This window comes from Rhizobium sp. IBUN, assembly GCF_000510625.1.
Lineage (GTDB): Bacteria > Pseudomonadota > Alphaproteobacteria > Rhizobiales > Rhizobiaceae > Rhizobium > Rhizobium altiplani.
In genome coordinates, this window is the sequence record NZ_AZNV01000004.1 from 1 (window position 1) to 113166 (window position 113166).

Annotated in this window: 102 protein-coding genes, 1 tRNA gene and 2 pseudogenes (1 of these 105 only partly in view); 59 read left to right on the forward strand and 46 right to left on the reverse strand. The window is 60.6% G+C overall.

All coding sequences use genetic code 11. From position 1 onward, the window contains the following. Window positions 1-16 precede the first annotated feature (16 nt). A tRNA-Met gene (locus RHIBUN_RS0105690) sits at window positions 17-93 on the forward strand. 123 nt (window positions 94-216) lie between these two features. On the opposite strand, the gene RHIBUN_RS0105695 is transcribed toward RHIBUN_RS0105690, so the two are convergent. Together RHIBUN_RS0105695 and RHIBUN_RS0105700 are read right to left on the reverse strand one after the other, a co-directional pair. Continuing rightward, window positions 217-477: a DUF4242 domain-containing protein gene (locus RHIBUN_RS0105695; RefSeq protein ID WP_025658813.1), complete on the reverse strand. Its 261-nt coding sequence runs from the start codon at window positions 475-477 to the stop codon at window positions 217-219. A gap of 41 nt (window positions 478-518) precedes the next feature. Continuing rightward, a complete protein-coding gene (locus RHIBUN_RS0105700; protein ID WP_025658814.1) occupies window positions 519-4034 on the reverse strand; it encodes an adenylate/guanylate cyclase domain-containing protein in 3516 nt (1171 codons plus the stop codon). A 322-nt stretch (window positions 4035-4356) separates the two neighbouring features. Here RHIBUN_RS0105700 and RHIBUN_RS0105705 point away from each other — a divergent pair, with 322 nt between their 5' ends. Together RHIBUN_RS0105705 and RHIBUN_RS0105710 are read left to right on the forward strand one after the other, a co-directional pair. Further along, window positions 4357-5739 carry an FAD-binding oxidoreductase gene (locus tag RHIBUN_RS0105705; RefSeq protein ID WP_025658815.1) on the forward strand — a complete coding sequence of 461 codons (1383 nt, stop codon included), beginning with the start codon at window positions 4357-4359 and terminating at the stop codon, window positions 5737-5739. A gap of 270 nt (window positions 5740-6009) precedes the next feature. Then, window positions 6010-7119, forward strand: a complete 1110-nt coding sequence (locus tag RHIBUN_RS0105710) for a sulfite oxidase (RefSeq protein ID WP_025658816.1) — start codon at window positions 6010-6012, stop codon at window positions 7117-7119. A gap of 39 nt (window positions 7120-7158) precedes the next feature. Here RHIBUN_RS0105710 and RHIBUN_RS0105715 read toward each other — a convergent pair. Next, window positions 7159-7665, reverse strand: a pseudogene (locus tag RHIBUN_RS0105715) (IS30 family transposase); the annotation flags it as partial. A gap of 938 nt (window positions 7666-8603) precedes the next feature. Between RHIBUN_RS0105715 and RHIBUN_RS0105725 the strand changes: the two are divergent. Beyond that, entirely contained in the window at window positions 8604-9545 is a 942-nt protein-coding gene (locus RHIBUN_RS0105725) for a membrane protein (RefSeq protein WP_025658819.1), read from the forward strand. Between the two features lie 54 nt (window positions 9546-9599). Here RHIBUN_RS0105725 and RHIBUN_RS0105730 read toward each other — a convergent pair whose 3' ends face one another. From RHIBUN_RS0105730 to RHIBUN_RS0105755, 6 genes are all read right to left on the reverse strand, one after another. Then, a complete protein-coding gene (locus tag RHIBUN_RS0105730) occupies window positions 9600-11390 on the reverse strand; it encodes a membrane protein (RefSeq protein WP_025658820.1) in 1791 nt (596 codons plus the stop codon). A 201-nt stretch (window positions 11391-11591) separates the two neighbouring features. Continuing rightward, window positions 11592-12731 carry an AI-2E family transporter gene (locus tag RHIBUN_RS0105735; RefSeq protein ID WP_025658821.1) on the reverse strand — a complete coding sequence of 380 codons (1140 nt, stop codon included), beginning with the start codon at window positions 12729-12731 and terminating at the stop codon, window positions 11592-11594. 52 nt (window positions 12732-12783) lie between these two features. Beyond that, window positions 12784-13620 carry a polyphosphate kinase 2 gene (ppk2, locus tag RHIBUN_RS0105740; RefSeq protein WP_025658822.1) on the reverse strand — a complete coding sequence of 279 codons (837 nt, stop codon included), beginning with the start codon at window positions 13618-13620 and terminating at the stop codon, window positions 12784-12786. Window positions 13621-13635: 15 nt separating this feature from the next. Beyond that, window positions 13636-15312 carry a SulP family inorganic anion transporter gene (locus tag RHIBUN_RS0105745; protein WP_245271633.1) on the reverse strand — a complete coding sequence of 559 codons (1677 nt, stop codon included), beginning with the start codon at window positions 15310-15312 and terminating at the stop codon, window positions 13636-13638. Between the two features lie 104 nt (window positions 15313-15416). Continuing rightward, window positions 15417-16574 (reverse strand): HlyD family secretion protein, encoded by a 1158-nt coding sequence (locus tag RHIBUN_RS0105750; protein WP_018856448.1) that lies wholly within the window; start codon window positions 16572-16574, stop codon window positions 15417-15419. After that, the gene (locus RHIBUN_RS0105755; RefSeq protein WP_018856449.1) at window positions 16574-16915 is read right to left on the reverse strand and encodes a DUF3302 domain-containing protein; all 342 of its coding nucleotides are present in this window, start codon (window positions 16913-16915) and stop codon (window positions 16574-16576) included. The genes RHIBUN_RS0105750 and RHIBUN_RS0105755 overlap by 1 nt, the downstream gene beginning before the upstream one ends. A 319-nt stretch (window positions 16916-17234) precedes the next feature. Between RHIBUN_RS0105755 and RHIBUN_RS37200 the strand changes: the two genes are divergently transcribed. From RHIBUN_RS37200 to RHIBUN_RS0105775, 4 genes are all read left to right on the forward strand, one after another. After that, window positions 17235-17549, forward strand: a complete 315-nt coding sequence (locus RHIBUN_RS37200; protein ID WP_025658824.1) for a hypothetical protein — start codon at window positions 17235-17237, stop codon at window positions 17547-17549. Window positions 17550-17595: 46 nt separating this feature from the next. Next, the gene (locus tag RHIBUN_RS0105765; RefSeq protein ID WP_025658825.1) at window positions 17596-19023 is read left to right on the forward strand and encodes a DUF3300 domain-containing protein; all 1428 of its coding nucleotides are present in this window, start codon (window positions 17596-17598) and stop codon (window positions 19021-19023) included. A gap of 34 nt (window positions 19024-19057) precedes the next feature. Beyond that, window positions 19058-19993 carry a DUF2950 family protein gene (locus RHIBUN_RS0105770; protein WP_025658826.1) on the forward strand — a complete coding sequence of 312 codons (936 nt, stop codon included), beginning with the start codon at window positions 19058-19060 and terminating at the stop codon, window positions 19991-19993. A 409-nt stretch (window positions 19994-20402) separates the two neighbouring features. Then, complete coding sequence (locus RHIBUN_RS0105775) at window positions 20403-20954, forward strand: DUF2971 domain-containing protein (protein ID WP_280949569.1); 552 nt, start codon at window positions 20403-20405, stop codon at window positions 20952-20954. Window positions 20955-21013: 59 nt separating this feature from the next. Here RHIBUN_RS0105775 and RHIBUN_RS0105780 read toward each other — a convergent pair whose 3' ends face one another. Together RHIBUN_RS0105780 and RHIBUN_RS0105785 are read right to left on the reverse strand one after the other, a co-directional pair. Then, complete coding sequence (locus RHIBUN_RS0105780) at window positions 21014-22963, reverse strand: adenylate/guanylate cyclase domain-containing protein (protein ID WP_025658828.1); 1950 nt, start codon at window positions 22961-22963, stop codon at window positions 21014-21016. 2 nt (window positions 22964-22965) lie between these two features. Then, window positions 22966-23637, reverse strand: coding sequence for a VIT1/CCC1 transporter family protein (locus RHIBUN_RS0105785; protein ID WP_025658829.1), 672 nt, complete (start codon window positions 23635-23637; stop codon window positions 22966-22968). 83 nt (window positions 23638-23720) lie between these two features. Between RHIBUN_RS0105785 and RHIBUN_RS37880 the strand changes: the two genes are divergently transcribed. Then, window positions 23721-23849, forward strand: coding sequence for a hypothetical protein (locus RHIBUN_RS37880; protein WP_280949565.1), 129 nt, complete (start codon window positions 23721-23723; stop codon window positions 23847-23849). 301 nt (window positions 23850-24150) lie between these two features. Here the strand turns inward: RHIBUN_RS37880 and RHIBUN_RS0105795 are convergent, their stop codons facing one another. Continuing rightward, window positions 24151-24615, reverse strand: a complete 465-nt coding sequence (locus RHIBUN_RS0105795; protein WP_025658830.1) for a hypothetical protein — start codon at window positions 24613-24615, stop codon at window positions 24151-24153. A 332-nt stretch (window positions 24616-24947) separates the two neighbouring features. Between RHIBUN_RS0105795 and RHIBUN_RS0105800 the strand changes: the two genes are divergently transcribed. From RHIBUN_RS0105800 to RHIBUN_RS0105825, 5 genes are all read left to right on the forward strand, one after another. Further along, window positions 24948-25145: a hypothetical protein gene (locus RHIBUN_RS0105800; RefSeq protein WP_018856458.1), complete on the forward strand. Its 198-nt coding sequence runs from the start codon at window positions 24948-24950 to the stop codon at window positions 25143-25145. A 63-nt stretch (window positions 25146-25208) separates the two neighbouring features. After that, window positions 25209-25853 (forward strand): alpha/beta family hydrolase, encoded by a 645-nt coding sequence (locus tag RHIBUN_RS0105805; RefSeq protein ID WP_025658831.1) that lies wholly within the window; start codon window positions 25209-25211, stop codon window positions 25851-25853. Between the two features lie 112 nt (window positions 25854-25965). Then, entirely contained in the window at window positions 25966-26928 is a 963-nt protein-coding gene (locus tag RHIBUN_RS0105810) for a glycine betaine ABC transporter substrate-binding protein (protein WP_025658832.1), read from the forward strand. Then, on the forward strand, window positions 26925-27623 hold the full coding sequence (locus RHIBUN_RS0105815) for a L,D-transpeptidase (RefSeq protein ID WP_025658833.1): 699 nt from the start codon (window positions 26925-26927) through the stop codon (window positions 27621-27623). The genes RHIBUN_RS0105810 and RHIBUN_RS0105815 overlap by 4 nt, the downstream gene beginning before the upstream one ends. Window positions 27624-27683: 60 nt before the next feature. Then, window positions 27684-28019 carry a hypothetical protein gene (locus tag RHIBUN_RS0105825; RefSeq protein ID WP_100248211.1) on the forward strand — a complete coding sequence of 112 codons (336 nt, stop codon included), beginning with the start codon at window positions 27684-27686 and terminating at the stop codon, window positions 28017-28019. Between the two features lie 38 nt (window positions 28020-28057). Here the strand turns inward: RHIBUN_RS0105825 and RHIBUN_RS0105830 are convergent, their stop codons facing one another. The 4 genes from RHIBUN_RS0105830 to RHIBUN_RS0105845 form a co-directional block, all read right to left on the reverse strand. Next, on the reverse strand, window positions 28058-30301 hold the full coding sequence (locus tag RHIBUN_RS0105830; protein WP_025658834.1) for a glycoside hydrolase family 2 TIM barrel-domain containing protein: 2244 nt from the start codon (window positions 30299-30301) through the stop codon (window positions 28058-28060). A gap of 143 nt (window positions 30302-30444) precedes the next feature. Then, window positions 30445-31356, reverse strand: a complete 912-nt coding sequence (locus tag RHIBUN_RS0105835) for an SMP-30/gluconolactonase/LRE family protein (RefSeq protein ID WP_025658835.1) — start codon at window positions 31354-31356, stop codon at window positions 30445-30447. 99 nt (window positions 31357-31455) lie between these two features. Next, window positions 31456-32277, reverse strand: coding sequence for an SDR family oxidoreductase (locus RHIBUN_RS0105840; protein ID WP_025658836.1), 822 nt, complete (start codon window positions 32275-32277; stop codon window positions 31456-31458). A gap of 84 nt (window positions 32278-32361) precedes the next feature. After that, entirely contained in the window at window positions 32362-33549 is a 1188-nt protein-coding gene (locus RHIBUN_RS0105845) for a phytanoyl-CoA dioxygenase family protein (protein ID WP_025658837.1), read from the reverse strand. Between the two features lie 94 nt (window positions 33550-33643). On the opposite strand from RHIBUN_RS0105845, the gene RHIBUN_RS0105850 reads away from it, so the two are divergent. The 6 genes from RHIBUN_RS0105850 (at window position 33644) to RHIBUN_RS0105875 (ending at window position 41796) form a co-directional block, all read left to right on the forward strand. Continuing rightward, window positions 33644-34666, forward strand: a complete 1023-nt coding sequence (locus RHIBUN_RS0105850) for a LacI family DNA-binding transcriptional regulator (protein WP_025658838.1) — start codon at window positions 33644-33646, stop codon at window positions 34664-34666. Window positions 34667-34728: 62 nt separating this feature from the next. Next, window positions 34729-35946: an adenylate/guanylate cyclase domain-containing protein gene (locus RHIBUN_RS0105855; RefSeq protein WP_025658839.1), complete on the forward strand. Its 1218-nt coding sequence runs from the start codon at window positions 34729-34731 to the stop codon at window positions 35944-35946. A gap of 149 nt (window positions 35947-36095) precedes the next feature. Next, complete coding sequence (locus tag RHIBUN_RS0105860) at window positions 36096-36527, forward strand: OsmC family protein (protein ID WP_018856470.1); 432 nt, start codon at window positions 36096-36098, stop codon at window positions 36525-36527. A 295-nt stretch (window positions 36528-36822) separates the two neighbouring features. Beyond that, a complete protein-coding gene (locus RHIBUN_RS0105865) occupies window positions 36823-37431 on the forward strand; it encodes a TetR family transcriptional regulator (RefSeq protein ID WP_025658840.1) in 609 nt (202 codons plus the stop codon). Window positions 37432-37483: 52 nt separating this feature from the next. Then, window positions 37484-38620 carry an efflux RND transporter periplasmic adaptor subunit gene (locus tag RHIBUN_RS0105870; RefSeq protein ID WP_025658841.1) on the forward strand — a complete coding sequence of 379 codons (1137 nt, stop codon included), beginning with the start codon at window positions 37484-37486 and terminating at the stop codon, window positions 38618-38620. A 26-nt stretch (window positions 38621-38646) separates the two neighbouring features. Next, window positions 38647-41796, forward strand: coding sequence for an efflux RND transporter permease subunit (locus RHIBUN_RS0105875; protein WP_025658842.1), 3150 nt, complete (start codon window positions 38647-38649; stop codon window positions 41794-41796). Between the two features lie 44 nt (window positions 41797-41840). Here RHIBUN_RS0105875 and RHIBUN_RS0105880 read toward each other — a convergent pair whose 3' ends face one another. The 3 genes from RHIBUN_RS0105880 to RHIBUN_RS0105890 form a co-directional block, all read right to left on the reverse strand. Beyond that, window positions 41841-42764, reverse strand: coding sequence for an ROK family protein (locus tag RHIBUN_RS0105880; RefSeq protein ID WP_018856474.1), 924 nt, complete (start codon window positions 42762-42764; stop codon window positions 41841-41843). A gap of 72 nt (window positions 42765-42836) precedes the next feature. After that, window positions 42837-44171: an ATP-binding protein gene (locus RHIBUN_RS0105885; protein ID WP_025658843.1), complete on the reverse strand. Its 1335-nt coding sequence runs from the start codon at window positions 44169-44171 to the stop codon at window positions 42837-42839. Window positions 44172-44173: 2 nt separating this feature from the next. Beyond that, window positions 44174-44827 carry a response regulator gene (locus RHIBUN_RS0105890; RefSeq protein WP_025658844.1) on the reverse strand — a complete coding sequence of 218 codons (654 nt, stop codon included), beginning with the start codon at window positions 44825-44827 and terminating at the stop codon, window positions 44174-44176. Between the two features lie 222 nt (window positions 44828-45049). Here RHIBUN_RS0105890 and RHIBUN_RS0105895 point away from each other — a divergent pair, with 222 nt between their 5' ends. The 8 genes from RHIBUN_RS0105895 (at window position 45050) to RHIBUN_RS0105930 (ending at window position 54260) form a co-directional block, all read left to right on the forward strand. Next, complete coding sequence (locus RHIBUN_RS0105895; protein ID WP_025658845.1) at window positions 45050-46003, forward strand: sugar-binding transcriptional regulator; 954 nt, start codon at window positions 45050-45052, stop codon at window positions 46001-46003. A 145-nt stretch (window positions 46004-46148) separates the two neighbouring features. Further along, a complete protein-coding gene (locus tag RHIBUN_RS0105900) occupies window positions 46149-47459 on the forward strand; it encodes a sugar ABC transporter substrate-binding protein (RefSeq protein WP_025658846.1) in 1311 nt (436 codons plus the stop codon). A gap of 135 nt (window positions 47460-47594) precedes the next feature. After that, entirely contained in the window at window positions 47595-48467 is an 873-nt protein-coding gene (locus RHIBUN_RS0105905; protein WP_025658847.1) for a sugar ABC transporter permease, read from the forward strand. Between the two features lies 1 nt (window position 48468). Then, window positions 48469-49299, forward strand: a complete 831-nt coding sequence (locus tag RHIBUN_RS0105910; protein WP_025658848.1) for a carbohydrate ABC transporter permease — start codon at window positions 48469-48471, stop codon at window positions 49297-49299. 18 nt (window positions 49300-49317) lie between these two features. After that, complete coding sequence (locus RHIBUN_RS0105915) at window positions 49318-50316, forward strand: ABC transporter ATP-binding protein (RefSeq protein ID WP_018856481.1); 999 nt, start codon at window positions 49318-49320, stop codon at window positions 50314-50316. 106 nt (window positions 50317-50422) lie between these two features. Further along, complete coding sequence (locus tag RHIBUN_RS0105920; protein ID WP_025658849.1) at window positions 50423-51904, forward strand: mannitol dehydrogenase family protein; 1482 nt, start codon at window positions 50423-50425, stop codon at window positions 51902-51904. 83 nt (window positions 51905-51987) lie between these two features. Then, window positions 51988-52677 carry an HAD family hydrolase gene (locus tag RHIBUN_RS0105925; protein WP_025658850.1) on the forward strand — a complete coding sequence of 230 codons (690 nt, stop codon included), beginning with the start codon at window positions 51988-51990 and terminating at the stop codon, window positions 52675-52677. Further along, window positions 52677-54260 carry an FGGY-family carbohydrate kinase gene (locus RHIBUN_RS0105930; RefSeq protein WP_025658851.1) on the forward strand — a complete coding sequence of 528 codons (1584 nt, stop codon included), beginning with the start codon at window positions 52677-52679 and terminating at the stop codon, window positions 54258-54260. Before RHIBUN_RS0105925 ends, RHIBUN_RS0105930 begins: the two co-directional genes overlap by 1 nt. A 20-nt stretch (window positions 54261-54280) precedes the next feature. On the opposite strand, the gene RHIBUN_RS0105935 is transcribed toward RHIBUN_RS0105930, so the two are convergent. Beyond that, window positions 54281-55135, reverse strand: coding sequence for a MurR/RpiR family transcriptional regulator (locus RHIBUN_RS0105935; RefSeq protein WP_025658852.1), 855 nt, complete (start codon window positions 55133-55135; stop codon window positions 54281-54283). 231 nt (window positions 55136-55366) lie between these two features. Here RHIBUN_RS0105935 and RHIBUN_RS0105940 point away from each other — a divergent pair, with 231 nt between their 5' ends. Next, window positions 55367-56080: a sulfate transporter family protein gene (locus RHIBUN_RS0105940; RefSeq protein ID WP_025658853.1), complete on the forward strand. Its 714-nt coding sequence runs from the start codon at window positions 55367-55369 to the stop codon at window positions 56078-56080. A gap of 34 nt (window positions 56081-56114) precedes the next feature. Here the strand turns inward: RHIBUN_RS0105940 and nth are convergent, their stop codons facing one another. Next, window positions 56115-56897, reverse strand: a complete 783-nt coding sequence (nth, locus tag RHIBUN_RS0105945; protein ID WP_025658854.1) for an endonuclease III — start codon at window positions 56895-56897, stop codon at window positions 56115-56117. Window positions 56898-56919: 22 nt separating this feature from the next. Here nth and RHIBUN_RS0105950 point away from each other — a divergent pair, with 22 nt between their 5' ends. The 3 genes from RHIBUN_RS0105950 to RHIBUN_RS0105960 all read left to right on the forward strand — a co-directional run bounded on the left by RHIBUN_RS0105950 (window position 56920) and on the right by RHIBUN_RS0105960 (window position 58953). After that, window positions 56920-57417: a DUF2244 domain-containing protein gene (locus RHIBUN_RS0105950; protein WP_025658855.1), complete on the forward strand. Its 498-nt coding sequence runs from the start codon at window positions 56920-56922 to the stop codon at window positions 57415-57417. A 69-nt stretch (window positions 57418-57486) separates the two neighbouring features. Then, window positions 57487-58359, forward strand: coding sequence for a bifunctional helix-turn-helix domain-containing protein/methylated-DNA--[protein]-cysteine S-methyltransferase (locus tag RHIBUN_RS0105955; protein WP_025658856.1), 873 nt, complete (start codon window positions 57487-57489; stop codon window positions 58357-58359). Window positions 58360-58473: 114 nt separating this feature from the next. Further along, window positions 58474-58953 carry a hypothetical protein gene (locus RHIBUN_RS0105960; protein WP_025658857.1) on the forward strand — a complete coding sequence of 160 codons (480 nt, stop codon included), beginning with the start codon at window positions 58474-58476 and terminating at the stop codon, window positions 58951-58953. A 20-nt stretch (window positions 58954-58973) separates the two neighbouring features. Here the strand turns inward: RHIBUN_RS0105960 and RHIBUN_RS0105965 are convergent, their stop codons facing one another. Next, the gene (locus RHIBUN_RS0105965; RefSeq protein WP_025658858.1) at window positions 58974-59957 is read right to left on the reverse strand and encodes a sugar-binding transcriptional regulator; all 984 of its coding nucleotides are present in this window, start codon (window positions 59955-59957) and stop codon (window positions 58974-58976) included. Window positions 59958-60312: 355 nt separating this feature from the next. Between RHIBUN_RS0105965 and tal the strand changes: the two genes are divergently transcribed. Beyond that, a complete protein-coding gene (gene tal / locus RHIBUN_RS0105970) occupies window positions 60313-61278 on the forward strand; it encodes a transaldolase (protein WP_025658859.1) in 966 nt (321 codons plus the stop codon). A 57-nt stretch (window positions 61279-61335) separates the two neighbouring features. Here tal and RHIBUN_RS0105975 read toward each other — a convergent pair whose 3' ends face one another. Continuing rightward, on the reverse strand, window positions 61336-62172 hold the full coding sequence (locus RHIBUN_RS0105975; RefSeq protein ID WP_025658860.1) for an amidohydrolase: 837 nt from the start codon (window positions 62170-62172) through the stop codon (window positions 61336-61338). Window positions 62173-62380: 208 nt separating this feature from the next. Between RHIBUN_RS0105975 and RHIBUN_RS0105985 the strand changes: the two genes are divergently transcribed. The 3 genes from RHIBUN_RS0105985 to RHIBUN_RS33120 all read left to right on the forward strand — a co-directional run bounded on the left by RHIBUN_RS0105985 (window position 62381) and on the right by RHIBUN_RS33120 (window position 65138). Then, window positions 62381-63112, forward strand: coding sequence for an SDR family oxidoreductase (locus tag RHIBUN_RS0105985; RefSeq protein WP_025658861.1), 732 nt, complete (start codon window positions 62381-62383; stop codon window positions 63110-63112). Between the two features lie 100 nt (window positions 63113-63212). Continuing rightward, the gene (locus tag RHIBUN_RS0105990) at window positions 63213-63851 is read left to right on the forward strand and encodes a DUF1345 domain-containing protein (protein WP_026371708.1); all 639 of its coding nucleotides are present in this window, start codon (window positions 63213-63215) and stop codon (window positions 63849-63851) included. 444 nt (window positions 63852-64295) lie between these two features. After that, a complete protein-coding gene (locus tag RHIBUN_RS33120; protein ID WP_245271634.1) occupies window positions 64296-65138 on the forward strand; it encodes an adenylate/guanylate cyclase domain-containing protein in 843 nt (280 codons plus the stop codon). On the opposite strand, the gene RHIBUN_RS35150 is transcribed toward RHIBUN_RS33120, so the two are convergent. The 8 genes from RHIBUN_RS35150 to RHIBUN_RS0106035 form a co-directional block, all read right to left on the reverse strand. Beyond that, window positions 65135-65308, reverse strand: a complete 174-nt coding sequence (locus RHIBUN_RS35150) for a DUF1328 domain-containing protein (RefSeq protein ID WP_018856498.1) — start codon at window positions 65306-65308, stop codon at window positions 65135-65137. The genes RHIBUN_RS33120 and RHIBUN_RS35150 overlap by 4 nt on opposite strands. 143 nt (window positions 65309-65451) lie before the next feature. Next, window positions 65452-65946 (reverse strand): ester cyclase, encoded by a 495-nt coding sequence (locus RHIBUN_RS0106005; protein WP_018856499.1) that lies wholly within the window; start codon window positions 65944-65946, stop codon window positions 65452-65454. 70 nt (window positions 65947-66016) lie between these two features. After that, window positions 66017-67444 carry a gamma-aminobutyraldehyde dehydrogenase gene (locus RHIBUN_RS0106010; RefSeq protein WP_025658862.1) on the reverse strand — a complete coding sequence of 476 codons (1428 nt, stop codon included), beginning with the start codon at window positions 67442-67444 and terminating at the stop codon, window positions 66017-66019. 15 nt (window positions 67445-67459) lie between these two features. Beyond that, window positions 67460-68275: an ABC transporter permease gene (locus tag RHIBUN_RS0106015; RefSeq protein ID WP_018856501.1), complete on the reverse strand. Its 816-nt coding sequence runs from the start codon at window positions 68273-68275 to the stop codon at window positions 67460-67462. Next, window positions 68265-69239 (reverse strand): ABC transporter permease, encoded by a 975-nt coding sequence (locus RHIBUN_RS0106020; RefSeq protein WP_018856502.1) that lies wholly within the window; start codon window positions 69237-69239, stop codon window positions 68265-68267. Before RHIBUN_RS0106020 ends, RHIBUN_RS0106015 begins: the two co-directional genes overlap by 11 nt. Further along, on the reverse strand, window positions 69236-70222 hold the full coding sequence (locus RHIBUN_RS0106025) for an ABC transporter ATP-binding protein (RefSeq protein WP_025658863.1): 987 nt from the start codon (window positions 70220-70222) through the stop codon (window positions 69236-69238). Before RHIBUN_RS0106025 ends, RHIBUN_RS0106020 begins: the two co-directional genes overlap by 4 nt. A gap of 199 nt (window positions 70223-70421) precedes the next feature. Beyond that, window positions 70422-71582 carry an ABC transporter substrate-binding protein gene (locus RHIBUN_RS0106030; protein ID WP_018856504.1) on the reverse strand — a complete coding sequence of 387 codons (1161 nt, stop codon included), beginning with the start codon at window positions 71580-71582 and terminating at the stop codon, window positions 70422-70424. Between the two features lie 132 nt (window positions 71583-71714). After that, the gene (locus tag RHIBUN_RS0106035) at window positions 71715-72623 is read right to left on the reverse strand and encodes a LysR family transcriptional regulator (protein WP_018856505.1); all 909 of its coding nucleotides are present in this window, start codon (window positions 72621-72623) and stop codon (window positions 71715-71717) included. A 181-nt stretch (window positions 72624-72804) separates the two neighbouring features. On the opposite strand from RHIBUN_RS0106035, the gene RHIBUN_RS0106040 reads away from it, so the two are divergent. Continuing rightward, window positions 72805-73530 (forward strand): hypothetical protein, encoded by a 726-nt coding sequence (locus tag RHIBUN_RS0106040; protein ID WP_025658864.1) that lies wholly within the window; start codon window positions 72805-72807, stop codon window positions 73528-73530. 67 nt (window positions 73531-73597) lie between these two features. On the opposite strand, the gene lysS is transcribed toward RHIBUN_RS0106040, so the two are convergent. The 4 genes from lysS to RHIBUN_RS0106060 all read right to left on the reverse strand — a co-directional run bounded on the left by lysS (window position 73598) and on the right by RHIBUN_RS0106060 (window position 79182). Continuing rightward, on the reverse strand, window positions 73598-75094 hold the full coding sequence (gene lysS / locus RHIBUN_RS0106045) for a lysine--tRNA ligase (protein ID WP_025658865.1): 1497 nt from the start codon (window positions 75092-75094) through the stop codon (window positions 73598-73600). Window positions 75095-75110: 16 nt separating this feature from the next. Continuing rightward, a complete protein-coding gene (gene gltX, locus RHIBUN_RS0106050; protein ID WP_025658866.1) occupies window positions 75111-76568 on the reverse strand; it encodes a glutamate--tRNA ligase in 1458 nt (485 codons plus the stop codon). Between the two features lie 190 nt (window positions 76569-76758). After that, window positions 76759-78528, reverse strand: coding sequence for an SLC13 family permease (locus RHIBUN_RS0106055; RefSeq protein ID WP_025658867.1), 1770 nt, complete (start codon window positions 78526-78528; stop codon window positions 76759-76761). Between the two features lie 99 nt (window positions 78529-78627). Further along, complete coding sequence (locus RHIBUN_RS0106060; protein WP_025658868.1) at window positions 78628-79182, reverse strand: TetR family transcriptional regulator; 555 nt, start codon at window positions 79180-79182, stop codon at window positions 78628-78630. A 112-nt stretch (window positions 79183-79294) separates the two neighbouring features. On the opposite strand from RHIBUN_RS0106060, the gene RHIBUN_RS0106065 reads away from it, so the two are divergent. Then, window positions 79295-80329 (forward strand): aldo/keto reductase, encoded by a 1035-nt coding sequence (locus tag RHIBUN_RS0106065; protein ID WP_025658869.1) that lies wholly within the window; start codon window positions 79295-79297, stop codon window positions 80327-80329. A gap of 60 nt (window positions 80330-80389) precedes the next feature. Here the strand turns inward: RHIBUN_RS0106065 and RHIBUN_RS33125 are convergent. Next, window positions 80390-81150, reverse strand: a pseudogene (locus RHIBUN_RS33125) (hypothetical protein). A 137-nt stretch (window positions 81151-81287) separates the two neighbouring features. Here RHIBUN_RS33125 and RHIBUN_RS0106075 point away from each other — a divergent pair. Further along, window positions 81288-81836, forward strand: a complete 549-nt coding sequence (locus RHIBUN_RS0106075; protein ID WP_025658870.1) for a glutathione peroxidase — start codon at window positions 81288-81290, stop codon at window positions 81834-81836. A 9-nt stretch (window positions 81837-81845) separates the two neighbouring features. Here the strand turns inward: RHIBUN_RS0106075 and RHIBUN_RS0106080 are convergent, their stop codons facing one another. Next, window positions 81846-82502, reverse strand: coding sequence for a TetR/AcrR family transcriptional regulator C-terminal domain-containing protein (locus RHIBUN_RS0106080; protein WP_018856514.1), 657 nt, complete (start codon window positions 82500-82502; stop codon window positions 81846-81848). Between the two features lie 123 nt (window positions 82503-82625). Between RHIBUN_RS0106080 and RHIBUN_RS0106085 the strand changes: the two genes are divergently transcribed. Together RHIBUN_RS0106085 and RHIBUN_RS0106090 are read left to right on the forward strand one after the other, a co-directional pair. Further along, on the forward strand, window positions 82626-83825 hold the full coding sequence (locus RHIBUN_RS0106085) for an HlyD family secretion protein (RefSeq protein ID WP_025658871.1): 1200 nt from the start codon (window positions 82626-82628) through the stop codon (window positions 83823-83825). A 23-nt stretch (window positions 83826-83848) separates the two neighbouring features. Then, window positions 83849-85432 (forward strand): DHA2 family efflux MFS transporter permease subunit, encoded by a 1584-nt coding sequence (locus RHIBUN_RS0106090; RefSeq protein ID WP_025658872.1) that lies wholly within the window; start codon window positions 83849-83851, stop codon window positions 85430-85432. Between the two features lie 57 nt (window positions 85433-85489). On the opposite strand, the gene RHIBUN_RS0106095 is transcribed toward RHIBUN_RS0106090, so the two are convergent. Then, the gene (locus RHIBUN_RS0106095; RefSeq protein ID WP_025658873.1) at window positions 85490-86317 is read right to left on the reverse strand and encodes an AraC family transcriptional regulator; all 828 of its coding nucleotides are present in this window, start codon (window positions 86315-86317) and stop codon (window positions 85490-85492) included. 93 nt (window positions 86318-86410) lie between these two features. Between RHIBUN_RS0106095 and RHIBUN_RS0106100 the strand changes: the two genes are divergently transcribed. Continuing rightward, window positions 86411-87343, forward strand: coding sequence for a phytanoyl-CoA dioxygenase family protein (locus RHIBUN_RS0106100; protein WP_025658874.1), 933 nt, complete (start codon window positions 86411-86413; stop codon window positions 87341-87343). A 31-nt stretch (window positions 87344-87374) separates the two neighbouring features. On the opposite strand, the gene RHIBUN_RS0106105 is transcribed toward RHIBUN_RS0106100, so the two are convergent. From RHIBUN_RS0106105 to RHIBUN_RS0106115, 3 genes are all read right to left on the reverse strand, one after another. Further along, a complete protein-coding gene (locus RHIBUN_RS0106105; RefSeq protein WP_025658875.1) occupies window positions 87375-88124 on the reverse strand; it encodes a TerC family protein in 750 nt (249 codons plus the stop codon). Between the two features lie 101 nt (window positions 88125-88225). Then, entirely contained in the window at window positions 88226-89065 is an 840-nt protein-coding gene (locus tag RHIBUN_RS0106110; RefSeq protein WP_025658876.1) for an AraC family transcriptional regulator, read from the reverse strand. A gap of 106 nt (window positions 89066-89171) precedes the next feature. After that, window positions 89172-89843, reverse strand: coding sequence for a TetR/AcrR family transcriptional regulator (locus tag RHIBUN_RS0106115; RefSeq protein ID WP_025658877.1), 672 nt, complete (start codon window positions 89841-89843; stop codon window positions 89172-89174). Between the two features lie 154 nt (window positions 89844-89997). Here RHIBUN_RS0106115 and RHIBUN_RS0106120 point away from each other — a divergent pair, with 154 nt between their 5' ends. From RHIBUN_RS0106120 to RHIBUN_RS0106160, 9 genes are all read left to right on the forward strand, one after another. Then, window positions 89998-91194 carry an HlyD family secretion protein gene (locus RHIBUN_RS0106120; protein WP_025658878.1) on the forward strand — a complete coding sequence of 399 codons (1197 nt, stop codon included), beginning with the start codon at window positions 89998-90000 and terminating at the stop codon, window positions 91192-91194. A gap of 19 nt (window positions 91195-91213) precedes the next feature. Then, a complete protein-coding gene (locus RHIBUN_RS0106125; RefSeq protein ID WP_018856523.1) occupies window positions 91214-92806 on the forward strand; it encodes a DHA2 family efflux MFS transporter permease subunit in 1593 nt (530 codons plus the stop codon). Window positions 92807-92953: 147 nt separating this feature from the next. Further along, window positions 92954-93979: a LacI family DNA-binding transcriptional regulator gene (locus RHIBUN_RS0106130; protein WP_025658879.1), complete on the forward strand. Its 1026-nt coding sequence runs from the start codon at window positions 92954-92956 to the stop codon at window positions 93977-93979. Window positions 93980-93997: 18 nt separating this feature from the next. Further along, window positions 93998-95452 (forward strand): xylulokinase, encoded by a 1455-nt coding sequence (xylB, locus tag RHIBUN_RS0106135; RefSeq protein ID WP_025658880.1) that lies wholly within the window; start codon window positions 93998-94000, stop codon window positions 95450-95452. Window positions 95453-95491: 39 nt separating this feature from the next. Further along, window positions 95492-96802 (forward strand): xylose isomerase, encoded by a 1311-nt coding sequence (xylA, locus tag RHIBUN_RS0106140; RefSeq protein WP_025658881.1) that lies wholly within the window; start codon window positions 95492-95494, stop codon window positions 96800-96802. 166 nt (window positions 96803-96968) lie between these two features. Next, window positions 96969-97745, forward strand: coding sequence for a phosphodiester glycosidase family protein (locus RHIBUN_RS0106145; RefSeq protein WP_025658882.1), 777 nt, complete (start codon window positions 96969-96971; stop codon window positions 97743-97745). Between the two features lie 109 nt (window positions 97746-97854). Next, the gene (locus RHIBUN_RS0106150; protein ID WP_025658883.1) at window positions 97855-98247 is read left to right on the forward strand and encodes an ester cyclase; all 393 of its coding nucleotides are present in this window, start codon (window positions 97855-97857) and stop codon (window positions 98245-98247) included. A gap of 81 nt (window positions 98248-98328) precedes the next feature. Further along, window positions 98329-98547, forward strand: coding sequence for a hypothetical protein (locus tag RHIBUN_RS0106155; RefSeq protein WP_025658884.1), 219 nt, complete (start codon window positions 98329-98331; stop codon window positions 98545-98547). 128 nt (window positions 98548-98675) lie between these two features. Then, on the forward strand, window positions 98676-99146 hold the full coding sequence (locus RHIBUN_RS0106160) for a cupin domain-containing protein (protein ID WP_018856530.1): 471 nt from the start codon (window positions 98676-98678) through the stop codon (window positions 99144-99146). Window positions 99147-99279: 133 nt separating this feature from the next. Here RHIBUN_RS0106160 and RHIBUN_RS0106165 read toward each other — a convergent pair whose 3' ends face one another. Together RHIBUN_RS0106165 and RHIBUN_RS0106170 are read right to left on the reverse strand one after the other, a co-directional pair. Next, window positions 99280-99906 (reverse strand): isochorismatase family cysteine hydrolase, encoded by a 627-nt coding sequence (locus RHIBUN_RS0106165; protein ID WP_025658885.1) that lies wholly within the window; start codon window positions 99904-99906, stop codon window positions 99280-99282. Window positions 99907-99939: 33 nt separating this feature from the next. Then, window positions 99940-100464 (reverse strand): hypothetical protein, encoded by a 525-nt coding sequence (locus tag RHIBUN_RS0106170; protein WP_018856532.1) that lies wholly within the window; start codon window positions 100462-100464, stop codon window positions 99940-99942. A 220-nt stretch (window positions 100465-100684) separates the two neighbouring features. Here RHIBUN_RS0106170 and RHIBUN_RS0106175 point away from each other — a divergent pair, with 220 nt between their 5' ends. Continuing rightward, complete coding sequence (locus tag RHIBUN_RS0106175) at window positions 100685-101182, forward strand: helix-turn-helix domain-containing protein (protein ID WP_025658886.1); 498 nt, start codon at window positions 100685-100687, stop codon at window positions 101180-101182. Window positions 101183-101227: 45 nt separating this feature from the next. On the opposite strand, the gene RHIBUN_RS0106180 is transcribed toward RHIBUN_RS0106175, so the two are convergent. After that, window positions 101228-102259 (reverse strand): LacI family DNA-binding transcriptional regulator, encoded by a 1032-nt coding sequence (locus RHIBUN_RS0106180; protein ID WP_025658887.1) that lies wholly within the window; start codon window positions 102257-102259, stop codon window positions 101228-101230. Window positions 102260-102429: 170 nt separating this feature from the next. Between RHIBUN_RS0106180 and RHIBUN_RS0106185 the strand changes: the two genes are divergently transcribed. The 3 genes from RHIBUN_RS0106185 (at window position 102430) to RHIBUN_RS0106195 (ending at window position 106074) form a co-directional block, all read left to right on the forward strand. Beyond that, the gene (locus RHIBUN_RS0106185) at window positions 102430-103953 is read left to right on the forward strand and encodes a sugar ABC transporter ATP-binding protein (protein WP_025658888.1); all 1524 of its coding nucleotides are present in this window, start codon (window positions 102430-102432) and stop codon (window positions 103951-103953) included. 80 nt (window positions 103954-104033) lie between these two features. Beyond that, entirely contained in the window at window positions 104034-105038 is a 1005-nt protein-coding gene (locus RHIBUN_RS0106190) for an ABC transporter permease (RefSeq protein ID WP_025658889.1), read from the forward strand. A gap of 88 nt (window positions 105039-105126) precedes the next feature. After that, window positions 105127-106074 (forward strand): substrate-binding domain-containing protein, encoded by a 948-nt coding sequence (locus RHIBUN_RS0106195; protein WP_016556996.1) that lies wholly within the window; start codon window positions 105127-105129, stop codon window positions 106072-106074. A gap of 64 nt (window positions 106075-106138) precedes the next feature. Here RHIBUN_RS0106195 and RHIBUN_RS0106200 read toward each other — a convergent pair whose 3' ends face one another. Next, window positions 106139-107917: a tetratricopeptide repeat protein gene (locus RHIBUN_RS0106200; protein WP_025658890.1), complete on the reverse strand. Its 1779-nt coding sequence runs from the start codon at window positions 107915-107917 to the stop codon at window positions 106139-106141. A 285-nt stretch (window positions 107918-108202) separates the two neighbouring features. Between RHIBUN_RS0106200 and RHIBUN_RS0106205 the strand changes: the two genes are divergently transcribed. From RHIBUN_RS0106205 to RHIBUN_RS0106225, 4 genes are all read left to right on the forward strand, one after another. Further along, entirely contained in the window at window positions 108203-109255 is a 1053-nt protein-coding gene (locus RHIBUN_RS0106205; protein ID WP_025658891.1) for a sugar phosphate isomerase/epimerase, read from the forward strand. Window positions 109256-109369: 114 nt separating this feature from the next. Beyond that, on the forward strand, window positions 109370-110557 hold the full coding sequence (locus RHIBUN_RS0106210; RefSeq protein ID WP_018856539.1) for a Gfo/Idh/MocA family oxidoreductase: 1188 nt from the start codon (window positions 109370-109372) through the stop codon (window positions 110555-110557). A 126-nt stretch (window positions 110558-110683) separates the two neighbouring features. After that, entirely contained in the window at window positions 110684-111067 is a 384-nt protein-coding gene (locus tag RHIBUN_RS0106215) for a hypothetical protein (RefSeq protein WP_025658892.1), read from the forward strand. Window positions 111068-111303: 236 nt separating this feature from the next. Further along, window positions 111304-112905, forward strand: coding sequence for an ABC-F family ATP-binding cassette domain-containing protein (locus tag RHIBUN_RS0106225; RefSeq protein ID WP_025658893.1), 1602 nt, complete (start codon window positions 111304-111306; stop codon window positions 112903-112905). Window positions 112906-112922: 17 nt separating this feature from the next. Here the strand turns inward: RHIBUN_RS0106225 and RHIBUN_RS0106230 are convergent, their stop codons facing one another. Further along, window positions 112923-113166, reverse strand: the 3' portion of a protein-coding gene (locus RHIBUN_RS0106230) for an alpha/beta hydrolase-fold protein (protein ID WP_025658894.1). Its footprint extends 485 nt past the window's final position; 244 of the gene's 729 nt are visible here — the last part of the coding sequence; its start codon lies off the right edge, out of view; its stop codon occupies window positions 112923-112925.

Consider the following 113166-nt stretch of genomic DNA (forward strand, 5'->3'; position numbering starts at 1 on the left):
AGGGTTTTGCACTTGGCGCGGGGTGGAGCAGCCCGGTAGCTCGTCAGGCTCATAACCTGAAGGCCGCAGGTTCAAATCCTGCCCCCGCAACCAACAAAACCTGAATATTTGCCATTCAATTCGCCTCACAGAAAGCTCCTCCGCATAGGCGGACGGCCTTCACGTGTAAATTCGGTAGCTCAAGCAGGTGCAGCCGGGAGGGGCGGTCGGGCAGGGCTATGCAAACATGTTGGGGCCGATCTCCCTGCCAACTTCAATGATCACATCCGCGGGGACATTGTTCCTCCTTGCCGCGGCGCGAATGGCTTCAGGATTTGGCGCTTCGTAAAGGCAGTATGTCTTTTTCCTGTCGGCGCTGAGGAACGAAAAAATCCACTTCACCCCTTCCTCGTCGTTGATCAGGTTGATTTCCTCGACTCCCTCTTTCGACAGTTGGAGTTGTTCGGCAAAGTTTCTTTCGATGATATAGCGTGGCATGATGAGACCCTCTTCTCACCCAAAGCGGCGAACCTCTGATCCTAATGAATGGTCTGCTTCAGTCGCTGTTGCAGCCTGACCATTCCCAGTTCGGCCGCAGTTGACCGGGCATGCTCGGATAAGGACATTGCTCTCTTTATCGCGGCTCTGCTACCTATTTTCATTAGCAAATCAGAATATTCGGCCTGCGTGTGCGCGAGCCACGGTCGCGAGCCGATCGCCGAGTTCATCTCGAGCGCATGCTCATAGTGCTTTGACGCCCGCTCGAATTCACCCAGCGCGGCGGATAACATGCCCAGATAGCGGCTTGCGGCACCGAAGCAGACAGTCGCCATGCCTATCGTGACGGTCATCTCCTTGTAGTCGAGCATAAGCTTATAGAGTGTCCTGGCCGCTTCCATGTCCCCCAGGCCGGCGGCGACTTCCGTCAGGAACGAGAGGGATGCGCTTCGTTTTCCGTCAAGCGGCAGGGTGAAGCGTGTGCTGGAAAGCTCTTCCAATCTCCGCTGGGCCGCTTCCCGATAACCGAGGTCAAAGGCGACCAACGCGAAGCCCGGTAGCCAGGTGATTTCGTCCGGGTTTTCCTCGATCAGCAATTTCATGACCGGCGCGACCTCCGAGAGACGGCTTTGCTCCCGGCGGATCGCAAACATTTGCATGCCGTAGACACCTTCGGGTGCCACGCCAAGGGTGTGCTTGCCCAGCTTCAGCGCTTCTTCGGCAAGCTCCTCGGCGGCCGTGAACCTTCCATCGAGGATGGCCATCATCGCTCTTGCGATCCGAGCGTAGAACTGGACGTTGAGATGCTGCCGCTTGGTGCCGAGTTCCTCCAGGGCGTCGACCGCCCGATCGGCCCGTGCGCGATCGCCCAGTTCAGTTGAGACATAGGTGTCAATGGAAAGCGCCCTGGTTAGCACATCGTCATCATCGATCTCGCTTGCGAGGCGTCGTATTTCATCTACGCGGGCGATCCGGTCGTTTTTTTCCGTGACGGATTTGACCGGCGAGGCTGTCAGGAGTGGGAGAACGGAGAGCTCCACAAGAGAAGTCTTGTCGCCAACCTCCCGGGCAAGTTCTATTCCAACGCCATGGCATTGTGCGGCTTTCTCGCTGTCATTCAGGTAGGCGTAAGCCCGCGCAAGGTGGCTGAGAATCTGGCACCGCGACTTCTTGTCCGCTGGTTCAACCATCGCCATGGCCTCCTCGAGAAGCGGCAGGGTTTCGGCAAGCGAGTTCGAGGAGAGAAATTGGGAGCCGTCGAGGCCGATCACTGCGCGAACGAAGCCCTGAGTGTCTGCCGCTTTGCGTGCCAATGGGGCGGCCAGCCTGTATTTCGCCAGCGAATCCGTCATGCGGCCGGCAGCGTACAGGGCGTCGGCTAGTTTCAGGACTGCTGCGAGAAGGTCTGTTTGGTGGCCGGGCACGTTGGGCAACTGTTCCGCGATCGACAGTGCGTTCTGGAAATGATCGACTGCCTCGTAGTTGGCGGATCGTGCAAGGGCGCGTTCTCCGGCCTTCATCCAGTAGGGAAGCGCGAGTTCGACCCGTTGCGCTTTCTCGTAGTGTTGGGCGATGAGTTCGGGCTGCGTGGCAGCGACATCGGCATACTGGTCGACGAGAACCTTGGCGATTTCCTCGTGGAAATGTCGCCGCCGCCGGTTGAGGAGCGATTGGTAGGCGGCATCCTGAATGAGCGCATGACGGAAAACGAGGGTATCATTCAAGACACCGCCTCCGACGACGATCTGGCTGGAAACAAGCTGGTGCAGTGCTTTCTCGAGGATCCGATCATCGAGACCTGCAATCTTCGACAGAAGGCCACGATCGAACTCCCTGCCAATAACGGCAGCAATCTGGGCGACCTCTTTGGCTGTTGCCGCTAGATGATCGAGACGAGCCATCAAAGAACCCTGCAGGCTGTCCGGGATCTCTACGTTGAGCGACGGTGACGTTCCGCTCTCGATGATCGTGCGGGTCAACTCCTCTATGAACAACGGCACGCCGTCCGCTCGCTCTAAGATCATTTCGGCAAGCTTTTCGGAAATGTCGCAGTCCATCGATCCGATGAGCTCGCGCATCTGTTGCCTAGTCAGACGTCCAATGGAGAGTGTTGTCGACTGCGCCAATCCACTGGCCCAGTCCGCGCTCCATTCCGGTCTATGGGTGACGACGACGAGGGCGGCCGTGCCGTGAAGCCGGCCGACGAGTTCTTCTAGCAATTCGATGGTGGACGGATCCATCCAGTGTGCGTCTTCTACGACCATGAGCACCGGTGCGATTCTGGTCGCAAGAAGCAATCGGTTCGCGAGAGTGCGGACGAGAAGTTCCTTACGCTGGTGGGCGGAGAGATTTAGCGGCTTGAACTCGTCACCGCCATCGAGCGAAAGCAGCTCCGCATAGATCGCACCAACTTCCGAGGGCCTTTCGCCGTAGCGGCTGACAAGGGTGCGAAACTTCTCGACTCGCGTGTTTCGGTCGTCTGCCGGCGTAAACATCGCGACCCGGCTCAGTCGCTCGACGATCGGGTAAAAGGCCGATGTGGCGTGATAGGGCGAGCACTGCAATCGGATGAGTTCATGCTCTGTCTCGCGCAGATGTTCTTCGAAGGCTTCGACAAGACGGGATTTTCCGATGCCCGCCTCCCCCGACAAAAAGACCATCTGTCCTTGGCCGGCCTTCGCCAGCTCCCACCGTTCGAGCAGTAGCCCGATCTCGCTGGCACGTCCGACAAATTTCGAGAGCTTTCTGGAATGCGCGGCTTCGAAACGGCTGTCCACCTCTCGCTCGCCGCGGACTTCGAACAGCGCAATGGGCGAGGTGAAGCCTCTCAGCGTCCGCTCGCCGAGGCTGGCGATTTCGAACGACCGCCCGGCGAGGCGGCGGGTGCTGTTCGAGACCACGATCTGCCCTGGGGCGGCCGCCCCCTGCAGACGTGCCGCCAAGTTTGGGGTGTCGCCGGCGATCGATCCACGCTCCTTCGCGCTGCCATCGGTGTCGCCAACGACCACGTGCCCGGATGCGATGCCGATCCGCGCCTTCAGTCCCCGCTGGTTGGGCGACTGCAGCGCATCGACGGCGGTTATCGCCTCGAGACCGGCCCGGATCGCGCGCTCGGCGTGGTCCTCATAAGCCATGGGCCACCCAAAATAGGCAAGCACGCCATCTCCGAGATACTTGGCGACATAGCCTCCGAACCGCGTGACTGCGCCCGCGACGCTATCCTGATAACGGCGGATCAGCTCGTGCATGTCTTCCGGGTCGAGTTGCTCCGACAACGCAGTCGATCCTACGAGGTCGCAGAAGAGCACGCTGAGCAGCCGTCGGTCAGCCGCAGCGTCCGTCGCGACGGGAGCGGGCTGCTGTTCGTCCGGAGGTTGCTGCGCAAGTCCGTTTATCGCGGCTAGAATAATCTTCCGGTGACCAAGCGAGACGCCGAGTTCACGGAGGTCGGATTCCGCGACATGAGGGAGCGCTCGCAGATCGACGTCATTCTCGATGAAGGCCGCGGCGTACTTGCCGAGACCGAGTTGGGCTAGCCAATCCTCAATCGTCTGCATCGACTTTCAATCCGCTCAACCGTTCCCGAAAAATACCACGAACGTCGGCATCCTGCCACGCAGTTGCCGGGAGCCGCTCGCGTCGAACAGGCCGAGCAATCGATGGCGAATTTGCGAACGCAGCCCTCGCAGATCATGCGGCATTTTTCAGCGCCAACTAAGGACGATTATAGACTATCCGCATCTTGCAGCGCATTCTTCGAAGTCGCAATCGACCGCTGTGGGGAGCGAATTCAGTCGTCAGCGCATCATCCTTCAAACGCCCCTCGTCAGTATTAGATTCGACGTCATGAGCTCGGAGGCTCGGCTTCAGGAGGGTGTTATGATCAGCGAAAATATCGGGAAGTTCACACAGATTCTTCGCGGTGCTCTTATCGGGCGCGACCATGCCGACTACGAGGACGCCCGCAGGCTCTACAACGCCATGATCGACAAGCGGCCGCTCTTGATCGCAAAGTGTACGGATGCTGCGGACGTGATTGCCTCCGTGAACTTCGGCCGCGACAACGAACTTCCGATCGCCGTCCGGGGCGGCGGCCACAACGGGGCTGGGTTTGCCAGCGTTGACGACGGCATCGTCATCGACCTGTCGCCGATGCGGGGTGTGCGCGTCGATCCCGTCAAGCGGACAGTTCGTGTAGGGGCCGGGTGTACGACCGGCGAGGTCGATCATGCCACCCACGCCTTTGGGCTTGCCATCCCCTTCGGTGTCGTCTCAACCACAGGTGTGGCGGGCCTGACGCTGAACGGCGGCCACGGATACCTCACCCGCCAATATGGGCTTGCCATCGACAATCTGATCGAGGCCGACGTCGTGCTCGCGGACGGCACGCTCGTCACCGCCAGCAAGGCCGAGCGCCCGGATCTGTTCTGGGGGCTGCGCGGCGGCGGTGGCAACTTTGGTGTGGTCACCAGTTTTCTGTTCGAGGCGCACCCTGCGGACAGCGTTTATGCCGGTCCGATCTTCTGGGAGTTGAAGGATGCTGCGACGGTGATGCGCTGGTACCGCGAGTTTTTGGCGACTGCGCCGGACGAGTTCTACGTCTTCCTTGGGCTGCAGACGGTTCCCTCCGCCGATCCGTTCCCGGTGGAGCATCGTGGCAAGAAGATCTGCGTGCTTCTCGTTTCCTACAATGGAGCGGTCGCCGACGGGGAGAAGGCAGTTAACGCCGTCCGCAGGGCGCTCCCGCAGCCGATTGTCGATTTTGCCGGTCCGATCCCGTACCCGACACTTCAAGGCATGTTCGACGGGCTCTTTCCGAAGGGCCTTCAATGGTACTGGAAGGGTGATTTTGTGAAGACGCTTCCCGACGCGGCGATCGAAGCACACATCGAGCAGGTGGCCAAGGCACCCAGCGAACCCTCGTGCATGCACCTCTACCCGATCGATGCCGCCGTCCATCGCAAGGCAAGAGATGAAACGGCGTGGAATTGCCGGGATGCCACATGGTCGATGGTTATTGCCGGCGTTGACGCCGATCCGCGCCAGGCGGCGACGCTCAAAAAATGGGCGACCGACTACTGGCAGGCGGTCCACCCGTTCAACCTCGACGGCGCTTACCCGAACTTCATGATGGACGACGAAGGCGATGTGCGCCTGAAGGCCACGTATGGCGACAATTACGAGGGTCTTGTCCACCTGAAAAAGAAGTACGACGGGAGCAACCTGTTTCGGATGAACCATAATATTCGCCCTGCCGCCTGACGCCGAGAGGGGCGTCACTGAAAGGCGCTTCCTCGATCCTGGCGGCCACTGCGATGGTGGCTGCCAATGTACACCTTTGGCGTAGTGGCGTCACCCGCCGAGGCCGCTTGCGGCCCTTTGCTGCCGTTCGAGATCGATCCGAGGAACGTGCGGTATGTGCTAGAATGCGGCCCGAAGGCGGAATGCGACAGACGCACGGCGAGGGGCGGTGTGATCGAACCGGAATGCGCGCGAGCCGACGTTGTGCTCTTGGAAGGAGAGACGAGGACGATGCCGACACCACAGCAACCCAGTCTAATAGTTCGACAGAAATCCCCACAGAACATCGAGTTTCCGTTTGCGTCGCTCTCCGATTGGCGGATCCCAACGGAGCTGTTCTTCGTACGAAACCATTTTCCGTCACCGGACCTCAATGCGCGAGACTGGAGATTGCGCGTTGACGGGGCGGTGGAGCGGCCGATCGAACTTGACCTCGACAGCATCAAGGCGATGCAGAGCACGACTTTCACCGCCGTCGTCGAGTGCGCAGGGAATGGGCGCGTCTACTATGTGCCGGCGAAGGAGGGGTTGCAGTGGCAGAACGGGGCCGTCGGCAACGCCGCGTGGACGGGTGTTCTTCTGCGCGAGATTTTGGAAATGGCGGGCGTTAGGCGAACCGCACGTGAGGTTCTGCTCGTAGGCGCCGACAGCGGCGTCGTCGACGCGAACAAGAAAACGGCTTCTCCAGGCCCCATCGCTTTTGCCCGCAGTTTACCGCTGGAGAAGGCCGTCGCTGACAGCACGATCCTTGCCTATTCGATGAACGACGAACCGTTGACGCGCGATCACGGCTACCCGCTACGCGCGGTGGTGGGTGGCTGGTTCGGCATGGCTTGGGTCAAGTGGATCACGCATATCACGGTTGTGGAGCAACCGTTCCTTGGCTACTGGCAGGCGCGCGACTATTTCCGTTGGGAGCGCAGCCTTGGGGAACCTGGGCTCGCCCCCCTTACGGAGATGGAGGTCAAAGCGCAGATCGCGCGTCCCGTACAGGGGGCGCATCTAATCCTCGGCCAACCGTGCCGGATTTTCGGAGCCGCCTGGAGCGGAGAGGCTGGTATCCGGCAGGTGCAGGTCTGCACCGGAGATGGCAGGGGCTGGCGCGAGGGAAGGCTTCTCGAAACAGAATGTCCCTTCGCATGGCGCTTGTGGGAATACATGTGGACCCCTGAAAAAGTGGGGCGATATATATTGCGATGTCGCGCGATCGATGGGGCGGGGTGCGTGCAGCCCGACCTCCCGCGTTCCGACTGCGAGAGCTACGCGGCCAATTGGATTATTCCGGTGGATGTTACAGTCGTTCCCGAGCCACAGACGTACGCGGAGGAATTCGTGATCTAATCACCCGCGTGGGCGGAATGGCGGCTTATGGCAGTGGGTTCAATTGATCGCCGCAACACATTCTGCAAATTTTTGCGCGGGCGCCTGATAAAGCAAGGTCTTTCTTGGACGTTCGTTGAGCTGCCTGGCGATAGCATTGAGCTGGGCTTGGCTATGTACGGACAGGTCAGTGGCGCGCGGTAGGTATTGGCGCAGCAATCGATTGGTGTTCTCATTTGAACCGCGCTGCCAGGATAATCTGGGATCGCAGAAGTAAATCTCAACGTCAGCGGCTATTGCCAGTCGTTGATGGTCAGCCAACTCCTTGCCCCGATCCCAGGTCAATGATTTGTAGAGTTCGCCCGGCAGTTTCTGTGACTGCTTTATCAGCGCAGAAACTACGCTTTGGGTATCCTTATTGGCGACCTTGATCAGCATGACGTAGCGCGAGTGACGCTCGACCAGCGTCGCGATGTAACTGTTCTTCGACCCACCGATAAGATCGCCCTCCCAGTGACCGGGGACTGCACGGTCGTCAGCGGACGCAGGCCTCTCGCTTAGATGAACTTCAATCTGGACGACCGGCCGGCTACCAATGCAGTCGAGTTGTTGGTCGGCACGGCCTGCGCCTCCTCCGCAGTTGCTGGTCGGAGGCGAATGGCTGGTATGCTTTGACAACTCACATCTTGAAGAGCCTTTCAAAGCCCCGATTCTGACCGCATCCGAATACGAGCCGGACTGGCCCCCGAAGCCGCGTGATCGCCTTAGACTCGGATCGGGCACCGGGGAACGTGGCACATTCGGCCCGGCAACACTTTGGAATTCCAAGGCAATCGGGAAGTGTTATCCGAGCTACTTTGCCGATGGTTCCACCATCAAGTCGATCGGCGATGCGCTGTTCTGGAACATGTTCCAGTAAAGGAACCTGAGAGGCATTCGTCTGCCGATTTTGATTGGGAAGTATTTCTCGTCACCCTCGGACCAGGCCGAGTTTCGCGCCAATGAAGACGCTGAGCTATTGAAGCGCTACGGGGTTTCCAACCTGTCGTTTGCTGACCGCATCCTTGGTGGCGAAGTGTCAGACGTGCCGAGCTCAGCCCGCCAGTTGAGGGTTTGACGAGCCGGGGTCTGCGGGAACCCAAAGAGCCCAGACAATAACCGGGCGCGAATCTCCTTGATGACAAGACTTCTGACCAGCCTGGGCTCGAGTGCGGAGCGCAGGGTCTGCTTGTGAAAGTGATCGGCCTTGCCGCTGGTCGCCGCGATTTCAAGTACTCGGGAGTGTGTGGTTGTTCCCGACTTGCTATCGCATCTATGGATTCCATATCATTCCAAAATGAAGCCCCAGGCATTGGGGGTCTACCCGACGTTTACCCCGTCGACAGGCAGCTGAGAGTCTTAGGTTCGTCGCGGCACAGTCTGCGAGACAGAGCGACCGGTCGGGTCGCAAGCCCTATACGTCGCCTTGAGCGCTTGTGAGAGCGATATGTTTACGGGAGGGAGGCATGAGTTCGCAAGGCGATGATTTGTCACTGGAACCCGAAAGGGTTCGTGATCAGCTTGATCGCATCTTGTCGAGCGCGGAGTTCCAGGTTCCGGGGCGTAGTCGGAGATTTCTTGCATATGTCGTCGATGAAGCACTGGCGGGACGATCAGAGAATCTGAAGGCTTACACCATTGCGCAGGCGGTCTTCGGCCGAGATGCTTCCTTTGATGCCCAAAACGATCCGGTCGTTCGTATCGAAACAGGGCGTATTCGCCGCGCCCTGGAGCGATACTACCTCGTGGTCGGGCAAAGCGATTCCATACACATCACCATACCCAAGGGTGGATACGTACCGAGTTTCACCGCAAGCCAGTCAGAGATTGCGTCAGGACGTCATTCGCCGGGAAAAGATGTCGACGTGCAGGAGGCGCCGGTGGCGCAACATAAACGTCCGCTTGCCTACCGGGATTTTATCCTGCCGGTTGGTGTCCTGCTTGTCATCGCCGCCATGGGCATGTTGGTGCTGATGCGGCCGCTCCAAGAACTGGTTGCTTCACTGAACCCTTCGTCGGGCACACCTTTGCCTGCGGGAGATGAGATGCGGCCGCAGATCGTCGTGGAGCCTTTGGTCGGCATAGGTCGGGACAATGGCGACGCCGGCATCGCCAAGAGTCTGACGGATGGCGTCATTGTGGAACTGACGAAGGTCAAATCAATCGCTGTCAGGACGCCTGGGCCGAAGGCGTATATCGTGGCGCCAAACCAACCGTCACTCTCCATCCAGGGCAGCGTGGGCACCGAGGATAAGCGGTTGCATGTCCAAATCCGGCTGGTTGATCGAGCCGACGGAACCGTTGTCTGGACAGGCGCCTATGACAGAAACCTTGACGAAGGACGCATTCTTGACGTGCAGGATGAAATCGCCCGGCTGATCGCGGATGCGATATCTCGGAGGCAGTAGGGTCAGCCTCCTTCCATAGAGAGTGCAGATGCCACAGATGCTGCAGCGTCGAACTTATTTACCGGTGTCCGCGGCGGGTTCGATTGCGACACCTGCGGCTCGTAGACCTTTGAAAAATGCTTCCTGATCTTCCGGGCGCTGCAGACGCAAGGAAACCTCCTTGCGGATGTTCTTCATCAATCCGGATGCATGGGCATTGAGCCATTCCCGTTCCTGCCTGGCGTCAGCCGTTTTCCCGGCCGTGCCAAGAATAGATAGGAGCACGAGGTGATGCGTGGGATTGTATTCCAGGTCGGACATGCGAGACCACAGTTCCGCGGCCCGGACGTCATTCCTCATCAGGGCACACAATGCCATGCCCACTTGGTAGTATCCCCTCGGGCCCGCATTCTTGTTGACGGCGCTCGAAATCAGCTCGCAGCCTGACTGCCATTTCCCCGACATGGCCAGCCGCAACCCGTATTCCCCCGCGACCTCGGTATCATTGGGGTTCATGGCGTAGGCTGCCGCACCCGCCTGAAGGGCTTTGTCGACATCATTTCTGAAAAAGCTCACCTGCATGAGAGCCTCAAGGACACGCGCATCGTTTGGGGCAAGCGAGGCTGCCCGCTCCGCCGCGCTGGCGGCTAATTCCAGCGTCTCGTCCGTTGAGGATGTGCCGAGCTTATAACGAAACCTCATCTCGTCCAGGTAGGTGAGGGACAGAAGCGCCCAGGAGGCAGCGCTTTTCGGAAACAGCTCTGTCGCTCGTTGCAGACAGTCTCGCGCCGTGTTGTGCGTCTGGGCATTCATCGACCTACGGTAGCTATAGTAAGCCAATCTGCAGGCATAGGCGTCCGCATCTCCGCTCTGCGGATGCCAGGCAAGTGCGTCGGTGTCGGCTTGAAAAACCGCACCATATGGTTCCGCGACAGTGCTGGCGATCTCTTCAGCGGCGCCGGTCAGGATCTCGAGCTTGCTTTGCGCGCGAAGGTCCGCGTCGTAATTGTTCGCCCAAATCACTGCACCGTCGGATTGGCGCACGAGCCGGGCGACAAGCCGCAATCTTGGCCCGTCGAGTTGGACATTGCCTTGCAAACCATAAGCATTCGGGCTCGGTTGTTCGGCCTTCGACGCATCCGCGACAACGACGATGTCATCGAACTTTGCTAGCTTGCCGATAATCTCGTCCCTCAGGCCACGCGCGATTTCGGAAGCAGCATTTGCGGAACCCTCATCCTCAAAGGACTCGACAATGACTCTGGGTTCGGCCGCTTCTGTCGGCGAGGCGCCTGAGGGATTTTGGTGCCACCCCGACAATGCCTGTGGAAGGACGATATAAAGCGAAGCTGCCGCGAGCAAAAGGGCGGTGCCGAGCGTCAGCGTGGTCGATAATTGAGGGCGGCCGAAAGATTGGCCGAGGCTGTGAAGCGGCCCGGTGTCACGGTGAGGCTCGATCGCTGGAGCGAGATCAAACTGCGGCGCCGCGAGCGACGGTGTCGGAACGTTGTGAGCATATTCGAAGCACGGCCTGTACCCACCCTTGGGGATCGTAATCGTTACCTCGTCCGCTTGGCCGGCGATGAGGTAGTAGCGTTCAAGTGCTCGGCGGACTCGGCCTGCTTCGATCCTGACGACAGGATCGTTCTGGGCGTCGAAATTGACCTGGCGACCAAAGACCTCATTGGCGATTGTGAAGGCCTTCAGGAATTCCGATCGGCCTGCCAAGGCCTCGCTTATGATGAATTGCAGAAACTTGCGGCCCCGCTCCGGCGAATGGAATTCTTCGCTCGCCAGTATCCGTTCAAGTTGGTCGTAGATTTCCTCGGCCGTCGGCTTCGAGGGCTTGGCTATTGCGCTGCTCATGATGACGCCCTAACGAGATCACGCAAATATTTTAGCTGATTATAGTATTAGCTCAGAACTGCCGGTGGCTGCAACCGCTACATACGATGCACCTTCAAATGGTTACCCGCCGGTTGAGCGCGGTGCAGTCCGATTTGGGTCACTGGTTTTGGCCTAGAACAGTCCATCAGACCGATCGATAGGTGCAGCGTTGGATAAAATTCAATCCGTGCCGGTGTTCTCTGCCATCGCCGGGGCAGCCGTAGCCCCGGGCAATGTCTCTGATGGCCAAGCCCAGGCGCGCAGCAGTTCGTAAAAGACACTGAGCACGATTGGCCCCAGAAACAGGCCGAGCAGGCCATGCGAGAGAGTTCCGCCGATGACGCCGATGAGGATTACCGGCATCGGAGTTGAAAGCCCTCGGGACATCAAGATCGGCTTCAGCACGTTGTCCACGACCGTGATCGGGATCGCCACGACAGTGAAGGCAAAGGCCATCGATGCAGGCCAGGAGAACCATGCCCAGATGATGGCCGGGATAAGAACGAGGCCAGGGCCAAGCTGCATCAGGCAAAGCATGAACACGGCAAAAGTCAGGGCTCCGCGCGCCGGAATATCGAAGAAGGCAAAGCACAGGCCGCATAGGAGCGTCTGAAGCAAGGCTACGCCGATGACGCCGCGCGAGACGTTGCGAACCGTTGATCCCGCCAGCCGCGCAAAGCCAACCCCCCTCTCTCCGCCGATGCGGCCCGCCAATACCTGAATCGTTGCTGCAAGGCGGGGGGACATGGTGAGGAAGATGCCGGAGAGAATGACCGACGCGACGAAGCTCAGCACCCCACCGCCGATTGCTGCAAATTTGGCGATGATGACTCCCATGACCTCGCGGAGAGGCGCCTGGAATTTCATGATTGCTGCCGCGAGATTGCCGGCGACCTGGTTCCAGCCGGCGTAAAGGCGCTCGCCGACCACTGGCCAACCACGAATAGCCTCAGGCGCCGCGGGAAAGGTGAAATTGTCGGACTTCAATTGCGCCACGAGAGCCAGGATTGCATCGGCGAAATTGACCGAGACAAGCGCCAATGGCGCGATTATGAGCACAAGGCACGCTATGACAATAATGGTGGCCGAAAGCTTGGGCCGATCTCCTAGAAGTCTGGACAGACCGGTGAACATCGGAAAGAGCGCTACCGCGAGGATCGCGGACCAGATGACGATCAGCGCGAATGGCGCAACCAGCTGCAGGCTCCAATAGGCGAATAGCCCAATGATGCCGATCCGCACCAAGTCGCTGACCCGTGCCTCTACCGAAATCTGCGCGGGACCGGCTTCTGCCGCGGTCCCGCTCTTCTGTTGCTGCATCGCGTAGCCTATTCCACGGTTTTCCACAGTGCATGCCTGAACGGATCAGGCGTCATCGAGTCGTCTCCGGCACAACATGCCTGACGCTCTGATCCTCGACATAGTTCGATGGCCGCTTCTGCCGTTTGCCAAGATCCGGCGCGTCGAACTTTACCCGCTCGTAGGGGATCGACTGCAGTATATGGGAGATGCAGTTTATCCGGGCGCGCTCCTTGTCGTCGGAAGGCACGAGCCACCACGGCGCGTGGTTGCTGTCCGTCATCCGTAGCATCTCGTCATAGGCTCGCGTGTAGTCCCACCAGCGCTGGTAGGACTCGACGTCCATGGGGCTGAGTTTCCACTGCCGAACCGGATCGTCGATGCGGCGCTTGAAGCGGCGTTCCTGTTCTTCCTCGCTGACGGTCAGGAAATACTTCAGCAGAATAACGCCGCTTTCGACGATGGCCGCCTCGAAGCGGGGCGCAAGTTCCAGGAAGCGCTGAGCCTTCTTCTCGCTGGCGAAGCCCATGACGCGGTCAACGCCGGCGCGGTTGTACCAACTGCGGTCGAAGATCACGACCTCGCCGGCTGCCGGCAAATGCGCAATATAGCGCTGCATGTAGATCTGGGTTTTCTCGCGATCGGTGGGAGCGGGTAAGGCGACGACGCGGAATACACGCGGGCTGACCTTTTCCGTTATCCGCTTAATCATCCCACCCTTGCCGGCGGCGTCACGGCCTTCGAAGATGATGACAATCCGGGCGCCCGACTTCTTTACCCATGCCTGCAGATTCGCCAGTTCGATCTGCAGTCGCTTGATTTCCTTGTCGTAGTCCCAGGACTTGGCTTTCTTATGCTTGCCCTTGCGTTCCGCTGGAACCTCTTGCTTCGGATCGTATGCTTCGTCCATCGTTCCCTCCATTGTTTAACGCGCATTCCCTGCGACATTGCCCATGAGCGCACGCAGGGCCTCTTCCCGACCATTGAAAAGATTGTGGGCGCCGATCTTCTTGATGAACCCGGCACGCTCCAGGATGCCGCGACTCTCCTCGCTGACGTCGGCAATGGCAAAGACGATGTCCCGCTTGGCCAAGTCATCGGCCACAGCGTCGAGTGCGAGCGCACCTGTGCTATCCACGTGCGTGATGGCACCGGCGTCGAGAACGAAGCACTTGGTTCCGGGAGCAAGCTCTCTGGCAACCTCCGTCAGTCGCATGCGGACATAGTCGGCGTTGTAGAACAGGATGTTGCCCTGGATGGCGAAGACGGCAGCGCCTTCGACGGGGCGCGCTTCCGGGAAGCGGGCGAGCTCGAAGAAGCCGTGCCGTCCGGCAATGTGACCAAGGAGGCTGTCACGCGGAAACATCGTCTTGCGCAGGAGGTAGACGAAGGTTGCGGCAACCGCAACGACCACGCCGTTGAGGACGCCGAAGCTGATTGCGCCCCACATGGCGATCAGCGCAAAGACGAATTCCATGCGGCTGATGTGCCAGATCTTCTTGAGTTCCTGAATATCGATGAGGCTGATGGCGGCGCTTGCAAGGATGGCTGCGAGCGCGGGGATCGGCAGGATCCGCAGAGCGCTGTGGAGGAATACAAGAGCGGCGATCAGCGTGGCAGCTGAGACCAGTCCCGCCAGCTGGGAGACGCCGCCCGTGGAGAGGTTTATCGCGGTTCTCGAGTCCGACATGCTGATGGGAAAGGAACCGAACAGGCCGGGCGCGATATTGGCCGCGCCGAGACCGATCAGTTCCTGGTTCGCGTTGACGTTTTCACCAGTGCGCGATCCGAAGCTTCGCGCGGTCACGATGCCGGCGCCGAAGCTCACCAGAAAGATCGCGGCCGAACCAAGCACAAGCTTATCGAGTGGCATCTGATGGATTGCCGGCAGGGAAAAGCTCGGGAAGCCGCTTGGGATATTGCCCACGACTGCCATGCCACGTCCCTGGAAGTCGAAAAGCGCCGAGAGAATGACGGAAATAACAACGACCAGCACAGGACCCGGAACCTTGAGGTGGAACGCCTTGACGATCCAAAGCAGCGAAAACATGGAGAGACCGAAGAGAAGCGACGGCCAGTGGATCAAGGCGGTCTTGCCAAGAATTTCGGCGACCGGCGCAAGGAGACCATCCGACTCAATCTTTACACCAGTGAAGCGGCTGATCTGCCCGACGAGGATGGAAAGCGACACGCCGGCAAAGAAGCCCACCAGGATCGGGCGCGACAGGAAGCTCGCGAGGACGCCGAGGCGCAGCAGTTTTGCGGCGATGCAAAAGACGCCGACGCCAAGGGCGAGCGCCGATGCGATGGCAACCCGGTCAATGTTGGCAGCAGCCGGATCGGCCGCGATGATAACGGTCATCGCAGCCGCAAGCACCGTCATCGTTGCGGCATCGGGGCCGACGACCAAGAGCCGGGAAGGGCCGAAAAGTGCGTAGGCGATCGGCCCAACGATGCTGGCGTAGATGCCGGTCTCTGGAGGCAGGCCAGCAATCGCCGGATAGGCAATGGCGCTCGGCAAACCCACCGCGGCGATCGATAACCCGGCAGGGATATCGCTACGAAGCCAGTCTTTCTTGAAACCGGCCAAGCCCCGCAACATTGGTAGGCTGCCTATCAACTCGGGCTCCCTCTGCTCTCTCGTGGTTGATCTCCAAGCTTGTCCGGCCGCCGCATCCAGGCAACGACCGGAAATTGTTGATGCGTTCAGTGTTCGAGGAAGACGTAGTTCATCCAGCTGCTCATGCGTAGCAGGACCTTTCGGAGGAGAGCGACGTGGTGCCAGTAATGTGTGTAGACCGCGACCTCGGCGACCACACCGCCGGGCAGTTGATACCCGTCGGTGCTCTCCAGTATTTCGATACCCGCCAGTGTCTGCCCCGGCGACAGCCGTTCGGGCGATTGCGGGTCGATCAGCGCGCCGCCTGGCTGCAACTGGCCTTGCGCCATCACATCGATGACTTCCCGGACGCGCGCCTTGAAGATCTTGCCGGGGACGGCCTTGAACGCCACCTCGGCCTCGTCGCCAACCCGCACGCGCTGGAGCGAATTCTGAATGAAGGCGGCAGCGAGGTACCGGTCCTCGCTGTTGATGAAGACCATCACCGGCCGCAAGGGCAGGGGATTCGCCATCATGCCGGGACGTAGGAAAACCTGCGTCACGTATCCGTCGCTCGGTGCGCGCACGGTCGTCTGGTCGAGCTCGTATTGCGCGTTCGCCAACTCTGCCTCCAGCCGCGCGACCGTGGGATTCGTTCCGTTGATCTCGGACTCGTAGGCGAGCCTTGCTTGCGCCGCCTGAGCACGGGCTGTATCGACGGCGGCCTCGGCCGTCAGGTAGATGCCGCGCCGGTTCTCGACTTCGAGCTCGGAGTAGACGGCACCTCTGCCGCTGGATTTTGCGTTTTCATTCGATGCCTGAAACTTTTCGAAGGCCTGCAGCGATCGGTCCCTAGATGCTTCCGCACCTGTTACGGCCGAATTGGCGGCATCGAGAGCAGCCTTCAACTGCAGGACGGTCTGCTTGGCTTCGGCAAGCGACGCCGTTTTCTGATCGACGGCATATTGATAGGGGCGAGGATCGATCCTGAAGAGAACATCGCCCTTCTTCAACGGAGCGTTTGGCGTGACCGGCACCTCTACGACCTGGCCGCCCACGACCGGGATGACCGGAGCCGAGGTAAAATAAATGCGCCCATCGCTGGAATAGGGATGGTTGTAGCTCATGAGCAGCACCAGCCCGGCAATGATGAATATGCCGCCTAGGACAGCCGTCGCAAGCGACCACTGGTTCACTGGAATTCTGAACAACTTGAAGATCGCGAAGCAAAAAGCCGCGTAGGTCAGCATCAGGAGTAATTCCATCAGACCTTCTCCCTCTCTGCCATTGGAGCCTCGAGTTCCGCGATCCGTGCGTGGAGACGGGCAATTTCAGCGTTGGCTTCGGCTTCTGGGGATAGCTTGCCATCCGTCCGGATGCCCCAACCGCGATCCTCGCGGTAAAGGGTGGCCCAGATGAAAAGGAAGGGCCAGATGACGTGCAGCGTGAACAGGCTCACCCATCCGGCAACGTGGATGGCGTCCTGGTGCGGATGGTTCCTGGCCTTGGCGATCAGGTGTGGGATGTCGTGGATCGCGATCACTGCATAGAACAGAGTGACTACGACGAAGAGCAACACTCCCAGTGCAAAATAGTCGAGAAACACCGTTCCTCCTTTTCGGTTTGGTCTGGCCGCCTCTTCGGCTTGGTCTGGCCGCCCGTTCGCTTGCTGTCGACCTGCGGATACTAGACCCACTTTGGCGCAAAGACCCGTAACATCACGTATCCTCTATTGGTCTGACGAAAGGTGCAGCAGCTGAAGATGATCTTGGATTTTCGCCGTAGCAAATCGATGGAGGATGGCAGGAGCGACAGGCGCATAAGGGAAAACTCCGCCGAACGTAGGATCGCGTAAGTTACGCCGCCATTCCGGGCTGACGCTATATGATGCAACTCTGCTTAACGCATTTGACAGCGGGGCGGGGATGGTTTCGGGAGATAGCAATTCTACACCTTTGTCGGTTCTCGAAAGGGCCGAGGCGCACTTTCCTGGCCAGGCGCAGCTGGTGCAGCGGCTCTTTTACGGGAGCGACGCGTTTCACAGCATGTGCGAGGATCTGGCAATCGCGGTGGAAACCTTGGCGCATATCGAGCGCCTTCCCGAAAGCGTGCGCGAAGCGCGGCGGCAAGAATATGCCGCACTGGTTGAAGCCCTTTTGAAGGAAATGGGAGAGGCGCTCGCACAATCGAAAATCGTGATGCTTAGGCGGCCTTCGGACACCAGGCCAAAATCTCCGTGAGGCACTTACACAAAATTTGTTTTGATTCAGAGGAGGTCGTTGCGTGGTGAAAGCAAGATATTTGAGATTGCTTGCGGGGCTTTCTGCGCTGGCAATCATTTCGATGCATCCCGGCCCGCCAGCGTATTCACAGACCGCGACCCCCGCACAGAAACCCGCCTCGACAGAGGCGACGGCGCCGGAGGCCGCTCTGCTTTCCGAGAATGAGCTCGAAGTGCTTGTGGCACGCATCGCCCTCTATCCGGACGAGCTCGTGGCGGCGATCTCGGCGGCTTCACTGTTTCCGGTGCAGGTCATCGAGGCTCAGCGTTTCCTGGAGGCCAAGAAGAAAGACGCCGATCTCAAGCCGAAGGATGATTGGGATGGAAGTGTCATCTCGCTCCTCAACTATCCAGATTTCGTCAAGATGATGAGCGACGACCTCGATTGGACTCAATCGCTGGGTGACGCGCTTACAAACCAGCAAAAGGATGTACTGATTGCCATTCAGCAGCTTCGCGACGAAGCGGTGGCGAAGAACGTCATCAAGACCGACGACAAGATCACGGTCGTGACTGAGAACGAGAACGTCGTCATACGACCGACCAATCCCGAGAAGGTCTATATCCCTCAATATCCACCCGAAATGCTCTATGAGCCAGGCTATACGGCCGCTCCGATCTCCTACTATCCCAATTCTTACGACAGCTACTATTATCCGGGTGCCGGGTTCTTTGCCGCCGCGGTGACGGGCGTCGCCTGGGCTGCCATCGTCAATTGGGACGATTGGGGCGTTTGGGGCGGTAATTGGGGCGGCGATGTCGATATCGACTGCAACAACTGCTTTAACGACCGAAATTTCAACGGCAAGGTCAAATGGAACGACGTCGACTGGACCAAGGTCGATCGCAGCAAGCTGAATATCGACAGGGATCAGCTCGCAAACATCGATCGTTCGGCGATCAAATCCAGCCTGCAGTCCGACAACCGCAACCAGCTCAAGAACAAGGTCAGCGACCGGCAGGCGAACCGCGGACAAGGAGCCAGAAATGTCAGCACACGTGCTGACGATATTCGAAAGAGCACTGCGGAGGGCCTGAGGGCAAATCCGAGGGCAGGCGATGCTGTCGCCAACCGGCCGGGTGGGGCGCGTCCGGATGCCCGCCCGGGCGATCTGGGCAATCGCGTGGATGCCCGTCCAGGAAATGCCGCCAATCGACCGGGCAATGCTGCCAACCGTCCATCAAAGCCGGCAGTCAAGAAGCCAAGCGCACCGAAGATGGCGGCGCGGCCCGACAACCGTTCGCGCCAACCGAGCGCCCTCGGCAACGTGCAGTCCGGCCGGCGTGAAGCGGTGGCTTCCCAGCGAGGCGGACAGAGCATGGGAGGCGGGCAAAGGGGTGGTCCACGTCCCTCCGCTCAACGCTCGCGCCCGATACCACACGGCGGCGGCGGCCGTGGCGGTGGGGGGCGTGGAGGTGGCGGTCGGCGATAGGGTGTCCAGCTATTCAGATTTCCGGAGATAAACCATGAGACCACAGTTTAAGTTGATTCCGCTGTTGCTAGGAACGGCTCTCTCCCTGGCGTGGGCGGCCCCGTCGATGTCGCAGATTCAGACGAATCTTCAGGAATTCGTGGCCGGTACGCCGCCGTCATTCGATGACCCATCGGCGGCGCTTGAGCGGTTCAAGACGGTGTTGAGCTACAATGATATCGATGGCCTCGCGAGCCTTCTCGGTCTGGACGCGGCCAAACTGCGATCCAGCAAGGAGGCGATGCTAAGCTATGAAACGATCCGCGAGGGCGCTTTGCGCCAACTGCAATTGCAGGACCTCCATGATCGCAAGGTGGTTCTGATTGGCGACGTCATGTGGCCGCTGCCCTTTCCTCTGTCGAAGAACAAGGACGGCAAATGGGCATTCGATACCGAGGTCGGTTTGCAGGAGATCGTCAACCGCCGTGTCGGTCAGAGCGAACTGGCGACAATCCAGACGATGCATGACTATGTGAACGCCCAATACGCGTACGCGCAAATCGACGAGGACGAGGACGGACTTTTCGAATTTGCGCAGAAGCTGATCAGCACCCCGGGACAACGCGACGGCCTCTACTGGGAGCCCGGTGCCTTTGATGAAGAAAGCCCGGCGGGGCCCCTGATCGAAACGGCCGCCTTCAGTAAGGCGAAGCGCGGCGAAGGCTACTATGGCTACCGCTATCGCATCCTGACGGCCCAGGGCCCCAACGTGATCGGTGGAAAGCAGAGCTATATCGTCAATGGCAACATGACGGGCGGTTTTGCGTTGATCGCCTGGCCGGTCAAGTATCACGTGACCGGGGCTCAGACCTTCGTCGTCAACGGTTCCAACATCGTCTACCAGCGAGATCTGGGGCCCGAGACCGAGCAGCGCGCCGCGGCGATCAAGGAGTTCAACCCCGACGACAACTGGACGGTCGTGCGCGACTGAGGTGTGGTTCCGGCAGAACGCTTCAATTTAGCCCTGAAAGGCTCCAGCGTGGTTTCGCCTCAACGGAGCTCGACTGACGCCAAATATGATTAACGATCACCTTTCGCTTCTGCCGACGTCAGCCGGCAGGGCGAGCGCGACACTGCGGCCGCGCCTTTTCCACTACACGACACTTCAAGGGTTTCTCGGTATTGTCAGTTCGAAAGTGATATGGGCGACAAACATCCACTATCTGAATGATTCAGAGGGAGTTCGTATATGGGCTGGGCTACCTGAAGGCGGAGGCAGAAGCGTGCGAAAGCCGCATCGTCAAGACAGCAGGCCATATTGCTTCGGGTAGCCTCTCTCATCGATTTCTTCCAGCAGGGGATATGTCTACACGGCGTCCTTTGCGGAGGACGACGATCTCCTGAGCCAATGGAGGGGCTATGGTGCGGGTGGAGGAGTATGCTTGGGATTTGTCGTCAGCGACCTGCAAAGGGTTGCCGAAAGGGCGTGCTTCCGCCTTGTCAAGTGTATCTATGAGCAAAGCCAGAAAACAGCGCTCGCCAAGGAGTTCATCGATCACTCGTTGGCGACGATCGATGCCACCACGCCCTTGGACGATGAACGGGTCGAAGAGTTCGCAAACCAGATTGTCACTCGTTACCAGCAGCTAGCCTGTGCCTTCAAGGATCCGTCCTTTCGTGAGGAGTGCGAATGGCGCATCATTTCGAAGTTCGTACCACTTGACCATCAGTCCGTGAGAGTCCGTGGGATGGCGACGATGCTGGTTCCGTATTTTGAAGTCGACCTTGATCTGGGCAACGATAGTGAGGGCCGCACAAACCTCGGGTTTGACACGGTGATCGCGGGACCCAGCCTGCAGAAAGAGCGAATACTCCAGGCAGCTTCGATCGCCACGAGACACCTGAGCGTAGAAGCCTCAAGGCCATCCGATATCCCCTACCGATCGCTATAGCCGCGCTCTCTGGCAGGGGCCAAGAGCCTTCCTGCAATGGACGGATTGTTCGAGCGATACTAGCCCCGAAGCTCGTAAAGCTCGGTCTGCCCCGTTCGGCCCCTGACGCTGACGGTGCCGATAGGCAGGAAACTGAAATTCTCCGCAACTGCGTTGCGGACCGCGCTGCTGACGAGGATCGAGGTTCCATAGTCGCGGTTCAGGCCCTCCAGTCGCGAGGCGATGTTTACAGTGTCTCCGATTGCGGTGTATTGCCGGCGGGTTTCGGCGCCGACGCTGCCGACGACGGCCGGTCCGGTGTGCAGGCCGAAGCGGGTGACGAGTTCGGGGCGACCGGCGGCGCGATTGGAAGCATTCATCTCGTCGATCGCAGTTTTCATCGACAAGGCACAACGGCAGGCGTTTTCGATATGCCGCTCGTCATGAACCGGTGCGTTCCACATCGCCAAAACGGAGTCGCCGATATATTGCGCTATGGTACCGCCGTGGCGCTCGACAATCATATTGAGGGTTTCGAAATAGGTGGAAAGCAGGGCGACGACCTCTTCGGGCGAGCGCCGTTCGGAGATGGTGGTAAACTCTCTGATGTCGGTGAAGAGGACAGTGATCTCCTGCCTGGAGGCGGAGCCGATCGCTGATTGGCCTGTCATGACAATCCTGCGGACCAGTTCACGCGGCACGTAGAGCGAGAACATCCGGATGGTATCACGGGCGGAACCGAGCGCTTTGCCGAGCGCGTTCACCTCGGATATCCAGGAGCGCGAGACGCGGCTCTGTTTGAATTCCAGATTGCCCAGTTGCCTCGCCTCGTCGGCCAACGCATAGAGCGAGCGGCTGATCAACCGGGAGATGATGATCGCGGCGATCGCGCCCGCCGACAGGAAGGCGGCTGCGGCAGCCAGATTGCGCCTCAGGGTCCGCTCGACAGGACCGACCAGGTCGTCAAGCGGTGCTGCGATGACGACCGTGTAGTTTTTCAGCATGCCGGCTATTTCCGCACGAAAGCTTTGGGCCAGATACTCGCGGCCATTCACCAGAAAGCGGAAGACATCGCCATCCGGCCGGCTGCGGTCCTGTGCCAGATTCGCGACGGCCGGGATGGCTGGGTCTGTCGCTGCCACGTCTGCAACAGACATCAGCCTCCCGCGACGCATCTGATCGCGCAGTTTCGTCATGATCACGGGGTCGGAGTGAACGATCAGGCGGCCGGTGCTGTCGAATACGTAGCCATGCGCCTCTTCCGAGATCGTCCCGGTATCGACAACCTCTCCCAAGGTCACAAGCATCACATCCGCGCTGATAACGACCTGGTCCTTCCCGGCTACGGGCGTAGCGAACGTCAGGGTGAGGTAGTTGGTCGCAGCGGAAATATAGGGGCCGACCGATGTCGTCCGGCCCTCCGAGACCGCGGCCTTGTACCAGGGCCGGGACCGCGGGTCGAAGACATCGTCGCCGTCTGCGCGCCGAGCGAGAGGTCGAATGTCCTGGTCGAAGAACGTCCAGGTCGTCACTGGAATACCGATGACCTTCGTGATCGCACGAACGGCGAATGCGGCGTCGGCCGGAGCATTCAAGGCGTCGCGCCACGCCGGATTTGTCGCAAGGTTGGTGGCCTGAATGTACGTCCCGTCAGCAAAGCCGACATAGACCCCGTCTATGTGGAAGGACGACTTCAGTTCTCGCAGCAGCAGGGCCTGCTTCGCCGGCAGATCCTGGGGTGGCGGCGTGAGCATTTGCGGGACGGCGGCGGCCGTCTCGATCGCGGTGTATCCGCCGTTGAACACATCGCGGTAGTTCTCGATGGTGCGCAAGCCGAGTTGACGCATTTGTGCTTCGCCAGCGGACAGGGCGGTTACCTTGCCTTGGGTATATGCGATCCACACGAGCGGCAGCGCCGTGCAAGCCAGCAGCCCGACAATGATGACGCTGAGGTGCAATCGCAGGGGAAAGGCCCAGTCCGATGCACCCCTGGTCCCTGTCGCGGGCGGTGGCGTAGCGCGGTCCACCATCCCTACCCCCCAAGAGCAATCGCAATGCCGACCAGCGCGAGGCCTAGGCACGTCATCGTTACGCCTGCGTTGAGCGGCTTTGCGTCCGAAAAATGCGCCCAGGCACAGCCTGTCAGGAAGAGCAGGGCAATCAGTAGAAAATTGCTGGTTCTCAGCGCAAGGTCCGCACTGCTGATCATGAAGAAGGGGATAACCGCAGGCAGCGATGTCGCCGATACCAGGAGAAAGACGATGAAGGCGGCGAGAAAATCATCTCTCGATAGACGAGTGTTGGCAGGGCTTCCTCGCCGCGCGAGGCCGAGCATGGCCTGGTAGAGTGCCTCTTCATCCGCTGCCGCGGAAACCAGCGGTTCGCCGTCGATCGGAAATTCCTTCCGGAGCGCAGCAATGGCGTCCCGCTCGTTTTGAGCGGCTCTGACCTGCCGAAAGACGCGTCCGCGCCGGCTCTTGTAGAATACCACGCCCAAGACGAACAGCACGGCGTCGATGATGCCCCATGCGACGTTGCAGCCGATGGTCGCGACGATCAGCTCGCGGACGTCAAGGCCCCCTTCGGTGAAGATGAGCCGTGAGCCGACGGTAAATGTCAGCGCCATGATCAGTCCGAAGAGGACTTCGCCGAGGGCATCACCCGGGTCGATTACATCCGCGATCTGTGGCCTGCCGGATGCCATGAAATGCCTGCTCCTTCGCGGCTGCTGAATTCCTCATATGGAACGATCCACGACTTCAACGAGGCAGCGCGGACGCAAAACTAATGATGAGGATCCCCGAGATCCGTCGCTGTATTGTCTCCGTGGCAAGCGAGACATTGAGCGCTCTTTTCGAGTCCTACGACCTGGGGGTCGACGCCTTGGAGCGCTTCCTCGGCCAGCTCGACGGATGAGCGGCGCATCCTTGAATCTGAACGGCTTTGCTCGAACCTCGAGGCGGAGGTGGTGGTGTACTGCAATGAGCGATACGGCCAGGAGATTCGTTCGCAATATGCTTCAATCGCCTTCATCGCCACGGGCTCCGATGCCTTGAGAATACGTCCTGGCGAGTGCTGTGCGCTTCCATGCCGTCGTGGCGCACCGTGGCATCGCGTGCTCCATTGGCGCGGAGGCCAAGCTTCTCCCCGCATACCCCACAAAGCGCAGGACGTTCGCAAACCCTGTCGGCGGGTATCGCGCGCTTTCCGCTCCGAATTATTCGACGGGCGGCTCCCAGGTCAGGTAGAAGCCGACGTCGCCGGGGATGCCCCCCGGAAAATTGATGATCGCCGCCTTCAGCCCATAGCCCTGGGGCTTGGCCGCCGTCTCGAAGAGATCGTAAAGTTCCCTTGCCTTGCCCTGGAGGGTGTTCTGCCAGCCGGGCAGGTTGTTGTTGATGTGTCGACCGCTATCCGAGCAGAGGCTCGACGGGAAGCTGTAGACCATCGCTTCGTATTTTCCGTCCGCGGCAGCTTTCATCACCAGCCGTTTGATGACCGCCCGCTCTGTCTCGCCGATATGCTTCTGGAAAAAATCCTCGACGAACTCTGCATGTTTCGTCGCCTCGCGGGCCTTTATCTTGTCGTCGCGTTCCATCTCCGCAAGCTGAAGTTCAAGGGCACGCTTGCGCAGATCTTCGGCACTGGTCATCGACTGAGGGGTCGTCTCGTTTGCAGTCATCGCCATGTCCTCCGAGTTTTCCAAAGGATAAGATGAGTAAGAGCGTCAAGGCAGTAAAATACACAGGGGATGAGGTAGTATACGGTATATTACGCCGTGGGCCACTGGCTGATCTTGTTCCCAGTGCATGTGCTCGGCAGACAGAGTTGAAACGGCCCCTGGGGGGAAGCCACCAAGTGCGGCATGGACGTTTGGTGATCGAAGGGGCGTCGACCGCATATTAATTAGTAATCTGTAATAAATTCCGCAGTCGCCGTTCAGGAAATGTTGCTGGCGGTCCCTGGAACATTTAGCGCAGTCGCAGGTTGCTTCTGGAAATTAGGAGCGAAGCGATGCTAATTCTTGAAGAAGTTCTCCTCGTTTCTGCCGATCGGGTGGCGTGCTGTCGCGGTCAGCTCGAACTGGATCTCGACCAAATGATCCTGCAACTCGAACGGTCGGGCTTCTCCCGCAAGGAGATCCTGGTCGCCATGAGCGAAATGATCAGCGAAGAATTCTCGGCGCTTCCCGACATGCCGAAATTCCATTGAAACCGGCTATCACCTTGCACGTCCGATATGGTGAGGCTTCGCTCATTGCGCTATGACATCGCGATGAGCGAGACGTTTCTGATCACCGGCCCGGACAATCCCCCAGCCACCATCCTGCTTGCCCACGGTGCCGGCGCACCGATGGACTCGAAGTCCATGACGGCGGCTTCCGAGGCGCTTGTCGGTAAAGGCTTCCGGATCGCGCGCTTCGAGTTCGCCTACATGGCGGCGCGGCGGACGTCGGATGCAAGAAAACCGCCGCCGAAAGCCGAGACCCTCATCCCCGAATACATGGAGGCGGTAAAGGAGGTCGCGAGCAGCGGGCCGCTCATCATCGGCGGCAAATCCATGGGCGGACGAGTGGCCAGCATAATTGCCGACGAGCTATATGACCAAGGCGCGATCTGTGGATTGTTGTGCCTTGGCTATCCTTTTCATCCACCCGGCAAGCCGCAACAGCTGCGCACCGCGCATCTGAGAAACCTGCGTTCACCGACGCTTATCTGCCAGGGGACGCGCGACGAATTCGGTACGCGCGAGGAGGTCGAGACCTATCCGCTTTCCCCCGCAATATCATTGCGTTGGCTCGAGGATGGCGACCACGATCTCGCGCCGCGCAAGAAGATATCCGGCTTCTCCGTCGCCGATCATCTCGCCACGATGGCAGCGAGCGTCAAGGCTTGGGCAGACGAAAACTGCCTTCGCTAGGACCGGGTGCGAACGTCAATTCGACTTGACGCATGCAAATGCTTTATGCATGTTCGCCTGCAAGATGTGACGTGCATTTCTACGATCCTTTCTCGCATGTTTGGGGGCAAGCATGACGAAGTGCGTAGCATGTTCAGGGCTCTTCTCATCCATTCTCGCCGCAGCGCTTGCGATGAGTAGTGCCGCCTTCGCCGCCGATCTCGTGATCGCGATGCCGAACTGGCCTTCCGGGCAGGCGACGGCGAATATTCTCAAGGTCAGCATTGCCAAGGAATTCGGGCTCAATGCCGATGTGCAGGAGCTCGGGACGCTACTTGCGTTCAATGGCATGGAGAAAGGCACGGTGGACATCCAGCCGGAGGTCTGGCAGCCGAACCTCGAAGATGTCATCAAAACCTTTGTCACGGAAAAGGGTGCCGTGGTTCTCGCCAAGCATGGCGTGCCGGCATGGCAGGGCATCTGCGCGACTCCGGCTGCCGCCGAAAAGGGGCTGAAGTCGATCGCGGATCTCAGCGATCCGGAGAAAACAAAGATTCTCGACACTGATGGTGACGGCAAGGGCGAGCTGTGGCTCGGCGCGCCGACCTGGGCTTCGACGGGGATCGAGCGGGTGCGGGCAAACACCTACGGCTACGCCAAGAACCTGACGCTGGTCGAGTCGGAAGAAGAAGTCGCCATGGCGGGGCTGGATATCGCGATCGCAACAAACCAGCCGCTTGTCTTTGCCTGCTACGCGCCGCACTTCATCTTTGACCTGCACAGGATCGTCCGCCTTACCGAGCCGCCGCATGATGCCAGCAAGTGGAAGCTCGTCGGTCCCAGTGATCCGCTCTGGGTCACCAAGTCCTCCGCATCGACGGCCTGGGATACAGCCAACTTCCGCATCGGATACGGCGCCGCTTTCGCCAAGAAACGCCCCGAGATCGCGGCGTTTCTGGAAAAAGTCGATCTGACGCCGGAGGAGGCGACGGCGATGAGCTATGCGCTTGAAGTCGACCGCATACCGCCGCTCGACTACGCGAAAAAATGGGTCGCCGACAACGCAAAGCGCGTGGATGGGTGGGCTAAGCAATGACGGCACGCTGCAAATTTCCGGTGAAGAGGAAAGAGGCCATCCGGCCGCGCAAGCTGACTTTGGCTCTGCTTGCTGCGGCAGCCTGCCTCGGCCCCCTGGCTGCCTGGGCTCAGACACAGATCTATGACTCCAAGACGCACACTTGGGTCGACTACGACAAGAAGAAGGCTCGCCAGTACTACGCGCGCAACAACCAACCGCCTGAAGCATTCCGGATGCAGACCGTGACCTTCAGGACCGCGGAGCCGCCAGGAACGATCATCATCGACGGCAACCAGCATTTCCTCTACCTCACCCAGCCTGGCGGGCAGGCAATCCGCTACGGTATCGGCGTCGGGCGCGAAGGCTTCGGTTGGGCCGGGATCGTGCGTGTGGGCCGGACAGCGGAATGGCCGACCTGGACACCACCGGCCGAAATGGTGGCGCGTGACCCGAACGCGGCCAAGTGGGCAGCCGGGATGCCGGGCGGACCGGAAAATCCATTGGGTGCCCGGGCGCTCTACCTCTACGAAGGCGACCAGGACACCATCTATCGCATCCATGGGACGGCGGAACCTTGGACCATTGGTCTCGACGTTTCCTCCGGCTGCATCCGTATGAACAATAACGACATCGTCGACCTCGCCTCGCGGATCAAGATTGGCGCCAAGGTCATCGTGCTGATGCAGGGGGCGGCGCTCTACAAGGGCGTCTGACAATAGGTCCGGCACAAGCGCCGGAAATGGAGAAAACAACGCTAGTCGGGGGACAGGATCTTGGGGCAGAGAATCGCGAGGGGAATTTCGATCGGCTGGGCGATAACGGCAATGGCGAGCGCGGCGTTGCTTGGCGCCTGCACGCCGCCGACGCCGCCAGCGCCTGACAGCATGGCCCGCACCACGTTGCAGACTGCACCGGCGGATCTCCAGCTACTCTGCGCCAATTCGGCGGCCGGAATTGCCGGCGCGAACGCCAAGGTACTGCCCACGGCCTCCCGTCAACTGCCCGACGGCACCTTCGGCGTCGATCTCGATGCCGGCGGCAAGAAGTTCTCTTGCATCGTCGACAACAACGGCACAGTCCGGTCAGTGCAGCCGGCGCGGTCCGGCTGACGGCACGCCCCGCGAGGTCGGGCGTACCGCCATTATGCTCAAACGGCGGTCAGTTCGATCTTGACGGCAGGGAGCCGGCTGCAGTTCGCCTGTACGCTGATCGCGCCGGTCAGTCCTGTCGCTTCCAACCAGAAGCCGGCCGTGCCGCCCTGTAGCGGAATCGATGCCGGCCCGACAATCTTCGCCGGTCCGTCGACGTGCAGGGTGACATTGTCATTCATGAAGGGCAGGCGCTGTCCCTGCTGATCGAGCGCGCGGATGATGACGCGGGTCGTGTCGCGCTCCCGGGCCTTTAAGGTCGGGCTGTCGGCAACGACCTGCAGCGTTGTCGGCAGCGGGTCGGCCGCGAGCGTCAACCTGGCAACCGGCTCGCCCGCAATGTAGCCGGTGAATTCGCCATCGATCCATTCAAGCCCCCACGTGCCAAGCTCGTCCGGCGTGAAATGGCGGTGGTCGAGAACGACAGGCGGATGCGGCAGGTGCGGATAGTTCTCGCGGTCCGGGCCGATCCGCTTCGTCACCGCGCCGTATCGCAATTCGACCTCATCGCAGTTGGTCAGGATGATCAACGGCAAAACGCCGCCGATGTTGCGCTCGCCGCGAGCCCAGAAGGTGACGGGCTTCATGACGACCTCTTCGGAAGGATCGCATTGGCTCGCGTAGACATAGGCGGCAAACTTCGGCTCGCGGAACATGTCCATGACGCCGTGGTAGCAGATGCGGTCGCCGGAGCCGAAGTCCTTGTGGGTGTTGTAGTCGAACATGCACCAGCCGATCGCACCCGCGATATCAGGATCGCCATAGGCTGCGTTCAGCACCTCGAGATGTCGGCGGACATGCTCGGCTTGGCGAGCCTCCTGGTCGTAGATCTTGGTGGGATACATGTGGCCACCAAACTCGGTGATCATGTAGGGCACCTTGTACGACAGACCGGTGGATTCCTGCTGTGGACGAAGCGCCGTGCGCGGGCGGTTGTTGCCGGGCAGTTCCTCGTTGCCGAGGATGAAGTCGTTCATCGTGTAGACGTCTTCGAGCAGTTCGCTGTCGGTTATGTAGCGGACGCCGCCGGTCTGCCGCGTACGGTCCAGTTCACGGGCAAGTTGGTTGGTCTCGACATAGAAATCGTGGCTGTCCTGTGATTCGTTGATGCGAACGCCCCAGATGATGATCGAGGGATGGTTCCAGTCGCGCTCAATCATGCGCCGCACGTTGCGGATCGATTCCTGCTGCCATTCGACGTCGCCGATATGCTGCCAGCCTGGGATTTCCTCGAAGACCAGAAGACCAATGCGATCGCACCGATCGAGGAACCACTTCGATTGCGGATAGTGCGACGTGCGGACGATATTGCACTTCAGCACGGATTTCATGATATCGGCGTCGCGTTCCTGGGCCGATCTGCCAGCGGCATAGCCGACATAGGGGAAAGCCTGGTGGCGATTGAGACCGCGTAGCTTTAGCGGCCGGCCATTGAGAAGAAAGCCTTCGATCGTGAACTCGGCGGTGCGGAAGCCGAAGTGCGACGAGACGCGGTCGGAACCGTGACTTGTCTTCAGTTCGACGGTGACTTCGTAAAGCGCCGGATTGTCGATATCCCAGAGCGATATACCGGTCAGCTCATTGAAAGAGAGCGTAACATCTTCACCGGTCGTTTCCGCGGAAGCCGTGGCGAGCACGCGCCCATCCTCATCCTTCAGGGATGCGGATACCGAGCCCAGGAAGGTGAGTTGTTGCAGATTGGCAAGATCGACACGCACGCTTGCCGACTTTTCCTCCGCCAACACATTGTGGGTTTCGATCTTCAGGTTGGCGATGGAAACCGGGTCCGTGACCTTCAGCCAGACGTCACGGTAAATGCCGGCATAGGTCAGGTAGTCGATGCGGCCGCCGAAGGGCGGGATTTCAGGGTTTTCGCTGCCGTCGATTTTCACGGTAATCAGATTGTCGCCGACCACCAGGCTGCCGGTGAGGCGCGCCTCGAACGGTGTGTAGCCATCCTTGTGCGCGATGATCTCTTCGCCGTTCAAATAGACGACGGCATCGGCCATGGCGGCGTCGAAGACAAGCGAGACCTCACGGCCCTCGAATTCCGGCATCCAGCGCAGGATCTTTTGGTAGGTGAACGCCCGCTGGTAGCTTGTCTCGTCGAAGTAGTTGAACGGCAGTTCAACGGCCGTGTGTGGCAGGCTGACGGTCGCTGAGCCATCGAAGCTCTCGAGCAGGCGCTGGCCGAAACCCTCGTGGAAACTCCAGCTCTCGTTGAAAGAGACGACGGAACGCATCTCAGGCTCCCATGTAAAAGGCGTTGCGAACAGATTGGCGCTGCTGAAGGGCGCGTGGAAACTCAAGCATCGATGGATCTTTCTGGATTGGGGATGGCTGACTGGTAGTCAGAGCTGACGTCCTAGTGGCGCGCGATGCTATCCTATGGATATTGGGCGCCGTTGGTCGTGGTGTAAATCGAATAGAGCGATTGGGTGGCGGTGATGAACAGTCGGTTCTTCTTTACGCCGCCGAAGGCGATATTCGAGACCGTCTGCGGCACCTTGATCTTGCCGAGGAGCGTGCCGTCGGGCGCGAAGCAGTGAACGCCATCGGCAGCGCTGGTCCAGAGATTGCCGCTGACATCGAAACGGAATCCATCCGGCACGCCTCTGTCTATCGAGCAGAAATACCGGCTGTTCGCGAGCCTTTTGCCGTCCACGATGTCGAAAACGCGGATGTGGCGGGGGACATCATGGTTTCGGGAGCCGGAATCGGCAATGTAGAGCTGCTTCTCATCCGGCGCGAAGGCTAGGCCGTTGGGCTGAATGAAATCCGTGGCAACAGCTTCGATTTCGCCAGTCGATGCGTCGATGCGGTAGACGTTGCGGGTTTCCTGTTCGGGCTCGGACTTATGGCCCTCGTAGTCGGACATGATGCCGTAGGTCGGGTCGGTGAACCAGATCGAGCCGTCCGATTTCACGACGACGTCGTTCGGAGAGTTCAGGCGTTTGCCTTTGTAGCTGTCGGCCAGCACCGTGATGCGGCCGTCGAATTCAGTGCGAGTCACGCGGCGGCCGCCGTGCTCGCAGGAAACCAACCGGCCCTGGCGGTCGCGGGTGTTGCCGTTGACGTAATTCGAGGGAGAGCGGAAAACTGAAACGCTACCGTCGGGCACCCAGCGCATCATCCGCTCATTGGGAATATCACTCCAGATCAGGCAATTGAGGTCCGAGAACCAGACGGGACCCTCTGCCCAACGACAGCCGCTATAAAGTTCTTCCAGCCGGGCGCTACCGGCGATCAAGCCACGGAAACGGTCGTCACGAATGTCATAGAGCGCATCTTCTGACACGGGTCAGCTCCTCCCAAAGCGATGTGACGATCTTCGTAAACGTAAACGGTCATGTGTTCCAGAGCCCGGCGCCGGCAAAAGCGCCGGGCTCTGCATTTTTTAGAGGGCTGTGTCCGGATGCGGCGAGCCGTCATAGGCGCCCCAGATCGACTGGTCGAAGCAGATCACGGACCCAGTCATGAGGCCTGATTCCGGGGAGGAAAGATAGGCGCAGGCACGCGCCACTTCCTCGGGATCGACGAGGCGGCCGAACGGCTGGGCCGCGGCCGCCTTTTCCAGCCAATCAGCCGGTGCGTCGTGATATTCCCGCTGAATGCGGTCCTCGCCCTCGGAGGCCATCCAGCCGATATTGAGGCCGTTGACGCGGATGCGGTTGCGTAGAAGCGCGTAGGCGGTGTTCTTTGTCAGGGTTTCCAGTGCACCTTTCGAGGCGCAATAGGCGGCAATGAAGGGCTGCCCTGCCTTGGCCGACATGGAGCCGATATTGACGATGGTGCCCTCGATTTTTTCGCGCCGCATCACTTTCACTGTCTCCTGCATCAGGAAGAACGGGGCACGGACATTGACGGCGAACATGGCGTCGAAGAGCTCCGGACTGGTGTTCAAAATTGTGCCGCGGTCGGTGATGGCGGCCGCATTCACCAGGGCATCCACGCGACCGAATGTCTCGTCGCAGACTTGAACGACGTTTCTGGCATCCTCGACCTGGCCAAGGTCGGCCTTCACATAAACGACCTTGGCCCCGGTGGCGGCAGCGATCTCATAGGCCTTGGCCTTTCCCTTCTGCTCGTTGCGGCCGCAGATGACAAGGCCCTTGGCGCCGCGCTCGGCAAAGAGGCGGGCGATCGTTGCCCCGAGTCCCTGAGTGCCGCCGGTTACGATGGCGATCTTGCCGTCGAGGCGGCTGTGGTTTGTTGTCATGTACTCCTCCTTTGAATGATGGCCTATGTGCCGAAAGCTCCCGGCACCAAGGCGCCGGGAGCTGATTTCGTCAATGCGGATGCGTCAGCTTAGTCGCCGCTCGCTCTGTTGCGCCAGTGCCGAGAGGAACCGCGCGTCATCCCAATCCTCCCGCAGCGCCTCGTGCATCAGCTGCGCTTGCGTCTTCGGCGCGAGGCCACCAAGCGGTGGGTCGCGGTCGAGGTTGGTCGGGAACGAGTAGCCCTCGGCGCAGGCGGCAACGGCATAGCCGATCTCGATTTCGGACAGCTTGCCCCTCATGGCCTTCAAAGCCGGGAACAGCTTGGCGCTCATGCGCTCGCGGTTCACGGTCTCCATTGCTCGCCCGAATGCCGAGGAGACCTGCAGCAGATTAGCGACGCGCTTGATGTCGGTCGAGCGGTTCGTACCAGCCGCGTGGAACAGCGCCGGATTGAAGAACACCACGTCGCCCTTTTCGAGCGGCAGCTGGACATGATGCGTCTCGAAATAGTCCTTGAACTCCTGGCGCTTGAGCGCGAGGTAGCCCGGCTCATAGGTCTGGCTGTGCGGCAGGAAGAGGGTTGGACCGCTTTCGAGCGGCATGTCGCAATGAGCGATCGCGCCCTGCAGCGTCAGCACTGGCGAGAGCCGGTGCACATGCGCCGGGAACTGCTCGATCACCTTGGAAGACTGGAAGCCGAGATGGTAGTCGCGGTGCGCGGACTGTGCCGCGCCACCCGGATTGACCCGGTTGACCTGGGCGGTCATTTGATAGGTTGGGCCCAGCCAGGCTTCGCTTGCGATCGCGACGATGGGGTTTGCGTAGTACTCGGCGAAGTTCTCGGGATCGGCGAGGCAGTGCTTTTCCAGCGAGTTCCAGATGCGGTCATTGGCACCCGGCTTAGCAAAGTGATCGCCGCCGCCGCTCGCGGTTCGGTGTTGCTCCTCGATGATCTCGCTGAATATTGCGCTGGCGCGGTCGATGACGCCGGGATCCCTGTAGGCGCGCTTGAAAACGACGACGCCCGGGCCGTCGCCAAAGGCTTCGCAGATCTCGGCGAGAACCGCTCTGCGGCCTTCGGGGCTGGCGATCGCTGCAGCGACCTTGGGGCTATCATAAATCAGAATGTTCTTTTCGACGGCGTCGGCCGTCGGATAGTCGGCGAGAGCCGTTGTCTTTTCGGCTAGCTTGCGGAAGTCGCCGAGATCGCAAGCATCCTCGGTCAGCCAGACGCGATCGGCGCGCAATTTCTGAAGGTTGTCGGTTTTCATCAGGTGCTCCTCCCTTTCCGATGAGGGCACTATACGCCGCCGACTGGTGTGTTATAGATCAGGAACCCATCAAAAAACCATCAAGACGGATTGTGTGGCACACCGGTTTCTCGTCAAGGATATCGCCTTCCAGGCCGGGCTGAGCACAGCGACGGTGGATCGCGTTCTCAATGGCAGGAGTGGCGTCAGGCATCAGACGATGATGCGGGTGCAGGCTGCGATCGCAGAGCTGGAAAAGCAGCAGATCGGCGGCGAGGTGAGCGGGCGGAAGCTCGCCATCGATGTCGTGATGGAAACGCCGGACCGCTTCAGCACCGCCGTTCGCGATGCCTTTGAGGCGGAGGTCGCCACCTTTCTGCCGACGGTGTTCCGGTGCCGCTTCCATTTCGCCGAGGTGATGAAGCAGGCAGAGCTGGTGCAGTTGCTCGACCGGATCCGGCTGCGCGGCACGAACGGCATCGTCTTGAAAGCACCGGATGTTCCGGAGGTCACGGCTGCGGTTTCCCGCGCAACGGACGCCGGCATTCCGGTAGTCACTTTGGTGACGGACCTGCCGAATTCCTCCCGCAGTGCTTACGCGGGCGCTGATAATCGAGCGGCCGGTGAGACTGCAGCCTATCTTATTGGCGAGCATTTCGGCGACGCGCCTGGGCGGGTTCTCGTCACGCTCTCCAGCGGTCGATTTCGCGGTGAGGAGGAGCGTGAGATGGGCTTTCGCCGCGTGCTGCGCGAACGCTATCCCCAGATTGGGATGACCGAAATCAGCGAAGGCCACGGAACGGATGCGGCGACGGGCACGCTGGCCGCTCGTGCAATCGCGGCGGATCCGGCGATCAACGCGGTCTATTCCATCGGCGGCGGAAACCAGGCGGTGCTGGCCGCTTTCGAGGCGGCGAAGCGGCCGATCCGCGTGTTCGTCGCGCATGATCTCGATGCGGACAATCGCGCGCTGCTTGCTGACCGCAAGATCGGCTTCGTCTTGCACCACGATCTGCGCACGGATGCCCGCTCGGCCTTTCGCGCCGTCATGGGCCGTTCTGTCAGGGGCGGAATTGCGCCTCCGGCATTGTCGTCGCTGGAGATTGTTACACCTTACAACATGCCTGCTACGGATTGAGGTTTGCCTTTCCCTTAGCGGTAAAATCGCGATAGTGCTTTCGCAGGGGCGAGGGAAACGGCATGGAATACAGCGATATAGGGACAGTTGCGGCGTGGCTGACGGAGCAGGGGCTCAAGGGCGCGTCGGAGGCCGAACTGTTGACCGGCTTCTGCGACGCCTGCCGCGAACGTGGCTTGCCGCTCGATCGCGGCATGGCTCTGATGGACACACTGCATCCCGTACACGAAGGCCGGGCGTTCCGTTGGGACAGCCAGGAGGAGATCGAGACCGAATTCGAGTATGGCTCCACCAGCGAAGGACCGGCATTGGAGAGCTGGCAACGTTCCGCCTTCTACTATCTGTGGGCGGGAGAGGAGAACGAGGTCAGACGGCGCATCGGTTTTGGCGATCCGGCCGACTTCGCCATGCTCGACACGATGCAGGCGCAGGGCCACACCGATTTCGTCGCGATGGTCCACCGGTTTGCCAAGGCCGGCACGATCGGCGAGATGGATTGCTTCTTCTCTCATTTCGCGACCCGCCATCCCGAGGGATTTTCTGATCACGATCTTATCATTCTGCGGAAGCTGGTGCCGGTGTTGGCCCTTGCGATCAAGTGTATCGCGCTGGCGCGTATCGCGAGGACCATCGCGGAGGTTTATCTTGGCGATGACGCCGCGCGGCAGGTATTGGAAGGCAAAATCACCCGAGGCAAGTCGGAGCGGATCTCGGCGGCTCTCTGGTTCTCGGATCTTCTGAACTATACGAAAATATCCGACACCGCGCCGCCGGAAGAAATCCTGCCGATGCTGAACGCCTATAGCGATGTGGTCATTTCCGCGATCCATGAGGCCGGTGGCGATGTGTTGAAGCTGATCGGCGACGGTGTCCTGGCGATCTTCAAGGCGGACGAGCCTGCCGATGCCTGTGCTGCGTCGCTGCAAGCCGAACGATTGCTGCGGCAGAAGCTGAAGGCGTTGAACGATGAGCGCGCGCTGGAAGAACGGCCGACGACCGAGGTCTATATCGGCCTGCACATCGGTGATGTCTTCTATGGCAATATCGGCAGCCGCGAGCGACTGGACTTTACCGTCATCGGCCCCGCCGTCAACGAAGTCAGCCGGATTGCCTCGATGTGCCGATCGGTCGATCTCAACGTGCTGATGTCGTCGGAGTTTGCGGCGACGATCCCGGCGAACGAACGCGGCGCGCTGGCCTGCATCGGCCGTTACGCGCTCCGTGGCGTCAAGCGCGCGCAGGAGCTTTATACGCTCGACACGGCGCGAATCGAGATCTGACGCTTTCTGTCCGTGCGCAGTCAGAAGAAATTTCACGGCGTTGTCGCCTTCTGCCGATAGAGGATTATATCGGTCGAAGAGGCGGGTTGCCTCGTAGATCGGGCGAAGCGGCGACAGCCCGCTTTCTCTCATCCAAACAGGAGGACGGCATGCAGATCAATCGTACAGGTTCAGCGCAGTGGTCCGGTGGACTGAAGGACGGCAAGGGGCAGATCTCCACGCAGAGTGGCGCGCTCAAACACTATCCCTACGGTTTTTCGAGCCGTTTCGAAGGCATCCCAGGGACAAATCCGGAGGAACTGATCGGGGCGGCGCATGCCGGCTGCTTCACGATGGCCTTGTCGCTGATCCTTGAGGAGGCGGGTCTCAAGGCGACCGATATGGAAACGACGGCAAAGGTGACGCTCGAGAGCGTAGAGAGCGGCTTTGCCATCACGGCGATCCATCTCACGCTGACCGGCACGGTTCCGAACGCCGATGAAAGGACATTCATCGAGCTCGCCAACAAGGCCAAGGCCGGATGCCCTGTCTCCAAGGCCCTTTCGGCTGTCCCGATCTCGCTCGACGTCAAGCTCGCCTGAGCCTTGAGGTGAGACCGAGTGCCGCACCGAGGTGTCGGCACTTCGTCACCTGTCCATCTTTCCAAGCTTCGATCGACTGAATCTATTCGCCCTGCGGCCCAAGCCGTCGGGCCGATTTTCCGTGCTCGCCACGCGCGCAGATAAGCGGGAACGGCGAGAGTTGGCAGATGCCCATCCTATTTACACCAGATCGGCCGTGAGTCTCAGATGTGGCCAAACCTTGACAAATTACGAATGATGTCTTACGACTGACGAAATTCAAAAATCGTCAGCCGTAAGTGAGTGCGCAAAATTGATTAACGATGCTGCGGAAAACACGATCGAAATAACCCGCCAGGAGAATGTGACCCGCATTCTCGACGCTGCCGAGCGGCTTTTCCGTCATTACGGGTATTCGAAGACGACGGTGGCAGACATCGCTCGTGATCTCGGCATGTCGCCGGCCAACGTCTATCGCTTCTTCGCCTCGAAGGTGGAGATCCACCAGGCGATCTGTGGCCGTATGCTGGTTCACAGCTACCAGATGGCGTACGACGTCTGCCACCTGCCGATCAGCGCTTCCGACCGGCTGCGACGTTTTGTGCAGGGCCAGTATCAGATTACGGTCGACACCATGCTCGATCAGGAAAAAGTGCATGAGATGGTCATCGTCGCCATCGAGCGCGACTGGCACGTCATCGAAAGGCATATCGACAGTATTCATGAATTGCTCGCCGATGTGATCCGTGAGGGGATCGCTGCCGGCGAGTTTGCCGAGCAGGACGCGGATGTCGCGTCCCGCTGTTTCGGGGCTGCAACAATCAGCCTCTGTCATCCGCAGATGGTGGCGCAATGTCTTGCCAAGACAAACCGCGCCACCGTCGACGAACTGGTCGAGTTCTCGATCAGGGCGCTAAAGAAATAATTCGCGGCAAGGGCCGCAAATCAACCGATAGCCGATATCAGGAGTGCGAAAGATGATTTCGCTGAAGAGAGTTCAGTTGCCGTCCGTAGTCAGTCTCGCCCTCCTCGGCGCCGTTGCACTTGCCGTATCCGGATGCAGCGACGAGAAGAAAGCCGAGACGAAAGAGGTCGTCCGGCCGGTAAAGGTCGTGGAGATTGCCGAGGCCGGCGATACCCGCGCGCTGGACTATTCCGGTGCAGTGAAGGCTCGTGTCGAGATGAACCTCGGCTTCCGGGTCGCCGGCAAGATCACCGACCGCCGTGTCAACATCGGCGATCGCGTCAAGCCGGGCGATCTGCTCGCCCAAATCGACCCGACGGACTATCAATTGGCGGTCAAGACCGCCGAGGCGAACCTCGCCGCCGCCGAAAAGGGCGTGGCAACCGCTGATCTCGCCAACAAACGCGCGCAGCAACTGTTCGACAAGAGTGTCACGGCGAAATCGCAGATGGAGCAGGCAGCCCTTAGCTATGATCAGGCCGTCTCGACGCGCGATGCCGCGGCGTCGTCGGTCGATCAGGCTAGGAACCAGGTCGCCTATACCGAGTTGAAGGCCGACCGTAGTGGCATCGTTACCTCGATCAGCGCCGACACAGGCGCGGTCGTCGCGGCTGGCACGCCTGTCGCGACCGTCGCGCTTGATGGCGAGAAGGAAGTGCAGATCGCCGTTCCGGAGAACGACATCGCGCAGTTCAAACCCGGCAAGACCGTCAAGGCCAGTTTCTGGTCGGACAACAAGCTCGTGCTCGATGGCAAGGTGCGTGAGGTTTCCGGCAGTGCCGATGCGCAGTCGCGCACCTTCTCGGTCCGCGTCAGCCTTCCGAACGACGATCGCGTTCTGCTCGGCATGACGGCGACGATCGAGGCCGCCGTTGGCAATGCCGAGACCAACGTCGCCATTCCGCTCAGCGCGCTCGCCGAGAAGGATGGCAAGAAGATCGTCTGGATCGTCGATCGCAATGCATCGACCGTCCATGCCCGCGAAATCAAGGTTGCGGACTTCACCGGCGCTGGCGTCCACGTCGCCGACGGCCTGAAAACCGGCGACCTCGTCGTCGCGGCCGGCACGCAGTTCATGGCCGAGAACCTGAAGGTCAAGCTGCCCGAACAGCAGTCGGCGCAGGCCGAAACCGGCGACGTCATCCGTTAAGGCCTGGTCAGGAGAGGATTATGACCATGGACAACTCCAACGCCGAAAAGCGCCCCTTCAACCTGTCACGCTGGGCGATCGGCCATCCGAGCATTGCACGCTTCCTGTTCGGCCTGATCCTGATCACCGGCGTCCTTGGCTTGATGCGCATGGGCCAGAAGGAAGACCCGGACTTCACCTTCCGCGTCATGGTCGTGCAGGCCATCTGGCCGGGCGCCTCCATCCAAGAGATGGAAGACCAGGTCGTCAACAAGATCGAGCGCAAGCTCCAGGAAACGCCGCATATCGATTGGGTGAAATCCTACACGCGGGCCGGCAGCGCCATCATCACCCTGCAGGTGAAGGGCGATACCAACAGCCAGCAGGTCGCTGACGCCTTCTACCAGGTCCGCAAGAAGGTCGGCGACATTTCCAGCGAGTTGCCCGAAGGGCTGCTTGGACCCTATTTCAACGATGAGTTCGGCGATACCTACATCACGCTGCATTCGATCAGCGGCGACGGTTACAGCTATCCGGAGCTGAAGAAATTCGCCATCCAGGCGCGTGACATGCTTCTGACGACGCCGGGCGTTGAGAAGGCTGTCATCATCGGCGATCAGCCAGAGAAGATCTACATCGACGTATCCTCGAAGGCTCTGGCCGAACGCGGACTGACCGTGCTCGACCTGCAGAACGCGATCAAGGGACAGAACAGCGTCGATCCGGCCGGCTCCGTCGACACCGGCACACGTTCGGTGCGGATTTCCGTCGAAGGCGACGTAACGAAGGCCGAGGACATCCGCGAACTGCGGCTAAGGGCCGGCAATCAGGTCACGCGTCTTGGCGATATAGCTACCGTCTATTCGGGCCTCGAGGATCCCTATCAGCGCAAGTATCGCTTCAACGGGCATGAAAGCGTCCAGGTCGGCGTCGTCATGGCCAAGGGCTTCAAGGTCACCGATGTCGGTAAGGATGTCGAATCGACCTACGAGCGGTTCGCGGGATCACTGCCCTACGGTGTCGCCGTCGACCAGATCTCCAACCAGCCCGACGTCGTCACCGATGCGATCAGCGAGTTCATGCATGCGCTTGGCGAGGCCCTGATCATCGTGCTGATCGTCTCCTTCCTGTCGATCGGCTGGCGCTCGGGTCTCGTTATCGCCATCGCCATCCCGCTCGTGCTGGCAGCGACCTTCGCCATCATGTACGAGTTCGGCATCGATCTGCAGCGCATTTCGCTCGGCGCACTCATCATCGCGCTCGGCCTACTCGTGGACGATGCCATGATCGTCGTCGAGCTGATGGAGCGAAAGCTAGAGGAAGGCCTTGTAAAGATCGAAGCGGCCAGTTTTGCCTACTCCTCAACCGCCTTCCCGATGCTGACCGGCACGCTGATTACCACCGCGGGCTTCATCCCGGTCGGCTTTGCGGCGTCGACCGCCGGCGAATATGTGCGTACGCTGTTCTACGTGGTCGGCATTGCGCTGGTTGTCTCATGGTTCGTGGCGGTCTATTTCACGCCATGGCTCGGCTTCATGATCCTGAAGCAGCGCCACCATGCGGGCGAGCATCACGATGCCTTCGACACGCGGTTTTATCATCGCCTGAGAGCGACGGTCAGCTGGGCCGTGCGCCATCGCATTATCGTCATTGCCATGACGCTGGTGACCTTTGCGACCAGCCTTTGGGCGTTCCAGTTCATCCCGCAGAACTTCTTCCCGCAATCTTCGCGCCCGGAAATCCTTGTTGATCTCTGGCTGCCAGAGGGCACCAGCATCAAGGAAGTCGAGACGCAGGCAAAAGCGCTCGAAGCCAAGATCATGGATGACAAGGACAAGAAGTTCGTCGCCACCTACATCGGCGAGGGCGCCCCGCGCTTCTTCCTGCCGCTCGACCAGCAGCTCCGCAATCCGAACTTCGCGCAGCTTCTCGTCATGGCAAACGACGAGCCGGCGCGCGAGCGGTTGATCGTCAAGCTGCGGACCATCCTTGCGGAAGACTTCCCTGATATCAGAGGCAAGGTCGATCGTCTGTTCCTTGGCCCGCCGACGGGCTGGCCGGTGCAGATGCGCATCATGGGACCGGATCGTCAGGAAGTCCGCAGAATCGCCGACGAGGTGAAGGCGAAGTTTGAAGCCAATCCGCAACTCGGTGCGATCCACGACGACTGGCTGGAGCCGGTGCCGGCGATGAAGCTGGTGATCGATCAGGACCGTGCCCGTGCGCTTGGCATTACGTCGCAGCGTGTTCGCCAGATGCTGCAAACGGCTGTCTCCGGCGCCCCGCTCGATGATTTCCGTGACGGCGAGGAGACGGTGTCGATCGTCGCCCGTGAGCCGGAAACCAATCGCTCGCTGTTGTCGGCCGTCAACTCGGTCTACGTGCCAACGGACTTCGGCGGCTTCGTCCCAGTCTCCCAGGTTGCCAAGGTGGTGCCCGTTCTGGAGCAGGGGATCGAATGGCGGCGCAACCGTCTGCCGACGATCAGCGTTCGTGCAACATTGCCGGATGGCGTCCAGTCGAACGACGTAGTCATGAAGATGTATGCCGACATGCAGCCGCTACGTGACAGCCTGCCGGCCGGTTATAAGATCGAGATCCAGGGTGGCGCGGAAGATTCCGCCGAAAGCCAGGCCTCGATCGCGGCCAAGGCACCGATCATGCTCGTCGTCATCGTCCTCTTGCTGATGGCGCAGCTGCAGCACTTCGGCAAGGCGATGCTGGTGCTGGCGACCGGTCCGCTCGGGATCATCGGTGCGGCTGCGGCCCTGCTGATATCGGGCGCTCCGTTCGGCTTTGTCGCCATCCTCGGCGTCATCGCGCTGCTCGGCATCATCATCCGCAACTCGATTATCCTCGTCGACCAGATCGACCAGGACATCAAGGCGGGGATGAACAGGCAGGAAGCGATCGTCGGTGCTGCCGTGCGGCGTTTCCGCCCGATCATGCTGACGGCGCTGACGGCTGTCCTGGCGCTGATCCCGATCTCGCGCGGCGTTTTCTGGGGTCCGCTCGCCTATGCGATGATGGGCGGCATCCTTGTCGCGACGGTGCTGACAATCCTGGTGCTGCCCGCCGCTTACGCCCTCTTCTTCGGCAAGGAGCCGAAAGCAGCTGCGGCCAAGGACGGTGTCGCAAACGGCAACGCACCTGAAGAGGCGGAGGAAATGCACCCGCCGGCCCTGGCAGCCGAATGACGGGAAAGACGATGGCGCGGTGAGAACCGCGCCATTTTCGTTAGTCAGACCGTGGTTTCCGCGGCTTCCGCTTTCAAGCCGAGCAGTGCGGCGCCGATCAGGCCCGGCTCGACGCGGCATTCGCTGCGGACCACGAGCGGGCGATCGAATTTGCGCAGGATGCGCTGGCGGACAGCCTTGTCCAGCTCCGCAAGCAGCTCTTCGACATTCGAAAGACCGCCGCCGACGGGCACGATGGTGGCACCCGTGATATTCACCGTCAGGGCGAGTGGCGAGGCGACGAGGTCGACGAAGACATCGATGGTGCGAGCCGCCTTGGCCTCAGCCTTCAGCCAATCATCGATGATCTCCTGGCTGGACAGGTCGATTTCATGCAGCGTTTTGTGCAGCCGCTCGAGGCCGCGGGCGCCGCCGACCGTATCGACGCAGCCCGTCTGGCCGCAGCCGCAGGGAAAGGCCGGAATGGCAACCGGCGGATTGCCGGCATGAGATGCTAGCGCCGGGCCATGACCCCATTCGCCAGCAAAGCCGCCCGCGGCATTGATCAGCCGGCCATCTGCGACGACGCCACCGCCGACGCCGGTTCCGAGAATGGCGCCCAGAACGATGCGGTGGCCGCGCCCGGCGCCGAGATCCGCTTCCGCCATGGCGAAACAATCCGCGTCATTTGCAATCAGGACGGGCAGGCCAAGTTCCGCCTCGAGATCAGCGGCGAGATTGCGGCCGTGGATACAGGGAATATTGGCGCAGGTCAGCCGCTGCGTATCCGGATCGACGACGCCGGCGATCGAGAAGGCCAGGCGTGTCGGTTGCTCGCCGGTTTCCGCGATGATGGCACGCAGCGTGTCAACGAATGCGGCAAAATCGTCCTTGGGGGTGGGACGCCGGCCGAGCGGCGTGATGTCGGCTTCGGAGTGCGCCACTCCGCCCTTGATGGCGGAGCCGCCTATGTCGAAAGAGATGATCATTCGGGTTCTGCTGGTTGGATGGCCTCTGCGTCTGCTCGCACCCTTCCGCGGGTTTTGCAAGCCAAATCCGGGTCAGGCAGGCAGGGTCATCTTGGCTTCGAAGCCGGCTTTCTCGCCAGCTGGTGGGGAGCGCAATTCCAATGTACCGCCCATCTGGGAGACGATACGGTCGGCGATGGCGAGCCCGAGGCCCGAACCGGATGCTGTCGTCTTGCCGCGGCGGAAGCGCTTCTTCAGGCCCGCCATCTCGGCCTCGCGGATCGGTGGCCCGCCGTTGACGACACGGATGATGCCGCCACTTTCGAGACTGACATTGACCGGCAGGTCGGGATCGCCATGGATCAGGGCATTCTCGATCAGGTTTCGCGTGACGATGCCAAAGGCATCCATGTCGGCGTTGCGGACGAGCTTTGCATCGGGCGCAGCAGAATACTTGAGCCTGCCGTTCGTACGGCTGTCGCGCTGGAAGTCGGTGACGACCATGTCGAGGACAGGACGCAGGTCGATCGGGCTCGAGCTCCCGCCGATACCCGCCTCGGCGCGTGACAGTTGCAGAAGCTTTTCCGCCAACCGGCTGAGATTGACCAATGAGGCTTCGACCTGCTGTACGCGATCCTGCGTTGGGCCGGGCGGCAATTCTTCCGCAAGCCGTTGGGTCTGTGCCAGCGCACCGGCAATCGGCGTTCTCAGCTCATGCGCACTGTTGGCGGTGAATTCGCGCTCCGCTTCGAGGGCCGCTCGCAGGCGCCCGAGGAGGAGGTTGACCGATCGAGCGATCGGCCTAAGCTCGACCGGCAGGTTCTGGCCATCGACCTCAACCATGTTGCCGCTGTCCTTCGTCCCGATGTCTCGCCGGAGCGCCTCAATCGGCCGCAGCGCCCGCCCGACGACGAACCAGATCGCAAAGATGCTGGCGGGAATCAGTGCTGCCAGGGGGATAAGCAGCGTCACGGCGCTTTCGCGCGCGGCTTCGTTCCGGTTCTTGAACCGGTCGGCCACCTGCAGGAACAGCGAGCCGTCGGCCGCCATTTCGGTGTAGATCCGGGCCGTTGGTGTATCGTGAAAGCCGGTGCTCAGCGGCGCGTCGAACGGCTCGGCTGGAGCGTCATTCGAATGCAACACGACCTTGCCGCTGGCGTCGCGCACTTGATAGGTCAAATACTCGCGTCTGGCGGCAGCGTCGAACATCGCCATGTTGCGTGGATCACGATCTGTGCCCTGGTTCAGCTCGGCTAGGATAAGCGCCAGCAGGCGCTCGGTCGTCTCCTGCTGGGCAGCGTCGAAAATTTCATCGAATTCATGCTGCATCACGCGGAAACTCAGGCCGATCGCTGCAAGCCAGGAGACAACCAATACGGTCGTCAGGGCAAGGATCAACGGGCCGGTGATGCTGCGTTCACGTTTCATTTTCATCCGAGTGTGTAGCCGATGCCGCGTGCCGTGCGGATACGGTCCTTGCCGATTTTCTTGCGCAGGCGGCTCACATACACCTCGACCGTATTGCTTTCGATTTCGGAGCCGAATGCATAGAGCGCTTCCTCGATCCGGTCCTTTGGAACGATCGCGCCCGGGCGCGCCGTCAGGAGGTCGAGCACCGCCCACTCGCGGCTCGTCAGGATGATCGGCTCGCCGGCCACGGAGAGCTGATGCAGTGGCCGGTTGATCTCGATATCGGAAATGCGGATCACCGGATGCGGATTGGCGTCGTAGCGGCGCGCGACGGCCATGATGCGCGCTTCCAGCTCGTCCAGATTGAAGGGCTTCACGAGATAGTCGTCGGCGCCGGCGTTAAGTCCGTCGATACGATCCGAGATCTGATCGCGCGCGGTTAATATGATGACGGGCGTTTTCAGGCCCCTTTCGCGAAGACGGCGCAGAAACTCGACGCCGCTGCCATCCGGGAGCTGAAGGTCGAGAAGGATCAGCCCGTAATCGACAGGTCGAGCGGCGGCGTCGGCATCGGCGAGATTTTGCACCCAGTCAACGGCATGATTGGCAGCGGCGACATGATCCCGCACTGCTCCACCAATCATCCTGTCATCTTCAACCAGCAGAATTCGCACAGTTTTTTCCTCGGTGCCAGTTAGCTCGCAGTTCAACCTTCGGTCAAGCAAGGCTTGATCGACAAAGATGACAAGCAGATGGCACCCGGCTCCCGCTCCAAGCCAAAATAGGCTGTGCAATTTCTCAATGCACTCGACATTTGCCCGAATTCTGGTTTGATTTGGCGCGATGTACATCTTCCCGTCGGCGGTGGCCGCCCCTTTCAGCATGGTAGAGACTTGATGGTACGAAAATCCGAGACTTCGGGACGGCTGGATGACGCGGCGCGTGCGGGATGGCTCTACTACGTGGCGGGGCGAACGCAGGATGAGATTGCTTCCTCCATGGGGATTTCCCGGCAGTCGGCCCAACGGCTGGTGTCGCTCGCGGTCGCCGAACGGCTGATCAAGGTGCGGCTTGACCATCCGATCGCTGCCTGCCTCGAACTCGCCAATGCGGTGCGCAAGAAGTTCAACCTGAAGCATGTCGAGGTCGTCCCGAGCGATCCCGGTTCCAGTTCTGCGACGGTCGGCATCGCGGAGGCCGCCGCAGCGGAGATCGAGCGCTGGCTGAAGCGGCCCGATCCGATCGTGCTGGCGGTCGGCACAGGGAGAACGTTGAAGGCGGCGGTCGATCAACTGCCCGCCATCGAATGTCCCAACCATCGCATCGTATCGCTGACCGGCAACATCGCGCCCGATGGTTCGGCGGCCTACTACAACGTCATCTTCAGCATGGCCGACGCGGTGAAGGCGCGGCATTTCCCGATGCCGCTGCCGGTTCTCGTGACGTCGGCGGCGGAACGGGAAACCCTGCATGGCCAGCAGCTCGTTCGCTCGACACTCGAGATCAGCGCGCAGGCGGACGTGACGTTCGTCGGCATCGGCGAGCTCGGCATCGACGGCCCGCTTTGCGTCGACGGATTTCTCGAGAAAGACGAGATGATGGAGCTGATGCGCAACGGTGCCGTCGGCGAGATCTGCGGCTGGGTGTTCGACAGCGAGGGCAAGCTTCTCGACAACCCGATCAACGAGCGGGTGGCCTCGGCCTCGATTCCCTCACGCGAGTCGTCGACGGTCATCGGAATTGGCAAGGGAAAGCGCAAGTTCAAGGCGATCAAGGCTGCTGTAATAGGCCATCAGATCAACGCGCTGATCACCGATGAGGATACCGCCGAGTATTTGCTCAAGGCATGAGCAAATATTTATTTCTTTAGAATCAGCTAGATAACACCATTGTTCGCTGATGCAGCAACGAATGGTGATTGACATTCTTTGCCTACGGGTGAGTAATTGCTCATGAGCAAAGCGAATGCTCGCACTCATCTTCTGGGAGGAAGATATGACATTGAGAACTCTCCTGCTGGGCGCCTGCTCAGCACTGGCGTTTGCCGGCATGGCTTCGGCCGAAACGCTGACCATCGCGACCGTGAACAACGGCGACATGATCCGGATGCAGAAGCTGACGGATGACTTCAAAGCAAAGAACCCCGGTATTGACCTCGAGTGGGTAACGCTCGAAGAAAACGTCCTGCGCCAAAAGGTTACGACCGACATCGCAACCAAGGGCGGTCAGTACGACGTTCTGACGATCGGTACCTATGAAGTTCCGATCTGGGCAAAGCAGGGTTGGCTGCTGCCACTCGACAATCTCGGCGCCAACTACGATACCGACGACCTGCTGCCGGCAATCCGCAGCGGCCTGACCACGGACGGCAAGCTCTACGCAGCGCCGTTCTACGGCGAAAGCTCGATGGTCATGTACCGCAAGGACCTGTTCGACGCCGCCGGCCTGAAGATGCCTGACGCGCCGACTTGGGATTTCATCGCGGATGCCGCGAAGAAGATCACCAACAAGGACAAGGAAATCTACGGCATCTGCCTGCGCGGCAAGGCTGGCTGGGGCGAAAACATGGCCTTCCTGACGGCTATGTCGAACTCCTTCGGCGCCCGCTGGTTCGACGAGCAGTGGAAGCCGCAGTTCGATCAGCCGGAGTGGAAGGACACGCTGAACTTCTACGTCAACCTGATGAAGGACGCCGGACCTCCCGGTGCTTCGTCGAACGGCTTCAACGAAAACCTGGCGCTGTTCCAGACCGGCAAGTGCGGCATGTGGATCGACGCGACCGTTGCTGCGTCCTTCGTCAGCAACCCGAAGGAATCGACCGTGGCTGACAAGGTCGGCTTCGCTCTGGCTCCGGACAAGGGCCTTGGCAAGCGCGGCAACTGGCTCTGGGCCTGGAACCTCGCCATCCCTGCAGGCTCGCAGAAGGTCGAAGCGGCCGAAAAGTTCGTCGCCTGGGCAACCAGCAAGGATTACACCAACCTGGTCGCCGAGAAGGAAGGCTGGCTGAATGCACCTCCCGGTACCCGCTCCTCGCTCTATGCGAACGCGGATTACCAGAAGGCGGCGCCTTTCGCGAAGATGACGCTCGACAGCATCAACGCGGCTGACCCGACAAAGCCGACCGTCAAGCCGGTCCCTTATGTCGGCGTCCAGTTTGTCGCCATTCCTGAATTCCAGGGCATCGGCACGGCCGTCGGACAGCAGTTCTCCGCAGCTCTTGCAGGACAGGTTTCTGTCGACCAGGCACTGCAGAGTGCACAGCAGCTGACGACCCGCGAAATGACCAAGGCTGGTTATATCAAATAGGTAAAACCTCCTGAGAAGGCGGGGGAGTTGACACCCCGCCCATCTGGGTCGCCGAATGCCCAAATTGCGTCGGCGCCCCTTTTTTCTTAGCTGCCCTGCAGCCGTCTGCCCTTTTGAAGAGGATCGGTCATCGCCATGGCAACGTTACACACCCGCTCCGCAGCGCGAATGATGATCGCACCGTCCGTTGTGCTTCTCTTCCTGTGGATGATCGTCCCGCTCGTGATGACGATCTATTTCTCATTGCTGAATTACAATCTGCTCAGCCCGGGCATGGAAACCTTCGTTGGCTTCCTGAACTACAAATATTTCCTGACCGACCCGGCCTTTATCGCCGCCTTGATCAACACGTTGCTGCTGGTACTCGGCGTGCTCCTGATCACTGTCGTGGGCGGCATCGCGTTTGCGCTGCTCCTGAACCAGGATATCTACGGGCAGGGGATCGTTCGCATCCTGGTGATCGCACCCTTCTTCGTGATGCCGACAGTTGCGGCGCTGGTGTGGAAGAACATGTTCATGAACCCGGTCAACGGGCTCTTCGCACATCTCGCCAAGGCGCTTGGATTGCAACCCTTTGACTGGCTTGCCAACGCGCCGCTCTTCTCGATCATTCTGATCGTCGCGTGGCAGTGGCTGCCTTTCGCGACGCTGATCATGCTCACCGCCCTTCAGTCGCTGGACGAAGAGCAACAGGAAGCTGCCGAAATGGACGGCGCCGGCGCGATCTCGAAATTCTTCTACATCATCCTGCCGCACATGGCCCGCGCCATCACGGTTGTCATTCTGATCCAGACGATCTTCCTGCTCTCCGTCTTTGCCGAAATCCTGGTGACGACGAACGGCGGGCCTGGCACGCAAAGCACCAACCTTACCTTCCTCGTCTATTCGCAGGCATTGCTGCAATTCGATATCGGCGGCGCCTCGGCGGGTGGTATCGTCGCGGTTATCCTTGCCAATATCGTTGCGATCTTCCTCGTGCGCCTTGTTGGCAAGAATCTGGAGGCTTGAGATGGCTAGAAAGGTCTCAACTCGACGCAAAATGATCATGACGGCGGTCGCCTGGGCGCTCGGCATCCTGATCTTCTTCCCGATCCTCTGGACGTTCCTGACGAGCTTCAAGACGGAAGCGGATGCCATCGCCTCGCCGCCGCAGTTCCTGTTCTTCCACTGGACGACCGAGAGCTACGCGGAAGTGCAGAGCCGCTCGAACTACCTCAGTCACTTCATGAACTCGGTGATCATTTCCTTCGGTTCGACGCTGATCGGACTGATCATCGCGATCCCGGCCGCCTGGGCGATGGCGTTTTCGCCGACCAAGCGGACGAAGGACGTCTTGATGTGGATGCTGTCGACGAAGATGATGCCGCCGGTCGGGGCGCTCATCCCGATCTACCTGATGTTCAGAAATTTTGGCTTGCTCGACAGCCGCAGCGGTCTGGTGATCATTCTCGCTTTGATCAACCTGCCGATCATAGTGTGGATGCTCTACACCTACTTCAAGGAAATCCCCGGCGAGATACTTGAGGCGGCCCGCATGGATGGTGCTTCGCTCTTCAAGGAGATCATCTACGTGCTGACGCCGATGGCGGTGCCGGGCATAGCATCGACGCTGCTTCTCAACATCATCCTTGCCTGGAACGAAGCCTTCTGGACTCTGAACCTCACTGCCTCGAAAGCAGCGCCACTGACGGCGTTCATCGCTTCCTATTCCAGCCCCGAAGGCCTGTTTTATGCCAAGCTTTCGGCAGCATCGACCATGGCGATCGCCCCGATCCTGATCCTCGGCTGGTTCTCGCAGAAACAACTCGTCCGCGGCCTGACCTTCGGCGCGGTGAAATAAGACACTACGGAGAGAAACATGGGCAGCATTACCCTTCAAAAAGTCTCGAAGGTCTTCGGCGAAGCCAAGGTCATCCCGTCGATCGACCTCGACATCAAGGACGGCGAGTTCGTCGTCTTCGTCGGGCCTTCGGGCTGTGGCAAGTCCACTCTGCTCAGGCTGATTGCGGGCCTCGAGGACGTGTCGGATGGCAAGATCGTGATCGACGGAAAGGATGCAACCGAGAAAGCCCCATCAGAGCGCGGCCTTGCGATGGTGTTTCAGTCCTATGCGCTCTATCCGCACATGAGCGTGCGCAACAACATCGCCTTTCCGCTGAAGATGGCCAACGTCGACAAGGCCGAGATTGACAGAAAGGTCGCAGACGCCGCACGCGTCCTCAACCTCACCGACTATCTTGAGCGCAAGCCGCGCCAGCTCTCGGGCGGCCAGCGCCAGCGCGTCGCCATCGGCCGCGCGATTGTACGCCAGCCATCGGCGTTTCTGTTCGACGAACCGCTTTCGAACCTGGATGCCGCCCTTCGCGTCAACATGCGCCTGGAGATCAGCGAACTGCATCAGCAGCTGAAGACCACGATGATCTACGTCACCCACGACCAGGTGGAAGCCATGACCATGGCCGACAAGATCGTCGTGCTGAACCGTGGAAATATCGAACAGGTCGGCTCACCGCTTGAACTCTACCACAAGCCGCGAAACCTCTTCGTCGCGGGCTTTATCGGCTCGCCGAAGATGAACTTCGTCAAAAGCCAGTATGCCGCGCAATTCGGAGCGCACACGATCGGCGTGCGGCCGGAACATGTGCTGTTGTCGACCGAAAGCGGCGACTGGAAGGGCAAGGTCATGGTCGCCGAACATCTCGGCGCGGACACCTTCCTGCACGTGGATGTCGAGGGTATTGGTCATGTCACCGCGCGTGGCGGCGGCGATTTCCCGGCAAAGGCCGGCGATGTCGTCTATCTGACTCCCGACAAGACGCGGATCCACAAATTCAACGAGGGTGGTCTCACCATCTGAGAGCATTGCTGCCGGGTTGGGGACGAGAGCGCACGCCGGACAAAGCGCCCGGCGTACCGATGCCGGGATCTTAGCCGATCCCGAAGACCTTCAAGAGGACTGAAACATGACGTGCAAACTATCGCTGGCAACGCTTTCCGAGGTGGCAAAAACGGCCGCCGTACCGACCTACGAGCGGGCGTCGTTGAAGGCGGGCATCGTGCACTTCGGCGTGGGCAATTTCCACCGCGCCCACCAGGCGATCTATCTGGACGACCTGTTCAATCTGGGTCAGGATCATGACTGGGCGATCATCGGCGCGGGTATTCTCCCTTCCGACGCCGCAATGCGCGAGAAGCTCGCCGCCCAGGATTTCCTGACGACGGTCGTCGAGCAGGACAACAACAAGACTGCTGCGCGCGTTACGGCGCCGATGATCGACATCCTGCCGGTCGGTGACGCCAAGGCGATTATCGCCAAGCTTGCGGATCCAGCGATCCGCGTCGTTTCGATGACGATTACCGAGGGCGGCTACTTCATCGACGCCTCGGGCAAATTCAATCCCGGTCATCCGGCGATCGCTGCGGACGGCCAGAATCCTGCCGAGCCGAAGACCGTCTTTGGCCTTGTCGTCGCCGGTCTCAAGGCGCGCAAGGAGAAGGGCATCGTACCTTTCACCGTCATGTCCTGCGACAACATTCCCCACAACGGCGTCGTCACGTCGAATGCCGTCGTTGGCACGGCGCGTCTCTCCGATCCTGCCTTTGCCGACTGGATCAAGGCGAACGTCGCCTTCCCGAATGCCATGGTGGACCGCATCACGCCGGCAACGGGTCAGCGCGAAATCGACTTGTTGAAGGACGCCTTCGGCATCGAGGACAACTGGCCCGTCTATTGCGAAGAGTTCAAGCAGTGGGTGCTGGAAGACAAGTTTACTGCGGGGCGGCCGGCGCTTGAGAAGGTCGGCGTCACCTTCGTGCCCGATGTAACGCCCTACGAGCACATGAAGATCCGCATTCTGAACGGGGGACATGCGGCGATCGCCTATCCGGCAGCGCTGATGGATATCCATTTCGTGCACGACTCGATGGAGGATCCGTTGATCCGTGCCTTCCTCGCCAAACTTGAGAAGGATGAGATCATCCCGATCGTTCCGCCGGTCCCGGATACCTCGCTGACGGACTATTTCGCGCTGATCGAGCATCGGCTTCTCAATCCGAAGATTGCCGACACTATCCCGCGCCTGGCACAGGACGGATCGAACCGCCAGCCGAAATTCATCCTGCCCTCAACGCTCGACAATCTGAACCAGGGGCGGGACGTGGTCGGGCTCGCGCTGGTTTCTGCTCTGTGGTGCCGCTATTTCGCCGGCAAGACGGACAGCGGCAAGGACATCGTCTTCAACGACGCCAGCGCCGATCGGCTGCATGCGGCCGCACTGAAGGCCAAGGACGATCCGATGGCGTTCCTCGCCTTCGACGACATCTTTGGCGAGGTGTCAAAATCCGAGCTGTTCCGAAAGCGCTTTGCCCACGCATTGAAAACCCTGTGGGAAAAGGGCACGCGTGAAACCCTGCAGCTTTATCTTGATAACAAGCTTGCTGTGTAAGGATCACTGGCGGCATTCCTGCCGCCGGCCTCCGCCTTATCCGGCGGATGCATCTTCCTGCACCAACTGCGATTGGGTCTGCCATGGCTGAGGCTGAAACACGGCTCGTCATCTTTGACTGCGACGGCGTGCTCGTCGATAGCGAACCGATATCGGTGAGCGTTCTCGTGAAGGCGATGAACGATCTCGATGTCCCGATTACTGAGAAAGAGGTCTATGGCCGTTTCCTTGGGCGAAGTCTCGCGACTGTCATCGAGACGATGAAGACCGTATACAACGTCCACCCGGGTCAGGAATTTCTTGAGCAAATCCGCACCGATCTCTACGCCCGGTTTCGCAGGGAGCTGAAGCCGATGGCCGGGATCGCCGAGACGATCGACACCCTCGGCATTCCCTGTTGCGTCGCCTCTTCCAGCCAAGTCGAGCGTATCCGCCTGTCGCTGACGGTCACCGGCCTGATCGACCGGCTGCCTGATATCTTCAGCGCAACCATGGTCAAGCATGGCAAGCCCGCGCCCGATCTCTTCCTGCATGCGGCGCGAGAAATGAACGTAGAGCCCGCCAATTGCGTGGTCGTGGAGGACAGCCCCGCCGGGATCGAGGCGGCGAAGGCAGCGGGCATGAGGGTGTTTGCCTTCACGGGCGGATCACACGCCAATTTTTCCGGCTATCGCGCTGAACTTGACCGGCTTTCTCCCGAAGCCGTGTTTGACGCCATGCCGGATTTAATACACCTTGTCCGCAAACATAAGCAGGACGGGATGCACCTTTAATGCCTCAGCATGTGGTTGCGGTTGATATCGGCACGGGCAGTGCGCGCGCCGGCGTCTTCGACGCTCGCGGCGCATTGCTGGGCAAGGCCGAACACCCGATCATCATGAACAGGCCGCGTGAAAACCACGCCGAGCATGACTCCGAAGACATCTGGTCGGCGGTCTGCATTGCCGTTCGCAAGGCGATGGAGCAATCAGGCGCGGCGCCAGCATCGGTGGGCGCGATCGGTTTCGATGCTACCTGCTCGCTCGTCGTGCGCGATGTCGACGGCAACCAGATCAGTGTTTCCACCGGCGGAGAGCGCCGTTTCGATACGATCGTCTGGCTCGATCACCGGGCGCTGAAGGAAGCCGATTTCTGCACGGCGACGGAACATCCCGTGCTGGAGCACTCCGGGCACTTCATGTCGCCGGAAATGGAAATGCCGAAGCTGATGTGGCTGAAGAAGAAGCTGCCCGGCACCTGGATGAACACCGGCTATCTGTTCGACCTCGCCGATTTCATGACCTGGAAAGCAACCGGCGCGCTCGCCCGCTCGCGCTGCACGCTGACGGCCAAGTGGAATTATCTCGCACATCTCGACAAAGGGTGGCGGAAGGATTTTCTCGAGCGGATTGGGCTCGATGACCTTCTGGAACGTGGACGGCTGCCGGAGGAAACGGTGCCGGTCGGCAAGTGTGTCGGGACGCTGACGCAAGAGGCCGCCTCGGCGCTCGGGCTGACGACGGAGTGCCAAGTTTCCTCAGGCATGATCGACGCCTATGCCGGGGCGCTGGGTGCGCTTGGCGGCGAGGCGCAGGATGCTCGCAGGCTGGAACGCCAATTGGCGCTGATCGCCGGCACCTCGAGCTGCATCGTTTCGTTCTCGCGCGAGCGCAAACCGAGCCACGGCATGTGGGGGCCGTATTACGAAGCCGTCTTTCCTGAATCCTGGCTTGTCGAGGCGGGGCAATCGGCAACGGGCGCGCTGCTCGATCATATCGTGCGGATGCACGCAGCCGGTGGCGAGCCAACGGCTACGCTGCATCAGAAGATCGTCGAGCGTATTGCGCAGCTTCGCGCCGAGGAGGGCGACGAGTTCGGTGCCCGCATCTTTATGCTGCCGGATTTTCACGGCAACCGCTCGCCACTCGCCGATCCGCATGCCGTCGGCAGCATCAGCGGCCTGACGCTCGACACGTCGTTCGACGGACTCTGCGCGCTCTATTGGCGCGCAGCAGTCGCGATCGCGCTCGGGATCCGTCACATCCTCGAGCGGATGAAGGAATATGGCTATGTGCCTGACACCCTGCATGTCGCGGGCGGCCATGTGAAAAATCCGGTGCTGATGGAACTCTATTCGGATGCAACCGGCTGCAGGGTCGTTGTGCCGAAAATGAACGAGGCGGTGCTCCTCGGTACGGCGATGGCCGCTTCCGTGGCGTGCGGTCTCTATCGAGATCTCGCAGAAGCAGGGGCGGCCATGTACTCCGGTGGCGAAGAGCGATTGCCGGATACAGCCAAGCAGGCATTTTATGACCGGGATTATCGCCGGCTGCTTGCCATGTATCGCCACCGCGCGGAACTGGAAGCGATGGAGTAGGCGCCTAATCCTGGAAGACTCTACCGGTTTCCGCCGTCTCCAAGCATGCTGCCGAATTCAGCCATGCGACGGGTGCGGGCGCCTGCTTCTTCGCCCGCCGCAGTGACAACGTCTTCCGACAGACAGTCGAGGAGGACCATCAGCGGCGGCAGGTTGTCTTCGTCATCGGATCGGGCAGGCGGAAGGGCGAGTACGATATTGGCCTGATCCGGAATCCAGTTGGTGCCTTGTGCTGTAATCAAGATAACCTTGTATCCATAGCGCCGTGCCGTCCGGGCCAGCAGCCGGGCTTTGCCAAAGCGCCGGCTGTCGATCACGATCAGCAAGGCGTCATTGCCATCGAGCCGTGCGAAGAGTTCGGCGAAGCGGCTGCCCGTTCCATCAAGCGCGTGGACGCCGTCGCGCGCATGGGTCAATCGCTGAGCAAAGTGGGACGCGAAGCCGGAAAGATGCGCATGCGAGGCGACAAGAACCTCATGAGCGGATGATATCATCGACACGGCTTCATTCCAGAGGGGCTGGCCCGTCAAATGGTAGATATGGTGCAGCGCCTGGATCTGCTCGGAGACCAGTACCGCGAGCGGCTTGCCGGCGGAAGCGTCGGCCTGCAGCTGGGTGAGCGATGCCTGCATCTGCATTGGCGAAATGGTGGTTGTTTCGCGGATATGGACCTTGACGCTGTCGAGCCCCTGATAGCCGAGCGCGCGTAGAAAGCGGCCCACCGTCATGGGGCTCAGATCCAGCCGATCGGCAACCGACGCGGCTGTTTCGAACGGCAGGTCGTTCAGATGCTCGGAGAAATATTTCGCGATTCGTCGTTCGGCCGGCGTGCCGGACTTGGCATACTGGCGGAGCTTCTGAACAAAATCTTCCACGTTGGCCCGTCCCGATCTTCCCGAAAGCATTTCTCGGATACGCATGGCCAACGCTTGTCGTTTGCAACTATTCCGGAAGCTGCGTTTCAGGATCAAGCAATCATAGTTGATAAATTACTATATAGTAACATAGATTTTCCGACAAGTTTTGGGCTAGTCATCCGAGTTTGTTTCAGCCTTGCCGTTCAAAGTTCGGATTCCTACATGGTTGTTGCAACCGGAGACCTCGGAATGATCTTTCAGGCGGCCCGCCTATCTCTCATCAATCTTTTCGCGCCAGAGACGCGGTCAGTGTTCTGGAAGGTCTTGGGATTGACCCTCCTGCTGCTCGTCGGGCTTTGGCTGGCGCTGCGCAGTGCCTTCATATCGTACGTCTTCCCGTGGATTGCCAGTTTCTTTCCCGCCATGCCGGACTGGGCAGGGTGGCTCGGCTTCGTGTTTGCGATCGCAGCCAGCCTCGGCCTTGCACTTGGCCTGGCGCTTTTGCTGTCACCGGTGACGGCATTGGTTGCCGGCCTGTTTCTCGACGATGTGGCCGAGGTGATTGAAAGACGGGATTATCCCTCGGATCAGCCTGGAACGGCGATGCCGCTCGGTCCGGCGCTCACAAGCTCGATCAAGCTTCTTGGCGTGGTTATCCTCGGCAACATCGTGGCGCTTTTTCTGCTGTTCGTGCCGGGCGTCAACATAATCGCGTTCTTCCTCGTCAACGGCTACCTGCTCGGCCGCGAATTCTTCGAGTTCGCCGCAATACGGTTTCGTTCGCCGCAGGAGGCACGATCGTTTCGGGCCAAACATGCGGCGACGGTGTTCCTTGCGGGGCTTGTTATTGCGGGCTTCCTTGCCATCCCTATCGTCAATCTGCTGACGCCGCTTTTCGCCGCTGGATTGATGGTGCACCTGCACAAGCTGGTTTCGCGCCAGGACGCGGGCTTTCGCGGGTAGGGCAAAATCGGTAGCGCCGAGATCTGCCGCAGACTTACTCGACGGCCTCTCCAATCACTTGGCGCGGTAGCTCGACCAAAGGCGCCGGCACGTCGCAGCTCTTTTCCGGCGACTTGCAGATATCGGCGATGACGCAGCGCTCGCATTCCGGCTTGCGTGCCTTGCAGGTATAGCGGCCATGCAGGATCAGCCAGTGGTGGGCATGATAGAGATAGTGCTTCGGTACCACCTTCATCAGCCGCTCCTCGACCTCGTCGGGCGTCTTTCCCGGCGCCAGCTTGATGCGGTTGGCGATGCGGAAAATGTGTGTGTCCACCGCCATCGTCGCCTGACCGAAAGCCATGGAGAGCACGACATTGGCGGTCTTGCGGCCGACACCGGGGAGCATCACCAGCTCGTCACGCGTTTGCGGCACAGCGCCGCCGAATTTCTCGACCAGCATCTGTGAGAGAGCGATGACGTTCTTCGCCTTGTTGCGGTAGAGGCCGATCGTCTTGATGTAGTCGCGCACCCGCTCCTCGCCGAGTGCCAGCATCTTTTCGGGCGTGTCGGCAACCCTGAAGAGTGCGCGTGTCGCCTTGTTGACGCCGGCATCCGTCGCCTGGGCGGAGAGGGCTACAGCGACGACGAGCGTGAACGGGTTCGTGTGTTCCAGTTCGCCTTTCGGCTCCGGCCGCTGGATGGAGAAGCGACGGAATATCTCCTCGCGCTCGGCTTCGGAATAGGCAGAACGGACCGTTGCCGGCTTCTTCTGGCGAACGATCACTTTTGAGTTCTGCGACGATGTGACGGCGGATTTGAGTTTCGGAGTTGGCATGGAAAACCTATACTTGCCAGCCATGATGGAAAGCAACGCCGATAAAGCCGACGAACAACCTGTTTTTGCCGCCGAGCTTTTTCCTTACCGGTCGCTTGGCCGCAAGGGTTTCAAGGTGTTGCTGCTTTTGACCGGCGCAGTGTGCGGCCTGTATGGCATGTTCTTCGTCGCGACGGGCGCCTGGCCGATCGGCTTCTTCTTCGGGCTTGATTTTCTGCTCCTTTACGGCGCCTTCTGGCTGAACTATCGGTCTGGCCGCGCGCGGGAGGAAGTGACCGTGTCGCGTACGGATATTTCCGTCCGCAAGTTCGCGCCCTCCGGTCGGATGATCGAGCATCACTTCAATCCCTTCTGGACGCGCTTCTTCGTTCGCAGACATCAGGAGATAGGCATTCTTTCCATGTATATTTCCGGCGAAGGAAGGGGCACGGATATCGGCTCCTTCCTCAATCCCGATGATCGCGAGAGCTTCGCTAAGGCCTTCAAGGGGGCGCTTGCCACCGTCAAGCAACGGATTTGACCGGCACGCAAGAATCGGGTGGCTTGCGAGAGGTCACTTGACTATCTCCTTGGTACAAGGAGAAAGATCATGAATATGGTAGCCAAGCTGAACAAAGACATCACGCCTGATGGCTCTGATTACGAGACCGTGCGCCAGGTGATCGAACTCATCACCGAGGACTATCGCGATCAGCCGTCGTTGGAGACGATCGCAGCGCGGCTCAATCAGTCGCCGACGCAGTTGCAGAAGACGTTTACGCGGTGGGCCGGCCTGTCTCCGAAGGCTTTCCTGCAGGCAGTCACGCTCGACCACGCGAAGCGGCTTCTACGCGAGGAAGCGATGCCCCTGCTGGAGACCTCGATCGAGGTCGGGCTGTCCGGTCCCAGCCGCCTGCACGATCTCTTCGTCACGCATGAGGCGATGTCGCCCGGCGAATGGAAGGCCAAAGGCGGTGGGTTGACGATCCGCTACGGCTTCCATCCTTCACCCTTTGGGGTTGCGCTTGTGATGGCGACGGACCGTGGCCTCGCGGGGCTTGCTTTCAGCAATTACGGTGACGAGGCCGCGTGTCTCGATGATATGACATGCCGCTGGCCGAATGCGACCTATGTCGCGGATATCGAAGCGACGGCACCTTACGCAACGCGGATCTTCGAGCCGGGCCGCTGGACATCGGACCAGCCGCTGCGTGTCGTGCTGATCGGCACCGATTTCCAGGTGCAGGTGTGGGAAAGCCTGCTGAAGATCCCCTTCGGCAAGGCTGTCACCTACAGCGACATCGCCCACGATATCGGCCGACCGACAGCGATGCGCGCGGTTGGTGCGGCGGTCGGCGCCAATCCGATTTCCTTCGTGGTTCCCTGCCATCGCGCGCTTGGCAAAAGCGGGGCGTTGACGGGGTACCATTGGGGCCTGACGCGCAAGCGGGCCATGCTCGGCTGGGAGGCGGCGCACGCCTGATCGCGGCGACGCATCGATCCAACCTGTGGATACGCTTCCTCCCTCGGGAGTCCTGCCATCAAAAACTCAGGAATCACCTGCTTGATTCCATGGCTGGGACTCGAGGAGGCGGAAATGAACCCTGGAGAAAAGCCATGCAAGGTCGTCGGCATTGCCGTTGGCCTGCTTGCGATGTCGCTGGTTCCGGCCTGGGCGGGCTGCAAATCGGCGATGAGTAGCCCGGAATGGCCGGAGGTGGCGCGCGCGATATCGACCGCGCAGTTATGCGAACAGCTTCCCGTGGGACCCAATCGAACCAGCAGCTTCAAGGTTGTGTCTGCAGATGTCTGTTCTACGGGGGGCAGTCTCGCATCCATCAGGGCGACGGCGCTATTGACCTGCGAAACTGGCGACAATTCGCTCTTCCAGATGGCGCCGGTGGAAGGCAAGGTTGTTGCCACCGTCGCCCTTGATGTGGGTGCATGCAGGATCACGGACACCCATCTAGAAATCGATGGCGAGATCGGAAGTCTTTTATCGGCACTGCCGGATACCCAGGATTTCGGGCGCAACTGGGCGCAATCGCAACTGTCGCATCTGTGCCAGCTGCGATAGCGGATGCTGGCTAAACGCCGCTAAGCCGCCTCTGCCAGGCCCAGCAGAGCCTTGGCGGCACCCTCGTCCGTGATCAGCGTGTTACAGCCGATCCGCTTGATGGTGGCACGGATTGCGACCGCGCGATGCGCGCCGCCGGATGACAGCACGATGTGCTTGGCCCTCTTCAATGTGTCGAGATCCACGGACATGACGCGGCTGTTGATCGAGTGATCGATCGTGTTGCCGTCCTTGTCGAGGAAGTTGAACATCGTGTCGCAGACGCAGCCGGCGTCGATCAGCTGCTGCAGCTCGGCCTTCGAGATCCACCCTTCCGACAGGGAGGTAGAGTGCGGGCCGATGTCGCCACAGCTGACAATCGCGAGATCCAGCGTTTCCGCCAGCCGATAGATCGTGTCCAGGCCACATTTCTCGATGAGGTTCCGCTTCGTTTCCGTCGAATCCACCAGAAGCGGGGCAAGGAACATATAGCATTCGGCGCCGAGCTGGCTCGCGAGGCGCCAGGTGTAGTCGATCGGGTTCGTCTGGTGGACGGCGACGACACCTCCGAGGAGGGAGACGACCTTGCAATTGTCGCGGCGGGGCGGCCGGAAACTTGAGAGCGAAGCCGTCATGGTTCGGCCCCAGCCGACGCCGATTGTGTAGTCGTCTGGAATGGCCTCGGAGAGGAACTGTCCCAACGCAAGGCCAACGCTTTTTGCCAACGAGTTGGCGTCAGGCTGCGCCGGCGCCGGCACGACGATCGCTTCGTCGAGGCCATAGGCGCGCTCGAGTTTTACCGAAAGTTCGACGCAATCGCCGATCGAGTCGTTGATCCAAATCTGCACTTCGCTGCGCTTCATCGCCTCATCGAGCAGGCGGATCACGGTCGTGCGGCTGATGCCGAGCTGTTCGGCGACATCCTTCTGCGTCAGTCCCTGATTGTAATAGAGCCAAGCCGCACGCAACCTAAGGGAGGATGCTTCGGAATAAGCCGTATGCGTGCCACGTTTGAGCTTGACCACATCTCCTCCGAAGCGAATTGCGCCCTAGATCTATCATCAAGCCAGGACAGGTTCGTTGTTCCGCCGATAATGACGGGTGTGACACTTATGTCAATTGAAATGCACAAATGTCCTTGACATATCTGGCGGGGAATAGTGATAGTCGCCGCCAAGAAGTCGCATCCGTGCGACCGAGGAGGTAATGTGCAGGTAAGCGGGACGTCCCATCGGCACTTGGCGGCCGAGGCGTGACGCCGTTTCGAGGGGATGACGCGACCGCTGCTTACATAGGCGGCTCGCAGACTGCCCATTCGTAGATTATTTGCCGGGCGAAGTTCGCATCGGCGCGCAGCTCAAGTCAAAAGGACCAGTAACCATGACATCCAAGCTTGACCAACTCCGCGAGATTACCACGGTCGTTGCCGATACCGGTGACATCGAGGCTGTTGCCCGTCTGAAGCCCGTCGATTGCACGACGAACCCAAGCATCGTGCTGAAGGCACTCGGTACGCCGATGTTCGCAGATACCGTCAAGGAAGCTGTTGCCTGGGGCAAGAAGCAGGGCGGCAATCCGGAGGCCGTTTCCGCCGCCGTTGCCGATCGCCTGGCGATCTCCGTCGGTGCCGCGCTCGTGAAGCTCGTTCCGGGCCGCGTGTCAACCGAAGTCGATGCGGACCTTTCCTTCGATACCGAAGCGTCGCTTGCCAAGGCCCGTTCGATCATCGCTGCCTACAAGGAACGCGGCATCGAGCGTGACCGCATCCTCATCAAGCTGGCTTCGACCTGGGAGGGTATTCGCGCCGCCGAAATCCTGCAGAAGGAAGGCATCGACTGCAACCTGACGCTCCTGTTCTCCAAGGCCCAGGCGGTTGCCTGCGCGGACGCCAAGGTGTTCCTGATTTCGCCGTTCGTTGGCCGCATCCTCGACTGGTACAAGAAGTCGACTGGCAAGGAATTCACGCCTGAGGAAGATCCGGGCGTCATCTCCGTCCGCGACATCTACAACTACTACAAGGGCAACGACATCAAGACGATCGTCATGGGTGCCTCGTTCCGCAGCGCCGGCGAAATCGAAGCCTTGGCCGGTTGCGATCGCCTGACGATCGCGCCGAACCTGCTCGACGAACTCTCCAACGATCAGGGCAAGCTCGAGCGCAAGCTGTCGCCTGATGTGACGAAGCCTGCCCCGAAGATCACCGTCGACGAAAAGATCTTCCGCTGGATGATGAACGAAGACGCGATGGCGACCGAAAAGCTCGCCGAAGGCATCCGTGCCTTCGCCAAGGACCTCGGTACGCTTCGCAGCAACGTTCAGAAAGAACTGCAGCTCGCAGCTGCTTAAGGCTTACGAGCGCTCCAACCAAGAAGGGCGGTGCCATCGGTGCCGCCCTTTTTCGTGTCATATCGACCAGATGCGCTTGGCGTTGGCCTGATAGAGCTTGTCGCGCTCTTCCGGGCTGCAGCCCGAGGTCAGCGCATGGGTGGCAGCGACCCAGGGTGCCAGCCCGCCGCCGAGCGTGCAAACGGGCCAGTCGCTGCCCCAGACGACGCGATCCCAACCGAAGCTGCCGATCGTATGTTCGACATACGGGCGGAGGCTCTCGACCGACCAGTTTTCGAGATCCCCATAGGCGATGACGCCTGAAATCTTTGCCGTCACGTTCGAGCGGCGGGAGAATTCCGTGATGCCCTTGCGCCAGACCTCGCTCATCCCATCCTTGATCGGCGGGTTGGCGCAATGGTCGAGAATGAAGCGAACATCCGGGCAGTGATCGACCAGCGCGAGGATGGTCTCGAATTGATGCGGGAAGACACAGAGATCGAACGTCATGCGGGTGCCGGAGAGGCGCTTGATGTTCTCGCGAAACAGCGGTCGGGCGGCTGTGTCGTCGGGGGCCACGTGGAGGACGCGGCGGAAGCCTTTGACGAAGGGATCGGCAGCCGATCGCTCCAGATAGGCCGCGAAACCATCCTCTTCCGGCCGGCAGGCGGCGATGACGCCACGCACAAGACTGCCCTGGCGGCGGCTGACTTCCCTGACGTAATTCGTCTCGTCGTCGATGCGCGCCGGTGCAACGTCCACTTCCATGTGCAGCACATTGGAGATGCCGCAGCGTAGCGCATCGCGCGCATAGTCTTCATAGAGATTGTCACGATTAAGATCACCCGCGCCGGAGAGCCAGGGATAGTCGAGCGCCTGCCGGTCGACGATGTGCAGGTGTGTGTCGAAGAGCATGCGGTTCCTCCCCTTCATGCCATGCTGTTTGCCGCAAGCTGCGGCGGCGGCGCCGACTGGCTTTTCAGCCACCAGATTTTTCATGCCCGGCCACACAAGATCAACTAGGCTTCCGGCGCAAACCTCGCTCCATCAGGTTGACGCCAATCTGAATATATTGTTTGCATATGAATGAATGCGCCGCAAGCGCCGGAATTTGGGAGGATGTATGAGCCACGGTCTGGAAGGCAAGAAAGTCGTCATCACGGCGGCAGGTCAGGGTATCGGTCGAGCAAGCGCTGAGCGCTTCATTTCACTCGGCGCGCATGTCTATGCGACCGATATCAACGAAAACACGCTTTCCACCCTGGAAGGCGCCGAGAAGCATGTCCTCAATGCGCTCGATGGCGACGCAGTCCGTGCCTTCGCAGCCACGATCGGCCCGATCGACGTTCTCTTCAATTGCGCAGGCTTCGTTCATGCAGGCTCGATCCTCGAATGCGAGGAGAAGGACTGGGACTTTTCCTTTAACCTGAATGCCAAGGCGATGTATACGACCTGCCGTACCTTCCTTCCCGGGATGCTGGAGAAGGGGAAGGGGTCGATCGTCAACATGGCTTCGGTCGCCTCCAGTGTGAAGGGCGTTCCCAATCGCTTTGCCTACAGTGCATCGAAGGCAGCCGTGATTGGCCTCACCAAGTCGATTGCCGCCGACTTTGTTGCCAAGGGTATCCGCGCCAATGCGATCTGCCCCGGTACCGTGGACAGCCCGTCGCTGCACGAGCGCTTGCGTGCGACCGGCGACTACGAAAAGGCACTGAAGGATTTCATCGCCCGCCAGCCGATGGGTCGCATCGCCACACCCGAGGAGATCGCCGCTCTGGTGACCTATCTTGCCGGTGACGAGGCAGGCTTCACGACGGGCCAGATCCATGTCGTCGATGGCGGCTGGACCGGCTAAAGCCATATTGCTCCTGCCGCCATCAAACTGATATCAAAGGCAATCTTGCAGCGGTAGGATTGTGACGGCGGCAGACGCTGGGCGCCGGGAAAGTCAGGTCATGGAGCAACTACGCAGACACATGGTGTTCGTCGTCGCCGTGACCGCTGGACTCGTGACTTTCCTGCTGCTCACCAGCCGCGAGGTCAATCCGCAGAACCTGATTTTTGGCTGGAACGCCGGCGCTATCGTCTTTACGGCGCTCACCTGGCGCCGAATGCTGCGCGCGACCGTCGCTAGCATCCGCGAGAGAGCTGAGGATCTCGACCTTTCAGACGTCTTCCTGATGGCGCTGTCTATTTTGGCGGCGCTCGCCAGCATTGCCGGTATCGCGCTGGAACTTCATGCAGCCAAGGGGGCTGACGCAAGCGAGGCGCTCGTACGATCGCTTGGTGCAATCGCCACGATCCTGATCTCCTGGGCATTCCTGCACACCTTGTTCACGGTGCACTACGCACATCGCTTCTATGGCGGAGAGGCCAAGGGGGAAGGGCTGAAGTTTCCGGAAGGCAATGACGAGCCTATTTATTGGGACTTCCTCTACTACTCCTTCACGATCGGCGTTGCCTCACAGACGGCCGACGTTGCGACGACATCGGTCACCATGCGCAAGCTGACGCTCCTGCATTCCATCCTCTCATTCCTGTTCAATACGACGATCCTGGCCCTTGCCATCAATGTCGGAGCAAGTCTGCTCTAACGCCTTTGGCTGCGTGGAGGGACACACGGATTTGATGTATGAAGCAATCTCATTCTCCAGAGGTTGCCGTGATGGAAGCATTGCCGCGTGAGAGATTGTTGGTCCTTGCCGGCTGTGACGATGCCCGCTTGTGTGATCTCGAGCGCCTAGAGATCATTGGTCCTGGATACACAGGCTATGCCGCAAGCGATGTCAGCCGGCTCCGATTGATACTTGCCCTGCAAGAAGCCGGCATCAGCCTCGATGTGCTGGCGGAAGGTCTGAGGCGGCGGATCTTTACTCTGGAGTTCGCCAATCAGCTGATGTTCGAGCCCGTAACGATGACCGAGGCGTTGGTTTCGGCCGAGGTGGCGGCAGGGCAACTGGATCTCGACGAGCTGAATGGCATAAGGGCATGCGCCAGCTTGCCGCCGCTTTCAGCGGATCAATCGCTTCGCGAGGACGATGCGGAATTTTATCTGGCTGTTGGCGGAGTGCAGGCAGCTTGGTGCCTCCGTTGTCGGGATGGAGCGGGTGCTGCGCGTTTTCGGTCAGTCGGTTCGCCGCTGTGTCGACACGATGCGCGACCTCTTCCGCGGCGAGGTCGAAGAGCCGATGCTGAATGCGGGCCTTAGCTACCATCATCTTCTCGAGGTTGCCGCCACCAAGCGCTTGGCACTGCAGCGGATCGGCTTCCGGATGCTGTTCCTGCTGCAGCGGCGGATGCTGGAGGAGGCGGTGTTCGACAATATCGTCGGAAGGCTGCAGGATGCCCTGCGCGAACACGGGCTGGAGCCTGGCGACGAGGACAGCCTGCCGGCCGTGGCGTTTGCCGACCTTTCCGGCTTCACGGGCTTGACGCATGAGATTGGCGATGTGTCTGCCGCCGAGAAGGCCGCCCGTTTTGAAGCAATCGCCCAGCGGCTCTCATGCGCGTTCGACGGACGTATCGTCAAGCCACTGGGCGACGGCGTCATGATGCTGTTTCCGGATGCAGCCTCGGCGGTGCAAGCATCGCTATCGCTGGTGGAGCAGAGCCGTTTGGATGAGTTGCCGCCTGTGCGGGTCGGTGTAGCGACGGGGCAGGTTGTGCCTCGTGACGGGGATATTTTCGGCCGGACGGTCAATCTCGCGGCGCGCGTTTCGGCCGTTGCCGGGCCGTCCCAAACACTTGTCTGCCTCAATACGCGTGCTGCCGCCGAAGCGGAAGCACGCGGTCTTGCCTTCCAGGGACTGGGAGCTGTTTCCCTGAAAGGCTTCAAGGACTCGGTGCCTCTCTTTGCCGCCCAACGCGCGGCGGCAGGTTAAAGCACCGCATTGCCTGCCATTAGCGCCAGAATCAGGAAGATCAGGAAGATCACCAGCGCGATGCCGAAGAGAACGCGAGCAATCGTTGCCGTTGCGGCCGAGATGCCGGAGAAGCCGAAGAAACCGGCAATCAGCGAAATAACGAAGAATATGAGAGCCCATCTAAGCATGGATTTTTTCCTTTTTGCTCATCGTTTAGATGACGCAGGGCGAGGAAATTTGTTCCATATTTTACGCAACGGTGGGCGCAGGCCGCAGCGGTAGCTGAAAGCGTTGGCGACGCCCCTGGGGAGCGCCGCCGGCCGGATTGCCGTTACATCAGGCCCAGTTGCTTGTAGAAGCCAAGGGCGTCGTAGTAGTCCGACTGCTGCTTGATCACGTTGTTCTCAATGACGAAGACCGAGGCACCGTCGAAGGAGAAGGACTTGTCGGTTGCCTTGGTCCCATCGGCCCAAGGACCGCTGTTCTTCCCTGAGAAGGTCCACTCGAAGGAAACCTTGTTTCCGCTGACGATCGGATCACCCCGCATCTCCCATTTCAGATCCGGCGCAGCGGTCATGAAGTTGTCGATCACGGCCGCCTTGGCCTCGGCCTTGCCGACGGTCGGCTTGCCAACCGATGCGTCGTAGTAGCTGATCTTGTCATCGAAATAGGAAGCGGCCTTGCCGGCATCGTGGGCGTTCCATGCGGCCAGGTACTGTTGAACGACCTCAACCGGCGTCTGATCGGCCGCATAGACCGGCATGGCCGAAAGCGTCGAGGCGAGACAGATGCCTCCGAAGGCGGCAAGAATGGTACGGCGTTTCATTTCGACTCCCCTTTTGTTGCATGTTCTTGTTTGCAGGTTACGGCCCGCCCGTCGGCCCGGCCGCGCGGGATCAACCGTGGTTGATCATTACGTGCCGGACGGCGGTGTAGTCCTCCAGTGCGTAGACGGACATGTCCTTGCCATAGCCTGATTGCTTCAGGCCGCCATGCGGCATTTCGTTGGTGAGCATGAAGTGCGTGTTGATCCAGGTGCAGCCATATTGCAGGCGGGCGGCAGTTTTCATGCCGCGGCTGATGTCCTTGGTCCAGACCGACGAAGCGAGGCCGTAGTCGCTGTCGTTCGCCCAGGTGACGGCATCCTCGACATCGGTGAAGCGGGTGACGGAAACGACCGGACCGAAAACCTCGCGGCGAACGATCTCGTCATCCTGCGTGGCGCCGGCGACGACCGTCGGCGTGTAGAAAAAGCCCTTGTCGCCGGAGGTCTTGCCACCGGTGGTGATTTCCATGTGCTTGTGTTCGGACGCGCGGGCGACGAAGCTTTCGACGCGGTCGCGCTGGCGCTTGGAGATCAGTGGGCCGATCTCGTTCTCGGTGTCGTCGGCCTGATTGAACTTGATCGAGGAGACGGCTGAGGAGAGGTCGGCGACGAACCTGTCGTAGACCTTCGCATCGGCGTAGATGCGGCAGGCGGCGGTGCAGTCCTGGCCGGCATTGTAGTAGCCGAAGCTGCGGATGCCCGCGACAACAGCGTCGATGTCGGCGTCGTCGAAGACGATGACCGGCGCCTTGCCGCCGAGTTCCAGGTGGGTGCGCTTCACGGTCTTGGCGGCTGCCTGCAGAACTTTCTTGCCGGTAGCGACGTCGCCTGTGATCGAGACCATCGAAATCTTCGGATGATTGATCAGGGCATTGCCGACGCTCTCGCCGCGGCCGAGGATGACGTTGACGACGCCTTCCGGCAGGATATCGGCAAGCAGCTTCGCCATCTTAAGTGCGGTGAGCGGCGTCTGTTCGGAGGGCTTGAAGACGACGGTGTTGCCGCCGGCGATTGCCGGAGCCAGCTTCCAGGCCATCATCATCAGCGGATAGTTCCACGGCGCGATGGAGCCGATGATACCGACCGGATCGCGGCGGATCATTGATGTATGACCAGGCAGGTATTCGCCGGCGACGGGGCCGTGCAGATTGCGGACGGCGCCTGCAAAGAAGCGGTAGCAATCGACGATTGCCGGGATTTCGTCGTTCAACACGGCATTGATCGGCTTGCCGCAGTTCAGGGCTTCCAGCGCGGCAAACCCCTCGGCGTCCTTCTCGATCGCATCGGCGATCTTGAGGAGGTAGCTGGAGCGTTGGCCCGGTGTCGTCTGCGACCAGTCCTGGAATGCGGATTCTGCGGCGTCGACGGCAGCGTCGATCTGGGCAAGCGAGGCTTCCGGCAGGTCAAGCACGGTCTCGCCCGTCTTCGGGTTCAGGATGTGCTCTTCCGTTTCCGTGCCCGCTTCGAAACGGGACCCAATCAGCATCGCGGTGTCCATAATGTTCTCCCTTAATTATTTGCCGGCTCCGGCGACCTGGTCGCCGTCGCGAGTGAGGTAGTAGGCTGCCAGGATCGGCAGGAAAGTGACGAGCACGACGACCATCGCGACCACGTTGGTGACCGGGCGTTGGCGTGGGCGGATGAGTTCTTCGAGCATCCAGATCGGCAGCGTCGATTGCTGGCCGCCGGTGAAGGTGGTGACGATGACTTCGTCGAAAGACAGCGCGAAGGCGAGCATGCCGCCGGCCAGAAGCGCGGTCCCGATGTTCGGCAGGATGACGTGGCGGAAGGTCTGGAAACCGTCGGCGCCTAGATCCATCGATGCCTCGATCAGTGAACCCGAGGTGCGGCGGAAGCGGGCGACGGCGTTGTTGTAGACGACAACGACGCAGAAGGTCGCGTGACCGAGCACGATCGTCCAGACCGAAAATGGAATGTCGAACAGGCTGAAGGCCGAGCGCAGTGCAATGCCGGTGATGATGCCGGGCAGCGCGATCGGTAGGATGACGAGGAGCGAGATTGCTTCACGGCCGAAGAACTTCGTCTGGCTTACGGCGGCTGCGCAGAGCGTGCCGAGCACTAGCGCGATCGCGGTGGCGATGCAGGCGACCTGCACGGAGAGGCCGAGCGCTGACCAGACATCCGGGCGGTTCCACGCGATGGCGAGCCATTGCGTCGTCAGTCCCGGTGGCGGCCATTGATAGCTCTTCTCTTCCGTCGTGAAGGCATAGACGAAGATCAAGAGGATCGGCAGGTGTAGGAAGAGCAGGCCACCGGCTGCGGCGATCTTTAGAAGCAGCGGTGAACGCTGGGAACGGTCAGAGCGCATCGAAGGCCCCCTGTTTCTTGGCCAGCCAGAGATAAACGGCCATGATGACGATCGGGACGACGGAGAAGGCGGCCGCGAGCGGGACGTTGCCCGCGGTGCCCTGCTGGGCATAGACCGCCTGGCCGATGAAGAGGCGCGACGAACCGATGATCTGCGGGATGATGTAGTCGCCTAATGTCAGCGAGAAGGTGAAGATCGAGCCGGCGACGATACCGGGCAGCGCCAGCGGGAAAAGTACAGTGCGGAAGGTCTGGCTCGGTGTGGCGCCGAGATCGGACGACGCCTCGATCAGGTTGCCTGGGACGCGTTCGAGTGCTGCCTGTGTCGGCAGGATCATGTAGGGCAGCCAGACATAGACGAAGACGACAAACGTACCGAGATAGCTGACCGACAGCGAATTGCCACCGACAACGGGCAGGTTGAGGATGCCGTCGAGCAGCCAGGACAGGTGCAGCTTCTCGAAGATCCAGGTGAGGATGCCTTCCTTCGCGAGGATGAGTTTCCAGGCGTAGATCTTCACGAGATAGCTCGACCACAGCGGCAGCATGACACCGAGGTAGAACAGCGCCTTCCATTTGCCCTGCGCATAGCGAGCAGCGTAGTAGGCGATGGGAAAGGCGACGACGGCAGAAGCCAGTGTCACCAGCGCCGCCATGATGATGGTGCGGATGATGATGTCGAAATTCGTCGGGCTGAGGAGTTGCGCATAGGTCGCAAGCGTGAACTCGTAATTCACCAGGCCCGAGAAATCATCGATCGAGAAGAAGCTCTGCAGGAGCAGCGCAATCAGTGAGCCGATGTAGATGATGCCGAGCCACAGGAGCGGCGGCGTCAGCATCAGGAAGAGCAGCAGTCTAGGATGGCGCCAGAAGGCGTCCGAGAGCTGTCCGAAGAAACCGCCGCGACCGGGAAGGATCGAGGTCTCGCGCAGTTCCGCCGGTTTGGTGAGGGCAAGCGCTGTCATGCTGCGTCATCCATGTAATGCACGTCGACGGGCTGCCAGACGAGGCGGACGCTTGTGCCGACATCCGGCACGTTGGCGCCGGCCGGCAGCATGACGTGCAGGCGGGTGCCGCGGATATCGACCGAGAGGCGGGTTGCCGCGCCGAGGAAGCTTGCATGCTCCACACGCGCCTCAACGCCTTCGCCGGCGACGTGGATCGCTTCCGGACGCAGGCTCGCCCAGCGCTTCTCGCCGCCGAGCGCGGTCATCATATCGGGCGCAATGACATTGGAGGAGCCGACGAAATCCGCGACGAAACGCGTCTTCGGGCGCCGATAGATGTCATGCGGCGTACCTTCCTGGACGATGCCGCCGTTGTTGAAGACGGCGACGCGGTCGGCCATCGACAGGGCCTCGCCCTGGTCGTGGGTGACGAAGATGAAGGTGATGCCGAGCGCGCGCTGCAGGCTCTTCAATTCCTCCTGCATCTGCTCGCGCAGCTTCAGGTCGAGCGCGCCGAGCGGTTCGTCGAGGAGAAGGACTTTCGGCTTGTTGACGAGGGCGCGGGCGAGCGCCACACGCTGCCGCTGGCCGCCGGAGAGCTGTCCGGGTTTGCGCGCGCCGTAGCCGGGAAGCTTCACAAGCTCTAGGGCCTGCTCGGCGGCTTTGGTGCGCTCTGGCTTACCGACACCCTTGACCATCAGCCCGTAGGCGACGTTGTCGAGGATGTTGAGATGCGGGAAGAGCGCGTAGTCCTGGAAGACGGTGTTGACGTTGCGGCGATAGGGCGGGATGCCTTCGGCGGTCTCACCGAAGATTTCGATGTGGCCGCCCGTCGGCTGCTCGAAGCCTGCGATCAGGCGCAGGCAGGTTGTCTTGCCGGAGCCGGAAGGGCCAAGCATGGCGAAGAACTCGCCGGGCGCGATTTCGAGATCGACGCTGTCGACGGCGCGGACCGGCCCGAAATGGCGCGAGACCTGTTGGAAACGGACGGCGGGAATCATTGTAAAACTCCGGGATGTTGCGTCTTTCATCTTCCCAGCGGGAAGGATGCGGCCCAAGGGGCCCCGACGAGGGGACAATTCGGCGTTCCGTCGTTGCCCCCAGCGCTCGGACGTTTCGCTCTTGTCTTCATTGTCCCCTCGCCTTGCCCTCAGCGGGCGCCTTCTCCGCTTGCGGAGAAGGAGAGGCTGTGCGGGCGGATTATCGTCCGCCGATCACACCGATATAGTCGGAGACCCAACGGTGATACGGTACGCACTCGCCCTGCGTTGCGCATTTGGCCGTCGGCGTTCTCCAGAACTTGATCTTGTCGAAGTGATCATAACCGTTCGTTGAGCAACCCTCGTCGGTCAGCAGCTCGTTGCCCTTGCAGGCAGCGGGAACGGAAGGAACGGCGCCGAACCAGGCAGCGGCATCGCCCTGGACCTTGGCCTGCAGCGAATGCTCCATCCACATGTAGGCGCAATTCGGGTGTTCGCTGTCTACATGCAGCATGGTCGTGTCAGCCCAGCCGGTGGCCCCTTCTTCCGGGAAGGTGGAGGCGATCTTCTGTTTGTCGGCTTGCATCAGGTTGACCTGGAACGGCCAGGAACCGGAGGCCACGACGCCTTCGTTCTTGAAGTCGTCGATCTGGATCATCGCGTCGTGCCAGTAGCGGGAGACGAGCTTGCGCTGGCCGCGCAGCAGGTCGAGCGCCGCCTTGTACTGGTCTTCGTTCAGTTCATAGGGATCCTTGATGCCGAGTTCCGGCTTGTGCGCCATCAGGTAGAGAGCGGCATCGGCAACGTAGATCGGACCATCATAGGCCTGGACACGGCCCTTGTTGGACTTGCCGTCGGGAAGGGTTTCTTCCTCGAAAACGACCTTCCAGCTGGTCGGTGCCTTATCCTTGAAGGCATCGGTGTTATACATCAGCACGTTCGGCCCCCAGAGATAGGGAACGCCGTAGTGGACGTCTTTGACCGTGTACCATGCGCCTTTCTGCAGGCGCGGATCGACGTTCTTGAAGCTCGGGATGAGATCGGTGTTGATCGGCTGGACACGCTTGCCTGCGATCAGGCGAAGCGACGCGTCGCCGGAGGCCGTGACGAGGTCGAATCCGCCTTCGTTCATCAGCGAGACCATTTCGTCGGAGGTCGCCGCCGTCTTGACCGACACTTTGCAGCCGGTTTCCTTTTCGAAGCCGGTGACCCAGTCGTAGCTCTTGTCGCTTTCACCGCGTTCGATGTAGCCCGCCCAGGCTACGATGCTGACAGCACCTTCGCCCTTGCCAAGCGCCTTCAGCGGTTCGGCTGCGGCAACCTGCGTCACGAAGCTCACGCTCGCGAGGGCAGCAGTGCACGATTTCAGAAGATATTTCATCTGATGTCTCCCGGTTGTTGCCACTTTTCGTGGCGTTATGTTCCCGGTTGAAAGGTGCGCTGAATTTTCCGGTTTCGCAAATTCATTTATCAGAAAGGCGATATCGGAATTTCCGATATCGTGTCCGAAGGATCACCGGGGCCGGCCGGATCGCAGGGCTTCTGCGATGCCCACGAAGTCGCGCGCCGCTTGCGGCAAACTCGAGCCCTTTCGCCAGACCATGCCGACCTGGACGACCGGAAGGGAGCCGGACACGTCACGGCTCTCGATTCGGTCGCCTTCCAGCGACCAGGGGCGATAGACCAGGTCGGGCAATAGCGCCACGCCGGCACCGGTCGCGACCAGACTGCGTACCGCTTCCACCGAGCGCGTGCGGAAGGCGACATGCGGCCGTGCGCCAAGCGCCGACAGCAGCTTGCCGGTGTTTTCCTCGATTTCGTCGACGGTCAGCATGATCAGCGGTTCGCGAGCGATGTCCGCCACGGAAATGATGTCGGCGGAAACGAGTGGATGGCCCATGGGCAACCACAACCGGTAAGGTGACGTCTCCAGGATCTCTGCCTGCAGGGCCATGCGGTCGCGCAGGTTGGAAATGACCATGACGGCCACATCCAGTTCGCCGCCGACCAGCAGGTGCTCGAGATAGCCGCCATTGTCTTCGATTGCGCTAACTTCGACGCCCGGGCAGGCGCGGCGATAGCGGGCCAGGAGGTCGGAGAGCACATAGCCGGCGACGAGCGAGGTGACGCCGATGTTGAGTTTGCCGGAGATCTCGTTCTGCTTGCCGGAAAAGCTGGTGCGCGCATCCGTCACGCTTGCCAGGATTTTCGTCGCATGGCGAAGGAACTGATGGCCATTGTGGGTGATCGTCAGGCCGCGTGGATGACGCTCGAAAAGCTCGACGCCGAGGTCGGTTTCAAGCTCCTTGAGGGCCTCCGTGACCGACGATTGCGAGATCGAAAGGTTCTGCGCGGCGCGCGTTACAGAGCCCTGCTCGGCGACGGCAACGAAGTACTGGATCTGGCGAAGCGTGAAGGCCATCAGCCGTTAGAGCATGGCCGCGAGGACATTGGCAAGCATAGGGAAAGCTTGGACCTTTTTTGGTCTTAATCCCATACTGATGCAAACTTAGAGCCCGCGTTTAAGCATTCGGAAACGTCATTTCTCTAGCGTCGAAACCACTCGTATTGCGTTGGAGCTTGTTAATGGCGGAGCAGTTGGCGTGAAGGCCCTACTGCGCATCTTCCGGCCTTCCCGGAAATTGGTGTTTATCATCGCTGGCGTCGCCCTTCTCGGGGGCGTCTCCGGCGGTGCCGCGCTTTTTATCGGCAAGGATAGGCTCCTTGGCCCTTCCGCAGAGACGATGAACGGCCTCTCCTGCACCGACGTCAATCTCGTCACCATCAAGAAGCAGAACCGCGTCTGGATGCGTAAATATATCAAGACCGAGCCGACCGATGGCATGACTCGCGTCAAGACCGCGCTTCGCGTCGCCAAGACGATCTACGATGCGCAGAAGCCCGATCTCGTGCAAGTCGTCGTTCTCGATACCAACGGACCGACGCTGCGCTCGGATATTCGCGGCAGGGCGATCGGCGCTGACGTCGTCTATATTCCGCATCCCGATCCCGTCCTCGAAAGCACGGAAGCCAAGACCTACACCGCCCGTTATTATGACGGGGAGGCGGCGGACAACGGGCTGTTCTTCGGCGAACGCGTCGATCTACCCGAGGACGAGATAACCGCGATGAACGCGTCCTTCACGGACTATTCGGACTGTATCGATCCCATCGCCGTTGCCGCTACCAAGGGCGGCGAAGGAGAGGGCAAGAAAACTGCGAAGACAGCAGAGGCAAAGGAAGTAAAGCCCGCGGAAGGCGGCGAACATGGCTCCGCACCTGCCAAAGAGCCTGCTGCGCCGGAAGCCGCGCCCGAAGCCGGCCACTAACCATTTCCAACAAAAAAGGCGGCGAGCCCAACGGGTCGCCGCCTTTTTCTATTCCAGGTAAGCCGGCTCAGTCGGCCTTGCTGCGTCGAGCCGGGAAGAGGATGACGTCGCGGATCGATGCGGCGTTGGTGAGCAGCATGATCAGGCGGTCGACGCCGATCCCGAGACCGCCGGCGGGCGGCATGCCCTGGTCGATCGCATCGAGGAATTCGTCGTCCAGCTGCTTTTCCTTTTCGCCGCGGGCGTGCGCCTGCTCCAGCTGCTCGACCATGCGGCGGCGCTGCTCTTCCGGATCGTTGAGTTCCGAGAAGGCGTTGCCGAGTTCCCAGGCGTTGCAGTAGGTCTCGAAGCGTTCGACAAGGCGCGGCTCGCCTGGCACTTCCTTGGCGAAGGGCGAGATGTCCTTCGGAAAGTGGGTGACGTGTGATGGCTGAATGAGCGTGGCCTCAACCTTTTCTTCGAAGATGAAGGCAAGGCATTCGCCCCAGGTCCAGTCCTTCTCGACTTCGAAGCCGGCGGCCTTGGCAGCCGCGCGGGCTTCCTCGTCGGTCTTCATGGCGAGGAAGTCGATACCGGTCACTTCCTTGACGGCGTCTGGCATCGGCACGCGCTTGAACGGCCCCTTGAAGGAGATCGTCTTGTCGCCGAAGGGGAATTCCGTCGTGCCGTGGATCGACAGTGCCAGGCTTTCGAACAGCCGCTCCACGAGGTCCATGATGTCCTCGTAGTCGGCATAGGCCCAGTAGCACTCCATCATCGTGAATTCAGGATTGTGCCGGGTCGAGACGCCTTCGTTGCGGAAGTTGCGGTTGATCTCGAATACCTTGTCGGTAAGGCCGGAGACCAACGTCCGCTTCAGGTACAGTTCCGGCGCGATGCGCAGGTACATGTCGAGCTTCAGCGTGTTGTGATGCGTCTTGAACGGCTCGGCGGTGGCGCCGCCATAGACCGAGTGCAGCATCGGCGTTTCGACTTCCATGAAGCCGTCGTTTTCCATGAAGCGGCGGATGCCGGACATGATCTTCGAACGCTGTTGGAAGCGGAGCTTCGATTCCTCGTTGGTCATGATGTCGAGGTGGCGCTTGCGATAGCGGATCTCGACGTCGGAAACGCCGTGCCACTTCTCCGGCATCGGGAGCAGCGACTTCGTCAGCATGGTGATTTCGCGAGCGTTGATCGACAGCTCGCCGCGCTTCGTGCGGCGCACCGTGCCGGTCACGCCGATGATATCGCCGATATCGATCATGCCAAGCATGTTGCGGGCTTCTTCCGGCGTCACGTCCTTGTGGCTGAAGATCTGGATCTTGCCCGAGGCGTCATGGATATCCATGAACATGCCGGAGTTGCGCGAGGAATAGACGCGACCGGCAACGGTCACGACATCCTGCGTCTCGACGTCGGATTCGAGGTCCTTGTACTTCTCCGCCAGTTCGGCATTGGTCATGGTCCGGTGGAAATGCGCCGGATAGACCTCGCCGATCTGTTCGCGCAGCAGCTTCAGCTTCTGGGCGCGGACCTCGGTCGCGTCGGAGGAAAGGGTCGCTGTTTCGGTCTTTTCAGTCATGATGCAAACGTCCGGTTCAGTTCTTCGGGCCGACGAGGGAGGCAACTGCCTGGGCGGCCAGTTTCAGCCGCTGACGCACGACGGAACGGCCGAGGATCGCCATCGAGTCGAAGAGCGGCAGCGAGCGCGACGAGCCTGATACTGCGACGAAGAGCGGGGCCACGACGACCTTCAGCTTCTTGCCCATGCGGTCGGCAATGGCGCGTAGCTCGGCTTCGATCGTCTCGACGTTCCATTCGAGGATCTTTTCGAGATCCGGCTGGACGGTGTTGAGGATCTCGAGGATCTCTTCCGGCGGTGACTTGATCTTGGCGAAGGCCGACGGGTCAACGCCGAGGTCGGACTTCAGCAGGAAGCCTGCGAGGTCAGGTAGTTCGCCGAGCTTGGAAATGCGCGACTGCGACAGGCGCAGGCCCGCCTTCAGGCGATCGTTCTCCATCGCCCAGTCGAGCACGCGCGCCTGGAACTCCTCTTCGGACAGCTTCTCACGAATCCAGCGGCCGTTCAGCCAGTCGAGCTTCTGGATGTCGAAGATGGCGCCGGCCTTCGAAAGGTTTTCGGGATCGAACTTCTCGGAAAGCTCGTCCATATCAAGCAACTCTTCGCCTTCGGCGATCTGCACGAAGAACAGGCCGAGGAAGTTCATCAGCGCTTCCGGGATATAGCCGAGAGCGGAGTAGTAGGAGATTGACGTCGGGTTCTTGCGCTTCGAGAGCTTCGATTTGTCGGCATTGCGCATCAGCGACAGATGCATGAACACCGGCTGCTCCCAACCGAAGTAGCGGTAAAGCAGGATGTGCTTCGGCACGGATGCCAGCCATTCTTCGCCTCGCGCGACATGGGTGATTCGCATCAGATGGTCGTCGATGACGTTTGCCATGTGATAGGTCGGCATGCCGTCGCCCTTGATCAGGACCTGCATGTCAACGGAATCCCACGGAATGCTGACATCGCCATAGACGCCGTCGGTGAAGTCGCAGGAGCCCTCGGTCGGGATCTTCATGCGGATCACGGAGCCTTCGCCGGCGGCCATCTTCGCGGAGACCTCTTCGGCCGAGTACTTCAGGCAGAGGCCGTCATACTTCGGCGCCTTGCCGGCGGCGCGCTGCTCTTCGCGCATCTTCTCCAGACGCTCAGGCGTGCAAAAACAGCGGAACGCATGCCCCTTGTCCAGCAGTTCCTGGCCGTATGGGGTGTAGATGTCCTTGCGGTCGGACTGACGGTACGGGCCGTAGGGGCCACCGATGTCAGGACCTTCTTTCCATTCGAGGCCGCACCATTTCAGCGCGTCCAACACCTTGGTCTCGAATTCCGGGGTCGAGCGCGTCGCATCGGTGTCTTCGATGCGCAGAATGAACTCGCCGCCGTTCTTCTTGGCGAAAAGGTAGTTGAAGAGAGCGATGTAAGCAGTGCCGACATGCGGCTCGCCGGTCGGCGAGGGAGCAATGCGGACGCGGACGCCGGAAGCTGTCATTTTATGTGCCCGTCAAATGAATGCCGGACGGCTTTCCTGAGAAAGCGACGTTCGGCCGGAAAGAATGCAGATAACTGGATCAGGAAACCGGCCGGAAAAGGGCACTGCCCCCGTTCATCCGCCGATTGCCCATTTGGCTGGCCTTAAGGCCATATTCGACCGCGCGCGTCAAGGAAAATGGGCGATTGCATCAATGGACAGGCCAGACGTAGAGCAGGACAGGTACGCTGACGAGGACGATGACGAATGACAGCGGCAGGCCGAGGCGGGGGTAATCGCTGAAACGATAGCCGCCGGGACCGAAGACCAGCGTGTTGCATTGGTGGCCGATCGGCGTCAGGAAATCGCAGCCAGCGCCGATGGCGACCCCCATCAGAAAGGCCTCCGGTCTATAGCCGAGCGTGTGGGCAAAGCTCGCCGCAATTGGTGCCATGACCAGAACCGTTGCCGCATTGTTGAGGAACGGCGTTACCGCCATGGCGGTGATGACGATCAGAGTCAGCGCGCCGAAGGGCGGCATCTGGGCGGCGAAGTGCCCCAGCCACCCGGCAATCAGATCGCTTCCGCCGGTCGTTCGCAATGTGTCGGAGACGGGGATCAGCGCGGCAAGCATGATGAGGATCGGGCCGTCCACCGCCTTGTAGACCTCGGCAAGGGGGATGGCCCGAAAAACGACCATCGCCAGCGCGGCGCAGAAGAAGGCGACCGAAACCGGAACCATTCCGGCCGCCGTCACCCCCATCGCTGTCGCAAGGATCAGCAGCGGTGCGTAAGCTCTGCGCGGCGTACCGAGCATGATTTCGCGCTGCGCCAATGGGAGACAGGAGAATTCCTGCAGGAAGGCCGGCAGGTTTCGACGGCTGCCTTGCAGTACAAGAACATCGCCGGCGCGCAGGGTGACTTCGCTCAACCGTTCGGTCAGCCTGTGCCCGTGCCGGCTGACCGCAAGCAGGTTGATGCGCCGGCGGTTCCAGAGCGAGAGCTGGCGCGCGGACCACCCGATCAGCATGGACTCGGAGGAGACCACTGCTTCGATCGAAGTCACGTCGCCCTCCGTCTTTGCTTCGGGGATCGGTTTGCCTGAAAGTTTGAGTTTGGCGTTGGAAACGACGCGATCCAGGGCTTCAGGACGCCCCTCCAGCAGAATCGTGTCGCCCGGCTTCAGGAGAACGTCGGGGAACGGCGCGAGGCGCGAATGCCCGCGAAGGATCGCGGTTGCGACCACTTCTCCATCTCCGAGCTGCAGGAGCTCGTTGAGCTTTTTGCCTTCGAAGCCGGAGCCTTCGACGAGCGTTGCTTCGGAGAAATAGTTCTTCAAATCCAACGCTTCCTCAAGCGATGGGTTCTCGTTTTGCCGTTCGGGAACGAGCCAGTGGAAAAGGATCAAGAAGACGATGCCAACCAGAGCAAGCGTCGCGCCGGCGGGTGTGAAGTCGAACATCGTGAAAGGCGTCCCGGTGATTTCGCCGCGAAGCCGCGAGACCACGATGTTCGGTGAGGTGCCGATCTGCGTCATCAACCCGCCGAGTAGCGCGGCAAAGCTCATCGGCATCAGGTAAAGCGACGGAGACCTCCCGCTTTTTCGGGCAAATTGGAAGGCGACTGGAATCATGATCGCAAGCGCGCCGATGTTCTTGATGAAGGCCGACAGAAGCGCGACGACAATGAGCAGCAGCGCGAGCTGCGCATGCAGCTTGGTCAGGTTCGGAAAGAAGCGCTTGATCGTTGTATCGACGATCCCCGAGCGCGCCACGCCGGCGCTGACGATGAGGGCGCTGCCGACGATGATCACGATGTCGTCACTGAAGCCCGAAAATGCCCGGTTGAAAGGCACGATACCGACGCAGATGGCCAGCACGAGAGCGCAACAGGCAACCAGGTCATAGCGAAACCGATCCCAGATGAAGACTGCCATCATCAGGCCGATGAGCCCGAAGGCGAGGATCTGCTGCGTTGTCATGCGATTCCAGCAACTTGAGGTCGGCACCGGCGAGTGCCCCGCCGTACCGATAACTGTAAGCTCCGCTGGACTAATCAATGCCGCGCCGGCGCAAAGTTCCTAACGCCGCCCGTCAAGGACACGGATCGTTTCAGTGAGGATTTCGTCCGAGAGGGCAGGGTCATCGACGGCGCGCGCCATGACGAGGGCTCCGACGAGGCTTGAGAGATCTGCTATGGCCCTGCCGCGATCGACCGTTTCCCCCTGCTGCGCCTGGATCTGTTCGACCTGCTCGATGCGTGCGCGAACGTAGTCGGTGATCCCGCCGCGCTGCCCCTTGGGGAGGCGGGCGATTTCCGGGCCAAGAGCCGCAACCATGCAGCCGCTGTCCGCCGCATCTCGATGAGCCCTCGATAAATAATTCTTCGCCAACGCACCGAGCGTGGCGTAGGCGGGTTCGGAACGTAGGCTTTCCAAAAGGGCGTGGCTGACGGCTTCCGCGGCAAGGTCGCCCTTCGATTTGAAGTGGCCGTAGAAACCACCATGCGTCAATCCGGCGCCTTTCATTACTTCGTCGACGCCGACAGCATGAATTCCTTTCTCTCGAAAGAGCCGACCGGCCGTGTCGATGATCCGTTGGCGGTTCTGGTTCGCCTGTTCCTTTGTTGGGCGCATTTGAGGCTCTCATCATTTGTTCTTGACAAATCATATGACGTCCGTCATTTAAATGCAAATGAATGACGATCGTCATTTAAAATTGACCAAGGAAGCAAGGAAGGCAAGGACAATGCGCTATAGGATTTTCGGCCGAACCGGACTTCGTGTCTCCAGCCTGGCACTTGGCACAGGCAATTTCGGGACAGGCTGGGGTTACGGTTCCAGTCGCGAGGAGGCCAAGGTGGTCTTCGATGGCTACCGCAACGCCGGCGGCAACTTCATCGACACGGCCGACCAGTATCAATTCGGCCAGTCGGAAACGATGGTCGGCGAGTTCATCGCGAGCGACCGCGATGAGATGGTCGTCGCGACGAAGTTCTCGCTCGGTGATCGTCACGCGGCCGGCCTCCAGCGTACCGGCAACAGCCGCAAGGCCATGGTTCAGTCGGTCGAGGCAAGCCTGAAGCGGCTCGGCACCGATCGGATCGATCTTCTTTGGGCGCACATGCCGGATGCCGTAACGCCGATCGACGAGATCATGCGCGGTTTCGATGATCTCGTCCGGTCGGGCAAGATCCTCTATGCCGGACTTTCCGACTTCCCGGCTTGGCGCGTGGCGACTGGTGCCACGCTTGCCGAGCTTCGTGGCTTTGCGCCGCTGTCGGCTCTGCAGCTGGAGTACAGCCTCGTCGAGCGTACGTCCGAGCGCGAGCTGCTGCCGATGGCGGCGGCCTTTGGCCTTGGTACTGTCGGCTGGTCGCCGCTCGGCGGCGGGCTCCTGACCGGTAAGTACCGCAAGGGCGAAACTGGCCGCCAGCAGGGGCTTGGCGTCGTCATTCACTCCGAAAGCGATGCGCGCAAGACGGCAACGGTCGATACAGTTCTGGCAATCGCCGAGGAAACCGGCGTGCCGGCCGGCCAGATCGCCATCGCCTGGGTGCTGCACAAGGGCACGCTGCCGATCATCGGGCCGCGAACGGCTGAGCAGCTTGCCGACAACCTTGCCGCGCTGGACGTGAAGCTTAGTGAGGAGCAGGTTCGGCGCCTCGATGACGCGAGCGCGATATCGCTCGGCTTTCCCCACGATGTGGTCTCCCAGAGCCGCAACACGCTGGCCGGTGCAAAGGCCGACCTCATCGACTGGCCGACGATTGCGGTTCGCTAACTGTGATGCCGTGGCCACACCGCGTCGCTCCTTCCAGGCCGACGCGGTGCTTCGCAGTTGCTATTGTTGAAGCTCGGCAAGCGCCCTGCGAAGAGGTGTGTCGGAGATCTGGATCCAGCCCGAGAATGGAATATCCATATCCAGCACGATGAAGATCGATAGCGATATCAGGAGCGCGGAGATGGTGAACATCAGCACGACAATGATGTTTCTTGGCGCGCGATAGCCGAAGCTCGCAAAGATTAACGTCAGCCACGCCGTCAGCATGCTTATGAGCGGCCTTGGGATGACGCCTTCCGACTGTTCCACGATGACCCAACGCTGCTCGACGATCCGTTGATATTGCTGGCGAGCGTCGTTCCACAACACCACATGGCCCGGGTCGGAAGGCACGATCAGTGCCAGACTGTCTCCGACGGCGTTGAGGGCAATCTCGCTTGTGCGGTCGCTTTTGACCAGCGGATCCGGCGCGGCGCGTGCCGGATTGGTGAGAGCCTTTTCGACGTAGTTCTCCAGACGCTTGCGAGTTTCCGTGGCCTCGAGGCCATAGGTCCGCAAGGTCCGGTCGAGAAGGATGATCTGGGTTGCGAACGCGTGAACGTTCTTGTCGATCTCGCCGAAAGTGTTCTTCGAGGAATTGATCATCAGGCCGAAGACCAGCGATGTCATGACGACAAAGTGTTGGCGACGAGCCGAACGACGGTGTTGGTCTCGTCCTGCCGGTGATGCACAGGCAGCTTTGAATAGGTCAGCATCGTTCCGATCGAGGCTGTCATGAGCAAAGCAAAGACAACGGCCGCCACCAGCGATTCCAGTGCCATCTTCTCGTCGCGCCCTCCCGTGCTCTCGACGGCAAACTAGCTGTTTTAATTGATTTTGTCAGTGGACCGGATCTGCCCGCTGGACAAACGCTCCGTTGGGTATAGCTTCCGCGGCGGAATTCATGGTGGAGATAGCGATGACGGATCTTTTGAATATACCGGTGAAGCTGGCCGATGGTCGCGAGACAACGCTGAACGATCACCGCGGCCAGGTGATTTTGGTCGTCAATGTCGCCTCCAAATGCGGCCTCACCGTTCAATATGAAGGGCTTGAGAAGCTCTATGAGGACAAGCGAGAGCGCGGCTTCGTGATTGCCGCCTTTCCGGCAAACAATTTCAAGGGGCAGGAGCCGGGTACGGATGCCGAGATCGTCGAGTTCTGCACGCTGACCTATGACGTGAAGTTTCCGATCTTCTCGAAGATCTCCGTCAAGGGCGGGGACAAGCATCCGCTCTACCAGAACCTGACGGCGGCTGCCGGGACTGCCGTCGGCGAAGGTCCGATGCGGGAGCGGCTGCGCAGCAATGGCCTGGCGACCGACGATAAGAGTGAAATTCTCTGGAACTTCGAAAAGTTCCTGATCGGTCGCGATGGCAAGATCGTGGCGCGGTTTGCGCCTGACGTGACGGCAGATGACCAGCGACTGGTTTCGGCCATCGACAAGGAACTTTCAAAGACCGAATAAGACCGGGTATTAAGCCGGAGCGACTGCTGCGCCGTTCAGAAACAGGTCGGCGCACATTTTCGCCCGGGCCGCGATCTCCTCAATCCCCGGCGCCGGCTGCTGGCGCAGCATGGCGGCGCGCTGGGGCTCCATGGCCATCATGCCGCGCAGCATGCCGCAGGCCGCATGCGGGTCTTCGAGAGCGATGACGCCGCGATCAACCTGCTTGCGCAGCCACCCCTCCATCAGCGCATTCGTTCGGACGATGGCTTTTTCGTAGAAGGAAGCGGAGATCTCGGGGAAGCGGTCGGACTCGCCGATCACAAGCCGCATCATCGTGATTGTGTCGTCCGAAAGCGTCAGCATGCCGTAAGCCATCAGCATCCGCTCCAGTCCCTGGCGAAGATCGGCCGCGGCAAGCGTAGTCGGGTCGAGAGCCAGCAAAAAGCGTCCAATGCGATCGGTGATCAGGTCCGAAAAGAGGTCGGCTTTCGTCGGAAACAGCCTGTAGAGCGTCTTCGTCGAGACGCCCGCTTCCTGCGCAATATCCGCGATGCACGCCGTTGCATATCCGTTCGCGTGAAACTGCTTGTTGGCAGCCTCGATGATGACGCTCCTGGTGTCCTCGTCGCACCGCGCCTGCGGTCTGCCGCGCGGCCTTCTCTCGATCTTGTGATTTTGGACCATCGGTATTTTCCAAATTCAAGTTGACATCCATTTTATAGAGCATATTTTGGAAAACGTCAATTTTCCATTTTGTGCATCAGAGGCTGCATCGCTTGCGACGGCGGCCATGATCCGGAGAAAACAATGACCGCCCAGAAGCTGCATGCTCTGAACAACAACGCCGATCCAACCGCCGCAGCGGTCGCAGAGGTGACCCCGGAAACGCTTGAAGCGAGCAAGCCGCCGCACGCGGAGGCGCAACGCGCTGCCGCTGACGTGCCGCAAGCCCGCAAGCGACCCGGCCGGTCGCTCCTGCTTGGCGCAGCCGCCCTCGCGATCGTGGCCGCGGGTGCCCACTACGGACACGATTACTGGACGGTCGGTCGCTTCCACGTGTCGACCGACGACGCCTATGTGAAGGCGGACAACAGTGCGATCGCGCCGAAGGTTTCCGGCTACATCGCCCGGGTACTCGTCAACGACAACGAGACCGTCAAGGCGGGTCAGGCGCTTGCGCGTATCGATGATCGCGACTTCCGAGCCGCGCTCGACCAGGCGAAGGCCGACGTTGCCGCCGCGGCGGCGACGCTGAATGCGAAGGAGGCGGCCCTCCAGATCCAGCAATCGACAATCGCCGCCGCCCGCGCCACGGTCGAGGTCGACAAGGCCAACGAGACGTTCGCCGAGCAGAACAACAAGCGCTATTCGAGCCTGGCCACCAACGGTTACGCCCCGGTCCAGACCGCGCAGCAGGCCGCCTCGCAGATCGCGGCAGCACAGGCGACCATCGTGCGCGACAGCGCCGCCCTCGATGCAGCCGTAAAGCAGGTCGATCTTCTGAATGCCGAGCTTGCCCAGGCAAAGGCTGCGCTCACCCGCAGCCAGGCGCTTGAGCGCCAGGCCGAACTCAATCTCTCCTATGCCACGATTGTGGCGCCGGTCGATGGCTCCGTTGGCAACCGTACACTGCGCGTTGGCCAGTACGTCCAGGCAGGCACGCAGCTGATGTCGGTCGTTCCCACCAGCGCGGCTTATATCGTTGCGAACTACAAGGAAACGCAGCTGACCGACGTGCATGCCGGCCAGCCTGTCGAGATCGAAGTCGATACGTTCCCGGGCCGCACTTATCACGGTCACGTCGACAGCATCGCACCGGCCAGCGGCCAGGAATTCGCGCTGCTGCCGCCGGACAACGCCACCGGCAACTTCACGAAGGTCGTCCAGCGTATCCCGGTCAAGATCGTGCTCGACGGCAATGGAGCGGCAGCCGGCGATCTTCGCCCCGGCATGTCGGTGCAGCCAAGCATCAACACCAAGGCCGCCGATGCGGCCGATGGGGCCTGACCGGAGAGGATGAGGGTGGTGCCATGTCTACCACAACTGCAACCGTTGCCCCCGTCTCCCAGCCGGGCGCCAGCGCAAAGGATTGGATTGCCGTACTTGCCGGGATGATCGGCGCGTTCATGGCAATCCTCAACATCCAGATCACCAATGCCTCGCTCCTCGATATCGAGGGCGGCATCGGCACCGGCGTTGACAACGGCGCCTGGATCTCGACGTCGTATCTGATCGGTGAGATCGTCGTCATTCCGCTGACGGCGTATTTCAGCAGCGTCTTTTCCTTCCGCCGCTACATTCTCGTCAATTCGGTTCTCTTCCCGATCTTTTCGATCGCCTGTGCCTTCGCCCACGATCTCGGCACGATGATCCTGCTGCGTGGCCTGCAGGGATTTGCCGGCGGTGTCCTCATCCCCATGGCGTTCACCATGGTGCTTACCAAGCTGCCAAAGTTTCAGCAGCCTCGCGGCCTCGCACTCTTTGCCCTGTCCGTCACCTTTGCCCCGGCCATTGGCCCGACGATCGGCGGCTATCTCACGGAGAACTACGGCTGGCAGACCATTTTCTTCATCAACGCGCTCCCGAGCGCCATCATGGCCGCTGCGCTTGCCCTGACGCTCGAGAAGCAGCCGATGCAGCTCCACCTGCTGAAGGAAGGTGACTGGGCCGGCATTGTTACCATGGCGACCGGCCTTTCCGCCCTGCAGACGGTGCTCGAGGAGGGAAACAAGGAGGACTGGTTCTCCTCGCCTTTCATCGTCAAGCTCAGCATCGTGGCGTTCGTCTTCCTCGCTGCCTTCATCTGGATCGAGCTGACGGTTCAAAAGCCCCTGGTGAAGCTCAGTCTCCTGAAGCAGCGCAACTTCGGCATTGGCGTCGCCGTCAATGTGCTCGTCGGCGTCGCGCTGTTCGGGACCGTCTACATCCTGCCGCAGTATCTGGGACAGGTGCAGCGTTACAATGCCGAGCAGATCGGCAATGTCCTGGCCTGGACCGGCCTGCCGCAGCTGCTGCTCATTCCCCTCGTTCCGCTGCTGATGAAGCGCTTCGACGCCCGCTATATCGGTTTCCTCGGCATTTCGATCTTCGCGATCAGCTGCTTCATGAACATCACGCTGTCAGCGAACAACGCCGGTGATCAGTTCTGGATTCCGAACATCGTGCGGGCGATCGGCCAGGCCCTGGTCCTGACCCCGATCACCGCAATCACGACCGCTGGTATCGCTGCGTCGGATGCGGCGGCTGCCTCGGGCCTGACGAACATGCTGCGCAACCTCGGCGGCGCGGTCGGCACGGCGTCGCTTGGCACGATCCTGACCGAGCGCGAGCAGTTCCATTCGAATATCATCGGGCAGTCTGTAACGCTGGCTCGCGATGAGGTTCGTGATCGCCTCGCCCAAACCACGAACTACTTCCTGGCACACGGCGTCTCCGATCCGGCAGTCGCCAGCCAGAAAGCCATCGTCGCCTTAGGTCAGATCGTCAGACGCCAGGCTCTGATCCTTGGCTTTAGCGACACCTTCGCTGTGATCGGCGTCGTGCTGGCCATTGCCGCCTTCGCCCTGTTGCTCACGCGCAAGGCGCAGCCCGGTGGCGGCGCCGGCGCCCACTGAACAGCGCAATTGAACCGAATCAATGCATGACTGCGGCCGGACTCGATCCGGCCACAGTCATGTTCTGCGGTAGTGACGGCGGAATTCGCTTGGCGAACAGTGTTCGCGATCCTGAAACAGCCGCGAAAAGTAGAAGGCATCGTCAATACCGACGGCATACGCAATCGCCTCGATCGACCGATCCGATGTCGTCAGCAGCTGCTTGGCCCGATCGATACGAAGGCGCAGCTGGAAAGCCTTCGGCGACAGGCCGAGGGCAGCCTGGAAATGCCGCCGCAGCGTTGCCGGCGACATGCCGAATTCTTGTGCCAGCGAATGCATGTCCACCGGCTCGAACGCCCGGCGCTGCACGGTCTCGATGATCAACTCGATCTCGACGTTCGCCCCGTTGTCGCCGACGGCGTTCGCATGGCGCGCGGATTGGATGGCGATGCGGTGAAGCGTCGCTGCCGCCGAAGCGAGGCTGAGCGGATCGCCCGCGGCAAAGTCCGAATGAAGCGCGCCGAAGAGGTGCTGCATCTCACGCAGGTTCTGTAGACGCACCACCGGTTCTGTCGGCGAGATCAGGCGCTGGCGGATCAGGTCTGCGATCAGCGTCCCCTCGAAGAGAGCCCATCTCTCCTCCCAGCTCGTTCCGTTCGTCGGGCCATAGGAATGTAATGTGCCGGCCGGCAACCAGAAGAGCGACGGCCCGTTGATCCCTTGAAGGCCCGCCTTCGCTGTCTGCAGCGTGCCATCCCCGGCCTCGACAAGGACGACCGCGTGCATTGGCAGGCGGCGGTTGGTGATACGCGTTCCGATGCGCTGCCGGCCAAACCCCGTGACGGCGAGCGCCATGCCTTCGGAAGAGGGCGAACGATAGAGAGCGATCGGCGCTTCAGTCATGAGCGAAAAGTCCAGTCGCTCTTTCCGTCCATGGCAAGTTTATCTCCAGTGTCTCACATATGCAGCGTCCATTTCGCTTTGGGAGTGATCGAAATGTCAAGTCTTGCCCTGGATCAGCGGCCAGCTCAACCACCGACGATCGACTCGGTCGCCAACGGGAAAGTCCTTTCGACCGCAGCGAACCGGTTGGGCGAACTCAAGCCGACGGATCCGTCGATCGGTGTGGAGGCGATCCGCAGGCTTTATCACGAAAACGGCTATGTCTGGTTGAAGCGCTTTCTTGATCCCCAAGTGGTCAATGCGTTTCGCGGCTGGGTTTTTTCGCATCTGGCGCGCGGCGGGCTCGTCGCGCCAGGCACCGATCCGATGCTCGGGCTATCCGCCGGCACGGGTTTGGACAAAGGCCAGGTGGATCGCATTTTGATGTCGCTCGTCCGCTCGGTCGCCTTCGAGGGTTTTTGCGCGCAGCCGCGGCTTGCGCAGTTCATGGATGAGTTTCTTTCCGGCATCTCCTACCTGCACAAACGCAAGATCATGCGCTTTACCCAACCCGGTACGACGACAGCGACGCCGGCGCATTACGATCTGGTCTATCTACGTGGCGGCACCAACCGGCTGGTGACGGCCTGGATTCCGATCGGCGACACCCCAGTCGACATGGGTGGTCTCGTGTACCTCGAGGGCTCGCATGCCATCGGTGTGCGCCTGGAGGAGGAGTTTTCCAGAAAGAGCCTCGACCTGTCTGCGGAAGAAAAGATCAGTGCCTTCAACCGCAACATGACCGAGGGCGGCTGGGTATCGAAGGACCTGCCCGACATGGCAGAGCGCTTCGATACGCGCTGGCTGGTCGCCGACTACGAGGCCGGCGATGTCGTGTTGCACAGCCCTTACATGATCCACGCCTCGACCACGAACCAAAGCGCCTCGAACAGGATCAGACTGTCGATGGATATCCGCTATCAAAACGTCGATGACGAGATCGATGCCCGATGGGGCAACCACTGGACCCTGGGGGACATGCTCTAGGGCACGGCCTCATTGCCGTGCCCATGGCGGCTCAGTGGCCGCCCTGCTTTTTCCGCTGACGGGCATTGCGGGCGAACATGTTGAGCACCTCCACCAGCGCCGAGAACGCCATCGCGGCGTAGATGTAGCCCTTCGGCACATGGTAGCCCATGCCCTCTGCGAACAGCGTCATGCCGATCATCATCAGGAAGGCCAGCGCCAGCATGACGATGCTCGGGTTCCTCTCGATGAAGTTCGCGAGCGGCGTTGCCGCGACCAGCATGACGGTTACGGCCACAACGACGGCGACGACCATGATGGGGACGTGTGGGGTCATGCCGACGGCGGTGATGATACTGTCGACCGAGAAGACGATATCCAGCAGCAGGATCTGGCCGATCGCTGCGGTAACGCCTCTTGTTGCTGATGAAACGATGAAATCCTCATTGTGATCGGCCGGATCGACGTTGTGATGGATTTCCTTCGTGGCCTTCCACAACAGGAACAGACCGCCGACAAGCAGAATGATGTCCTTCCAGGAGAAGCCGTGACCGAACAGTTCGAAGACCGGCGTCGTCAGCGTAACGATCCAGGCAACCATGCCGAGGAGGGCAAGTCGCAGCACGAGGGCAAGGCCGATGCCGACCTTGCGTGCTCTCTCGCGATGCTCTGGTGGCAGCTTGTTGGTGAGAATCGAGATGAAGATGAGGTTGTCGATCCCGAGGACCACTTCCATCACCACCAGAGTGATGAGGGCCACCCAGGCGGCCGGGTCCTGAACGAGCATCATAATGTCTTGCATCGGCGTTTATCCCCTTGCGCCACACAAATTGACGCTCGCAATGTACGGACGCGGCCTGCCTTGGCAAGCGCGCAAGGGGATATACGAAAGCAAGGCGCGTTTTATTCCTTTATGGGAATCCAGATTTCCGTCAGGCCCCTGCCGGTATAGGGGTCGAAGCGGTCGTCGTAACGCTCGAACATGTCGGGCATGTTGCCGAACTCCATGCCTGCGTTCGGCATCCAGCTCCCGAAAATCTGGTGCATCGTAGCGGGAATGCCGGAGACGTGGCCGCGATGAGCAAAGACCGCATAGCGCTGACCGGGTATCTTCAACGTGGCAAAGCCGTCCGGCAGGTCGCTGCTGTCGTCGACAGCCACGGCCGCCATGTAGCGGAATTTCTCTGTCTCTCCCTCGATGTGTGTGCAGACGCCATAGGCGATGTTGCCGACCTGGCCGGGAATGCTGCCGAAATGAACATTGAATTTTTGCCAGAGCGAGGGAATCGCGGCATTGCCGCCATAGGGATATGTCTCCTGCAAGCCGGTAAATAGCATCGGCGGCAAGGTTTCAAATCGTGGCGGCTCGAGTTCGGGAAGGCGGGTGGGATCCATTCTGATCGGCTCCAGTAGTGCGAGGTTGCGCGTGTGCCCCTGCTTGCGGACGGCCTCAGGTGTCAGGCCGAACTGGTCGCGAAAGGCGCGAGTGAATGCCTCGTGCGAGCCATAACCCGCGTCGAGGGCAACCTCGAGAATGCTCTCCGGCTGATCGACGAGCGTCCGTGCCGCGCCGCTCAGACGGCGGGCGCGGATATAGCCGCTGATCGAATGCCCGGTGACGAGTCCGAAGACGCGCGAGAGGTGGTAGCGCGAAAGGCCGGCAACGTCCGAAATCTCTTCCAGAGTAATGTCGTTGCCGAAATGACTTTCGATGAACCAGATCGCACGTCCGACGGCGCTCATTTCTTCTCCCTGGCTGCATTCCCTTCATAGCGAAGGGCAGCAGGCCGCGTTTGATCCCTGTTGCGGGATTCTGGCGCGGACGGAGAAAGAAATCAAAGGTGTGGGTTCAGGATCGCTTCTTGGTTCCGTACGCGGCTGTGAAGACGCGGATGGCGCCGTTGACCACGCGATCCATCTCCTCGCGCGGAGGAGGGGCGTCCATGTCGCCGAACAGCCGCAGCTTGAAGAAGCTTCCGCCGCAGAGCTCCAGGAACTGGCGGGCGGCAAGCTCTATGTCGTCGATCTCGAAACGGCCGGCCTCGACCTGGCTCGTCAGGAAGTCCTTCAGCACCGTCCGGATGTTCTCGGGGCCGGTGAAAAAGCGCTGACAGAGATGCGGCATGCGGTCGCGGACGCCGATGACCGTACGCATCGCATTGATGACCTTATCCTCGGTCAGATGGCTGACAAAGGTCATCCCGAAGTCGTGCAGCGCAACGTCGGGATCATTGGATTCCTTGAGAGTATTGCGCACGCTGGCGACGAACGCCGCGCGCTCGCTCTCCATCATCGCGGTGAAGAGCTCTTCCTTGTTGGCGAAGTAGACGTAGAGCGTTCCTTTTGAAACTCCCGCCTCGCGCGTTACATCGTTCATGCTCGCGGCATCGAAGCCAAGTTTCATGAAAACGCGGCGGGCGCCGTCGAGAATTTGTTTGCGCTTGGCAGGGTCTTCGCCCGCGGCCCATCGGCCGCCTGTCGAGGGAGACTCATCCACGCGCGTATCGGAAAGCTCTGTCATAGCTCCTTAACCATATCCGCATCAGCGAACTTTTCGTTAATAAAATCGAACCGGGTGGTTCGATACAGCTTGATATGAATGGAAAAAGGTTCTATGTCAACTGAACCGAACCGTTCAGTTCGATTAAATTCACTCAATTTGCCGGTAGTCGCCCATGTCGTCCAGTCCAAAAGCCAATGTTGCCCGCATCGTCAGCGAACCTGCTGAAACCGAGGGCAAGGCTCAGGAAGCAGCAGTCCCCACCGCGGAAGCACCGCGCGCGCCGCAGGCTCCTGCCGACACGCAGGCCGTTCCCGCGGAGAAGAAGAAAAAGCGCAGTCTTGCCCTGCCAATCATCGGCCTTGCGCTGCTCGCAGGCGCCGCATGGTACGGCTACGATTGGTGGACGACGGGCCGTTTCCTGGTCTCGACCGACGACGCTTACATCGAAGGCGATATCGCGACGATCTCGCCGAAGGTTACCGGCTATGTCGCCAAGGTGAACGTCGTTGCCAACCAGAAGGTCAAGGCCGGCGACGTTCTGGCCTCGCTGGACGACGGCGACTACAAGCTCGCCCTCGATCAGGCGGTGGCTTCTCTCGATACCGAAAAGCTCTCGCTGCAGCGTATTGACGCGCAGATTGCCGGTGGTCAGGCAAGCCTCGACCAGGCCAAGGCCCAGAAGACGGCTTTGGAAGCCACCGTTCGCGGTGCGCAGATCACACAGACCCGCGCCGCGGAACTGCAATCCAAGTCTGTCGGTACGACCGCCAACCTCGACGCCGCGAACATTGCTCTCGACCAGGCAAAGGCAAACCTGATTGGCGGTGATGCGGCGATCGCATCCGCGGAAGCAAATGTAACGCTGCTGCAGGCGCAGCGCCGCGAGGCCGAAGGCACGATCCGCCAGCTCGAGCTTGCGCGCGACAAGGCTGCCCGCGACCTCTCCTTCACGGTCCTGAAAGCGCCCTATGATGGCGTCGTCGGCAATCGCTCGGTGCAGGAGGGCGATCTGGTGTCGCCCGGCCAGCGTCTGATGGCGCTCGTCCCGGTTCGTCAGCTCTTTATCGACGCGAACTTCAAGGAAACGCAGATCCAACATCTGGTGCCGGGCTCCAAGGTCAACGTGCACGTCGATGCTTATGGCGACCATCCGATCGTCGGCACGGTTGAATCGATTTCGCCGGCTTCCGGCTCCGTCTTCTCGCTGCTGCCCCCGGAAAACGCCACGGGCAACTTCACGAAGATCATTCAGCGCGTGCCGGTTCGTATCTCGCTGCCGCAGGATGCTCTCGACAGCGGTCGCCTGCGCGCAGGCCTGAGCGTGGTTGTTGATGTCGACACGCGCACGGCGCCGGATGCGACCAAGTAAATCCTGACGAGGTAGGCCGATGGCCGCGAGCGCAACAGTTGGAACCGTTCCGGCCACTCCGGCGGCCACGGATCATATGGATCCACGCAAGCTCATCGCGTTCTTCGCGATGGTGCTCGGCATGTTCATGTCGATCCTCGATATCCAGATCGTGTCGGCATCGCTTGCCGAAATCCAGGCTGGCCTCAGCGCTGGTTCGGACGAGATCGGCTGGGTGCAGACCTCCTATCTGATCGCCGAAGTCATCATGATTCCGCTGTCGGGCACGCTCGCGCGCATCGTCTCGACACGATACCTGTTTGCGGCTTCCGCTGCTGGCTTCACCATGGCGAGCGCGCTCTGTGCGACGGCGACGAACATCGACCAGATGATCGTCTATCGCGCCATCCAGGGCTTCATCGGCGGCGGCATGATTCCGTCGGTCTTTGCGGCAGCCTTCACGATCTTCCCGCCCTCCAAGCGCAGCATCGTCTCGCCGATCATCGGCCTGATCGCCACGCTTGCTCCGACCATCGGCCCGACGGTCGGCGGCTATCTCAGCCACGCCTTCTCGTGGCACTGGCTGTTCCTGGTCAACATTGTCCCGGGCATCATTGTGACGATCGTCACTTGGAATTTCATCGATTTCGATAAGCCGGAATTCGCGCTGATCAAGAAGTTCGATTGGTGGGGCCTGTTGTCGATGGGCGTCTTCCTCGGCGCGCTTGAGTATGTGCTGGAGGAAGGCAATTCCAACGACTGGTTCAACGACAGCTATATCTTCATGGGCGCGATCGCCTCTGCAATCGCTGCCGTTGTTTTCTTCTATCGGGCCTTCACCGTTGATTTCCCGGTCGTCGACCTGAGGGCCTTCACGAACCGAAACTTTGCCTTCGGCTCCGTGTTTTCCTTCGTCATGGGTATCGGCCTCTATGGCTTGACCTATATCTACCCCGTCTATCTCGGGCGCATTCGCGGCTATGACTCGCTGATGATCGGCGAAACGATGTTCGTATCGGGCCTCGCGATGTTCTTCACCGCGCCAATCGCCGGAAAGCTGTCGACGAAGATGGATCTGCGGCTGATGATGGTGATCGGTTTCGCCAGCTTTGCGGCCGGTACCTACATCATGACGCATCTGACCCAGGACTGGGACTTCTACGAGCTCCTCATTCCGCAGATCTTCCGCGGCTTCGGGCTGATGATGTGCATGGTGCCGATCAACAATATCGCGCTCGGCACGATGCCGCCGGCCCGTATGCGCGGCGCGTCGGGCCTCTTCAACCTGACTCGTAACCTCGGCGGCGCCGTGGGGCTGGCGATCATCAACACCGTGCTGACGAACCGGCAGGATGTTCATTACGAGCGGCTGCGCGAGAATATCGATTGGGGAAATCCCGCCGCGATCGACCAGATGAACAACATGGCGGCGAACTTCGACGCCTACGGCATGGATGGCGCGGTTGTTGCCATCAAGCAGATGGTCGGGCTCGTGACGAAGCAGGCAATCGTCCTGTCCTTCAGTGATGTTTTCCTGATGCTGACCGTGCTGTTTCTGGCGATGATCCTGGGCGTTGCGATGCTGGACAAGCCTGCACCCCAAGGCGGAGGTGGCGGCGGCGGAGGCCACTGACCACTCTTGAAATCAGGGTTTAGGGCCGGCCTGGGACACCACGCCGGCCCTCATTTTTTGCATAAAGATTTGACGTGAACGGAAACGTTTGCAGTTTTTGATTTACGTACATCAAAATTGGAGCTAAAGGTCTCGTCAGGAGGAGAGATGAGGCCAACAGTCCACGATATCGCTGCTGCGGCAGGCGTCAGCCTGGCAACCGTTGACCGGGTTTTGAACAAGCGGCCGGGCGTGCGTCACGTGACGCGCGAGAAGGTCGAGAACGCCATTCGCGAGATCGGCTATGTCAGGGACGTTGCCGCTGCAAATCTCGCCAAGGGCCGGACCTATCCGCTCGTGTTCATCCTTCCCACCAGCGACAATTCTTTCATGCATGGGCTGAACGACGAGGTGCAAGCCGCGATTGCGCGGTCGTCCGTGGAGCGAACGCAAATCCGCACCGTCGAGGTGCCGGCGTTCGATCCGGGCGCGCTCGTCAGGGTTCTGGACGAACTTGGAGAAGAGCGGCCTTCGGGGGTCGCGCTTGTCGCCACCGATGCGCCTGAGGTGCGCGACGCTGTCGATCGGCTGGTGAAGGACGGTATTCCCGTCGTGACGCTGGTTTCGGATCTCACCGGTTCGCAGCGGCATCACTATGCGGGTGTCGACAATATTGCCGCCGGGCGCACAGCCGCACGGCTGTTGGGGCGTTTCTTGGGCGGCAGCAAGGGGGAGGTCGCGGTGCTCGCCGGCTCGATGCTGGTCCGCGACCATCGCGAACGCCTCGAGGGTTTTGCTGCCGTCATGGCCGCGGAGTTTCCATCGCTCTCCATCCTTCCCGTCATTGAGGGGCGCGACGATCCTGACATGGCGCATATGCTGGTGGCGGATGCGTTGTCGAAGAAAAGCGGCATCATCGGCGTCTACAGCCTCGGCGCCGGTAATCGCGGCCTGATCAAGGCACTGAGGGAAAAGGCTGTCGACCGGTCGCTGACGGTCGTCGCGCACGAATTGACGGCCCATACTCGCGCCGCGCTCCTTGATGGAACGATTGATGCAATTCTGAACCAGAATGCAGGCCATGAGGTGCGCAGCGCTATCCGCGTCCTCAAGGCGAAGGCGGACGGACTTTCCGTCATCGAGGCGCAGGAGCGCATCCGCCTCGACATATTTCTGAAAGATAATCTGCCGTAACGGCAAAGGGAGAAACACATGTATCTGGGTCTCGATCTCGGAACCTCCGGCGTCAAAGCCATGCTGATCGATGGCGATCAGAAGATCATAGGCTCGGCCAATGGTTCGCTCGACGTCTCGCGCCCGCATTCCGGATGGTCGGAGCAGGAGCCCTCGCACTGGATCCGCGCGACGGAAGAGGCTGTATCCGGGTTAAAGGCAAAGCATCCGAAGGAACTCGCTGCCGTGAAGGGCATTGGCCTTTCCGGCCAGATGCACGGCGCAACCCTGCTCGATGCCGAGGATAAGGTGCTGCGCCCCTGCATTCTGTGGAACGATACGCGCTCTTTTGTCGAGGCAGCCGCGCTGGATTCCGATCCGCGTTTCCGCAGGCTGACCGGCAACATCGTTTTCCCCGGCTTTACCGCGCCAAAGCTTGCCTGGGTCGCCAAGCATGAGCCGGAGATCTTCGCCAAGGTCGCCAAGGTGCTGCTGCCGAAGGACTATCTGCGCCTCTGGCTGACCGGCGAGCACATTTCGGAAATGTCGGACTCTGCCGGCACCTCGTGGCTCGACACCGGCAAGCGCAAGTGGTCATCAGAACTTCTTGCGGTCACCGGCCTCGATGAAAAGCAGATGCCTCATCTGATCGAAGGCACGGAGCAGGGCGGCAAGCTGCGCGGCGAACTGGCCAGCAAGTGGGGAATCTCCGGAAGTGTCGTCGTTGCCGGCGGCGCCGGCGATAATGCCGCTTCCGCCTGCGGCATGGGCACGGTCAGCGATGGCGCGGCCTTCGTGTCGCTTGGTACCTCGGGCGTTCTCTTCGCGGCCAATGCGGCCTATTTGCCGAAGCCGGAAAGCGCCGTGCATGCGTTCTGCCATGCGCTGCCGAATACCTGGCATCAGATGGGCGTCATCCTCTCGGCTACGGACGCGCTGAACTGGCACTCCAGCGTCACGGGAAAGTCGGCGGCTGACCTGACCACTGAACTCGGTGAAACGCTGAAAGCGCCGTCGGGCGTCACCTTCCTTCCCTATCTCTCGGGCGAGCGCACGCCGCACAACGATGCCGTCATCCGCGGTGCGTTCATCGGCCTCGAGCATGAGAGCAGCCGCGTGGTGCTGACCCAGGCTGTTCTCGAAGGCGTGTCCTTCGCGATCCGCGACAATCTCGAAGCGCTGCGTTCTGCGGGCACGGATATTTCCCGTGTCACCGCGATCGGCGGCGGCTCGCGCTCGCGCTATTGGCTGGCCTCGATTGCTACGGTGCTCGGTGTGCCGGTCGACCTGCCGGCTGACGGTGACTTCGGCGCAGCGTTTGGCGCGGCCCGCCTCGGCCTGATCGCCGCGACTGGCGCAGATCCGGTTGGGGTCTGCACACCACCGAAGACGGCGGGCACGATCGAGCCTGTCGCGGCGCTCTCCGGCGCTTACGAAGATTCCTACAAGGGCTATCGCGCTCTCTATCCGGCGATCAAATCGCTGCAGCACTGAACCCAGAACAACAATCCCGAAACCCAAGGAGACATGGACATGAGCACCGGATTTTTCGGCGACATCCAGAAGATCAAATATGAAGGCCCGGACAGCAAGAATCCGCTGGCCTTCCGCCACTACAACAAGGACGAAGTCGTTCTCGGCAAGCGCCTGGAAGATCATCTGCGCTTCGCGGTCGCCTACTGGCACACCTTCGCCTGGCAGGGCGGCGATCCCTTCGGCGGCCAGACTTTCCTACGCCCCTGGTTCGAAGATACGATGAAGGCCGCCAAGCTGAAGGCCGACGTTGCGTTCGAACTTTTCCAGTTGCTCGACGCGCCCTACTACTGCTTCCATGACGCCGACGTGCGCCCGGAAGGCAAGAACTTCGCCGAAAACACCAAGAACCTGAACGAGATCGTCGACTACTTCGCCGAAAAGCAGGCCGCATCAGGCGTCAAGCTGCTCTGGGGTACCGCGAACCTCTTCTCGAACCGCCGCTTCATGTCGGGTGCGGCCACCAACCCGGATCCGGAAGTCTTCGCCTACTCCGCTGCGACGGTTAAGACCTGCATGGACGCCACGGCCAAGCTCGGTGGCGAGAACTACGTTCTCTGGGGCGGCCGCGAAGGCTATGAGACCCTGCTCAACACCGACCTCAAAAAGGAACTCGACCATCTCGGCCGCTTCCTCAACCTCGTCGTCGAGTACAAGCACAAGATCGGCTACAAGGGCACGATCCTCATCGAGCCGAAGCCGCAGGAGCCGACCAAGCACCAGTACGACTACGACGTCGCGACGGTCTACGGCTTCCTCAAGAAGCACGGCCTCGAAAACGAAGTGAAGGTCAACATCGAACAGGGCCACGCGATCCTCGCCGGCCACTCCTTCGAGCACGAACTGGCACTCGCGAACGCGCTCGGCATCTTCGGCTCGATCGACATGAACCGCAACGACTACCAGTCGGGCTGGGATACCGACCAGTTCCCGAACAACGTTCCGGAAATGGCGCTCGCCTACTACTACGTCCTGCAGGGCGGCGGCTTCACCACCGGCGGCACCAACTTCGACGCCAAGCTGCGCCGCCAGTCGCTCGATCCGGAAGATCTGCTGATTGGCCATATCGGCGGCATGGATGCCTGCGCCCGCGGTCTCAAGGCTGCTGCCAAGATGATCGAGGACAAGGCTCTGTCCGGCCCGCTCGATGCCCGCTACGCCGGCTGGGATTCGGCCGAAGGCCAGAAGCTCGCCCGCGGCGAATACTCGCTCGAGCAGATCGCCGAGTGGGTCGAAGCCAAGGACATCAATCCGCAGCCGAAGTCCGGCAAGCAGGAACTGCTCGAAAACATCGTCAACCGTTACGTTTAATCGGCGGTTGATTGTGGAGGAGAGGGCCGGGAGCGAGAGCTTCCCGGCCCTTTTTCGTTGATGGGGACGGCGCGCGGTCGTCGCCTTGACGGTTCAGGCGAGATAGGATGCCAAGGGTACACTGCGGGCGGCCGGATGGCGATCTGAAAAGAAGGGCATGGCTACGATGACCTATCTCAGACAGGGCATGCTTGCCATAGCAGCGATGTTGGCAGCGGCGATATCTGCAGGGGCAGCTTCCCCCCGGCCCTGCGTGCAGGATACCTTCGGAGGGGAGGCCTATATCGTCTGCACCGTCGAGAAAGAAGAAGGCGATCTGCGCTTGTTCTGGAAGAACGCGGATGGGGAGCCTTATCGGGATTTCTCCAGCGTCGCCGAGGCCGTTCGCAACAAGGGACAGACCTTGGCGTTCGCGGTCAATGCCGGCATGTATCTGCCTGATTTTTCGCCGATCGGCCTCTATGTGGAAGACGGCCAGGAATTGCGGCCCGTCAACCGCACGGAGAGAGACGGCGCCGCCTCGGGTCCCGTGCCGAACTTCCATAAAAAGCCGAATGGCGTGTTCTTCATCGATGGCGCCGCCACCGGAATACTTCCGACGCAAGAATTTTTGAAACGCCGGTCGGAGGTCCGGTTCGCCACCCAGTCCGGTCCGATGCTGGTCATCGGCAACAAGCTGAACCCGATCTTTATCGTCGGATCGACGGACCGCACCCGTCGTGGCGGGGTCGGCATCTGCGCCGATGGCGCGGTGCGCTTCGCAGTCAGTGAAGACAGGGTGAATTTCCACGACTTCGCGCGCTTGTTCCGCGATCATTTGTCCTGCCCGAATGCGCTGTTTCTCGACGGTGGCCGCGGTGTCGGGCTCTACAGTCCGGCCCTTGGGCGCAACGACAAGTCCTGGCATGGCGGGTTCGGCCCTATGTTCGGGCTGGTGGAGTGACGCAGGGGCTGCGTCGCGTTCGAAGCGGTCGGATCATCCCGATATGCGGTTGCCAAATTTCGGCGTCATCCTACTTGGCCTCGGGACCATAACACCCGGAGGCGATCCCGTGTCCAAAGCCGACCTTGCTGCCGTCTATCGAGACTACATCGCCTGTCTGAACCGCCAGAATTGGACCGCGCTCGACCAGTTCGTTCATCCCGATGTTCACTACAATGGAGTGCGAATCGGGCTGTCCGGCTATCGCCAGATGCTGGAGGGCGACTTTCTTGCGATTCCGGACCTCCATTTCGACATCGATTTCCTGATTTCCGAGCCGCCCCGCGTGGGAAGCCGCCTGCGGTTTGATTGCACGCCGAAAGGGCTCCTGTTTGGCATGCCGGTGAACGGCAAGAGGGTCTCGTTCACTGAAAACGTGTTCTATGAGTTCCGGGACGGGCGGATCGAGGAGGTCTGGTCTGTCATCGACAAGGCGGCAATCGCATCGCAGCTGCAGCAATGACGCCGCCGCTTCGATCATTCGCGCTTGCGCAGCAAAGGCTCGAGAGCGTAGACCGCCTTGCTGCGAACGGGGGGTCGATAAATGAGCGACAGTGAACGTGATTGGAGCGCCCTCGTGCAGGCCGTCGCCGATAGTCCCAAGCGCGACAACAGCGCCTATCACGCGGCCATGGCCGAGGCACGCCAGGCGTTTGAAGCCGCCGAGGCTGCTCTGGGCGGGCCGGTGCAGGTCAAGACAAAAACCAAGATGAAGCGAAGCGGCGAATACGTCGTGAAATGGGTGTTCAAGCGGGTGAAATGACCTGCCGGCGGTCGGTCGGACGACCGAGGAACGCTTGCCTAGAGATGGTCTGCGGACGTATTCTTGGCTTTCGCGAGCCTGCCCCAGCACTCAGCCGAGGTTGAAGGCCCGGCGAGAGGGAGGATATCATGAAGATCGCATCGATATTCGCAGTCGGCTTGATTGGATTTTGCGGGGCTGCATCGCTCGCTCTGGCGGAGGATGCGCACACTATATTCGCTCCCGGTGATATCAAGTGGGTCGAGGCCCCCAAGGTGCTTCCGGCCGGAGCACAAGCGGCGGTGTTGTTCGGCAATCCCACCAAGAAAGGCTTGTTTGCGCTTCGGCTAAAGGTGCCGTCGGGATATGCGATCCCGCCGCATACCCATCCTGGCTATGAAGTTGTGACGATCCTATCCGGGACTGCCAAATTTGGCATGGGCAAAACCGCTGATCGGAGTGCCACGAAGGCACTGGCTGCGGGTAGTTTCTTTGCCCTGCCGCCGGGCACGGCGCATTTCGTCTACTTCGACGATGAGACCGTACTCCAAATCAACACGAACGGCCCGTGGGGCATCAAGTACGTCAACCCGGCGGATGATCCCCAGAAGTCGCAATAGCCAGTTGCCGAGTGAATGCCAATTGCTCCCGCCGCCAAGCGCGGCGGGACGTCCCGGCCGGTGTCGGATGGCGGCGTCACGTTGCCTCTTGGCGCGGACGGTGGGAGAACCGGCGCGCCTTCCAATGCAGTCGTTACGCCTTGGGCAAGGCCGCAATCACTTCGTCGGTCGTCAGGATCGCATGTGCGAAGGTCGGCGCGCTGAGCTCGTGTGCGGCGTGTATCAATTCATGCGAGAAGGCGGCCGTCGCATCGCGCACGAGAGTCACGTGATAGCCAAGCTCCATGGCGTAGCGGGCGGTCGTATCGATGCAGGTATTGGCCAGCAGTCCGACCACGATCACGTGGGTGATGCCCTTCTGCTTCAGTCGGAAATCCAGGTCGGTGTTGGCGAAGCCGCTTTGCCCCCAATGTTCCTTGGCGACGATGTCGCCAGGTTTCGGCGCAAAATCCGGGTGCCATTCGCCACCCCATTCGCCGCGCGCGAACTGGTGTTGGTGCATGATCCGTTGTTGGGTGGGGTTGGGATGATCCCAATCCTCATAATCACCCGGCTCCCACCGCCGGTGCGGGGCGATGGCTACTTGAATGCCCGCCGCGCGTATGGCGCCATCCAGCCGGCGGAGGTTATCGAGAAGCGCGACCTCATCGGCGATCGGCTTGAGGCGCGGATAAACCTTCCCGCCCTCGGACAGGAAGTCGTTGAAGGGATCGACGAGGAGCAAGGCGGTCGTTTGCTTGCTGTAATTCGGCTTTGACATGACTGTCTCCAATAAGCTGAGGTGTTTCGGGATTTAGTTGCGAAGTGCGGCACGCTCGATGCTGGCCGCAAAGAGCGGCGTTTCGCCCTTGTTGTGCGCAATCGACATCGGTTGACGCTGTGCGCGAAAGACGTCGAAAGGAATGCCCTGCCTATCGAGAAAGGCCTTGAATTCTTCCGTTGCTCTGGACCGAACGTGGTTCGTGAATTCGCAGGTCTGATCGTCGATTCGTTTGACGCTGAGTTCCCAAAGCACATGGATCGTCGTGCGGCCTGTCGGCGTGACTATATCCGAAACGGATTCCAGGATCAGGTGATCCTTTTCACCCAGGGTCTCGACATAGTGCTGAACCATCAGGCTGCCGCCGATCGTCTCGACATTGATCGACATGCGCCTACCGTCGGGGGCCGTCGTAAAGCCGGCGGCGATGTGTGCCGGAGAGCAGCGTTGGTACTCGTCTTCGGGGAGCGTGAAGCACCATTTCGGAATGTCGACCTTCTCGATCGGTGCGTTGATGACGGCGGTAAAGCTTGAATCGACGATTTCATGATCACTCATGACGGGTTCCTTTCGCTGCTGGATGAGCTTGATTTCGGCGCGACGTCGCCACGCAACTCGAGGCGGGCAGTGCTATGCGCCTGCATTGCCGATGCTCCTGCTTGGGCCATGTCGCTCCTTTCAGCGCGGGCCAGATGGCCGGTTGCGCTTGCTTTAATGACGCCTTATATTAACTATGAAAATCATATCTACAAGTAACTATGAAAAAGAAAGTTACGCTATGGAGAAATATTCTGCACCAGACACGCTGTGCCCGGTTGCTCGCTCGGAGGCGGTTGTCGGGGATCGTTGGACCGTGCTTGTTCTGCGCGAGCTGTTCATGCGCAGTCACCGGTTCGAAGAAATTCAGGCGCAAACTGGCGGGACCCCGCAGATGATCGCAACGCGCCTGAAGTCATTGGAAGCCGAAGGCATTGTGGAGCGCCGTCGCTACAGCGAGCGGCCGCCGCGCTACGAGTATCACCTGACGGAAAAGGGCGAAGCATTCTACCCGGTGATACTGGCGCTGCGCGCCTGGGGCGAGACCTGGCTGAAGTCGGGTGACGAAGGCCGCGCCGTGCAATACACGCACCTTTACTGCGGCAAGCCGGCGGGGCTGGGGCCGACATGCGAATCGTGCGGCCAGCCGATAAGACGGGAAGATTTGAGTACTGAGCTCAATCCGGCCTATCAGCGCGAACGGGAAGCGCGATGGGAGACATTCAAGGGCAGTCGATAATCAATGTTTGATTGTATCGACGGTGCGGACGCTACGCCGTCCGCTTTAGCGATTCGTCCAGCGACGCGATGGTGCGCCAACGGAGTTGCGTACCACAAGGTCCGGGCGCAGCAGGATTTCGGTTTCCGCCGGTTGGCCGTCGGACAGGAATTCCAGGAGAAGCGCCATGGCCTGCTTTCCGATCAAGGTTCGCGGCTGGCGGATGGTGGTCAGCGGCGGCGACATGAACACGGCCTGCGGCACGTCATCGAAGCCGGTCACGGAGAAGTCCTTCGGAATGTCGTAACCGCGGGCATTCAGTCCGATCATCACGCCGATCGCCGTCTGGTCGTTGACGCACATGAAGGCGGTCGGCAGCGTGTCGCGCATGAAGAGCTGCTCGACGGCATGGCGGCCGCTCTCTAGCGTTCCATCGCCTTCGAGCACGATGCGCATATCTGGTGCAACGCCCGCCCCATCGAGCCCCGCGTCGTAGCCCTGACGCCGGCGGCTATAGGCAAGGCGTGTGCGCGAATCGCCGATGAAGGCGATCTTGCGATGGCCCTCTGCCAGCAGCAGATCGACGGCCTTTCTGGCGCCTTCCACATCATCCACGCCGACATAAGGAATGCCGCCGTTGAAAACCGGCTCGAAGACCCCGACGCTGGGCGGCAGGCGGGCGGTCATCGTCTGGTGGCCGAAGGGCAGGATGCCGGTGAAGAGGATCAGCCCGGCGGCCTGGTTGGAATTCAGGAACTTCAGATATTCGAGGCCGCGCTGCGCATCGTTCTGCGTGTGACCGATCAGGATGCCGTAGCCGTGGGCGCGCGCCTCGTTCTCGAGGCCGACCAGAATGTTGGAGAAGTTTGGGTCGCCGATGTCAGGAGCAACCACGAGAATCATATTCGACCGACCGAGCCGCAGGCTGCGCGCCATGGCATTGGTCGTGTAACCGGTGATGGCGATTGCCTGGTTGACCTTCAGGCGCGTGGAGTTGGCGACCTTCTCCGGCGTGTGGATCGCCCGCGATACCGTCGCGATCGAAACCTCGGCGATCCGAGCGACGTCTTCTATGGTTGCGGGCGTGGAATTCGACACTGCGTCCTGCCTTGGGATGCCTTCGCCGCGACACTACACAGACTTGCCGGGAGGTCAAACGCGCCGACCTGCAGATCTGTGTGTAACAATGATGTAAACCTTTACATAAGTCGTGTAAAGGTTTACATATGGCTTCAAGCGGATGGGAGCCGCAGGGAGGAAATCAGTCAATGAGTGTGGATTCTGCCGACACCGCGCCCGTGGTGTTGTCCGCGCGGCGCATCTGCAAGTCGTTCAGCGGCGTGCAAGTCCTCTTCAGTGTCAATTTCGATCTGCGTGCCGGTGAGATCCATGCTCTCATGGGTGAAAACGGCGCGGGCAAATCGACCTTGGTCAAGGTCATGTCCGGTTTCGAGCAGCCGAGTTCGGGCGAGATCCTGCTCGACGGCCAGCCGGTTGTCTTGCCGGCCAACGGCGCGGCCGAAGCGCTCGGCATCGTTCTCATCCACCAGGAATTCAATCTTGCCGAACATCTGACGGTGACCGAGAGCCTTTTCCTTGGCCGCGAAGTCACGCGGTTCGGCGTGCTTGACCGCAAATACATGCGCGCCGAGACCCGCAAGGCACTCGATCTGCTCGGTTCGCATGTCGACGAGAATGCCATCATCGGCACATTGTCGATCGCCGACAAGCAGATGGTGGAAATTGCCAAGGCAATCAGTCGCGATGCCCGCGTCGTCATCATGGATGAACCGACAGCCGTACTTTCGCGCGAAGAGACGAACTTCCTGTTCCGGCAGGTGCGCAAGCTGCGTGACAAGGGAACAAGCTTTATCTTCGTATCGCATAAGCTCGACGAGGTGATGGAAATCACCGACCGGGTGACCGTGCTGCGCGATGGCCAGTGGGTCAAGACTGCGCCGACGGCGATGCTCGACGGCGAATCCATCGCGCAGCTGATGGTCGGGCGCGAGCTTTCAAGTCTCTATCCGACCAAGGTCGAGCCCAATGTCGACGAAGAAATCGTCCTTCGGGTCGAAGGTGTCTCGACGGGTTATGTTCAGGATGCCAGCTTCGAGGTCCGCAAGGGTGAGATCATCGGCTTCTCAGGCATGATTGGCTCCGGTCGCACGGAGCTGATGGAGGCGGTCGCCGGGCTTCGGAACCGTGCCGCGGGCGAGGTCCACATTCGCGGTGAATCGATTCCGTCAGGCGATGTACATGCCGCCAATCGCGCCGGCCTTGCCTACATGACGAAGGATCGGAAGTCGAAGGGCCTGCTTCTGCGCTCCGGCATGATGACCAATCTGACGCTGCAATCGCTCGGCCAGCATTCGCGACACGGCTATCTCAGCCCGAGCAGCGAGGCGCAGGCGCTCGCCAAGGCAAGGCGGCGCTTTGATATCCGGGTTCGCGACACCAACATCGTTGCCGGGCGTATGTCGGGCGGCAACCAGCAGAAGCTGCTGCTTGCTAAGGTCATGGAGACCGAGCCCGAGATCATCATCATCGACGAGCCGACGCGGGGCATCGACGTCGGCACCAAGCAGCAGATCTATCATTTCATCTCCGCGCTGGCGCGCGACGGTCGATCCATCATTGTCGTCTCCTCGGAGATGCCGGAGGTGATCGGCCTTTGCACGCGCGTCGCCGTGATGCGCGAGGGACGGATCGTCGGCTTGCTCGAGGGCGACGAGATCTCCGAGCAGGAGATCATGCGCTACGCCGCCGGATTGAAGAAGAAAGCCGCCTGACGGTGGCGGGGAGGCGCTGCGCTCGGCGCGCCGTAAAGGTATGATGCCCATCGAATTGAGGGCGGGAGGTTGGTTTGGAGATGAGTGTGAACGAGGAGACCAGGGAAATCAGCCGTCGCCCCTGGCGGGATATCGATCTCAGGGCGGTCGCGCCCTTTGCAGCCCTGATACTGCTCTTGATCGTCGGCGCGCTGGTCAATCCGAACTTTATCGGCATCACCAACCTCGCCAACGTCGCGACGCGCTGCGCCTTTATCGCCATTATCGCTGTCGGCGCCACATTCGTGATTTCCGCAGGCGATCTTGATCTGTCCGTCGGCTCGATGGTGGCCTTTGTCGCCAGCCTGATGATCCTTTTGATGAATTCCGGCGTGATTGCCGACCCGACACTGATGCTGGCGGCCGCGGTCGTGTTTACGCTCGTCGCCGGTGCGCTCTGCGGACTGGCCAATGGTCTGATCACCACGGTCGGCAGGATCGAGCCGTTCATCGCCACGCTCGGCACCATGGGCATCTATCGCGGCCTGACGACATGGCTTAGCCAAGGCGGCGCGATCACGCTGCGCTCGGCCGACATCCAGACGCTTTACCGTCCGGCTTATTTCGGCAACATTTTCGGCGTGCCGGTTCCGATCGTCGTGATCCTGGCAGTTACCGCCGTTGCGGCCTTCATTCTCTACCGCACGCGCTATGGTCGCCATGTCGTTGCTGTCGGTTCCAATAGTGATGTCGCGCGCTACTCCGGCATTGCGGTCAATCGCGTGCGCACGATCGCCTTTGTCATCCAGGGGCTCTGCGTTGCCATCGCGGTGCTGCTTTATGTGCCGCGCCTCGGCTCGACCTCGGCAACAACCGGCATTCTCTGGGAACTGCAGGCGATCACCGCCGTAGTCGTCGGCGGCACGGCGCTCAAGGGCGGCGCTGGCCGCGTCTGGGGGACCATCTGCGGTGCCTTCATTCTCGAACTCGTCGGTAACATCATGCTGCTGTCGAACTTCATCAGCGAATATCTCATCGGTGCGATCCAGGGTGCGATCATCATCATCGCCATGCTGGTGCAGCGCTCGCTGGTCCGCAAATCGTAAGCGGACTGGTTCCAGGAATTGGCCGGGATCACAGGGCGTCCGGTTGACGGGTAGGAAAAGTCCCTGACGTTTATTGGGAGGAAATAGAATGCGCAAACTCATGTTGGGTCTTGCGGTTGCGGCCGTCACGCTGGCGGGTACCGCATACGCACAGGACAAGAAGTTCACCATCGGCGTCTCGATTCCGGCAGCCGACCATGGTTGGACCTCGGGCGTCGTGTTCCACGCCGAACGCATCGCCAAGAAACTGATGGAACAGCATCCGGGCCTGAACGTCATCGTCAAGACTTCGCCGGATGCCGCCAGCCAGGCGAACGCTGTGCAGGACCTTGATACACAGGGCATCGACGCCCTCGTCATCCTGCCGTCGGATCCGGATCCGCTCGTCAACGCCATCAAGGAAGTCAAAGGTAAGGGCAAGTACGTCGCGCTCGTCGACCGTGCGCCCTCGACCAACGATGACACCGTCCGTGACCTTTATGTCGCTGGCAACAACCCGGCGCTCGGTGAAGTCGCTGGCAAGTACATCGCTGCGCAGACGCCGGACGCCGAAGTCGTCGTCATTCGCGGCCTGCCGATCCCGATCGATCAGCAGCGCCAGGACGGCTTCGACAAGGGCATTGCCGGCTCCAAGGTCAAGGTTCTCGACCGCCAGTACGGTAACTGGAACCGCGACGATGCCTTCAAGGTCATGCAGGACTATCTGACAAAGTACCCGAAGATCGACGTGGTCTGGTGCCAGGACGACGACATGGCTGTCGGCGTGCTGCAGGCGATCGAGCAGGCCAAGCGTACCGACATCAAGTATGTTGTCGCCGGCGCCGGCTCCAAGGACATGGTCAAGAAGGTCATGGACGGCGACAAGCTGATCCCGGTCGACGTTCTTTATCCGCCGGCAATGGTTGGCACGGCCATGGAGCTGACGGCTGCTGGTCTCTACGGCCAGGTTCCGGTTCGCGGCACCTTCGTCCTCGACGCGACGCTTGTCACGAAGGACAATGCGAAGGACTTCTACTTCCCGGATTCTCCGTTCTGATCCGAAGAATCTAATGCGGCGCCCGTTCGACAGGACGGGCGCCTTTCTTTGACAGTGTCGCTTGCTAGTCCGGCAGGCCGGCCTTGGCGAGGTCCGTGATGCAGCGGTCGATGAAGGCTTCGGTCATGACGGGATTATCGCCGAAATAGAACTCTCGGCGGGCGTCAGTGCAGGTCATCCCCGGCCGGAAGCGATGAAGCCTCGCAACTGCTTCTCGCGCCTCGTCGGTTTCGCCACCCACCCTTCCGAGGGCGGCAGCCAGAAAGATCGCTGGCCAGAAGGTGGCGTTCGGCGAGCGGAGCGATGCGCGCGCTGCCTTGGCCGCTTCCGCCATGTTGCCCAATTGATAGTTTGCGATGGCGAGAACGTTATGGAAGGTCCACAGATGCGGGTCGCGAGGACTAAGCCGAAACGCTTCCTTGATCTCCTCTATGCCTTCCGCGGGGCGTTCGACGTAGCAGAGGACCTGACCGAGCGCGAAGTGAGCCTGCGCGAAGCTCTGGTCCAGCTGCAAGGCGTTGCGCAGATGCACAAGCCCGGCCTCGGTCGCGCCATCAAGCGCCAGCGCCCTTCCCAGGGCGAGGTGCGCCGCGGGTTCTCTCAGGTCGGATATGATCGCGCGTTCGGCAAGCTCGATCGCATCGCAGATCCGCTCCGCGCGTTCATTGAGGGGGCCATACCAGCCGAGCTGAATGTGAACATAAGCCAGTCGCGCCTGCGCCTGCGCGAACGTCGGGTCAATACTGATTGCCTGCTCGAAGAGCGCCTTGGCGGTCTTCAATTCATCAAGCGTGAACCGATAGAGATGCCAGAGGCCCTTCAGGTAGATTTCCCAGGCATCCATGTCGAACACCGTGCGGCCACGAAGGGCGGCGAATTCGATGGAGCCCAGTTCCGGCTCGATCGTGCCGGTGATTTCCGAGGCAAGCTGGTCTTGAACCTCGAAGATGTCGGCCAGCGTCCGGTCGTAGCGTTCTGCCCAGAGCAGCGTGCCATCCGTGCCGTTCAGCAATTGCGCGGTGACGCGAACGCGATCTGCCGCGCGGCGCACGCTGCCTTCCAGCACGTACTTGACGCCAAGGTCCTCCGCGACCTGTTGCGCATTGGCCTGCCGGCCCTTGTAGCTGAAAGACGAGTTACGGGCTGCGACCAGCAGCCAGCGACAGCGCGCCAACGTGGCGATCAGCTCGTCCGTGAAGCCATCCGAGAAATGTTCCTGGCCCTCGATGCTCGACATGTTGCTGAAGGGCAGCACCGCGATGGAGGGCCGATTGCGGACGGGGCCTGTGACCGGATCCTTCGGCGCGGCAGGCGAGGGAAGCGGTTCGCTTTCCGCCGTCCACCGCCAGACACGGATCGGTCGCTCGATGTTCTTGAGCTTGCGGTTGCCGAAATCAATCGCCCTGAAGTCAAGCTTCGACCGGATCTGGTCATTGACCTGCTGGGAGACGCAGATGCCGCCCGGAGGCGCCAGCGCCTGCAGGCTTGCGGCGACATTCACGCCGTCGCCGAAGATGTCCTCGTCTTCGACCAGCACATCATCAACGTGGATGCCGATGCGCCACAACATGCGCCGATCCGGCTCGACGGCCTCATTCAGCGCAAGCAATGCTCTCTGGATGTCCATGGCACAGCCGACGGCATCGACGACGCTCGCAAATTCAGCCAACGTGCCGTCGCCAACGAATTTGACCACCCGCCCATGATGTCTGCCGATGCTGGGGACAATGACTTCGCTGTTGTGCGCTTTCAGCATTGCGAAAGTGCCGCTTTCGTCAAGGCCCATCAGCCGGGAAAAGCCGACCACATCCGCATCCAAGATTGCTGCCAGACGCCGCGTCATGCGCCACCCTCCTGGTTTCAAGACAGTAACACGGCACTGCGCGATGTCCACCGCAGTAAGAAGCGATGGGTTCGCCGGCCGGCGTCCCCATCATGACAGTGTGGCGACGAGAAATGCGGTACGTACATCTTGCGGCCCGAGACCGACCGTGGTTAAGTCGGCCGCCTTCGATCTCCGCCCGGTGGGGAAGATTTGTAGTTTCGCCGAAATCGGCTTGCAGACTTCAAATCGCGTGCTAGAACAATATCAGAAACGTTTACGGTCATCTTTTAGGGAGGAATTGACATGAAAACGATCAAGGGTCCAGGCCTGTTCCTTGGCCAGTTCGCGGGCGATGCCGCGCCTTTCAATTCGTGGGATTCGATCACCAAATGGGCAGCCGACATCGGCTACAAGGGCGTGCAGGTTCCGACCTGGGCGGGCCAGCTGATCGATCTCAAGAAAGCAGCGTCCTCGAAGGATTATTGTGACGAATTCGCCGGCGTTGCACGCCAGAACGGCGTCGAAGTCACCGAGCTTTCCACCCATCTTCAGGGCCAGCTCGTCGCCGTGCATCCGGCCTATGACGAAGCCTTCGACGGCTTTGCAGCACCTGAGGTGCGCGGCAATCCGAAGGCGCGTCAGGAATGGGCTGTCGAACAGGTCAAGATGGCGCTGACGGCGTCCAAGCACCTCGGCATCAAGGCACATGCGACCTTCTCCGGCGCGCTCGCCTGGCCCTTCATCTATCCGTGGCCGCAGCGCCCGGCCGGTCTTGTCGAAACCGCCTTCGACGAGCTTGCCAAGCGCTGGACGCCGATCCTCGACCATGCCGACGAAAACGGCGTCGACGTCTGCTACGAAATCCATCCGGGCGAAGACCTGCACGACGGTATCACGTTCGAGATGTTCCTCGAGCGCGTGAAGAACCATCCGCGCGCCAACATGCTCTATGATCCGTCGCACTATGTGCTGCAGTGCCTGGATTACCTCGACAACATCGACATCTACAAGGACCGGATCAAGATGTTCCACGTCAAGGATGCCGAGTTCAACCCGACCGGTCGCCAGGGCGTCTATGGCGGTTACCAGGGCTGGGTCGAGCGTGCCGGCCGCTTCCGTTCGCTCGGCGACGGCCAGGTCGATTTCGGCGCGGTCTTCTCGAAGATGACGGCCAACAACTTCGACGGCTGGGCCGTGGTCGAATGGGAATGCGCGCTGAAGCATCCGGAGGATGGCGCCCGCGAAGGTGCCGAGTTCGTCAAGGCGCACATCATTCGCGTCACCGAGAAGGCGTTTGACGACTTCGCAGCGGGCGGTACGGACCAGGCGGCCAACCGCCGCATGCTCGGTCTCTGAGGCCGCGGCCCTCTCGACAGGAGGGCTGATTGGAACGCAGCGGGAAGGGCTCTCCCTTCCCCAGTCGACCGAGGGAAGGGCTGTTTCTTCCCTACGCAAATTCAGGAGGAACCAATGGCAATTGAAGCATCTACAGAACAGGCGCGCGAACCGCGCATCCGTCTCGGCATGGTCGGCGGCGGTGCCGGCGCGTTCATCGGCGCCGTTCACCGCATCGCGGCCCGCATCGACGACCAATACGATCTGATATCAGGCGCGCTGTCGTCAACGCCGGAAAAGGCGATTGCATCGGGTCGCGACCTCGGCCTCGATCCGTCGCGCACCTATTCCAGCTATCGCGAGATGGCGATCCGCGAAGCCAAGCTGAAGAACGGCATCGAGGCGGTTTCGATCGTCACGCCGAACCATGTGCACTATGACGCCGCGAAGGAATTCCTGCGTCGCGGCATTCACGTCATCTGCGACAAGCCGCTGACCTCGAACCTTGCCGACGCCAAGAAGCTGAAGAAGGTCGCCGACGAGAGCGGCGCTCTCTTCATCCTCACACACAACTACACCGGCTATCCGATGGTTCGCCAGGCACGCGAGATGATCGCCAATGGCGAACTCGGCGACATCCGGATCGTTCAGGCCGAATATCCGCAGGATTGGCTGACCGAGGCCGTCGAGCAGACGGGCGCCAAGCAGGCCGTGTGGCGCACCGACCCGGCGCAGTCGGGTGCGGGCGGCTCGACCGGCGATATCGGCACGCATGCCTATAACCTCGCGTCCTTCGTATCAGGCCTCGAACTCGACAGCCTGGCTGCTGATCTCGACAGCTTTGTGCCCGGCCGGCGGCTGGACGACAACGCTCACGTTATGCTTCGCTTCAAGGCGAAGGGGTCGGAGAAGGCGGCCAAGGGCATGCTCTGGTGCAGCCAGGTGGCCCCCGGCCATGAGAACGGTCTGAAGGTCCGCGTCTATGGCACCAAAGGCGGTCTCGAATGGGTTCAGGCCGATCCGAACTATCTGTGGTTTACGCCGTTCGGCGAGCCGAAGCGCCTGATCACCCGCAACGGCGCCGGTTCCGGCCCGGCGGCGGCCCGCGTTTCGCGCATCCCGTCCGGTCACCCGGAGGGCTATCTCGAAGCCTTCGCAACGATCTACACGGAAGCTGCGCACGCCATCAACGCGCACAAGAAGGGGAAGGCGGTCGACAAGGCCGTCGTTTACCCGACCGTTGATGACGGCGTGAAGGGCGTTGCATTCGTCGAAGCCTGTGTGGCTTCTTCGAAGAAGAACGGTGCCTGGGTCAAGGTCTGATCCTCACTCGACTACTCTGACGGATACAACTAATGAGCGCGTTTCCTAGAATATTAGGATGCGCGCTCATTGTCGTTTAACAATACTATGGCAGAAAATGCGCGCAACCACATGGAGAGATGGTCGATGAAAGTTTCTGCCAAAGTTCTGACATGCGCGTTTGCGCTCGCTGCGTTTCCGGCATTGTCGCAGGAAGTCCCCAACCGCGCACCGAACTTCTATGCCGGCGAGCGTGCTCTCGGCACGGTCAAGGTGCAGACGACGATGTCCCTCTCGGTGCCTGTTGAGGCCGGGCAGGAAATCGGTGAACAGATCAAGGCAGCCCAGAAAGGGCTCTACACGATGGCTAGCGAGCAATGTGATCTCATCCTGCAGGCACTGGCCGAAAGCTGCCAGATTACCAACCTCACCAGCAGCGTGGATCTCAATCGCGGTGGGCGCAACGAAATCCTCGTGAATGCCGCAGTGACAATGGCCGTGAAGGTCAAGGACGCAGCGAAGGGGCCCTAACCAACACGGCGTCATTGAGACGCCGAAGTGCAAGCCCGCTTCGATTTATCCGGCAAAGGGTGGCCAGGTCAGGCACGGACCGTCACCGGTTTGCGGTTCCACCCGATATCACCTTGATTTCAGCCCTCTGCCCGCCTAGATTGCGGCCATCGCCAATACCAACAGGATGTGTGCAGCAATGGATTCCACGCCGATCGCAACGCCAATTCGCCTTGCCATTCGGGAGTCCTTTATCCATGCCTGCATCCATTACCCTATCCAATCTTTTGTGGTCCACGCCTGACGGGCGACCCCTTCTTTCCCATCTCGATCTGAGCTTCGGCGCCGAGCGAACCGGTCTTGTCGGCCGCAATGGTGTCGGCAAGACGACGCTGCTCAAGCTCGTCTCTGGCGAACTGCAGCCGCAATCCGGCAGCATTGCCTTTGGCGGACGGCTCGGCATCCTGCGCCAGTCGGTCCAGGTGGAGGAGAGGGCAACGGTCGCCGATCTCTTCGATGCCAGTGACGCGCTCGCAATCCTTCGCCGCGCCGAAGCTGGCGACGCCACTGCCGACGAACTCGCCATTGCTGATTGGACGATCGAGGCGCGTATCGCCGCGGCGATCGAACGCGTCGGGCTGGATGCAGAACCGGAGACGTTGCTTATCTCGCTTTCCGGCGGCCAGCGGACGCGTGTGGGTCTTGCGGCCCTCGTCTTCTCCGATCCCGATTTCCTGATCCTCGACGAGCCGACCAACAATCTCGACCGGGATGGGCGGGAGGCTATCATCACGTTGCTTTCCGGCTGGCGCGCCGGCGCCATCGTCGTCAGCCATGATCGGGAGTTGCTCGATACCATGGATGCGATCGTCGAGATCACCAGCCTCGGTGCCCGGCGATATGGTGGAAACTGGAGCGCTTTTCAGGTGCGCAAGGCGCTTGAGCTCGCCGCCGCCGAGCACGACCTCGCGGACGCGGAGCGGCGTGTTGCCGATGTGGTCCGCAGCGCCCAGGTCGCGGCGGAACGACAGGCCCGCAGCGATCGCAACGGCCGCAAGAAGGCGGCAAGAAGCGATATGCCGAGTATCGTCGCCGGTGGCCTCAAGCGGGCGGCGGAAAACACCAGCGGCACCAAGGTTCGCCTTGGCGAAAAACGCCGCGAGGAGGCGATGGAGGAGGCGGCCGCGGCGCGGCGGCGGATCGAGATCCTGCAGCCCTTTTCAGCGCAGCTCGCGTCATCCGGGTTGCCGCCCGGCAGGCATGTCTTGCGGTTGGAGCGCGTCACCGCGGGCTATCGGCCCGAGGCGCCGATCATCAGAAACCTCTCTTTTGCCATGACCGGCCCCGATCGCGTCGCGATCGCCGGGCCGAACGGCTCCGGCAAGACGACACTGCTGGCGCTGATCACAGGCGTGCTGCAGCCGTGGTCCGGGACCGTTTCCGTCATGACCGGTTTTTCACTGTTCGATCAGAGTGTCAGTCTGCTCGATCGATCGTTGTCGATCCGCGAGAATTTTAGCAATCTCAATCCCCAGGCCAATGAGAATGCCTGCCGTGCGGCGCTGGCGCGTTTCATGTTCCGGGCGGATGCCGCCCTGCAGCAGGTGTCGACGCTCTCGGGCGGGCAGTTGCTGCGCGCCGGTCTTGCCTGTGTTCTCGGTGGCGCAAAGCCGCCGCCGCTGCTCATCCTCGACGAACCGACCAACCATCTGGATATCGATTCCATTGCAGCCGTAGAAGCGGGGCTGCAGGCCTATGACGGAGCGCTGCTTGTCGTCAGCCACGACGAGGTGTTTCTGGAGAATATCGGCATATCGCGTCTGCTTCAGCTTCCGCTTGGCGAAGAGCTTCTTCTCTAGGCGGGCCGGGTGCGGGGTCAGATGTAAAGGCCGGCCATCTTGCGCCAGGCGCCTGCCCGGTGAGCGCGGCCTTCCCAGACATGCAGCTGGTGGCCGACCTGCTTCTCCGCCAGCAGCCGGCTGAGGTGATAGTTGTTGTCGAGGAAGGGGTCGGCGTCACCGATGGTCAGGACGATCTCGACCTCGCGCAGCTTATCCAGCTGCCAGCCGCCGTTTAGCCCCGGCAGGAAGTGCGTCGGCGTGTGGAAATAGACCGTGTCG

What these genes read in the sequence shown, in the direction of transcription:
- RHIBUN_RS0105695 (WP_025658813.1), bottom strand. Translation starts at nt 477, where the DNA reads ATGCCACGCTATATCATCGAAAGAAACTTTGCCGAACAACTCCAACTG.
- RHIBUN_RS0105700 (WP_025658814.1), bottom strand. Translation starts at nt 4,034, where the DNA reads ATGCAGACGATTGAGGATTGGCTAGCCCAACTCGGTCTCGGCAAGTAC.
- RHIBUN_RS0105705 (WP_025658815.1), top strand. Translation starts at nt 4,357, where the DNA reads ATGATCAGCGAAAATATCGGGAAGTTCACACAGATTCTTCGCGGTGCT.
- RHIBUN_RS0105710 (WP_025658816.1), top strand. Translation starts at nt 6,010, where the DNA reads ATGCCGACACCACAGCAACCCAGTCTAATAGTTCGACAGAAATCCCCA.
- RHIBUN_RS0105725 (WP_025658819.1), top strand. Translation starts at nt 8,604, where the DNA reads ATGAGTTCGCAAGGCGATGATTTGTCACTGGAACCCGAAAGGGTTCGT.
- RHIBUN_RS0105730 (WP_025658820.1), bottom strand. Translation starts at nt 11,390, where the DNA reads ATGAGCAGCGCAATAGCCAAGCCCTCGAAGCCGACGGCCGAGGAAATC.
- RHIBUN_RS0105735 (WP_025658821.1), bottom strand. Translation starts at nt 12,731, where the DNA reads ATGCAGCAACAGAAGAGCGGGACCGCGGCAGAAGCCGGTCCCGCGCAG.
- ppk2 (WP_025658822.1), bottom strand. Translation starts at nt 13,620, where the DNA reads ATGGACGAAGCATACGATCCGAAGCAAGAGGTTCCAGCGGAACGCAAG.
- RHIBUN_RS0105745 (WP_245271633.1), bottom strand. Translation starts at nt 15,312, where the DNA reads ATGTTGCGGGGCTTGGCCGGTTTCAAGAAAGACTGGCTTCGTAGCGAT.
- RHIBUN_RS0105750 (WP_018856448.1), bottom strand. Translation starts at nt 16,574, where the DNA reads ATGGAATTACTCCTGATGCTGACCTACGCGGCTTTTTGCTTCGCGATC.
- RHIBUN_RS37200 (WP_025658824.1), top strand. Translation starts at nt 17,235, where the DNA reads ATGGTTTCGGGAGATAGCAATTCTACACCTTTGTCGGTTCTCGAAAGG.
- RHIBUN_RS0105770 (WP_025658826.1), top strand. Translation starts at nt 19,058, where the DNA reads ATGAGACCACAGTTTAAGTTGATTCCGCTGTTGCTAGGAACGGCTCTC.
- RHIBUN_RS0105780 (WP_025658828.1), bottom strand. Translation starts at nt 22,963, where the DNA reads ATGGTGGACCGCGCTACGCCACCGCCCGCGACAGGGACCAGGGGTGCA.
- RHIBUN_RS0105785 (WP_025658829.1), bottom strand. Translation starts at nt 23,637, where the DNA reads ATGGCATCCGGCAGGCCACAGATCGCGGATGTAATCGACCCGGGTGAT.
- RHIBUN_RS37880 (WP_280949565.1), top strand. Translation starts at nt 23,721, where the DNA reads ATGATGAGGATCCCCGAGATCCGTCGCTGTATTGTCTCCGTGGCAAGC.
- RHIBUN_RS0105795 (WP_025658830.1), bottom strand. Translation starts at nt 24,615, where the DNA reads ATGACTGCAAACGAGACGACCCCTCAGTCGATGACCAGTGCCGAAGAT.
- RHIBUN_RS0105800 (WP_018856458.1), top strand. Translation starts at nt 24,948, where the DNA reads ATGCTAATTCTTGAAGAAGTTCTCCTCGTTTCTGCCGATCGGGTGGCG.
- RHIBUN_RS0105805 (WP_025658831.1), top strand. Translation starts at nt 25,209, where the DNA reads ATGAGCGAGACGTTTCTGATCACCGGCCCGGACAATCCCCCAGCCACC.
- RHIBUN_RS0105810 (WP_025658832.1), top strand. Translation starts at nt 25,966, where the DNA reads ATGACGAAGTGCGTAGCATGTTCAGGGCTCTTCTCATCCATTCTCGCC.
- RHIBUN_RS0105815 (WP_025658833.1), top strand. Translation starts at nt 26,925, where the DNA reads ATGACGGCACGCTGCAAATTTCCGGTGAAGAGGAAAGAGGCCATCCGG.
- RHIBUN_RS0105830 (WP_025658834.1), bottom strand. Translation starts at nt 30,301, where the DNA reads ATGCGTTCCGTCGTCTCTTTCAACGAGAGCTGGAGTTTCCACGAGGGT.
- RHIBUN_RS0105840 (WP_025658836.1), bottom strand. Translation starts at nt 32,277, where the DNA reads ATGACAACAAACCACAGCCGCCTCGACGGCAAGATCGCCATCGTAACC.
- RHIBUN_RS0105845 (WP_025658837.1), bottom strand. Translation starts at nt 33,549, where the DNA reads ATGAAAACCGACAACCTTCAGAAATTGCGCGCCGATCGCGTCTGGCTG.
- RHIBUN_RS0105855 (WP_025658839.1), top strand. Translation starts at nt 34,729, where the DNA reads ATGGAATACAGCGATATAGGGACAGTTGCGGCGTGGCTGACGGAGCAG.
- RHIBUN_RS0105860 (WP_018856470.1), top strand. Translation starts at nt 36,096, where the DNA reads ATGCAGATCAATCGTACAGGTTCAGCGCAGTGGTCCGGTGGACTGAAG.
- RHIBUN_RS0105870 (WP_025658841.1), top strand. Translation starts at nt 37,484, where the DNA reads ATGATTTCGCTGAAGAGAGTTCAGTTGCCGTCCGTAGTCAGTCTCGCC.
- RHIBUN_RS0105875 (WP_025658842.1), top strand. Translation starts at nt 38,647, where the DNA reads ATGGACAACTCCAACGCCGAAAAGCGCCCCTTCAACCTGTCACGCTGG.
- RHIBUN_RS0105880 (WP_018856474.1), bottom strand. Translation starts at nt 42,764, where the DNA reads ATGATCATCTCTTTCGACATAGGCGGCTCCGCCATCAAGGGCGGAGTG.
- RHIBUN_RS0105885 (WP_025658843.1), bottom strand. Translation starts at nt 44,171, where the DNA reads ATGAAACGTGAACGCAGCATCACCGGCCCGTTGATCCTTGCCCTGACG.
- RHIBUN_RS0105895 (WP_025658845.1), top strand. Translation starts at nt 45,050, where the DNA reads ATGGTACGAAAATCCGAGACTTCGGGACGGCTGGATGACGCGGCGCGT.
- RHIBUN_RS0105900 (WP_025658846.1), top strand. Translation starts at nt 46,149, where the DNA reads ATGACATTGAGAACTCTCCTGCTGGGCGCCTGCTCAGCACTGGCGTTT.
- RHIBUN_RS0105905 (WP_025658847.1), top strand. Translation starts at nt 47,595, where the DNA reads ATGGCAACGTTACACACCCGCTCCGCAGCGCGAATGATGATCGCACCG.
- RHIBUN_RS0105910 (WP_025658848.1), top strand. Translation starts at nt 48,469, where the DNA reads ATGGCTAGAAAGGTCTCAACTCGACGCAAAATGATCATGACGGCGGTC.
- RHIBUN_RS0105915 (WP_018856481.1), top strand. Translation starts at nt 49,318, where the DNA reads ATGGGCAGCATTACCCTTCAAAAAGTCTCGAAGGTCTTCGGCGAAGCC.
- RHIBUN_RS0105920 (WP_025658849.1), top strand. Translation starts at nt 50,423, where the DNA reads ATGACGTGCAAACTATCGCTGGCAACGCTTTCCGAGGTGGCAAAAACG.
- RHIBUN_RS0105925 (WP_025658850.1), top strand. Translation starts at nt 51,988, where the DNA reads ATGGCTGAGGCTGAAACACGGCTCGTCATCTTTGACTGCGACGGCGTG.
- RHIBUN_RS0105930 (WP_025658851.1), top strand. Translation starts at nt 52,677, where the DNA reads ATGCCTCAGCATGTGGTTGCGGTTGATATCGGCACGGGCAGTGCGCGC.
- RHIBUN_RS0105940 (WP_025658853.1), top strand. Translation starts at nt 55,367, where the DNA reads ATGATCTTTCAGGCGGCCCGCCTATCTCTCATCAATCTTTTCGCGCCA.
- nth (WP_025658854.1), bottom strand. Translation starts at nt 56,897, where the DNA reads ATGCCAACTCCGAAACTCAAATCCGCCGTCACATCGTCGCAGAACTCA.
- RHIBUN_RS0105950 (WP_025658855.1), top strand. Translation starts at nt 56,920, where the DNA reads ATGATGGAAAGCAACGCCGATAAAGCCGACGAACAACCTGTTTTTGCC.
- RHIBUN_RS0105955 (WP_025658856.1), top strand. Translation starts at nt 57,487, where the DNA reads ATGAATATGGTAGCCAAGCTGAACAAAGACATCACGCCTGATGGCTCT.
- RHIBUN_RS0105960 (WP_025658857.1), top strand. Translation starts at nt 58,474, where the DNA reads ATGAACCCTGGAGAAAAGCCATGCAAGGTCGTCGGCATTGCCGTTGGC.
- tal (WP_025658859.1), top strand. Translation starts at nt 60,313, where the DNA reads ATGACATCCAAGCTTGACCAACTCCGCGAGATTACCACGGTCGTTGCC.
- RHIBUN_RS0105975 (WP_025658860.1), bottom strand. Translation starts at nt 62,172, where the DNA reads ATGCTCTTCGACACACACCTGCACATCGTCGACCGGCAGGCGCTCGAC.
- RHIBUN_RS0105985 (WP_025658861.1), top strand. Translation starts at nt 62,381, where the DNA reads ATGAGCCACGGTCTGGAAGGCAAGAAAGTCGTCATCACGGCGGCAGGT.
- RHIBUN_RS0105990 (WP_026371708.1), top strand. Translation starts at nt 63,213, where the DNA reads ATGGAGCAACTACGCAGACACATGGTGTTCGTCGTCGCCGTGACCGCT.
- RHIBUN_RS33120 (WP_245271634.1), top strand. Translation starts at nt 64,296, where the DNA reads ATGCGGAATTTTATCTGGCTGTTGGCGGAGTGCAGGCAGCTTGGTGCC.
- RHIBUN_RS35150 (WP_018856498.1), bottom strand. Translation starts at nt 65,308, where the DNA reads ATGCTTAGATGGGCTCTCATATTCTTCGTTATTTCGCTGATTGCCGGT.
- RHIBUN_RS0106005 (WP_018856499.1), bottom strand. Translation starts at nt 65,946, where the DNA reads ATGAAACGCCGTACCATTCTTGCCGCCTTCGGAGGCATCTGTCTCGCC.
- RHIBUN_RS0106010 (WP_025658862.1), bottom strand. Translation starts at nt 67,444, where the DNA reads ATGGACACCGCGATGCTGATTGGGTCCCGTTTCGAAGCGGGCACGGAA.
- RHIBUN_RS0106015 (WP_018856501.1), bottom strand. Translation starts at nt 68,275, where the DNA reads ATGCGCTCTGACCGTTCCCAGCGTTCACCGCTGCTTCTAAAGATCGCC.
- RHIBUN_RS0106020 (WP_018856502.1), bottom strand. Translation starts at nt 69,239, where the DNA reads ATGACAGCGCTTGCCCTCACCAAACCGGCGGAACTGCGCGAGACCTCG.
- RHIBUN_RS0106025 (WP_025658863.1), bottom strand. Translation starts at nt 70,222, where the DNA reads ATGATTCCCGCCGTCCGTTTCCAACAGGTCTCGCGCCATTTCGGGCCG.
- RHIBUN_RS0106030 (WP_018856504.1), bottom strand. Translation starts at nt 71,582, where the DNA reads ATGAAATATCTTCTGAAATCGTGCACTGCTGCCCTCGCGAGCGTGAGC.
- RHIBUN_RS0106035 (WP_018856505.1), bottom strand. Translation starts at nt 72,623, where the DNA reads ATGGCCTTCACGCTTCGCCAGATCCAGTACTTCGTTGCCGTCGCCGAG.
- lysS (WP_025658865.1), bottom strand. Translation starts at nt 75,094, where the DNA reads ATGACTGAAAAGACCGAAACAGCGACCCTTTCCTCCGACGCGACCGAG.
- gltX (WP_025658866.1), bottom strand. Translation starts at nt 76,568, where the DNA reads ATGACAGCTTCCGGCGTCCGCGTCCGCATTGCTCCCTCGCCGACCGGC.
- RHIBUN_RS0106055 (WP_025658867.1), bottom strand. Translation starts at nt 78,528, where the DNA reads ATGACAACGCAGCAGATCCTCGCCTTCGGGCTCATCGGCCTGATGATG.
- RHIBUN_RS0106060 (WP_025658868.1), bottom strand. Translation starts at nt 79,182, where the DNA reads ATGCGCCCAACAAAGGAACAGGCGAACCAGAACCGCCAACGGATCATC.
- RHIBUN_RS0106065 (WP_025658869.1), top strand. Translation starts at nt 79,295, where the DNA reads ATGCGCTATAGGATTTTCGGCCGAACCGGACTTCGTGTCTCCAGCCTG.
- RHIBUN_RS0106075 (WP_025658870.1), top strand. Translation starts at nt 81,288, where the DNA reads ATGACGGATCTTTTGAATATACCGGTGAAGCTGGCCGATGGTCGCGAG.
- RHIBUN_RS0106080 (WP_018856514.1), bottom strand. Translation starts at nt 82,502, where the DNA reads ATGGTCCAAAATCACAAGATCGAGAGAAGGCCGCGCGGCAGACCGCAG.
- RHIBUN_RS0106085 (WP_025658871.1), top strand. Translation starts at nt 82,626, where the DNA reads ATGACCGCCCAGAAGCTGCATGCTCTGAACAACAACGCCGATCCAACC.
- RHIBUN_RS0106090 (WP_025658872.1), top strand. Translation starts at nt 83,849, where the DNA reads ATGTCTACCACAACTGCAACCGTTGCCCCCGTCTCCCAGCCGGGCGCC.
- RHIBUN_RS0106095 (WP_025658873.1), bottom strand. Translation starts at nt 86,317, where the DNA reads ATGACTGAAGCGCCGATCGCTCTCTATCGTTCGCCCTCTTCCGAAGGC.
- RHIBUN_RS0106100 (WP_025658874.1), top strand. Translation starts at nt 86,411, where the DNA reads ATGTCAAGTCTTGCCCTGGATCAGCGGCCAGCTCAACCACCGACGATC.
- RHIBUN_RS0106105 (WP_025658875.1), bottom strand. Translation starts at nt 88,124, where the DNA reads ATGCAAGACATTATGATGCTCGTTCAGGACCCGGCCGCCTGGGTGGCC.
- RHIBUN_RS0106110 (WP_025658876.1), bottom strand. Translation starts at nt 89,065, where the DNA reads ATGAGCGCCGTCGGACGTGCGATCTGGTTCATCGAAAGTCATTTCGGC.
- RHIBUN_RS0106115 (WP_025658877.1), bottom strand. Translation starts at nt 89,843, where the DNA reads ATGACAGAGCTTTCCGATACGCGCGTGGATGAGTCTCCCTCGACAGGC.
- RHIBUN_RS0106120 (WP_025658878.1), top strand. Translation starts at nt 89,998, where the DNA reads ATGTCGTCCAGTCCAAAAGCCAATGTTGCCCGCATCGTCAGCGAACCT.
- RHIBUN_RS0106125 (WP_018856523.1), top strand. Translation starts at nt 91,214, where the DNA reads ATGGCCGCGAGCGCAACAGTTGGAACCGTTCCGGCCACTCCGGCGGCC.
- RHIBUN_RS0106130 (WP_025658879.1), top strand. Translation starts at nt 92,954, where the DNA reads ATGAGGCCAACAGTCCACGATATCGCTGCTGCGGCAGGCGTCAGCCTG.
- xylB (WP_025658880.1), top strand. Translation starts at nt 93,998, where the DNA reads ATGTATCTGGGTCTCGATCTCGGAACCTCCGGCGTCAAAGCCATGCTG.
- xylA (WP_025658881.1), top strand. Translation starts at nt 95,492, where the DNA reads ATGAGCACCGGATTTTTCGGCGACATCCAGAAGATCAAATATGAAGGC.
- RHIBUN_RS0106145 (WP_025658882.1), top strand. Translation starts at nt 96,969, where the DNA reads ATGACCTATCTCAGACAGGGCATGCTTGCCATAGCAGCGATGTTGGCA.
- RHIBUN_RS0106155 (WP_025658884.1), top strand. Translation starts at nt 98,329, where the DNA reads ATGAGCGACAGTGAACGTGATTGGAGCGCCCTCGTGCAGGCCGTCGCC.
- RHIBUN_RS0106160 (WP_018856530.1), top strand. Translation starts at nt 98,676, where the DNA reads ATGAAGATCGCATCGATATTCGCAGTCGGCTTGATTGGATTTTGCGGG.
- RHIBUN_RS0106165 (WP_025658885.1), bottom strand. Translation starts at nt 99,906, where the DNA reads ATGTCAAAGCCGAATTACAGCAAGCAAACGACCGCCTTGCTCCTCGTC.
- RHIBUN_RS0106170 (WP_018856532.1), bottom strand. Translation starts at nt 100,464, where the DNA reads ATGAGTGATCATGAAATCGTCGATTCAAGCTTTACCGCCGTCATCAAC.
- RHIBUN_RS0106175 (WP_025658886.1), top strand. Translation starts at nt 100,685, where the DNA reads ATGGAGAAATATTCTGCACCAGACACGCTGTGCCCGGTTGCTCGCTCG.
- RHIBUN_RS0106185 (WP_025658888.1), top strand. Translation starts at nt 102,430, where the DNA reads ATGAGTGTGGATTCTGCCGACACCGCGCCCGTGGTGTTGTCCGCGCGG.
- RHIBUN_RS0106190 (WP_025658889.1), top strand. Translation starts at nt 104,034, where the DNA reads ATGAGTGTGAACGAGGAGACCAGGGAAATCAGCCGTCGCCCCTGGCGG.
- RHIBUN_RS0106195 (WP_016556996.1), top strand. Translation starts at nt 105,127, where the DNA reads ATGCGCAAACTCATGTTGGGTCTTGCGGTTGCGGCCGTCACGCTGGCG.
- RHIBUN_RS0106200 (WP_025658890.1), bottom strand. Translation starts at nt 107,917, where the DNA reads ATGACGCGGCGTCTGGCAGCAATCTTGGATGCGGATGTGGTCGGCTTT.
- RHIBUN_RS0106205 (WP_025658891.1), top strand. Translation starts at nt 108,203, where the DNA reads ATGAAAACGATCAAGGGTCCAGGCCTGTTCCTTGGCCAGTTCGCGGGC.
- RHIBUN_RS0106210 (WP_018856539.1), top strand. Translation starts at nt 109,370, where the DNA reads ATGGCAATTGAAGCATCTACAGAACAGGCGCGCGAACCGCGCATCCGT.
- RHIBUN_RS0106215 (WP_025658892.1), top strand. Translation starts at nt 110,684, where the DNA reads ATGAAAGTTTCTGCCAAAGTTCTGACATGCGCGTTTGCGCTCGCTGCG.
- RHIBUN_RS0106225 (WP_025658893.1), top strand. Translation starts at nt 111,304, where the DNA reads ATGCCTGCATCCATTACCCTATCCAATCTTTTGTGGTCCACGCCTGAC.